The organism is Desulfovibrio porci, assembly GCF_009696265.1.
In the GTDB taxonomy this organism is placed as follows: Bacteria; Desulfobacterota; Desulfovibrionia; order Desulfovibrionales; family Desulfovibrionaceae; genus Desulfovibrio; species Desulfovibrio porci.
Genome location: NZ_VUMH01000012.1, coordinates 1 through 107,456 on the forward strand (window position 1 = coordinate 1; position 107,456 = coordinate 107,456).

The 107,456-nt window shown below is 62.2% G+C and carries 98 protein-coding genes, 2 tRNA genes and 1 pseudogene; 62 read left to right on the forward strand and 39 right to left on the reverse strand.

Features of this window, described 5'->3' with window-relative positions; genetic code table 11:
• The 3 genes from FYJ44_RS11170 to FYJ44_RS11180 all read left to right on the forward strand — a co-directional run.
• On the forward strand, positions 1–106 hold a 106-nt coding region (locus FYJ44_RS11170), incomplete at its 5' end, for an integrase core domain-containing protein (RefSeq protein ID WP_154508122.1).
• Between the two features lie 136 nt (positions 107–242).
• Positions 243–2,555 (forward strand): hypothetical protein, encoded by a 2,313-nt coding sequence (locus FYJ44_RS11175; protein WP_195841019.1) that lies wholly within the window; start codon positions 243–245, stop codon positions 2,553–2,555.
• Positions 2,556–2,674: 119 nt separating this feature from the next.
• On the forward strand, positions 2,675–3,901 hold the full coding sequence (locus FYJ44_RS11180) for a glycosyltransferase family 4 protein (RefSeq protein WP_229772680.1): 1,227 nt from the start codon (positions 2,675–2,677) through the stop codon (positions 3,899–3,901).
• Positions 3,902–4,110: 209 nt separating this feature from the next.
• Here FYJ44_RS11180 and FYJ44_RS11185 read toward each other — a convergent pair whose 3' ends face one another.
• Positions 4,111–5,454 (reverse strand): calcium-binding protein, encoded by a 1,344-nt coding sequence (locus tag FYJ44_RS11185; protein WP_154512131.1) that lies wholly within the window; start codon positions 5,452–5,454, stop codon positions 4,111–4,113.
• 127 nt (positions 5,455–5,581) lie between these two features.
• A protein-coding gene (locus FYJ44_RS11190) for an IS5 family transposase (protein WP_229772681.1) occupies positions 5,582–6,281 on the reverse strand; the annotation gives its coding sequence in 2 pieces (ribosomal slippage) (positions 5,582–5,948 and positions 5,947–6,281; 702 coding nt in all).
• A gap of 393 nt (positions 6,282–6,674) precedes the next feature.
• Here FYJ44_RS11190 and FYJ44_RS11195 point away from each other — a divergent pair.
• The 5 genes from FYJ44_RS11195 to FYJ44_RS11215 all read left to right on the forward strand — a co-directional run bounded on the left by FYJ44_RS11195 (position 6,675) and on the right by FYJ44_RS11215 (position 9,978).
• Positions 6,675–6,971: an AAA family ATPase gene (locus FYJ44_RS11195; RefSeq protein ID WP_154512132.1), complete on the forward strand. Its 297-nt coding sequence runs from the start codon at positions 6,675–6,677 to the stop codon at positions 6,969–6,971.
• A 237-nt stretch (positions 6,972–7,208) separates the two neighbouring features.
• Positions 7,209–7,532, forward strand: a complete 324-nt coding sequence (locus tag FYJ44_RS11200) for a hypothetical protein (protein WP_154512134.1) — start codon at positions 7,209–7,211, stop codon at positions 7,530–7,532.
• On the forward strand, positions 7,489–8,268 hold the full coding sequence (locus FYJ44_RS11205) for an N-acetyltransferase (protein ID WP_154512136.1): 780 nt from the start codon (positions 7,489–7,491) through the stop codon (positions 8,266–8,268). The genes FYJ44_RS11200 and FYJ44_RS11205 overlap by 44 nt, the downstream gene beginning before the upstream one ends.
• Positions 8,246–8,644, forward strand: a complete 399-nt coding sequence (locus FYJ44_RS11210) for an ASCH domain-containing protein (RefSeq protein WP_154512138.1) — start codon at positions 8,246–8,248, stop codon at positions 8,642–8,644. The genes FYJ44_RS11205 and FYJ44_RS11210 overlap by 23 nt, the downstream gene beginning before the upstream one ends.
• A gap of 434 nt (positions 8,645–9,078) precedes the next feature.
• On the forward strand, positions 9,079–9,978 hold the full coding sequence (locus tag FYJ44_RS11215; RefSeq protein ID WP_154512140.1) for a DMT family transporter: 900 nt from the start codon (positions 9,079–9,081) through the stop codon (positions 9,976–9,978).
• A 5-nt stretch (positions 9,979–9,983) separates the two neighbouring features.
• Here the strand turns inward: FYJ44_RS11215 and FYJ44_RS11220 are convergent, their stop codons facing one another.
• Positions 9,984–10,757 carry an epoxyqueuosine reductase gene (locus tag FYJ44_RS11220; RefSeq protein ID WP_154512142.1) on the reverse strand — a complete coding sequence of 258 codons (774 nt, stop codon included), beginning with the start codon at positions 10,755–10,757 and terminating at the stop codon, positions 9,984–9,986.
• A gap of 196 nt (positions 10,758–10,953) precedes the next feature.
• On the opposite strand from FYJ44_RS11220, the gene ggt reads away from it, so the two are divergent.
• Positions 10,954–12,615 (forward strand): gamma-glutamyltransferase, encoded by a 1,662-nt coding sequence (gene ggt, locus FYJ44_RS11225; protein ID WP_154512302.1) that lies wholly within the window; start codon positions 10,954–10,956, stop codon positions 12,613–12,615.
• Between the two features lie 233 nt (positions 12,616–12,848).
• Here the strand turns inward: ggt and FYJ44_RS11230 are convergent, their stop codons facing one another.
• From FYJ44_RS11230 to FYJ44_RS11240, 3 genes are all read right to left on the reverse strand, one after another.
• Positions 12,849–13,274, reverse strand: a complete 426-nt coding sequence (locus tag FYJ44_RS11230; protein ID WP_154512144.1) for a GlcG/HbpS family heme-binding protein — start codon at positions 13,272–13,274, stop codon at positions 12,849–12,851.
• 79 nt (positions 13,275–13,353) lie between these two features.
• The gene (locus FYJ44_RS11235) at positions 13,354–15,276 is read right to left on the reverse strand and encodes a TRAP transporter large permease (RefSeq protein WP_154512146.1); all 1,923 of its coding nucleotides are present in this window, start codon (positions 15,274–15,276) and stop codon (positions 13,354–13,356) included.
• A gap of 178 nt (positions 15,277–15,454) precedes the next feature.
• Positions 15,455–16,480, reverse strand: coding sequence for a TRAP transporter substrate-binding protein (locus FYJ44_RS11240; RefSeq protein WP_154512148.1), 1,026 nt, complete (start codon positions 16,478–16,480; stop codon positions 15,455–15,457).
• Positions 16,481–16,845: 365 nt separating this feature from the next.
• On the opposite strand from FYJ44_RS11240, the gene FYJ44_RS14760 reads away from it, so the two are divergent.
• The 4 genes from FYJ44_RS14760 (at position 16,846) to FYJ44_RS11255 (ending at position 21,349) form a co-directional block, all read left to right on the forward strand.
• Positions 16,846–17,484, forward strand: coding sequence for a hypothetical protein (locus tag FYJ44_RS14760; protein WP_229772682.1), 639 nt, complete (start codon positions 16,846–16,848; stop codon positions 17,482–17,484).
• Complete coding sequence (locus FYJ44_RS11245; RefSeq protein WP_229772683.1) at positions 17,387–19,177, forward strand: sensor domain-containing diguanylate cyclase; 1,791 nt, start codon at positions 17,387–17,389, stop codon at positions 19,175–19,177. Before FYJ44_RS14760 ends, FYJ44_RS11245 begins: the two co-directional genes overlap by 98 nt.
• Positions 19,178–19,264: 87 nt before the next feature.
• Positions 19,265–20,824 (forward strand): helix-turn-helix transcriptional regulator, encoded by a 1,560-nt coding sequence (locus FYJ44_RS11250; protein WP_154512152.1) that lies wholly within the window; start codon positions 19,265–19,267, stop codon positions 20,822–20,824.
• Between the two features lie 234 nt (positions 20,825–21,058).
• Positions 21,059–21,349, forward strand: a complete 291-nt coding sequence (locus tag FYJ44_RS11255; protein WP_154512154.1) for a hypothetical protein — start codon at positions 21,059–21,061, stop codon at positions 21,347–21,349.
• 100 nt (positions 21,350–21,449) lie between these two features.
• On the opposite strand, the gene FYJ44_RS11260 is transcribed toward FYJ44_RS11255, so the two are convergent.
• From FYJ44_RS11260 to FYJ44_RS11280, 5 genes are all read right to left on the reverse strand, one after another.
• Complete coding sequence (locus FYJ44_RS11260; protein ID WP_154512156.1) at positions 21,450–21,734, reverse strand: hypothetical protein; 285 nt, start codon at positions 21,732–21,734, stop codon at positions 21,450–21,452.
• A 104-nt stretch (positions 21,735–21,838) separates the two neighbouring features.
• On the reverse strand, positions 21,839–22,072 hold the full coding sequence (locus FYJ44_RS11265) for a hypothetical protein (RefSeq protein WP_154512158.1): 234 nt from the start codon (positions 22,070–22,072) through the stop codon (positions 21,839–21,841).
• Positions 22,073–22,177: 105 nt separating this feature from the next.
• Positions 22,178–23,698 (reverse strand): fused MFS/spermidine synthase, encoded by a 1,521-nt coding sequence (locus FYJ44_RS11270; RefSeq protein WP_154512160.1) that lies wholly within the window; start codon positions 23,696–23,698, stop codon positions 22,178–22,180.
• 51 nt (positions 23,699–23,749) lie between these two features.
• Complete coding sequence (locus FYJ44_RS11275) at positions 23,750–24,277, reverse strand: nucleoside deaminase (RefSeq protein ID WP_288230614.1); 528 nt, start codon at positions 24,275–24,277, stop codon at positions 23,750–23,752.
• Positions 24,256–24,924 carry an LOG family protein gene (locus FYJ44_RS11280; protein ID WP_154512162.1) on the reverse strand — a complete coding sequence of 223 codons (669 nt, stop codon included), beginning with the start codon at positions 24,922–24,924 and terminating at the stop codon, positions 24,256–24,258. The genes FYJ44_RS11275 and FYJ44_RS11280 overlap by 22 nt, the downstream gene beginning before the upstream one ends.
• A 450-nt stretch (positions 24,925–25,374) precedes the next feature.
• Between FYJ44_RS11280 and FYJ44_RS11285 the strand changes: the two genes are divergently transcribed.
• Genes FYJ44_RS11285 through FYJ44_RS11310 form a run of 6 tightly spaced genes read left to right on the forward strand, consistent with a single transcriptional unit; the run spans position 25,375 to position 30,285 of the window.
• A complete protein-coding gene (locus FYJ44_RS11285; RefSeq protein ID WP_154512164.1) occupies positions 25,375–26,985 on the forward strand; it encodes an MBL fold metallo-hydrolase RNA specificity domain-containing protein in 1,611 nt (536 codons plus the stop codon).
• A 7-nt stretch (positions 26,986–26,992) separates the two neighbouring features.
• Positions 26,993–27,544 carry a 16S rRNA (guanine(966)-N(2))-methyltransferase RsmD gene (gene rsmD, locus FYJ44_RS11290; protein ID WP_154512166.1) on the forward strand — a complete coding sequence of 184 codons (552 nt, stop codon included), beginning with the start codon at positions 26,993–26,995 and terminating at the stop codon, positions 27,542–27,544.
• Complete coding sequence (gene coaD / locus FYJ44_RS11295; protein ID WP_154512168.1) at positions 27,541–28,080, forward strand: pantetheine-phosphate adenylyltransferase; 540 nt, start codon at positions 27,541–27,543, stop codon at positions 28,078–28,080. Before rsmD ends, coaD begins: the two co-directional genes overlap by 4 nt.
• Positions 28,080–29,033 (forward strand): tRNA (adenosine(37)-N6)-dimethylallyltransferase MiaA, encoded by a 954-nt coding sequence (gene miaA / locus FYJ44_RS11300; RefSeq protein WP_154512170.1) that lies wholly within the window; start codon positions 28,080–28,082, stop codon positions 29,031–29,033. Before coaD ends, miaA begins: the two co-directional genes overlap by 1 nt.
• Positions 29,034–29,044: 11 nt before the next feature.
• Positions 29,045–29,617: a GNAT family N-acetyltransferase gene (locus FYJ44_RS11305; protein ID WP_154512172.1), complete on the forward strand. Its 573-nt coding sequence runs from the start codon at positions 29,045–29,047 to the stop codon at positions 29,615–29,617.
• The gene (locus tag FYJ44_RS11310) at positions 29,614–30,285 is read left to right on the forward strand and encodes a B3/B4 domain-containing protein (RefSeq protein WP_154512174.1); all 672 of its coding nucleotides are present in this window, start codon (positions 29,614–29,616) and stop codon (positions 30,283–30,285) included. Before FYJ44_RS11305 ends, FYJ44_RS11310 begins: the two co-directional genes overlap by 4 nt.
• 78 nt (positions 30,286–30,363) lie before the next feature.
• Here FYJ44_RS11310 and FYJ44_RS11315 read toward each other — a convergent pair whose 3' ends face one another.
• From FYJ44_RS11315 to FYJ44_RS11335, 5 genes are all read right to left on the reverse strand, one after another.
• Complete coding sequence (locus FYJ44_RS11315; protein WP_195841020.1) at positions 30,364–31,413, reverse strand: ABC transporter substrate-binding protein; 1,050 nt, start codon at positions 31,411–31,413, stop codon at positions 30,364–30,366.
• Positions 31,414–31,531: 118 nt separating this feature from the next.
• Positions 31,532–33,916, reverse strand: a complete 2,385-nt coding sequence (locus FYJ44_RS11320) for a glycyl radical protein (RefSeq protein ID WP_154512178.1) — start codon at positions 33,914–33,916, stop codon at positions 31,532–31,534.
• A 51-nt stretch (positions 33,917–33,967) separates the two neighbouring features.
• A complete protein-coding gene (locus tag FYJ44_RS11325; protein WP_154512180.1) occupies positions 33,968–34,888 on the reverse strand; it encodes a glycyl-radical enzyme activating protein in 921 nt (306 codons plus the stop codon).
• An 8-nt stretch (positions 34,889–34,896) separates the two neighbouring features.
• Positions 34,897–35,700, reverse strand: coding sequence for an SDR family NAD(P)-dependent oxidoreductase (locus FYJ44_RS11330; RefSeq protein ID WP_154512182.1), 804 nt, complete (start codon positions 35,698–35,700; stop codon positions 34,897–34,899).
• A gap of 77 nt (positions 35,701–35,777) precedes the next feature.
• Positions 35,778–36,137, reverse strand: coding sequence for a cupin domain-containing protein (locus FYJ44_RS11335; protein ID WP_320860792.1), 360 nt, complete (start codon positions 36,135–36,137; stop codon positions 35,778–35,780).
• Between the two features lie 205 nt (positions 36,138–36,342).
• Here FYJ44_RS11335 and FYJ44_RS11340 point away from each other — a divergent pair, with 205 nt between their 5' ends.
• Positions 36,343–37,122: an IclR family transcriptional regulator gene (locus tag FYJ44_RS11340; protein ID WP_154512186.1), complete on the forward strand. Its 780-nt coding sequence runs from the start codon at positions 36,343–36,345 to the stop codon at positions 37,120–37,122.
• Positions 37,123–37,172: 50 nt separating this feature from the next.
• On the opposite strand, the gene FYJ44_RS11345 is transcribed toward FYJ44_RS11340, so the two are convergent.
• From FYJ44_RS11345 to FYJ44_RS11360, 4 genes are all read right to left on the reverse strand, one after another.
• Positions 37,173–38,339 carry a glycosyltransferase family protein gene (locus FYJ44_RS11345; RefSeq protein WP_154512188.1) on the reverse strand — a complete coding sequence of 389 codons (1,167 nt, stop codon included), beginning with the start codon at positions 38,337–38,339 and terminating at the stop codon, positions 37,173–37,175.
• A 38-nt stretch (positions 38,340–38,377) separates the two neighbouring features.
• Positions 38,378–39,661 carry a TRAP transporter large permease gene (locus FYJ44_RS11350; RefSeq protein ID WP_154512190.1) on the reverse strand — a complete coding sequence of 428 codons (1,284 nt, stop codon included), beginning with the start codon at positions 39,659–39,661 and terminating at the stop codon, positions 38,378–38,380.
• 46 nt (positions 39,662–39,707) lie between these two features.
• A complete protein-coding gene (locus FYJ44_RS11355) occupies positions 39,708–40,223 on the reverse strand; it encodes a TRAP transporter small permease (RefSeq protein ID WP_154512192.1) in 516 nt (171 codons plus the stop codon).
• 82 nt (positions 40,224–40,305) lie between these two features.
• The gene (locus FYJ44_RS11360; protein ID WP_154512195.1) at positions 40,306–41,334 is read right to left on the reverse strand and encodes a TRAP transporter substrate-binding protein; all 1,029 of its coding nucleotides are present in this window, start codon (positions 41,332–41,334) and stop codon (positions 40,306–40,308) included.
• Between the two features lie 605 nt (positions 41,335–41,939).
• On the opposite strand from FYJ44_RS11360, the gene FYJ44_RS11365 reads away from it, so the two are divergent.
• From FYJ44_RS11365 to FYJ44_RS11405, 10 genes are all read left to right on the forward strand, one after another.
• Positions 41,940–42,923, forward strand: a complete 984-nt coding sequence (locus tag FYJ44_RS11365) for a nine-heme cytochrome c (protein WP_154512197.1) — start codon at positions 41,940–41,942, stop codon at positions 42,921–42,923.
• A gap of 15 nt (positions 42,924–42,938) precedes the next feature.
• The gene (hmcB, locus tag FYJ44_RS11370; protein ID WP_154512199.1) at positions 42,939–44,042 is read left to right on the forward strand and encodes a sulfate respiration complex iron-sulfur protein HmcB; all 1,104 of its coding nucleotides are present in this window, start codon (positions 42,939–42,941) and stop codon (positions 44,040–44,042) included.
• On the forward strand, positions 44,043–45,257 hold the full coding sequence (gene hmcC / locus FYJ44_RS11375; RefSeq protein WP_154512201.1) for a sulfate respiration complex protein HmcC: 1,215 nt from the start codon (positions 44,043–44,045) through the stop codon (positions 45,255–45,257).
• A 16-nt stretch (positions 45,258–45,273) separates the two neighbouring features.
• Positions 45,274–45,423 (forward strand): sulfate respiration complex protein HmcD, encoded by a 150-nt coding sequence (hmcD, locus tag FYJ44_RS14495; RefSeq protein ID WP_195841021.1) that lies wholly within the window; start codon positions 45,274–45,276, stop codon positions 45,421–45,423.
• A 670-nt stretch (positions 45,424–46,093) separates the two neighbouring features.
• Entirely contained in the window at positions 46,094–46,345 is a 252-nt protein-coding gene (locus FYJ44_RS11380) for a HypC/HybG/HupF family hydrogenase formation chaperone (RefSeq protein WP_154512202.1), read from the forward strand.
• Positions 46,346–46,517: 172 nt separating this feature from the next.
• On the forward strand, positions 46,518–49,361 hold the full coding sequence (ileS, locus tag FYJ44_RS11385; protein WP_154512204.1) for an isoleucine--tRNA ligase: 2,844 nt from the start codon (positions 46,518–46,520) through the stop codon (positions 49,359–49,361).
• Positions 49,358–49,888: a signal peptidase II gene (lspA, locus tag FYJ44_RS11390; RefSeq protein WP_154512206.1), complete on the forward strand. Its 531-nt coding sequence runs from the start codon at positions 49,358–49,360 to the stop codon at positions 49,886–49,888. Before ileS ends, lspA begins: the two co-directional genes overlap by 4 nt.
• Complete coding sequence (locus tag FYJ44_RS11395) at positions 49,885–50,091, forward strand: PLDc N-terminal domain-containing protein (RefSeq protein WP_154512208.1); 207 nt, start codon at positions 49,885–49,887, stop codon at positions 50,089–50,091. The genes lspA and FYJ44_RS11395 overlap by 4 nt, the downstream gene beginning before the upstream one ends.
• A 12-nt stretch (positions 50,092–50,103) precedes the next feature.
• Positions 50,104–51,075 (forward strand): tol-pal system protein YbgF, encoded by a 972-nt coding sequence (gene ybgF / locus FYJ44_RS11400; RefSeq protein WP_154512210.1) that lies wholly within the window; start codon positions 50,104–50,106, stop codon positions 51,073–51,075.
• A 70-nt stretch (positions 51,076–51,145) separates the two neighbouring features.
• On the forward strand, positions 51,146–51,784 hold the full coding sequence (locus FYJ44_RS11405) for a protein phosphatase CheZ (protein WP_154512212.1): 639 nt from the start codon (positions 51,146–51,148) through the stop codon (positions 51,782–51,784).
• A gap of 98 nt (positions 51,785–51,882) precedes the next feature.
• On the opposite strand, the gene FYJ44_RS11410 is transcribed toward FYJ44_RS11405, so the two are convergent.
• From FYJ44_RS11410 to FYJ44_RS11420, 3 genes are all read right to left on the reverse strand, one after another.
• Positions 51,883–52,488, reverse strand: a complete 606-nt coding sequence (locus FYJ44_RS11410; protein ID WP_154512214.1) for an indolepyruvate oxidoreductase subunit beta — start codon at positions 52,486–52,488, stop codon at positions 51,883–51,885.
• Between the two features lie 11 nt (positions 52,489–52,499).
• The gene (gene iorA, locus FYJ44_RS11415; protein ID WP_154512216.1) at positions 52,500–54,353 is read right to left on the reverse strand and encodes an indolepyruvate ferredoxin oxidoreductase subunit alpha; all 1,854 of its coding nucleotides are present in this window, start codon (positions 54,351–54,353) and stop codon (positions 52,500–52,502) included.
• 135 nt (positions 54,354–54,488) lie between these two features.
• Entirely contained in the window at positions 54,489–55,220 is a 732-nt protein-coding gene (locus FYJ44_RS11420) for a tetratricopeptide repeat protein (protein WP_154512218.1), read from the reverse strand.
• Positions 55,221–55,374: 154 nt separating this feature from the next.
• On the opposite strand from FYJ44_RS11420, the gene FYJ44_RS11425 reads away from it, so the two are divergent.
• The 4 genes and pseudogenes from FYJ44_RS11425 to hydG all read left to right on the forward strand — a co-directional run bounded on the left by FYJ44_RS11425 (position 55,375) and on the right by hydG (position 61,002).
• Positions 55,375–56,634 carry a glutamate-5-semialdehyde dehydrogenase gene (locus FYJ44_RS11425; RefSeq protein WP_154512220.1) on the forward strand — a complete coding sequence of 420 codons (1,260 nt, stop codon included), beginning with the start codon at positions 55,375–55,377 and terminating at the stop codon, positions 56,632–56,634.
• The gene (nadD, locus tag FYJ44_RS11430) at positions 56,635–57,339 is read left to right on the forward strand and encodes a nicotinate (nicotinamide) nucleotide adenylyltransferase (protein ID WP_154512222.1); all 705 of its coding nucleotides are present in this window, start codon (positions 56,635–56,637) and stop codon (positions 57,337–57,339) included.
• A 2-nt stretch (positions 57,340–57,341) separates the two neighbouring features.
• Positions 57,342–58,160 (forward strand): tetratricopeptide repeat protein, encoded by an 819-nt coding sequence (locus FYJ44_RS11435; RefSeq protein WP_154512224.1) that lies wholly within the window; start codon positions 57,342–57,344, stop codon positions 58,158–58,160.
• Positions 58,161–59,599: 1,439 nt separating this feature from the next.
• Positions 59,600–61,002 (forward strand): annotated as a pseudogene (gene hydG, locus FYJ44_RS11445) ([FeFe] hydrogenase H-cluster radical SAM maturase HydG).
• 19 nt (positions 61,003–61,021) lie between these two features.
• On the opposite strand, the gene FYJ44_RS11450 reads toward hydG, so the two are convergent.
• Positions 61,022–61,243, reverse strand: coding sequence for a hypothetical protein (locus tag FYJ44_RS11450; RefSeq protein ID WP_154512226.1), 222 nt, complete (start codon positions 61,241–61,243; stop codon positions 61,022–61,024).
• A gap of 36 nt (positions 61,244–61,279) precedes the next feature.
• Here FYJ44_RS11450 and hydE point away from each other — a divergent pair, with 36 nt between their 5' ends.
• From hydE to FYJ44_RS11485, 7 genes are all read left to right on the forward strand, one after another.
• Positions 61,280–62,236, forward strand: coding sequence for a [FeFe] hydrogenase H-cluster radical SAM maturase HydE (hydE, locus tag FYJ44_RS11455; protein ID WP_154512228.1), 957 nt, complete (start codon positions 61,280–61,282; stop codon positions 62,234–62,236).
• A 41-nt stretch (positions 62,237–62,277) separates the two neighbouring features.
• Positions 62,278–63,534 carry a [FeFe] hydrogenase, group A gene (locus FYJ44_RS11460; RefSeq protein ID WP_154512230.1) on the forward strand — a complete coding sequence of 419 codons (1,257 nt, stop codon included), beginning with the start codon at positions 62,278–62,280 and terminating at the stop codon, positions 63,532–63,534.
• A gap of 8 nt (positions 63,535–63,542) precedes the next feature.
• Positions 63,543–63,917, forward strand: coding sequence for an iron hydrogenase small subunit (locus tag FYJ44_RS11465; protein ID WP_154512232.1), 375 nt, complete (start codon positions 63,543–63,545; stop codon positions 63,915–63,917).
• Positions 63,918–64,077: 160 nt separating this feature from the next.
• Positions 64,078–65,319: a [FeFe] hydrogenase H-cluster maturation GTPase HydF gene (gene hydF / locus FYJ44_RS11470; protein ID WP_154512234.1), complete on the forward strand. Its 1,242-nt coding sequence runs from the start codon at positions 64,078–64,080 to the stop codon at positions 65,317–65,319.
• Between the two features lie 780 nt (positions 65,320–66,099).
• Entirely contained in the window at positions 66,100–67,320 is a 1,221-nt protein-coding gene (gene trpB / locus FYJ44_RS11475) for a tryptophan synthase subunit beta (protein WP_154512236.1), read from the forward strand.
• 37 nt (positions 67,321–67,357) lie between these two features.
• Complete coding sequence (locus FYJ44_RS11480) at positions 67,358–68,284, forward strand: TIGR01777 family oxidoreductase (RefSeq protein WP_154512238.1); 927 nt, start codon at positions 67,358–67,360, stop codon at positions 68,282–68,284.
• Positions 68,285–68,340: 56 nt separating this feature from the next.
• Complete coding sequence (locus FYJ44_RS11485; protein WP_154512240.1) at positions 68,341–69,225, forward strand: SMI1/KNR4 family protein; 885 nt, start codon at positions 68,341–68,343, stop codon at positions 69,223–69,225.
• A gap of 127 nt (positions 69,226–69,352) precedes the next feature.
• On the opposite strand, the gene FYJ44_RS11490 is transcribed toward FYJ44_RS11485, so the two are convergent.
• The gene (locus FYJ44_RS11490; RefSeq protein WP_195841022.1) at positions 69,353–70,735 is read right to left on the reverse strand and encodes a cytochrome c peroxidase; all 1,383 of its coding nucleotides are present in this window, start codon (positions 70,733–70,735) and stop codon (positions 69,353–69,355) included.
• A gap of 517 nt (positions 70,736–71,252) precedes the next feature.
• On the opposite strand from FYJ44_RS11490, the gene FYJ44_RS11495 reads away from it, so the two are divergent.
• Positions 71,253–72,782, forward strand: coding sequence for an outer membrane homotrimeric porin (locus FYJ44_RS11495; protein ID WP_154512244.1), 1,530 nt, complete (start codon positions 71,253–71,255; stop codon positions 72,780–72,782).
• A gap of 156 nt (positions 72,783–72,938) precedes the next feature.
• Positions 72,939–74,867, forward strand: a complete 1,929-nt coding sequence (uvrC, locus tag FYJ44_RS11500; protein ID WP_326833685.1) for an excinuclease ABC subunit UvrC — start codon at positions 72,939–72,941, stop codon at positions 74,865–74,867.
• Positions 74,868–75,000: 133 nt separating this feature from the next.
• Here uvrC and FYJ44_RS11505 read toward each other — a convergent pair whose 3' ends face one another.
• Positions 75,001–75,597: a hypothetical protein gene (locus FYJ44_RS11505; RefSeq protein WP_154512246.1), complete on the reverse strand. Its 597-nt coding sequence runs from the start codon at positions 75,595–75,597 to the stop codon at positions 75,001–75,003.
• Positions 75,598–75,782: 185 nt separating this feature from the next.
• Here FYJ44_RS11505 and FYJ44_RS11510 point away from each other — a divergent pair, with 185 nt between their 5' ends.
• Complete coding sequence (locus FYJ44_RS11510; RefSeq protein WP_154512248.1) at positions 75,783–77,198, forward strand: phosphohexomutase domain-containing protein; 1,416 nt, start codon at positions 75,783–75,785, stop codon at positions 77,196–77,198.
• Between the two features lie 13 nt (positions 77,199–77,211).
• On the opposite strand, the gene FYJ44_RS11515 is transcribed toward FYJ44_RS11510, so the two are convergent.
• On the reverse strand, positions 77,212–77,403 hold the full coding sequence (locus FYJ44_RS11515; RefSeq protein WP_154512250.1) for a hypothetical protein: 192 nt from the start codon (positions 77,401–77,403) through the stop codon (positions 77,212–77,214).
• A 264-nt stretch (positions 77,404–77,667) separates the two neighbouring features.
• On the opposite strand from FYJ44_RS11515, the gene FYJ44_RS11520 reads away from it, so the two are divergent.
• Entirely contained in the window at positions 77,668–78,078 is a 411-nt protein-coding gene (locus FYJ44_RS11520; RefSeq protein WP_154512252.1) for a (R)-mandelonitrile lyase, read from the forward strand.
• Between the two features lie 150 nt (positions 78,079–78,228).
• Positions 78,229–79,170 carry a DMT family transporter gene (locus tag FYJ44_RS11525; RefSeq protein WP_154512254.1) on the forward strand — a complete coding sequence of 314 codons (942 nt, stop codon included), beginning with the start codon at positions 78,229–78,231 and terminating at the stop codon, positions 79,168–79,170.
• A 208-nt stretch (positions 79,171–79,378) separates the two neighbouring features.
• Here FYJ44_RS11525 and FYJ44_RS11530 read toward each other — a convergent pair whose 3' ends face one another.
• Positions 79,379–80,299: a DUF2333 family protein gene (locus FYJ44_RS11530; protein ID WP_154512256.1), complete on the reverse strand. Its 921-nt coding sequence runs from the start codon at positions 80,297–80,299 to the stop codon at positions 79,379–79,381.
• Positions 80,300–80,713: 414 nt separating this feature from the next.
• Here FYJ44_RS11530 and hpsG point away from each other — a divergent pair, with 414 nt between their 5' ends.
• The 11 genes from hpsG (at position 80,714) to FYJ44_RS11585 (ending at position 93,461) form a co-directional block, all read left to right on the forward strand.
• The gene (gene hpsG / locus FYJ44_RS11535) at positions 80,714–83,188 is read left to right on the forward strand and encodes a (2S)-3-sulfopropanediol dehydratase (RefSeq protein WP_154512258.1); all 2,475 of its coding nucleotides are present in this window, start codon (positions 80,714–80,716) and stop codon (positions 83,186–83,188) included.
• A 201-nt stretch (positions 83,189–83,389) separates the two neighbouring features.
• Positions 83,390–84,289 carry a (2S)-3-sulfopropanediol dehydratase activating enzyme gene (gene hpsH, locus FYJ44_RS11540; protein WP_154512260.1) on the forward strand — a complete coding sequence of 300 codons (900 nt, stop codon included), beginning with the start codon at positions 83,390–83,392 and terminating at the stop codon, positions 84,287–84,289.
• A 26-nt stretch (positions 84,290–84,315) separates the two neighbouring features.
• Positions 84,316–85,206, forward strand: a complete 891-nt coding sequence (locus tag FYJ44_RS11545) for an NAD(P)-dependent oxidoreductase (RefSeq protein ID WP_229772684.1) — start codon at positions 84,316–84,318, stop codon at positions 85,204–85,206.
• A 483-nt stretch (positions 85,207–85,689) separates the two neighbouring features.
• Positions 85,690–86,691, forward strand: a complete 1,002-nt coding sequence (locus tag FYJ44_RS11550) for a TRAP transporter substrate-binding protein (protein WP_154512262.1) — start codon at positions 85,690–85,692, stop codon at positions 86,689–86,691.
• A 64-nt stretch (positions 86,692–86,755) separates the two neighbouring features.
• A complete protein-coding gene (locus tag FYJ44_RS11555) occupies positions 86,756–87,265 on the forward strand; it encodes a TRAP transporter small permease (RefSeq protein ID WP_154512264.1) in 510 nt (169 codons plus the stop codon).
• Complete coding sequence (locus FYJ44_RS11560; protein ID WP_154512266.1) at positions 87,262–88,557, forward strand: TRAP transporter large permease; 1,296 nt, start codon at positions 87,262–87,264, stop codon at positions 88,555–88,557. Before FYJ44_RS11555 ends, FYJ44_RS11560 begins: the two co-directional genes overlap by 4 nt.
• A 30-nt stretch (positions 88,558–88,587) precedes the next feature.
• Complete coding sequence (locus tag FYJ44_RS11565) at positions 88,588–89,421, forward strand: amidohydrolase family protein (RefSeq protein ID WP_154512268.1); 834 nt, start codon at positions 88,588–88,590, stop codon at positions 89,419–89,421.
• Positions 89,422–89,517: 96 nt separating this feature from the next.
• A complete protein-coding gene (locus FYJ44_RS11570; protein ID WP_229772685.1) occupies positions 89,518–90,924 on the forward strand; it encodes a sigma-54 interaction domain-containing protein in 1,407 nt (468 codons plus the stop codon).
• A 108-nt stretch (positions 90,925–91,032) separates the two neighbouring features.
• A complete protein-coding gene (locus FYJ44_RS11575) occupies positions 91,033–91,980 on the forward strand; it encodes a DUF4037 domain-containing protein (protein WP_154512270.1) in 948 nt (315 codons plus the stop codon).
• Between the two features lie 20 nt (positions 91,981–92,000).
• Positions 92,001–92,858 carry a tetratricopeptide repeat protein gene (locus FYJ44_RS11580; protein ID WP_154512272.1) on the forward strand — a complete coding sequence of 286 codons (858 nt, stop codon included), beginning with the start codon at positions 92,001–92,003 and terminating at the stop codon, positions 92,856–92,858.
• Positions 92,859–92,885: 27 nt separating this feature from the next.
• A complete protein-coding gene (locus FYJ44_RS11585; protein ID WP_154512274.1) occupies positions 92,886–93,461 on the forward strand; it encodes a DUF4125 family protein in 576 nt (191 codons plus the stop codon).
• 53 nt (positions 93,462–93,514) lie between these two features.
• On the opposite strand, the gene FYJ44_RS11590 is transcribed toward FYJ44_RS11585, so the two are convergent.
• Positions 93,515–93,591 (reverse strand) — tRNA-Pro (locus FYJ44_RS11590).
• Between the two features lie 45 nt (positions 93,592–93,636).
• A tRNA-His gene (locus FYJ44_RS11595) sits at positions 93,637–93,712 on the reverse strand.
• A gap of 147 nt (positions 93,713–93,859) precedes the next feature.
• Here FYJ44_RS11595 and murA point away from each other — a divergent pair.
• Positions 93,860–95,110, forward strand: a complete 1,251-nt coding sequence (gene murA, locus FYJ44_RS11600; protein WP_154512276.1) for a UDP-N-acetylglucosamine 1-carboxyvinyltransferase — start codon at positions 93,860–93,862, stop codon at positions 95,108–95,110.
• A 21-nt stretch (positions 95,111–95,131) separates the two neighbouring features.
• A complete protein-coding gene (locus FYJ44_RS11605; protein WP_154512278.1) occupies positions 95,132–95,818 on the forward strand; it encodes a BON domain-containing protein in 687 nt (228 codons plus the stop codon).
• A gap of 94 nt (positions 95,819–95,912) precedes the next feature.
• On the opposite strand, the gene FYJ44_RS11610 is transcribed toward FYJ44_RS11605, so the two are convergent.
• From FYJ44_RS11610 to FYJ44_RS11625, 4 genes are read right to left on the reverse strand one after another with little or no spacing between them, the layout of a single operon-like run.
• Positions 95,913–96,458, reverse strand: a complete 546-nt coding sequence (locus FYJ44_RS11610) for a translation initiation factor 2 (RefSeq protein WP_154512280.1) — start codon at positions 96,456–96,458, stop codon at positions 95,913–95,915.
• A gap of 7 nt (positions 96,459–96,465) precedes the next feature.
• Positions 96,466–96,969, reverse strand: a complete 504-nt coding sequence (locus FYJ44_RS11615; RefSeq protein WP_288230937.1) for a cob(I)yrinic acid a,c-diamide adenosyltransferase — start codon at positions 96,967–96,969, stop codon at positions 96,466–96,468.
• Positions 96,966–97,970: an AmmeMemoRadiSam system radical SAM enzyme gene (amrS, locus tag FYJ44_RS11620; RefSeq protein WP_154512284.1), complete on the reverse strand. Its 1,005-nt coding sequence runs from the start codon at positions 97,968–97,970 to the stop codon at positions 96,966–96,968. The genes FYJ44_RS11615 and amrS overlap by 4 nt, the downstream gene beginning before the upstream one ends.
• A 1-nt stretch (position 97,971) precedes the next feature.
• A complete protein-coding gene (locus FYJ44_RS11625) occupies positions 97,972–98,574 on the reverse strand; it encodes a hypothetical protein (protein WP_154512286.1) in 603 nt (200 codons plus the stop codon).
• A gap of 116 nt (positions 98,575–98,690) precedes the next feature.
• Between FYJ44_RS11625 and purM the strand changes: the two genes are divergently transcribed.
• From purM to FYJ44_RS11640, 3 genes are all read left to right on the forward strand, one after another.
• The gene (gene purM / locus FYJ44_RS11630) at positions 98,691–99,743 is read left to right on the forward strand and encodes a phosphoribosylformylglycinamidine cyclo-ligase (RefSeq protein WP_154512288.1); all 1,053 of its coding nucleotides are present in this window, start codon (positions 98,691–98,693) and stop codon (positions 99,741–99,743) included.
• An 82-nt stretch (positions 99,744–99,825) separates the two neighbouring features.
• The gene (locus FYJ44_RS11635; protein WP_154512290.1) at positions 99,826–100,281 is read left to right on the forward strand and encodes a YccF domain-containing protein; all 456 of its coding nucleotides are present in this window, start codon (positions 99,826–99,828) and stop codon (positions 100,279–100,281) included.
• A gap of 53 nt (positions 100,282–100,334) precedes the next feature.
• Entirely contained in the window at positions 100,335–101,093 is a 759-nt protein-coding gene (locus tag FYJ44_RS11640; RefSeq protein WP_154512292.1) for a GntR family transcriptional regulator, read from the forward strand.
• A 76-nt stretch (positions 101,094–101,169) separates the two neighbouring features.
• Here the strand turns inward: FYJ44_RS11640 and FYJ44_RS11645 are convergent, their stop codons facing one another.
• From FYJ44_RS11645 to FYJ44_RS11665, 5 genes are all read right to left on the reverse strand, one after another.
• Positions 101,170–103,053: a TRAP transporter permease gene (locus FYJ44_RS11645; RefSeq protein WP_154512294.1), complete on the reverse strand. Its 1,884-nt coding sequence runs from the start codon at positions 103,051–103,053 to the stop codon at positions 101,170–101,172.
• 109 nt (positions 103,054–103,162) lie between these two features.
• Positions 103,163–104,161 (reverse strand): TAXI family TRAP transporter solute-binding subunit, encoded by a 999-nt coding sequence (locus tag FYJ44_RS11650; protein WP_154512296.1) that lies wholly within the window; start codon positions 104,159–104,161, stop codon positions 103,163–103,165.
• A gap of 39 nt (positions 104,162–104,200) precedes the next feature.
• A complete protein-coding gene (locus tag FYJ44_RS11655; protein WP_154512298.1) occupies positions 104,201–105,355 on the reverse strand; it encodes a mandelate racemase/muconate lactonizing enzyme family protein in 1,155 nt (384 codons plus the stop codon).
• A 307-nt stretch (positions 105,356–105,662) separates the two neighbouring features.
• On the reverse strand, positions 105,663–106,121 hold the full coding sequence (tnpA, locus tag FYJ44_RS11660) for an IS200/IS605 family transposase (RefSeq protein WP_154509910.1): 459 nt from the start codon (positions 106,119–106,121) through the stop codon (positions 105,663–105,665).
• Between the two features lie 200 nt (positions 106,122–106,321).
• On the reverse strand, positions 106,322–107,035 hold the full coding sequence (locus FYJ44_RS11665; protein WP_154512300.1) for a DUF134 domain-containing protein: 714 nt from the start codon (positions 107,033–107,035) through the stop codon (positions 106,322–106,324).
• Positions 107,036–107,456 lie beyond the last annotated feature (421 nt).

Sequence of the window (107,456 nt, forward strand, 5' to 3'; positions counted from 1 at the left end):
GAAAAGAACAGCGAACTTGCCGGTCTGGACGCATCGCTACAACTTTGTGCGTCCGCATACGGCTCTTGGCAGAAAACCTCCAGCCTCAAGGCTGAGCGGAGGGTGAACAACGTGTTGACACTCTACAGCTAGGCAAGTGATTTTATAAAAATTTTGATTTTTAAAATATATAAAGCTATTCGTTGGTATTATTTATGCGTGACTATTTGAAGAAGAATATTTTTCCTGCTCCGGAGGCTGCCATGTCAAGCATTTCCCCTATCTCATCGTCAGGTTATGAATTGCGCTATGACGCCACGCGCCCGGGCGGCATTGCGTTGTCCAAAGCCGAAACCGGGAACGCGAGCGATACGGTGAGCATTTCCGATACCGGCCGGCAGGTTGCCTCCCAGGCGGCCGCCATGCGCGACGAGGCGGCCCGGCAGATGGATGCCGCCGATCGCTATCAGACGGCGCTTGACTTTGGGCGGGATTTTGCCGCGTACATGGACGGCAATATTAACCTGGTAGATGAGTACGGACACAAACGCGCCAGTGCCGAGCTGGAGGCGGCTTCGTACAGGCAGTCCAGGGCGTTCACCACCGTCAGCGCGCAGGGCACGGTTATCGGCATTTCTTACCTCGCCGCGGAAGGGGGCCACCTGCAAGACGCCATTCCTGAAGTCTATCCGGCCCAGATAACCAGAAAAGACGGCTTTCAGTTCAACATCACGCTGGAGGATGATGTACGCATCAACGACCTGGAAGACGGGGGCCTTTCCATATATTACGCATCCAGCGGGATAACCCGAACCTTTGACGCCGAGGGCAGGGAAAGCGTTGCCCAGGGGGAAAAAAATGCCCTGGGAACCGGCGCTGACGACATTATCATCAACAGAGCCAGCAAGCGTGTGGACGCCGGGGACGGCAACGATATCATCATCAATCTGGCTGACGGCGCGGAAATCCTGGGCGGCGAGGGGAACGACAGCATTTTTCTGCCCGCGGCGGACACCAGGGGCGTGACCATTGACGGCGGCACGGAGAATGACCGCATTGTAGGACAGCACCTTTCCAATGCCACAGTCATCATGGGGGACGGCGACGACGCGCTGACGGCTACGTCCCTGAACAGGGCCGCCATAACCTCCAGTGGCGACGATGTTATCAAAACCGCGCGGCTCATAAACAGCTCGCTCGTCTCCAGCAACGGCGCCTTTAACTCGGAGATAGCCAATATCTATGAGAGCTCTGTCGCCATCGACCAGGTGAAAAATGGATTCTCCAGTGATAGCATCAGGGGATCAAAGGTGCGCTTCGGCGAAGGGGATCTTACTCTTTCTTCAAAAGGAATTACAAATTCAGAGCTTTTGTTCGGGGACGGAAATCTTACCATATTAAGCTCTGGTGGAATTGACTACTCTATTCTCACGCATGACAGGGGAAGCAACACAATAACCGGCGGAAGTATCACCGATTCCACGCTCACCTTGGGAAGCGGGGGCAACACGTTTGATACGCACGGGATTTCCGGGTCGACGCTCAACCTGGGAGGCGGCGGCAACACCATTACCGGCGGCATCGGCAAGTCCACGCTTAATGTTGAGGGCGGAGGCAACACAATCACTGGATCAGGCGGTATCTATAGGTCTAAGCTCAATATAGCGGGCGGCGGCAACACAATCACCGGCCGCGGCGGCATCGGCGATTCAACGCTGAATTTTAAAGGCGGCGGCAACACAATCGCCGGTGTATTCTATGATTCAACGCTGAATTTTGATGAGACAATCTCACCATCCTCGGCAACGCATAAAGCGCAAGAGAATACCTCCGGCTCTAACTTCAACAAAATTATAAGTAATGGTTTCAATCAATCAACACTCTATTCCAAGAGCGAAAATTTAGAACTTTCAATAGGAAGCACTTATAAATCAACTATCCATGTCGAGAATGGAACCGCAAAAATAAACATTGATTCAACGATGAGCACTAACATAGAAACAGGAAACGGCAATGACGACGTTGCCATACGCTCCCTTTTCTCTTCCCGTTTGAACACCGGCGGCGGAAATGACAATATCAGCATTGACATGGCCATGTTGTCGCACATAAACGCCGGCCAGGGCGATAATACTATACGGATAAAAGACGCAAGCCACTCCTCCATTGCGGCGGGTAACGGCAACAACACCATCAGGATAGGAAGAGCGGCCGACAGCACCTTGAACGTGGGGAGCGGCAACAATGCGCTTTTGACCGAAGCGGCAAAAGAACTGGCGGGGCCGCATCTCTCCGATCCCACGGCGGATCTGGACGACACGCTCATGGACATCTTGTTCCGCAACGAAGGCGCGGCGCGGCCCACGCCCGCCGCCGAAGGCGCTGAGGCGGGTTCGCTCCCCGATTCCACCGCGTCGGCGGACGGCCAAGAGGACACGCAGGCCGATACCGCCGCCCCGCTCTCGGATACGGACTTCGCGAGGCGCCTGATGCAGGCGGCCACTGCCGCCTATGCCCGCGGCCAGCGGTTCCTCGGGCGCGACGGCGGCATGCCCTCTTCCGCCAACCTGTTCTGAAGCGGGAGGATTTTCGCGGATACGCTGCCGCAGGAAAAACTTGTCTCCTGCCGATTCCAAGCATAGAATTTTTGATTAATAATCATAATTTCTTTGCGGAAAGACAGATGGGGGATAGCATGCGTCTTCTTTTTATCCATCAGAATTTTCCCGGTCAGTACAGGCACCTGGTGCATCATTTCGGGAGCCAGAAAGGGCATGAAATCGCCTGCGTGGGGGAAAGCCAGAACCTGCTGCGCTGGGAGGGCCTGCCTGGCGTTCGCGTGCACGGCTACAGCGTGCAGGAAAAAAAGGATGCCGGGCACCCCTATGCCTTGGGCTTTGAAAACAGTTTGCGACGGGGCCAGGCCGTGGCCGTCACCTGCACGGAGATCAAAAAAAGCGGCTTTGTCCCGGACGTCATTTGCGTGCACTCGGGCTGGGGGGAGGGGCTGTTCCTGAAGGACGTGTTCCCTGACGCGAAAATTCTGATGTACTGTGAGTTTTACTACAACGCGGAAGGCTCGGACTTCAATTTCGAGCGGAAAAAGCGGCCCACCCTGGACGAGCTGTTCTTTCTCAGAACCCGCAACGCCACGCAGTGCTTGAGCTTCATGCAGGCCGACGCGGGCATAAGCCCCACCGTCTGGCAGAAAAGCCAGTACCCGGACATTATTTCGCAAAAAATTACAGTCCTCCACGAGGGTGTGGACACGGCGCGCTTTCAGCCCGACAACAAGGCTGTCATCACCTTGTCGCAGAGCGGACTTGCCTTGCGGCCGGGCGACAAGGTGGTCACCTTCGTCAACCGGAATCTGGAGCCATACCGCGGCTTCCGCACCTTCCTGCATTCGATTCCGCTTCTGCAACAGAAGCATCCTGACGCCCAAATACTGATCGTGGGCGCCGACGGCCGCGGCTATGGCGCGCCGGCGCCCAAGGGCACGACTTACAGAAAGATGTACATGAATGAAATCAAGGAAAAGGCGGATATACGTAAAATCCATTTCCTAGGCCACGTGCCCCACGGTATTCTCAGGCAGCTTTACCAGGTGTCGGCGGCACACGTGTATCTGACATTTCCCTTTGTGCTCTCGTGGTCGATGCTGGAGGCCATGTCCTGCCAGTGCCTGGTTATCGGCTCCAAAACCCCGCCCGTGCAGGAAGTGCTCAAGGATGGGGAAAACGGCCTTCTGGTGGACTTCTTCTCGCCGGAGCAGGTGGCCGGGGCGGTGTGCGAGGCCCTGGACGGTTCGGACAGGATTGCGGGCATTCGGGAGCGTGCCCGGAAAACCATTGTGGACAAATATGATCTGCGGTCGGTATCTCTACCGCAGTACGACAACCTGCTCGCCTCTCTGGCCTAAAAGCGACCACGCGAAAGCCTGATGTCTGGAAATTTTCCGAAAGAGGGCCTGAATTTCTATTTCAGGCGTCTGCTCTCTTTTCCGGTGTGAGCGTAGAATAAGGTGGTGCTCAATTCGATATGAAGAGCGCTAACCGGCAGCTGAAACGCAAAAAAGTCCGCACCTCCTGCCGGATGCGGGTTTTTTGCAAAGTGCTTTTGATCGATCAATCAGGACTGCATTGAGGAATTTCTTCTGATTTCCGTACTCCGCTGAAGAATGTTTTCAACCCGCCGGGAAGGCTCTTCCGCGCGCTGCCCTGTTTCAGCAGTGGCCTCTGTTTCTTGACCCGGCTCCGGCTGTTTTGTGCGTGCGCTCTCTTCATCATTCCACAATGACGCATTCATTGCGTCAACACTCAGGGCCATGCTCTTGACCATCCTGCCGATATTAACCGCATTGCCTTCGCCATTGTTCAAAAGCAGGCTTTGAAACATATTTTCAACGGATATTTCATTCGTGCCGTCACCCCCGACAATTACGCTGTTGACAGCGGTACCGACATGAATGGTATTCTTGCCGTTACCGCCGCGTACCGTGCCATTGAAGGTGCCCAGGGAAATCAGATCATCGCCGCCGCCGCCATTTATGGTCACGTTTTCGCTTCGGCTGATGATGTTGCTCGCTGTGATGCGATCAGCGCCGTTGCCGCCGTCCACAACAATGGCGCCGGGAGAAAACACGGTTCCCAACTGGATGTCGTCGTTTCCGTCACCTCCGTTTATGGTTAGACGGGAACCATCCGACACGGTTAGGTTCTCAGCTTTTAGTAGGTCATCGCCGTCGCCGAGATCAACAGAGATGTTCTCCACAAACTGACCCGCAAGAATGATCTTGTCGTTCCCCGAACCGCCTCGAAGAGAGACATTGGCCGCAAAATTGATAATCGTGTCATCGCCGGAGCCGCCGTCGACCTCTTTGCCGTCAACATTGATAATAATGTCGTTGCCGTCCGTTCCCGCGAAGGGATTGCCCCCTTCACCGACGGAAAGTTGATTGCCGTCGGCGTCATAAGTTATAGTGGACGCTTCGGTAACAAGAACAATGCCGCCGTCTTCCCTCTCCGTTATCCGCGCGTTGACGACGCCATTTACCACAATACTTTTGCCGCCAGGCAGAGTGGCGTGAAGCTGAGAGGCTCCGTCTGAGGAGGAGGTTACTTCCACAACCGTGCCATTGTCCGTGCGTGCCGATGTCTGCGGCTGGCTGAAGCCTGACCGCAAACTACGTTCGCTGATGCCGCCCAAGACGCCGCTTTGTTGTTCAAGAAAATCAAGGATGCCGCGCCGAATGTTATCCGCGCTCATATCACCCTTGCCGGTTGCCGGGCGTGTTTGGCTGTCGGAAGGGAAAGCGGAAATTTTTTCCGGCATCTCGGAAAGTTCGCAATAATCAAGGCGCTCGTGGCCTGCGGCAGGTTGTGCCGCCTGCAGGACGTCTCCCCGGTGCCGTGCCGGTAATATGGGGATGGAAAAACCGCTATACGATTGAGAGCTGCTTGTAATGCTATCCATCTATCCTCCCTCCCGATCATTATCTTTGAGACTCTGGTCAGGGCAATATCCTCTTTGGTTAGCGGCAAAAAATGCATGAACAAATATTTTTGCATATTTTATACCATCAAACTAGACTCAGGACTCATTAATTACGGTCATAGCGCATTGCAATCCGTCGCCAGTCTTTAATTCTCCCAAACATGTTTTCGATTTTGTGACGCTGTTTATAGAGGTCTTTATCATACGAGACAGGTGTCTTTCGAGTTTTCCTGGAAGGTATACAGGGCGTAATGCCTTTTCCAAGTAAAGCCGTTCGGAACCAGTCGGCATCATACCCTCGGTCAGCGAGCAGTTCCCTGGCGTTGGGCAAAGCGTCCAAAAACTGTGCTGCCCCTTTGTAGTCACTTATTTGGCCCGGAGATAAGAGAAGGAGAATCGGCCTGCCTTCACCATTACAAACGGCGTGAAGTTTGGAGTTCAGTCCGCCTTTTGTCCGCCCGATACAGCGGGAAAGAACCCTTTTTTGGCAAGCTTGCTGCCGTACGATGGGCTTTAAGGTGGGTGGCATCAATCATTAGCCGCTCTGTATTCCCTTGTTTTTCAACAAGTTCCATAAATATTTTGTTGAAAACGCCAAGTCTGCTCCAGCGTATAACCCTGTTATACAAGGTTTTATGTGGCCCGTACTCGCGAGGTGCGTCTTTCCACTGAAGTCCATGTTTTATGACGTAAATGATTCCGCTGAGTATCCGCAAATCGTCAACGCGCGGAATGCCATGGGACAAAGGAAAATATGGCTTGATCCGATCAAGCTGGGCACGGGAAAGATAAAAGAGAGTACTCATAGCTCACCTCTTGGCACACTATGAGTACTCTTTTACAAACTTTTTGACAATTAATGAGTCCTGAACCTAGACGAAAAAACGAATTTAAGCGAAAAAAGTCGTGACATGGTAAGAGTTATTTTCTCTTATTTCGCTTTTTCCACCTATCCTCTTTCTCCTCACCGCTCAAGAACACAATCGCATTTATCAAAGAGGGCCAGTCTACTCATTGTGGGCATACTTGGGTGTTCCCCTTCTGGGGCTGGCGTGGGCGTGCCGCCCTTCGAACCTAAAGAAACAACCACCTGTTCTCTTTGAAAATTGCATTTGGCAATAGATTAGACTATAATAAGTCCACGTTTACCCAAAGAATCATAATAGTTTCCATCCCTCCTTGGCACTACTTGGGGCAATATGGGCATTTTCTTTGTTTGCGGCATACATTGTGTCGGCAAGACGACCATCTGCAAAGAAGCGGCAAGTGGCATGGGTGTTCCCCGCTATAGTGCAAGTGAACTTATCCACACTCAAGACGCTTTGGCTCTAGGGCCGACTAAGCTCGTAAAAAATTTAGACCATAATCAAAACATGCTTATTCAGGCAGCGCGAACTGTAGAGGATAAGCATAATTACTTTCTACTAGATGGGCATACAACTCTTTTGACAGAGGCGGGAGTGGAAAAATACCAATATATGTATTCAAATTTTTAAACATTGAATGCATCGTTGCTCTTTATCGTTCCCCTGAAACCATAAGTAAATTTTTATTCAAAAGGGATAACACCTGCCTTGATATTGAAGACATTACTGAACATCAAGAGATGGAAATATCGTACGCAAAAGATATAGCTGCAAATCTTGATGTGTTTTTCTGGTTACAAAAAGAACCGGAAACCGTCCAACTTCAAATGCTTATTGCCTCATGGCTCAAACGAGAAGGAGAATGGGATGCGAGAAGACGGCGTAATGCAGGTAAAAAAATTTTCCGAGATTGACATCACTGACTCGTTTTTCGATACACTAAAATCCAGCTACGCTGAATTCTCTGACTGGTTTGCTCGTAAGGCAAATGAGGTTGCATATACGGTTTATGATGGCACTGGGCATTTGCAAGGCTTTCTATATATAAAAGGTGAAAATGGCCCGATACGAGATGTTACGCCTCCGATAAATGCATCTCGTGTTCTTAAGGTTGGTACGTTTAAAATCAATGCCCACAGAACAAAACTTGGTGAACGCTTTGTCAAAAAAAATATTCGATTATGCCATTGAATGGAAAGTAAACCATATATATGTTACTGTGTTTGAGGAGCATATTGGCTTAATTTCATTATTACAAAACTATGGATTTAAACGATATGGAGTTAAAAATACTACAAACGGGGCAGAACTTGTATTTTTGAAAGATTTCAATACACTAACGGGGAATATAGTATTTGACTATCCGATAATAAATGCATCCTCGAATAAATGGGTTTTGAGTGTAAAACCAGAATATCACACAAACCTATTCCCAGACTCGATATTGCGAACTGAAGATAGCAAAATAATCAGTGACATATCGCACACAAATAGTATCCATAAGGTGTATATAGGAAGAGCACTTGATATGCCACAAATCAGAGTGGGGGATACCCTTATAATCTATAGGCCAGGAGAAAATGGCCCGAAATTGTTTCATAGTGTGGTGACATCACTTTGTGTTGTTGAAGACATAAGGCCGCGTAGCAACTTTGAATCGGAACGAGATTTCTTAGACTACGCAGCAATGTACAGTGTCTTTGATGAACAAGACTTACTATACTGGTTACATCGCCCTGGCCCTGAAATGCACGCAATCAAAATGACATATAATGTGGCCCTCCCCAAACGACCAAATTTAAAAGCGCTTGTTGAACAGGCCGGTCTTGACCGTGAAGCCTATTGGGGGTTACACCAAATTGGCGATGAACAATTCGCTAATATATTAAAATTAGGCAATGTTTATGAAGGCGTTGTTATCCATTAAACCTGAATTCATTGAAAAAATTTTTTCAGGTGAAAAACAAGTAGAATTTAGGAAATCTTGCTTCAAAGAAGATGTTCAAACTGTAGTTGTCTACGCGACCATGCCTGTTGGAAAAATTGTTGGAGAATTTGAAATTGAAACGATTTTGAGCGATAGCCCGGAAGAGTTATGGGAACAAACAAAGGCCGTTGCAGGGATCTCCTTCGCTTTCTTTAACGAGTATTTTTCTGGACGTGAAGTAGCTTACGGCATCAAAATTAAACGAGTTAGGCGGTATAAAAAAGCACTTAACCCCTATCTGGAAGAACCTGATTTTGTAGCACCGCAATCATTTCGTTATATCCGTGGGGAGAATGAGCAGCTAGTTCTTACTTAAGCTAAGTAAAATTGCGATAACCAAAAAAATTGGGGGGCAACTTTGGAGGCATGTGATTTTTTTGAAAAAAATATTTGTAGTATACCAGCCCATTAATACACCTCTTCAAGAGGTGGGGGACACGTTCCGCCAAAGTCCGCCGAAGTTCGCAAAACCTTGGCGGACTTTGCTATATAGAGTATAACATACCGTCAATATTCAGTAAAATGCATTGACAGCGGGAAATTTTCCAGGCTACGTTTCCTGGGCAGCTTGCTTTCAGCAAACCCGTGCGCCCTGACGCCCCTGTCCTTCACTGACGCCGCCCCGCACGGCGCGAACCGGGAACAGTCAGCCTTGCAGCCCGCACGGCGGCGCATGGGCGGCCGTCCCTTCTTCCCCACCTGCCGGCGCCGGACTTGCCAAGCCCCGGCGGCACAACGACAGGAGAGCACATGGGCTTTTTCTACAGCCTGCTGGCCGCGGCCACTTTCGGCCTGACCCCCTTCTTCAGCATTCCGCTCATGCGCAGCGGCCTCAGTCCGCAATCTGTGCTCTTCTACCGTTTTCTGACGGCCACCGTCATCATGGCCGTCATTCTGCTGCCCCGCCGCCAAATTCTGCCGCCCTGCCGCAGCGACATCCCCAAGCTGGCCGGGGTAAGCCTCATGTACATGCTGGCGGCCCTGACCTTTTTCTGGAGCTTCGCCTATCTGCCCAGCGGCGTGGCCGCCACCATCCACTTTCTCTATCCGGTCATGGTCATGCTTTTCATGGTGTTTTTCTTCGGGGAGCGCTTCTCCCCCGTGACAGCCTTGGGCATCCTGCTGGCCCTGGGCGGCGTTTTCCTGCTGGGCAACGCCTCCCCAAGCCAGGGCGGCATCACGGACAAGGGGCTGATCCTGGCCCTGCTCTCGGCCCTGTGCAACGCGCTCTACGTCACCGGCATCTTTGCCGCCCGTCTGCGCTGCGCCAACGGCCTGATCATCACCTTCTGGCTGCTGCTTTTCAGCACCCTGACCTCGCTGGGCAACGCCCTGGCCACAGACAGCTTTCAATGGCTGGCAAGCCGCTGGCAGATGGAACAGATTTTTCTCCAGGCGCTGGTGACGGCCGTCATTTCCAATCTGGCCCTGGTGCTGGCCGTACAGCGCATCGGCTCGACCCTGGCCGCCGTGCTGGGGGCCACGGAACCGCTCACCGCCGTGCTGGTGGGCATCATCGTTTTCGATGAGGCCTCCACCCTGACGGTCTGGTGCGGCGTGGCCCTGGTCTGCCTTTCCGTGGCCCTGGTCATGCTCGGCCCGCAATGGCTGGCGCGCCGCAAGGCCCCGGACGGCGGCCCGTCCCCCTGAGAGGATCAGTGCCGCCCGCTGCGCCCGGCGCGGGCGTAGTCGGCAAAGGAACAGGGCAGGCCCACCACGCATTTGCCGCAAATGTCCGCGCCCGGATAGACAGCCTCGTTCTTCTCGCACATTTCCAGACAGATCCGGCGGTCAAAGCCGCGCGTGCTCAACGCCCCGGTGGGACACTGGCGGGCGCAGAGGCCGCATGTGCCGTTTTTCTTGTACAGGCAGCGCTCTTCCCGCACCCGCGGGTCAGCCGTTGTCTCCAGGTCCGTGACTATGGAATAGTAGCGGCCCACGCAACCCACGTCGGAAATCAGCATATTGTTCAGTCCGAAGCTGCCGTGCCCGGCGATCCAGGCCACATGCTTCTGGGACCAGCGGCTGTAGATGATCTCGCGGCTGATCATGCCCGCGTCGCGGGGCACGGCCGCCCGGCCGCCCCGTGCCCTGATGCCTTCCGCCAGGCGCTCATTGAGTTCGGCGGCCATGGCGTTGGTGTTCAGGTAGGCCTGAGCCCAGACGGCGGAACAGTGAAAGCCCTCTTTATTGCCGTCGGCCACGGCCTTTTTGAACGGAATGAACCAGGAAACCACGCTCCGTGCGCCCGGCAGATACTCTTCCGGCAGATAATGGTTTGGGACAAGCAGCTCCCGCAAGCGGGCGAAAAGTGGATCGCGGGCGTCGGCGCAACGCGCCAGCGGCGGTTCCCAGATCATTTCCAGCGCGTTCCTTGCCGCATAGTCACGGACCAGACGCCATAATTCAGCCGCAATGGCCTCCCGCATAGTCGCCTCCAGAGGTATTCCCACAGGGTACACGCCCGTCGGGGCAATGACAAACACCGCCGGGAACGGCTCCACGCTTTACGGGGCCAAAGGGATAGGCTATGGTTGATAAATACGTCCACAACCATTTGCAATGGTTGAAAATCGTCCCTTTCCGGCCCCGACCGCCGGAGGGCGCAACAGCGTTGAGGTGCGCATGAACACCACTGTCCGCTATTCCGCCACAGTCCCCGTTGGCATCAACCCTCTGGGCCGCAAGGGCATGGTCAGCACGCCCCACTATCTGGCCTCCCAGGCCGGGCTGGACGCCTTGCGCCGGGGCGGTACGGCCGTGGACGCGGCCATTGCCGCGTCAGCCGTGCTGTCCGTGGTCTATCCGCACATGTGCGGCCTGGGCGGCGACAGCTTCTGGCTGATTTACGACGCCGCGCACGGCGAACTCAAGGCCCTGAACGCCAGCGGGCGCGCCGCCGCCTCGGCCTGCCCGGAATTTTACGAGGCCAGGGGCTTCAAGGCCGTGCCCGCGCGCGGCTATCTGGCGGTCAATACCGTGCCCGGCGCGGTTTCCGGCTGGGACGAGGCTTTCCGGCTGAGCCGGGAAAGCATGGGCTCGCCCCTCTCCTGGGCGGAGCTGCTGGACGCGGCGCGCGGCTACGCGGAAGACGGCTTCGCGGTGGGGCATTCCCTGGCCCACTGGCTGGCCGTGGACACCAGCGGCCAGGGCGCGGGGCGCGGCCTGCACCAGTTCCCGGCCTTTCTGGAGGTCTTCTGCAAGGAAAACGGCCGCCCCTATGCCGAAGGCGAAATCCTGCGCCAGCCCGATCTGGCCCAAAGCCTGGCCCGGCTGGCCCAAAACGGCGCGGATGAATTTTATCACGGCGGCATCGCCCGCGCCATCGCGGACAGCATGATGCTGCACAGCGGCCTGCTGACCGTGGGCGATCTGGCCGACCACCACGCGGACTGGGCGGAACCGCTGCGCGTGCCCTACCGCGATCTCACGGCCTGCAGCGCGCCGCCCAACAGCCAGGGCATGGCCGCGCTGGAAATCCTGAACATCTGCAACAATATTGATCTGGCCGCGCTGGGCGAGGGCAGCGCCGACTACTATCAGGCCCTGGCGGAAGCCACGCGCCTGGCCTTTCAGGACCGGGACCGCTGGCTCTCGGACCCGGACCATACGGACATCCCGCTGGACCGCCTGCTCTCGCCGGAATACGGGCGGGAGCAGGCCGCGCGCATTTCCCTGGAAAAAAGCGCGGGCCCCCTGCCGCCCCTGTCGCCGGGCGGGGACACGGTCTGGCTGGGCGTGGTGGACGCGGCGGGCAACGCCGTCTCCATGCTCCAGAGCATCTATCACGAATTCGGCTCGGGCATGGTGGCCGTGGGCACGGGCATTCTTCTGCAGAACCGGGGTTGCGCCTTCTCTCTGGACCCGGCGCACGTCAACCGCCTGGAGCCGGGCAAGCGCACCATGCACACCCTGACCCCGGCCATGCTGCTCAAGGACGGCAAACCCCGGCTGGTCTGCGGCAGCATGGGCGGCGAGGGCCAGCCCCAGACCCTGGCGGCCCTGACCACCCGCATTGTGGACTTCGGCCTGGCCCCGCAGGACGCGGTCAATGCCCCGCGCTGGCTGCTGGGCCGGAGCTGGGGCGCGCCCGACAACGACCTCAAGCTGGAAGGCCGCATTCCCGAAAGCGTTGCCGAAGACTTGCGGCGGCGCGGCCAGCCCGTGCTCATGGTGGAGGACTATACGGAAATCATGGGCCACGCCGGGGCCATTCTCTGCGACGAGGACGGCCTGCTGCAAGGGGCGGCCGACCCGCGCGGCGACGGCCAGGCTGTGGCGCTGTAAAAAAAAGACGAAAAGGCAAAAGGAGCCTGAAGGCATGTACGGCCTTCAGGCTCCTTGCGCTTTTTCAGAGTGTCGCGGCCCCGCCCCCTGGGAGCTGTTTCTAAATGAGGATTTTTGTTCTCTGCCCAGGAAGGCGAGTTCCGGGCGGAGGGAGTATATTCAAATATATTCGACCTTCGCACGGAGCGAGCCTGACGCAGGCAGAGGGCGAAAAGACAATGTAGAAACAGCTCCTAGTCCAGCAGCGCCGCTGCCAACCGCCTGGCCAAGACCTCGTCTTCCTCGGGCTTGCGCCCGCTGACCCCCACGCCGCCCACGGTGCGGCCGTCCAGGCTCAGAGGCACGCCGCCCGCCAGACTGGTCAGCCGGGGCATGGGGCCGTCGCAAAAATCCGCCAGGGTCAGACGCTCGCGCTCCAGCCGGGCGTGCAGGGCGCTGGTGGTTGTTTCCAGCACGGCGGCGGTATAGGCCTTGCCCACGGCGATGGGCGTGCCGCGCCGCTTGGCCCCGGCCATGCGCGTGTAGTGCAGCAGATCCCCCACCGCATCGCAGACCGCGATACATAAGGGCGCGCCGCCGTGGCCATCCGCCTCCGCGGCCAGAGCCGCCACAGCGGCCAGGATGCGGCTGTGGTTCAGCGCAGGGACTTGTTCAGACATGACGACCTCCTTCATGCAATGCGGATGCCCGCCGGTCTTTTCCTGACCGGCGGGCTTGGTGCTGCAATCTGTTTCGCAGCTACAAAAGAAAGAGCGACAAACTCGGCCAGTACGTCACCAGCAGCAGAATGACCAGCATGGTCAGGATAAAGGGCACGGCCGCCCGCGAGACCAGCTCGATTTTCTGTTTGGTGATGCCGCAGGCCACAAAGAGGTTCACGCCCACCGGCGGCGTCACAAAACCGATGGCCAGGTTGACCACCATGATCACGCCGAAGTGGATGGGGTCCACGCCCACCTTGGTCACCAGGGGCAGCAGAATGGGCGTGAGGATCACGATGGCCGCCAGGGCCTCCATAAAGGTGCCCACCCAGAGCAGCAGCACGTTGATCAGCAGCAGGATGGCGATCTTGTTGCTGGTCAGGTCCAGGATGGCCGCCGCGATGCGCTCGGGCACCTGCTCCAGGGTCATCACATTGCCGAAAATGGTGGCCATGGCCATGAGCATGATGATGACCGCCGAAGTCTGGGCCGACTCCACGCAGCATTTCCAGAGCGAGCTCAGGGAAAGCTCGCGGTAGACGAAAAGTCCTATCAGCAGGCCGTACATGGCGGCAATGGCCGCCGCCTCGGTGGGGGTCATCAGGCCGCCGTAAATGCCGCCCAGCACGATGACCGGCACCAGCAGGGCCCATTTGGCCTCCCAGACGGCGCGGCCCATGGTCTTCAGGCTGCGGGGGCGGGATTCGCCGCGCCAGCCGTTCCTGCGGGCGATGACATAGGCCGTGGCCATCAGGGCCAGGCCGGTGAGAATGCCCGGCGTGATGCCCGCGAGAAAGAGCTTGCCCACCGAAGCCTGCCCGGCCACGCCGTAGACCACAAAGGGATTGCTGGGCGGGATCATCACGCCGATGGCCCCGGCGGCGGCCACCACGGCGGCGGCAAAGAGCTTGTCGTAGCCGCGCTCCACCATGGCCGGGATGGTCAGGGTGCCGATGGCCGCCACTGTGGCCGGACCGGAACCGCTGATGGCCGCGAAGAACATGCAGGTGGCGATGCTGGCCAGGGCCATGCCGCCGGACAGGCCGCCCACCAGCTCGTCGGCCAGGGCCAGCAGGCGGCGGGAAAGCCCGCCCGCGCCCATGAACACCCCGGCCGCGATGAAGAAGGGAATGGCCATGATGGGGAAATTGTCGATGGAAGTGAAGGCCACGCTGGCGATATAGCTGGCGGGCAGCGTATCCGCGCCCACCACGGTCATCAGGGCCGCGATGCCCAGGGAAAAGGCAATGGGCACGCCGAGCAGCAGCAGGACCACAAAATAGCCGAAGAGCAACGCTATGGCATTGAGATCGTCAAAAAGCAGCACCGGCGAGAAAAGCAGGGCCGTGAAAGCCGCCCCGGCCAGGGCGTCCCGCCAGGACACGGTCCGCAGTTGCGCCGCCAGATCTTCCAGGGCGCGCAGGCTCATCAGGCCGAAGCCCAGGGGCAGGATCAGATAGGGGATGGCGTAGGGAATGCGCAGGGCCGCCGTTACCTGTGGCATGGCCAGCTGCATGCGGATGTGTTCCACCCCCTCCACAAACACAAAGGCGCTCAGGATCAGCAGGCAGAGATCCACCACGATCCAGCTTATGCCCTGAAGCCGGGACGGCAGACGGTCATAAATGATGTCCACCCGGATATTGCTGCGCTGGCGGATGGCGAGAGGAATGGCCAGATAGGAAATCCAGATGAAGACGTAGCGGGCCATCTCTTCGGACCAGACCGACAGGCCCACATAGTGGGAAACAGTCTCCCGGATTTTGCCCACCGGCAGAAAACCACCCAGCCAGGCGCTGAAGCGGGGCCCGTCCAGCAGGCCCAGCAGTTCGGTGATGGAGTAGCGGTAGACGGTCTGGTAGGTGATGATCACGATCATCAGGAGCATGCCCGCGACCAGGAAGGGTTTTTCCAGATTGGCGTCGAGCAGGCGCAGAAATTTACGGGCGGATGAGGACATGGGGTACTCCGTGCGGCAAACGGCCGGGAAGGACGCGCCGGGCCATTCCCGTCAATTTTGCGGGCCGGGTGGCGCAAATGACGGGACCGGCGGGGCCGCCCCGAGGCGGCTGGCGAAACATGCGGGGGCAGTCCGGGTCCGGGGCGCGTCCGTCACGCTCCCGGACCCGGCCGGACGGTTATTTCTGGGTTTCAAGCACCATTTCCACCAGCTCGGGCGGGAACTTGTCCTTGAACTTGTCCCAGACCGGGCGGGTGGCCTTGCGGAATTCGTCAAGCTGTGCGTCGGTCAGGTCCACAATCGTGATGCCGGCCTTGACGAAGCCTTCGCGGGCTTCGGCCTCGTTCTTGGGGTAAAGGGTCTCGCGCTGGTAGGCCAGGGCTTCAGCCGCGGCTTCGCGCACGACGTTCTGAGCTTCGGGAGGCAGTTTGTCCCACCAGGCCTTGTTGGCCATCATGACCTGCATGCCGTAGTTGTGGGCCGAGGTCACGGCGTACTTCAGCACTTCGTGGTGCTTGGCGCCGTACATGTGCGGGAAGGTATTGCCTTCGCCGTCCACGGTGCCCTGCTGCAGAGCCGTATAGGTTTCGCCCCAGGCCACGGGTGTGGGATTCATTTTCAGAACCTTGGCCACTTCCACTTCCACGGCGGAGTCCGTGGTGCGCATCTTCAGACCGGCCAGGTCTTCCACCTTGGACACCGGGCGGTTGATGGTCACAAAGTTGCGGTAGCCGTATTCGGCGTACATGATCGGCTCCAGACCGATGTCATGGGCGACCTTCTCGAAATACTTGCCCAACGCGCCGGAATCGATGGCCTTGTACAGTTTTTCCTGATTCTTGGGGCTGGTGATGTACGGCAGATCAAAAACCTGATAGAGAGGAGAAAAATTGGCCATGTTGGGGGTGGAGCTTACAGCCATTTCAAGGCTGCCCTTCTGAGCGCCTTCCATCAGCACGCGGTCGCTGCCCAGGATGGCGTTGGGGAACACCTGGACCTTGATCTTGCCGCCGCTTTTCTGTTCCACCAGTTCCTTGAACTTTTCAAAGGCCAGAGTGATGTGATTGCCCGGGGGCGTGGTATGAGCCACCCGGAATTTGATTTTGGGGCCGTTGTAGTCGGCGGCATGGGCCGTCACGGCCGGTCCCGCCATCAGGGACAACGCGGCCGCGAAGCCCGCTGCAAGAAAGAATCTTCTGTTCATGGCAATCTCCTGCCTCTTTTCAGGTTATGGCGTTGCAACAACGCCTTGCCGGGGCCGTATCGCTCAACCTGTAACCGTGCGCGGCGCTTTGCCGTCGCGGGCCGTCTTCCGGCCCTGAGGTCCGAACGCCCCTCCGCGGCGCACCGCCGCGAAACCCGTCGGCGTTTGCGGCGCCGGTTTTCCAAGTGTGTCCTTTTCAGCACAAAGCCCGGAAGTCAGCAATCGTTCGAGGGGGTAATTTGCGGGAGCGCGCCGGAAATCCCTTTTGCGCCTAGCCCGCAACAGGCATCATACCTAAAAGGATTACATGGATATCTTATTGAAATAAAAATGGAAGCTGATTATAGTGCAAGCACGTCGCCCGCATGCTCCCTGCCACGGCAAGACGCGCAAAGCTGAATTTTTTCGCGCATATCAGCCAAGCGCCGTCGCCGCCGGGCATCAAAAACGGTCCGCGCCGGGAGATGGTCTTCTCTTTTACCGACTTTTGTGCAATTTATCGCAGCCTCAATGCTCATGACAGCGCCATCCGCGAAGCACTGAAATTTTCCGGGCGGCACGGCGCAAAGGAAAAATCGGGCGCGGGTATTGAACATGCCGTGAGATCAATTTTCCTTTGCGATGCCGCCGGAGAAAAAACGGCATTGCGGCCGACGGCGCGTCCGGTCTTGCCGGGAAACGGCATTGTGCATGCCTGGCCCGCGTTCCGGCGCATGCATTTCGCACATCCCAATTATAGTCACTCTTTCCATAGCGTTCCGGAAAGGCCGGAGATAAGGTCGGAAGAAGTTGAAAAACAAGCACCTCTTAAAAATCAATCTGATTATCGCCATCATTCTGGTCATCGGATTCGTGCTTACCGCCGTACTCAGCTACCGCGCCAATTACCGGACATCCCTGGACAAGATGGAACAGATTTCCACCCTTACAGCCGAAGGGATTTATTACCGGCTGACCACAAAATTCACCAAACCGGTCAATATTTCGCTGACCATGGCCCATGACAGCCTGCTGGCCAGTCATCTCTCCGGAGAGCCGCGACACGGAGATGACCCCGCGTACATTGAAACCACCAGAGCCTATCTGGAGACATACCAGAAAAAATATGACTTTGATTCCGTCTTTCTGGTTTCCGCCGCCACGGGCCGGTATTATAGTTTCAGGGGCGTGGACCGCGTTCTGACGGAAAAAAATCCGGAAAACGCCTGGTATTTCCGCCTGCTGGACAGCCCGCGAGACTACACGCTGGAGGTGGACAACGACGAGGTGCAGGGCGCGGACAACGCGATCACCGTTTTTGTGAACTGCAAAATCAAAGATGCCGCCGGACGGGTGCTCGGCGTGGTCGGTGTGGGCATCCGCATTGATTCCCTTCAGGAATTGCTCAGAAGTTATGAAGAAAAATACCATGTGACGGCGAGCCTGGTCAGCAAAAACGGCACCATGGAAATCTCCACCGCACACACCGGCTACGAAGGAAAAGACTGGTTCACGGTCTACCGGCAGGAGGACATTCGGGAAAAAGTCCTGGGCTGGAACGCTGACAGCATGAGCCTGAAACTCTGGACGCCCACCGCGCCCCGGAGCCGCGAAAAAAGCTTCATCGTCACCCGTTTTATTCCGGAACTGTCCTGGAATCTCATTGTGGCGCAAAACACCGGTCTGCTGATCAGGAAAATGCAGACCCAGCTCTATCAGACCTGCGCGATTCTTGTCGCCGTCATCCTGATCGTCCTGCTTGTCATCACAACGGTCATCCGGAAGTTCAACAGGCAGATCACCCAGTTGATGGAGGAACGGCAGCAGTTTTTCACCCGCGCGACGGAACAGCAGTATGACAATATCTGGGAATTCAACATTACCGAAAATTGCGCGGAGGGGACGCGGACCGAGGAAAGTTTCGCGGCGCGTGACGGCAGGCCCCTGCCCTACGATCAGGGCATCGCCCTCATGGCCGAAACGCGGGTCAAAAAGGAATTCCGGCGCGGCTATCTGGAAACCTTCGCGCCGCGGAACATCATCCGGGCGTATGAGGCCGGGAACAGTCACCTCCGCTATGATTTCATGACCCGCCGCAACGATGGGCAATACTACTGGATGCGGGTGGACGCGCACATTTTTTACTCCGCCGAGGATGCGTCCATCCACATGCTGGCCTACCGCAAAAACATTGACGCCGAAAAGAAACAGGAATTGCGGGCCGCGACGGATGAAATGACCGGCTTTTACACCAAGAAGGCCACGGAACGCGCCATCGGCAGGCTGCTTTCCGAAAAGCCGGACGGCGCATATGCCTTTTTCATCTTTGACATTGATAATTTCAAGCAGGCCAACGACCGTTTCGGGCACGCCTTCGGGGATGTCTGCATCCGGACCTTCACGGGCATCCTCAAACGGCATTTCAGGGGCAAGGGACTGCTGGGACGGATCGGCGGCGACGAATTTGCGGCATTCATCCCCATTCCCGATCGGGAATGGGCGGAAGCGACGGCCAAAAACCTTTCCGCCGCGCTCTGCGTCGAATGCGCGGACGGCACGGCCCGCTGGCGGATGTCCGCGAGCATCGGCGTGGCTCTGGCCCCGCAGTGCGGAACGGATTTCGCCGGTCTGTACCAGAGCGCGGACGCCGCGTTGTATCAGACCAAGAAAAGGGGAAAAAACGGCTTCACCATGAACGACGGTCATGGCGGCGTATAGCTGCCCGCCGTGCGCGGACGCGTCCCGTCCGCCGGGTGCTCCGCATTGGCGGCGGGACATGGTGGTTAACTTCGCTCGAGGTACGCCTTGAAAGAGCTTCGTTACATTCTGGGCGCGGGTTGTCTGAATGCCTGGCTCTGGCTGGCCTTCCGCAGCTACGGCGACCCTGAGCCGTTCCTGTTCAACGATGAATTCGGACGGCTTTTCGCCGTACTGCCCTGCGCCGCGCTGTTTCTGTTTCTGCTCGGCCTGTGGCGGGAGCGGCTGCGCGCCGAGGGCATGCTGTCCCGGCTCTGGATCGCGGGCTGCGCCGGTCTGTGCAGCCCGTTACTGCTGAGCCTGGATATCCCCCTGCTCGCCAACGCCGCGGCCGGGACGCTCATCAGCGCCCTGGCGGGTTTCGGTTTTGCCGTGGGTTTCGTGGTGCTGGGCATGGGTGTGGCCTCGCTGCCGCGCCGGGGCATTCTGGTGGTGGTCAGCGCCGGCATCATCGTCAGCCGCGCCCTGATCCACGGTCTGCTGGCCCTGCGGCCGGAAGGCCTTTTACTCCTGCCCGTGGTCTTCGCCCTGGCGGCCAAACTGCTGCTGGAGCCGCCCGCCGCCCCGTCGCCGCCGGACAAGGAAAGCCGCGCCCCCTCCGGCCAGAGCGGCGCGCCGGAATTTGCCGCCGTTGCCGCGTTGCCCGACCCGTCCGGCCTGATCAATCTGTGGCCGGTCTACGCCGTCTACGGCCTGACCGGCTTCAGCCACGGCCTGTACTACAGCCTTCTGGCCGTCATGGAACCCCTGCTGCCCCGACCCAAGCCGCATCTGCTGCTCATTGTGGTGCTGAGCTGCCTGATTTCCCCGCTCTGCATCCATCTGGCGCGGCGGGCCTCCATCTGGCGCACCGTTCTGCTCATGGGACCGCTGCTGGTGGTGGGCTATACGGCCTGGCCGCTGCTGCACCGCGAATCCCCGGCCCTTTCTCTGGACAGTCTGCACTTCGCCTACACCCTTCTGGGCGTCTACAGCTACACCACCCTCTTTTACGCGGCCTCCTGGCTGAACGCCCGCCGCCGGGGCAACGGGATCCGGCTCATCGGCCTGGGCGGAGCCATTCTGCTCTTCAGCCTGCTGCTGGGCACCTACGCCCTGCCCGGCATCCGCGCCAGCCTTTCCCACGGCACCACGGTCAACTACCTGTTCGCCCTGCTGGCCGTCACCATCCTGCTTTCCAGTTCAACCTACGTCTTTCTGCTGGAACGGATGGGCTTCTGGGAAGCCGCGCCGCACGGGCGCCCGGCACGTCCCATGCGCCCCCTGCCGGGCGCGTTCTCGCCCGTGACCTCGCTCGGGCCTTCAGCCGAAAACGCCGCGCAGGCCCCGCAAAGCCAGCAGGGGGAAGGCCAGACCGGCGCGGAAAGCCTGAGCCGGGAGGAATGCGAGCAGCTTTTCCGTCGGCTCGGGCTGACCCGCCAGCAGGCGCTCATCGCGGCCATGCTGGCCCAGAAGCACAATGACGCCGATATCTGCGCCAGCCTGAATATTTCGCCCAGCACGCTGAAAACCCATATCCGCAATATCCTGCGGCGGCTGAACATCAACAGCCGTCATGAACTGCCCTGGCTCGTCTGCCATGCGGCGGGCGGCCAGAACGAGGAATAGACGCGCGGGCGTCTCTTGACAGCGCCACGGCCCACGTTTATACGTCAAACCGTACGTAACCGGGTTCTTGAAACCCGGACGGCGTCAACAGCATGACCTTCCGTCTGGCGGCGCCGTCGGTAACGCCGATCAGTGAGACCTTGGCATTAAACAATGCCAAGGTCTTTTTTTTCTGCCGGACCGCCGCGTTCCCCTCCCGTAACGTCGGCCGCCGCGAACGCAACGCAGCGCGCCATGAAGGAACTGCTCGACACTTGCGGCCCGGACGGCGCGGCTGCCGCCGTTCAGGAGCGGTTGGGCAATATTGCCGAAAACGCGGACAAGCCCCTGAAACATCCGGGCAGTCTGGCGGAAAACGCGCGGGATCTGGCTCAGGAACCGCTTTCAGCCGTGCGGGAGCATGGGGACGGCGCGGGCGAAGTCCCGCAACAGGAGGGAGAAAAACTCAAGCGCGAAGCTCTGGCGGACGGCTTGGACGGTATGCCGGGGAATCTGCCGGGCGGATTTTTCGGCAAAAAGGGCTGATGCGGAAGCCGTTCAGCGGGCAAGGCCCTGACGCGAACGCCTGTTTACGGCAACCCTCTGAAGGATTGCCGTAAACAGGCGGAACAGACGCGGATCGCGCTTATTTTTCAATCCAGGGCAACAGGGCGTCCACGATCTTGCGGGCCTGATCCGCGCTGGAAATGGTGAACTTGGACTGCTGGCGGTATTCGCCGCCCGATTTTTTATAGCGCCGGATCACATACTTGTCCGGGCCGTAGTCGTCGCTTTCCGGCCGCCACTGCTGATAACGGAACAGAATGGTGGTCCAGGCGCCCTTGCTCAGCACCACCTTGTCCAGTTCGTTGATCAGAATCTGGCCGTTTTCCTCATACTGCACGGTAAGATCGTCGATGGATTCGTTCAAAACTTCCTCGCAATAGGCGCGGCGGAACCGCCTGTCCCCAGCCGCGCTGTTAAACCCATGTGATGCTGAGCGGCTTTTGAAGCGTCGCGCGGAGCGAAGCTTCCCTAAACGCCGGTGTAGTTGGCCAGCACGCCCTTGACGGTTTCGGGCAGATCCGGCGGCTGCAGCACCATATCCGCCGGGCCGGGGCCGTAGCGGTCGGCGGTGCTCTGTGCCGTGGCGGTCATGGCCATCAGCCGCTCGGACATGGTCAGATCCCGTCCGCTGCTCACTTTCCGTCCCAGCATGGTCAGCACGTTTTCCGTAATGTTCACCGGCTTGATGGTGTTGTATTCCATAGTGCGGCCTCCTTCTGTAGACACTAAACTACAGTTTTCATCGGCGGTTCGCAAGAAGGCTTTAGAGGATGGGACTTGATGTCCGCCGCGTTGCAAGATCCGGACCTACCGCCGCAGCAGCATCAGGGCGTAGCGCTCCACCGGCGCGAAGTCGTCACTGAGCGCGGGCGTGTCCGTGGGCACAGGCCCGGCGTAGCGCGCGGACAGCATGACGTCCGTCTCGGCGGCCGACGGGTCCGCGGCGGGGGCCGGAGCCGGAGGAGAAACGCGCCCGGCCTCGGGAAAAGCCAGCAACATCAGATTCTGCACCTCGCCGGGCCGGTCCGGCCTGCCCACGCAATAGACGCGCACCTCGGCGAAAGCGGCGGCCAGGGCGTGGTAAATGCTCCGGAACAGCCGCCCGTCCGGGCCCTCCACGGCCGAGATCACGTTCATCAGCAAGGCTCCGCCTGGAGCCACGGCCCGGCGCAATTCCTTTGCCGCCTCCATGGTGCCCATCTGAAAGGGCACGGAATAGTGCGAATTGAAGACGTCCACAAAAACAAGGTCATAACGCTCTTGCTGGCGGTTGAGAAAAGCGCGGGCGTCCTCGTGCCGCACCGTGAGACGGGGGTCATCCTTCAGGCCGAACCAGCGCCGGGAGGCCGCGGTCATGGCCGGGTCCAGCTCCACCACGGTCAGGCGCAGGGCGGCGGCATCCAGGCCGCTTTTGCCCGCCAGCAGCCACTTGGGCACGGAATAGCCCCCGCCGCCGAGCATCAGCACCGTGCGCGCGCCCGGCACGTGGCGCGGCCCCAGGGCGTAAAAACGGGTATAGTCGAAATAGAGCTCATCCGGGGCGTCCAGCAGCATGCCGGACTGGCTGTAGCCGGGGTCCGTGGCCATCAGGCGCACGGCGCGGCCGTCGCGTGCGCGGTCCACGCCGTCCATGACCCGGATGCTGTTATAGGGGCTCTCCACCAGGCGCGTGCCGCTCTTTTCCGCCAGCCATTGCCCGTACAGGCTGTCCTGCCAGGCCAGCAGGGCGCAGAGCGCCAGAAGCAGCAGGCGCGGCCAGGGTTTGGCGGGCGCGTTGCAGAGGGAAAGAAGCAGCATGCAGAGGGCCACGCCCCAGAGAATGGCCGTGCTGCCGAAAAAAGAGATCAGCACAAAGCCGCCCAGAAAGGTGCCCAGAATGCTGCCCGCCGTGGACAGGGCGTAGAGCCGCCCCACCGTGGCCCCGGCGGTGTCCACGCCGGCGATGCGCAGGCGGATCACGTAGGGCGTGATCATGCCGAAGAAAAAGGCGGGCAGGGCGAAAATGCCCAGCGCGGCGGCCACGGCGGCCAGGTAGAGATTGCCCACCCCCTGGGTCACGCCCACGCCCACCGCCGTGTGGCAGAAGGCCGTCAGCCCGCAGCCCAGTCCGGCTCCGGCCAGGGCCTGGCCCAGCCCCCGGCGGGAAAGCGTTTTGTCCGCGAAGCGGCCGCCGGCCCAGGCTCCCAGGGCCAGACAGGCCAGCACCACGCCGATGAGGCTGGTCCAGACAATGGCCGAGGTGCCCACATGCGGGGCCAGCACCCGGCCGCCCACCATTTCCAGCACCATGACCAGCGCGCCGCTCAAAAAAACCGTCAGTTCCAGCATGCACAGTCCTCTTCGCGGCGGACGGCCCGGCTCAGGCCGTGAAATCCGCCGTCAGCCGCGCTTCCTTTCGAAAAAATCCCGCAGCAGGGCCGCGCAGGCTTCGGCCCGCACCCCGCCCATGTGCCAGACCCGGTGATTGCAGAAAGGGGCATCCAGATATTCGGCGCGGGAGATCACGGCCCCGGCCAGATCATCCGCCGCGCCGTAAACCACCCCGGCCAGGCGCGCGTGCGCCAGGGCCGCCGCGCACATGGCGCAGGGCTCCAGGGTGACCGCCAGCACACAGCCGTTCAGGCGGTAATTGCCCAGCGCCGCGCCCCCGGCGCGCAGGGCCAGGATTTCGGCGTGGGCCGTGGGGTCGCGCAGGGCCACGGGCGCGTTGCGGCATTGCGCCAGCAGCCGCCCGTCCGGCCCGGCCAGCACCGCGCCCACCGGCACCTCGCCGTCCGCCGCCGCCAGGCGGGCCTGGGCCAGGGCCAGATCCATCAGTCCTTCCCAGCTCAGGCCCGGCGGCGGGTCGGGCACAGGCCCGGCGGGCGCGAAAACGCGCGGGGCCGCTACAGAATGATGATCTTGCACAGGTGATTGACCACTTCCTCGGGCGTGTCGCAGACCGTGATCAGCCTGTCGATCTCCGCCTCATGGATGAAGCCGCCGGCGGCCATGCTTTTGCGCAGCCATTCCAGCATGCCGCTCCAGAAGCGGGAATCGTACAGGATGATGGGGAAGGGCCGGGTGCGGCCGGTCTGGGCCAGCACAAAGGCCTCGGACAGCTCGTCGATGGTGCCCATGCCGCCGGGCATGACCACATAGGCCATGGCGTACTTCACGAACATGAACTTGCGGATGAAAAAGTAACGGAAATTGCAGCGGGTTTTCACATACTTGTTGCAGCCCTGCTCGTGCGGCAGGTGGATGTGCAGCCCCACGGATTCGCCCCCGGCGTCAAAAGCGCCCTTGTTGGCCGCCTCCATGATGCCCGGGCCGCCGCCGGTGATGATGCCGAAGCCCGCGTCCACCAGCATGTGGGCGATTTTTTCGGCATCCTGGTATTCCTGCATGTCCGGCGTGCAGCGGGCCGAGCCGAAAATGGAAATGCAGTTTGTCTTCAGGGCGTTCAGCGTGTCCAGAGCCTGCACCATTTCCGCCATGATCCGGAATGTGCGCCAGGATTCGGTGGTTACGGAGGTCAGATCGTCCACAATATTCTGTCGTAGTTCAGGCATAACCGCTCCTTGCGGGAAGAATCAATGTCACGGCGGCGTATCCGCCGGAGCCCGCGCACGCGGGCGAGAGCGCGTTCAGTATATGTGAGCCGGAGCGCGGCGGCAAGAGCGCGGCGGACGCCACGCGCCGGGCGGAGGCCTCTTGCCTCTTTGCTCCCGCGAACGCGCCCGGCGCAGCCGGGAAATGAGAGGAAACCGGCATTGCGGGAATTTTGTGAAACCGGCGATTTTTTTCGTCCGGAAAAGGCGGATTTTACAACATACCCGCAATGTTACGGAAGGCCTTGGCAAAAGCGCTTTTCACCTGTCTGTTCCGGCCAGGCCGCCTCGGCCCGATCCGCCGTTTTTCCCGCGGTTTGACAGGGCGGCGGGCTGCGGCTATGTGAATCATTGCCGTCATGCCGCCCCAACGCGCGCATGACCCGCCCCTCACCACCCACCGGAGTGCATATGAAAGTACAATTCCTGGGAGCGGCCAAAACAGTCACCGGCTCCTGCTATATGATCGAGGCCTGCGGCAAGCGCTTCTGCGTGGACTGCGGCATGCACCAGGGCAATAAGGCCATTGAGCAGCGCAACCGCGACGTCAAGCCCTACCAGCCTGAAAACATTGATTTCGTCCTGATCACCCACGCCCATATCGACCATTCGGGCCTGCTGCCCCTGCTGGCCAAAAACGGTTTCGACAAGCCCGTTTACTGCACCAAGGCCACCAGCGACCTGCTGGAAATCATGCTGCAGGACAGCGCCCACATCCAGGAAATGGAAGCCCAGTGGGAAGCCAAGAAGTACGACCGCCGGGGCCTGAAAAATCCCCCGGCCGCGCTCTATACGGTGGAGGACGCCCAGAAGGCGGCCACGCTTTTTCAGGCCGTGGACTATCACAAGACCTTTGAGCCCGCGCCGGGCATCCGCATGACCTATTACGACGCCGGGCACATTCTGGGTTCCGGCTCCCTGCGCCTGGAAGCCGAGGAAGACGGCAAGACCACCAGCATGATCTTTTCCGGCGACATCGGCCGCCCCCAGTCCCTGATTGTCCGCGATCCGGAAAATCCGCCCAGGGCCGACTACGTGTTCATGGAGTCCACCTACGGCGACCGCAACCACAAGAATGAAAGCACCAGCACCGAGGAACTGGCCGAGGCCGTGGCCTACAGCCACGCCAGGGGCGAAAAGGTGATCATTCCGGCTTTTGCCGTGGAGCGCACGCAGGAGGTGCTTTACTGCCTGCACATGCTCAACAGCCAGGGCAAACTGCCGGAGGACATGCCGGTCTTCGTGGACAGCCCCCTGGCCATCCGGGCCACTGAAATCTTCGAGCGCAACCGCGAGCTGTTCGACGAGGACGCCAAGGCCCTGCTGGGCAGCGGCGACGATCCCTTCTCCCTGCCCAACCTGCACTACACCCTGAGCACGGCCGAATCCCAGGCCATCAACGAGATCAGCGGCCCGGCCATTGTCATTTCGGCCAGCGGCATGTGCAATGCCGGGCGCATCAAGCACCACCTCAAGCACAATATCTGGAGGCCCGGCGCCAGCGTGGTTTTTGTGGGCTATCAGGCCGTGGGCACGCCGGGCCGCAAGCTGGTGGAGCAGGCCAAAAAGATCACCCTGTTCGGCGAAGACATGGAAGTGAAGGCGCGCATTTTCACCATCAACGGCTTTTCCGGCCATGCCGGGCAGAGCCAGCTGCTGGACTGGCTGGCCCCGCTGACCGGCGACGGCACGCAGGTGGTGCTGGTGCACGGCGAAAATTCGGCCCAGACCACGCTGGCCGGGCTGATTCAGGAGCGTTTCAGTCTTGCGCCGCTGATCCCCGAATACCTGGAAGAAATGGTTCTGGAAGGCGGGCGCGTTGCCCAGACCGTGCTGCACGAAAGCCAGGCCCATCCCAAGGTGGACTGGAACTTCCTCACCGGCGAACTGGAACGCAAGTGGGACATGTTCAAGGGCAAGCTGGCCGACGTGGAAGGCCGCCCCTGGGTGGAACAGACCGAATTGCAGGAGGCCCTGGCCAAGATGGACTACGCCATGACCCGCCTGCTTTCGCGCATGTAGGCGGCCTATGCGGATCATTGCCGGCGGCCTGGGCGGCCGCGTGCTGAAAACCGTGGAAGGCGAGGGCTACCGCCCGGCCATGGGCCGCACCCGCGAAGCGCTGTTCTCCATGCTGGCCTCGCGCGGCCTGGTCTGGGGCGAAACCCGCGTGCTGGACCTCTTCGCGGGCAGCGGCAGCCTGGCCTTCGAGGCCCTGAGCCGGGGCGCGACCTCGGCCCTGCTGGTGGAAAACGCGGCCCCGGCCATGCGCTGCCTTCAGGAAAACGTGGCGGCCCTGGGCCTCGAAGGCCAGGCCCGCCTGATCAAGGAAGACGTGCTGCGTTTTCTCAAACGCCAGCCGCCCGAAGGCTTTGAGCTTGTCTTCATGGACCCGCCCTACCGCAAGAACCTGGCGGAACCGGCGCTGCGCGCCCTGGCGGACAGGGGCTGGCTCGCGCCCGGGGCTTTCGTCACGGCGGAAATCGAAAAGGACGTCAGGCTCACGCCGCCCGCCTCCTTCAACCTTCTGGCCGAGCGCCTCTTCGGCCAGACGCGCATCTGCATCTGGACGGCAGCATGAAAACAGCGCTCTATCCCGGCACTTTCGACCCCCTGACCAACGGCCACCTCAGCCTGATCCGGCGCGGCTGCGACGTCTTCGACCAGATCATCGTGGCCGTGGCCGACAATACGCCCAAATTCCCGCTGTTCAGCCATGAGGAGCGGGTGGAAATGGCCCGCGAAGCCCTCAAAAACGAGTCGCGTGTGGTGGTGGAACCCTTCTCCGGCCTGACCGTGGAATACGCGGCCCAGCGTGGGGTCTGCGCCCTGCTGCGCGGCCTGCGCGCGGTGTCGGACTTTGAGTACGAGTTCCAGCTGGCCCTGATGAACCGCCGTCTGCAGCGCCATATCCAGACCGTGTTCATGATGACCGACTACCAGTGGCTGTTCATCAGCTCCACCATCGTCAAGGCGGCGGCCAGCCAGGGCGCGGACGTCAAGGGCCTGGTGCCCGAGAACGTGCGCCGCAGCCTGCTGGAAAAATACGCCAAAGGCGAAGTGCGCCGGGGCACGCCCTGTCTGGCGGCCCCGCACGGCGGCTTCCGCGTTTCGTAATGACCGGGGACGCGAAGTCTTCTTCCGCCGCGCGGCCCGCACCGGTGATCTGTCTGGCCGGTCCCACGGGATCGGGCAAAACCGCCGCGGCCCTGCTTCTGGCCCGCGAGCTGGACGGCGAGGTGATCAACGCCGACTCGCGCCAGGTCTACGCCGATTTTCCGCTGATCACGGCCCAGCCCTCGCCGGAAGAGCGCGCCGCCTGCCCCCACCATCTCTACGGTTTTCTGCCCGCAACGCAAAAGATCAGCGCCGGGCAGTGGGCGGAACAGGCCGCGGCCAAGGCCCGCGAACTGCTGGCGCGCGGCAGAACCCCGCTGCTGGTGGGCGGCACGGGCCTTTATTTTCAGGCTCTGCTGCGCGGCATTGCCGATATCCCGCCTCTGGACCCGGCCATCAGCGCCCGCCTGGAAGCCCGCCTGGACGCCGAGGGCGCGCCCGCCCTGCACGCCGAGCTGCGCAAGGCCGACCCGGCCTACGCGGCGCGCATCCATCCCAATGACCGCCAGCGCATCGCGCGGGCCCTGGAAGTGCTGGAAGGCACGGGCCGCCCCTTCAGCTGGTGGCATGAAAACGCCATGGCCGCCCCGCTCTGCCGGGGGCCGCTGCTGGTGCTCAACGCCGAGCTGGCCTGGCTGGAGCCGCGCCTGGCCCGCCGCCTGGACCTGATGCTGGCCGCCGGGGCTCTGGACGAGGCGCGCCGGGCTCGCGCCCGCTGCGACGATCCGGCCGCGCCGGGCTGGTCGGGCATCGGCGCGGCGGAAGCTCTGGCTCATCTGCAGGGCCGGATCAGCCTTGAGGAATGCCGCCGCCTCTGGCTGCGCAACACCCGCGCCTACGCCAAGCGTCAGTTGACTTGGTTCCGGGCCCGGCCCGAAGCGCTTTTTCTGCCGCCCGACAACCTGACGGCCGTGCTGGAAGAAGCCCGCCGGCACTGGACGGCCCCGGCCTGAAGCCCGCCCCCATGCCTGCACGCCTGATTCTGGAAACGCCGCGCCTGATCCTGCGGGAAATGAACCCGGACGATTTCGCCGCCCTGTGCGCCATGCTGCGCGACCCGGAGGTGATGTACGCCTACGCGCACGCCTTCAGCGAGGATGAGGTCCGGCAATGGCTGGACAGGCAGTTGCAACGCTACCGGCAAGACGGCTTCGGCCTCTGGGCCGTGACGCTCAAAACGGAGGACGGTCCGCCCGGCGCCATGATCGGCCAGTGCGGCCTGACCCGGCAGGAATGCCCGCCCGTGTCGCCGGGCCGCGTGCCGGAGGTGGGCTACCTGTTCCGGAAAAGCCGCTGGCATCAGGGCTATGCCACGGAGGCGGCCAGAGCCTGCCGGGATTACGCCTTCACAACGCTGGGGGCCGGAGAGGTCTTTTCCATTATCCGGGCAAACAACGCCCCCTCCCTGGCCGTGGCCCGCAGAAACGGCATGGCGGTCCGCGCGGCGTTCAGCAAGCACTATTACGGCCAGGACATGCCGCATCTGGTCTTTTCCATCACCCGCTCCCAATGGCGGCAAGAACAGGAAACAGCATGACCCGTCCCGAGATACGCATCGACCCCGCGCTCAAGGCTCTTTGGCCGCAAACCGGCCTGGGCTGCCTGGCCTATGGCGCCCGGCCCCTGCCGGAACACCCGGCACTCTGGAGCTTTTTCACAGCGGCAATCCTGCCCGGGCTGGGCAAAACCCTTCAGGACGCGCCCCTGGCCGGGCTGCCCAATCTGGCGGAATCCCGCCAGGCCTACAAGGCCTTCGGACGCGATCCGGGCCGGACGCGGGTTTCTTCCGAAGCCCTCTACCGCCGCGTCCGGCAGGGCAAGGATATCTACCGCATCAACAGCGTGGTGGACGCCAACAACCTGATCTCGCTGGAAAGCGGCTTTTCCCTGGGCTCCTACGATCTGGCCCGGCTGGACGGCGGCCTGCTGCTGCGCCTGGGCCGGGAAGGCGAAGCCTACGCGGGCATCGGCAAGGGCGGCATTGATCTGGCCCGCCTGCCCCTGCTGGCCGACGCCCAGGGGCCCTTCGGCAGCCCCAGCAGCGATTCCCAACGGGCCGTGATCTCGCTGGAAAGCCGGAATATTCTCACCGTCATCTACGGCTTTTCCGGCCCGGAACCTCTGGAGGCCGCTCTGGACCTGACCGTCCGGCGGCTGACGGATTTCGCCGGGGCCGCGGGCTGCGACGCTTTCACGGTCCGTTGAAAAAACGGCCTTTGCCGCGCGCCCGGAGGATAAGAAAGCGCGCGGCAAAGGCCTTCTGAAGAGCCGGAAGAACGACGTTTACTCTGTGCCGGAGGGCAAAAAACGGGGCGTCACCAACGGCAGCCGTTCCAGCTCCCCGGCCTCCCGGCTGCTGAGAGCGCCGGTTTTTTGGTGAAAGGCGATCACATTGCGCAGCCAGCCGCGCAGGGCTTCGCCGTCCCGCTCCCCGCCCAGCAGGACCCGCTGCCGCTCAGCCGTGAACAGGGTGTGGCCGGCCCGCTCGGCAAGCGCTTCCTCCACAGAAATCTCCCGCCCGGCCGTTTCCTTCAGAAAACGCCGGTACAAGGGCGCGAACTCCCGGTCCGGCATGGATTCCAGAGCGGCCACAGCCTGCAGATAGCCGCGCAGGAAGGCGGTCACCTCTTGCGGATGCCCGTCGGCATAGCGCCGCTCCGCAATGATCAGGGTGGGCTGGACAAGCCCGCAGTCCTTGCCGTTGGCCACTTCCCGCAGGCCCCGCCGCCGCGCCTCGTAGGCGGCCGGGCTCCAGAGCGCCACGGCGTCGCCCATGCCGCCCAGAAAGGCCGCCAGGGCTTCCTCAGGTTTGGTGTCCACAATGACCACGTCGTCTTCTCTCAATCCCAGTCCCTCAAGCCAGGCCAGCAGAATCTGGTGCGCGCTGGTCCCCAGCGGGCAGAGGATCATCCCGCCCCGCATGAGCCGCCCGGCTTCGGCCTTGTCCGCCGTGAACAGCGGGCTGCCGGGGCGGGCGTAAATGCCGTTGGCGGCGGCCTCGTCCGTGCCGACGCCCACCGCGTAGACATCCTTGCGCAGCATGGCCAGCATGGCGGGCACCCCGCCGCAGGCGGCCAGATTCCAGTCCAGGGCGCGCATATTGTCCACCAGCAGCCTGCCGGTGGGCAGAACCTTGAGCTCCACGGCGATGCCCTCGGCCGCGTCCCACTGCCGCTCGTGGGCGTACCAGGCCGGGAAGCTTTCAAATTCTCCCAGACAGGCCAGACGGACCGCCGTTGCCGCGGCCCCGGCGGTGTCGGCAAAGGCCCAGACAAAAAGCCCGCACAGCGCCAGAACACGGATGGCGCGCATGGCGCGGATCAGTCTGTTCATCGTCAACATCCTTGTGAGGTTTTCCGCCCCGTCCCCAAAGGGACGGGGCGGTTCACGCATGAAATGCGGGCAAACGGGCTTTGCCCGCCGTAACCGGGCATTTCAAGTGTTACATGCTCTACAGTTCGTGAGCGGTGCGGCTCAGAATATCCTCCTGAATCTCGCTGCTCAACTCCACAAAATAGGCGCTGTACCCGGCCACGCGCACCAGCAGGCTCTTGTAGTCCTCGGGCCGGGCCTGGGCGCAGCGCAGCACCTCATGGCTGACCACGTTGAACTGCACGTGGAAGATATCCAGATCAAGGAAGGTTTTCAAAAACGCGGACAGACGCGCCCGGCCTTCGGGACCGGCCAGCACCTGCGGCGTGAGCTTGATGTTCAGCAGCGTGCCGCCGTCAATGCTTTCGTGCGGCAGCTTGCCCAGAGACTGTAGAATGGCCGTGGGCCCCAGACGGTCCCGGCCCTGGGAGGGAGAGCAACCGTCGGCCAGGGGCCGCCCGGCCCTGCGCCCGGACGGCAGCGCGGCCACGGCCATGCCCTGGGGCACGTTGGAGGACACCGGATACAGGGCGGGCAGCTTGTGGTTGCCCAGCTTGCCCCGGTAGCTGTCGATCTCGTTGATGATGACATTGCACATGTCGATCATCACCGCGTCGGCCTCGTCGTCGTTATTGCCCCACTTGGGCGCGTCCTCCTCCAGGATGCGCCGGACAGGCTCATAGCCCCGGAAGTCGGCCTTGACGGCCGCCACCAGCTCGGGCATGGAGACCCGCTTTTCCTCAAAGACGATCTTTTTCACCGCGGCCACGGAGTCCACGAAATCCCCCACGCCGTTGCCGTTCATGCCCGGCCCGGTGTTGAATTCCGCGCCGCCGTGGGTGAGGTCGCGCCCGCTTTCCAGGCAGCCCAGGGTGAACATGGAGGCCACGGGATTGGGCAGGTGCCGGTAGTGCAGCTCCTCAAGCACGTTCTGCGAAATGGAGAACTGGCGCAGCAGATGCCGCAACTGGGCGTGCAGCGCGCTTCTGAACTCCTCGTAGGTTTTGAATTCCGCGGCGTCGCCCGTTTCCAGGCCGAGGCGCTTGCCGCTTTTCAGGTGCACGCCGTTGGTCAGGGTGAATTCCACGGCGCTGCCCAGATTGTAATGCCCCGCCGAACTCCACTGGTAATGCCGCCCGGCCAGCTGGGCCTCCACGCAGCCGATGGGCGCCCAGTCCCGCGCCAGATGCGGGGGAATGCCCTTCTTGAGCAGCATCTTGTAGCCCACGTCGTCGCTGAACACCGCCGGGAAGCCGGAACCGGTCTGCACCAGCTCGGCCACCTTCAGGAAGAATTCTTCCGGATTCTTCCTGCTGATGCGCACGGACAGGGAGGGCTGCACCATCTGCACGTCGATGGTCGCCTGGAGCATGAGATAGGTCAGGGGATTGACCGCGTCCCGGCCGTAGGTGTCCAGACCGCCCAGGGCGATGTTCTGGAAGGCGCAGAAACCGGAATAGTGTTTGGCCGCGGGCTCGTTCCAGTACCAGATCTGCTCGCCCATCTTGACCCACAGGCATTCGATGAGCTCCAGGGCTTCCTCGTCGCCAAGGCCCCCGGCCTTGTCCTTTTCATAGAAGGGCAGCAGATATTGGTCCAGCAGGCCGGGGGAATAACCGCCCGCGTTGCCCTCAATGAACAGGCCGACAAAGACGAAATAGACCATTTGCAGGGCCTGGTGCAGGTTTTCCGGCGGATTGTGCGCCAGATGCGCGCAGACCGCCGCGACGCGCTCCAGATCCGCGCGGCGCTCCGGCCCGGCCCCGGCCATTTGCGCCCTGGCTTCCCGGGCGTGACGCTCGCAAAGGATCGAAAAACCCTCGCAGCAGATGATGACCGAACGCCAGAAATCCCTCCGGGCGAGATTCTCGATGTCGTTGAAGTCCAGCCCGGCCAGTTTTTCCGCGGCCCGGCGCTTGATGCCGTCAAAGCCCAGGGGCAGGATCAGTTGCGGCAGGGCGGGAACCATGTCGCCGGGCACGCATTCGATCTTGACGTCGTTGTCGCACACGCCGCCCACGGCCACCAGCTCGCGCACGTCCTCCGGAGCCCTGGCGTTCCAGAAGTCCCGCAGGGTCTTGCCCTTCCAGTAGGGGTAGACCTCCTCCCGGTAGAGCTTTTTCTGCTCTTCGCTGATCTGGTAGGGGTCCTGAGGCCGGGTGCTCATGCTGTCCAGTTCGTCGTAAAACCAGTTGTTGGACAGTTCGGGGTTGACGTGGATGCTCCGCGCCACGGCCCCGGCATTGCCCACGATGAGTTCGTCCGGCTGGATGGTGATGGTTTTGGCGGCGCAGTGCTCCTTGAAGGCCCTGGCCCGGCGGATGATCATGGGTTCGCTTTCCGTTTCCCTGAAAATCCGCGTCTTGGACAGAGCGCCTTCAATGCAGACGCCGGGCAGATGAGAGAAGAACTGGCTCTTGAGCCGCCCGATACGTTCCAAACGGGCTTCCTGTGTCAGTGACATGGCCGATCTCCTTACGCAGTAACAATGCATGACGTTGCGCCGTGTGGGGAGTCACGCGGCGCAAAAAACCTTCAGATCTCCGGCTCGGCCCCGCAGCAGCCGCACGGCCGCCTCGGCCTCCGCGCGGGGCATGGGAGGCGTGTCCCCGAGCCCGTATTCCCGGCCGAGCATGGCGTATTTGTCCTTGCCCAGGCGGTGATAGGGCAGCACCTCCAGGTCGGCCCGTTCCGGGACGCCGGGCAGACCCGCGAGATACGCGCCGTAAGCTTCGAGATGCGCGGCATCGTCGTTCAGGCCCGGCACCAGGGGCAGGCGGATGTGCACGGACTTGTCCGTTTCCGCCAGAAAACGCTCCAGGTTGGCCAGGATCAGAGCGTTGTCCTGCCCGGTGAGCTCCTTGTGCCGCGCCGGGTCCAGATGCTTGATGTCGTAAAAAATCACGTCCGCAACCAGGGCCAGCGCCCTGAAATGTTCATAGGGCGCGAAGCCCGAAGTCTCGATGGCCGTATGGATGCCCAGGGCGGCGCAACGGCCGCACAGCTCCACGGCAAAGGCGTGCTGCGCCAGCACTTCCCCGCCGGACAGGGTGACCCCGCCGCCGGAATTGCGGTAAAAAAGCATATCCTTCCTGATCCGGCCGAACACCTCGTCCAGACTGTATTCCTGTCCGGCCATGAGCAGGGCCTTGCCCCGGCAGGACGCGGCGCACAGGCCGCAGGCGTCGCAGCGGGCCCGGTCGACACGCGGCGGGCCGCACTCCGCCTTGATGGCGTCGCGCGGGCAGAGCGTGGCGCACAGGCCGCAGCCCAGACACTCGTTCGGCTTTTGCAGCAGCTCCCGGCCCATGTTCTGGGTGGTGGGATTGGAGCACCAGCGGCAGCGCAGGGGGCAGCCCTTGAAAAAGACCGTGGTGCGGATGCCCGGCCCGTCATGCAGGCTGTAGTGCTGAATATTTTCGATCAGGGCTTTCATGGCCGCGCCTACAGAACAAGGTTGTCGAACTCTTCCCGGTGCCGGTCCCGCAGGGCGTACAGCTTGGCCAGCTCCACGCTGGCCCGCCGCTCCACGTCCCCGGCGCACTCCAACAGCACGTCCATGACCCGCACGGACGGCCCCAGGGACAACAGCCAGCGCACGGTGCGGGCGATGTCCTCGGGCTGGATCATGGCTTCCGGCGGCAGGGAGGCTCCCTCGCCCGCCGCCATATCCGTATTGACCCAGCCGGGGCAGATGGTGGTCACGCTGACGCCTTTGGCCGCCAGTTCCCGGTAGGCCGCCTCGCCGAGGCCCATCAGCCCGAATTTGGAGGCCGAATAGCCCCCCAGCCCGGCCACGGCCACCTTGCCGTTGCGCGAAGCCACATTGATGATCCGCCCCCGGCCCTGCCTGAGCATCAGGGGAACGATCTCGCGCATGAGCAGAAAGGGCGCGCGCAGATTGACCGCCAGAAGGCGGCTGAAAACCGGCTCATCCAGTTCAAAACTGCCGGGAACGCTGATGCCCGCGCCGTTGAAGAGCAGGTCCACGCGCCCGTGCCTGGCCGTGACGGCCGCCGCCGCCTCGCGCACGGCCCCGGCGTCGGCCAGGTCCGCGGCTTCAATATCCGGCTGGTCCACTCCGGCCAGGCCGCACTCCTTTGCCAGTTCCGCGCGGGCGGCCTCCAGGTTTTCCCGGCTGCGCGCCACAAGCACCAGACGATATCCCCAGCCCGCCAGTTCGCGGGCCACGGCCCTGCCTATTCCCCGGCTTCCCCCGGTCACCACGGCCACAGGAGTTTCTTTCATGTCCGCCTCCGCGTTGTTGCATGCCGCACCGTCTTGCCGCGCCGGTCCGGGCCCGCGTCAGGCCCCTTCAGGCCCGCTCACTGCCGGCCGGGCGCGGCGCAGACAAAAGCCTTTTTGACGTACTTCGCCACGTGCCAGATGGTTTGCGTGCCGTGGGGAATGAGAAAGCTGTCCCCGGCGCGCACCGTGATCCGCGTGCCGTCGGCATGCTCGATAAGCGCTTCGCCCTCCAGAATGCTGCACATCTCGTCCGTGGGGTGCGAGGGAATGGCGAAGCTGCCGCCGGAACAATCCCAGAGGCCCGCCGTCAGCGAGCCGTCGGGCCGCGTGAAGCAACGCCAGACGTTGGTATGGGGATCCCCTGCCACAGGATTGGGGGCAGGCCCCCGCGCATGCCCGGCCGGCGCGGTCTGATCGAAAAGAATGATGGTTTTCACGGCAGTCCCTTTGTTCATATATTATCAACTTTTTTCTATTATTATATATCATATTCCCCTTTGTCAAACCCCAAAGAAGGAAAAAGTCGACTCCTGAAAAAAAATAGGATAGTTTTCATAAACTAAGGATTCGCAGCCCTGCCCCAGGTTTCCGGCGCTGTCGTCCGGCGCGGTTTTCGCGCCCAACCTTGCATGCGAGAAAAATATGGCCCAGAACAGCAACGCTTTTGTCCAGACATTTGAGAAAGGCCTGCAGATACTTGAATATCTTGTGGAGGAAAAAACCGTTTCCGTGACCGGCGTGGCCAAACGCATGGGCATCCAGAAAAGCGCCAGCTACCGCTTTCTGAACACGCTGCGGCTTCACGGCTATGCGGACAAGGACCAGCACAACAGCTACCGCCTCACGGACCGCTTGAGCAAACTGGGCAGGGGCGTGGTGCCCAAGCGGGAGTTTTACAATATCGTCGCGCAGTTCCTGGACAACCTGGCCAAGAAAAACAAAGAGAACAACGGCATCTGCAACCTGGGCATGTGGAACGGCAAGGAAATCGTCTACATGGTGCAGAGCGCCAACGACAAATACATGCTCCTGACCGTGGGGCGCACGGTTCCGGCCTACTGCTCCGCCCTGGGCAAGGCCGTGCTGGCCTATCTGCCCGAGGAAGCCCTGGAGAATTACATCCAGCGCACCGAATTCGCCGCGTTTACGGAAAGCACGGTGAACAGCGCCGAACGGCTGCGCGCGGAACTCCGGTCCGTGCGCGAAAAAGGCTATGCGCTCATGGACGACGAGCTCTATCCCGGCCTCAAGGGCCTGGCCATGCCGGTCATCTGCGGCGACGCGCCGGTCAGGTACGCGGTCAGCGTCACCCAGACCATCTACGGTCCGGCGGATCAGTTGGTGCAGCGGATGCTCAAGCCCCTGCAGGAAACCGTGCAGGACATCGTGGCCGCCATGGAAATTTACAACTTCGGCCAGTGATGACGTAAGCCGCATCCGGGAAAACGCGCCCGACAGGCGGCCCGCGGCGTTCAGCGCGTCGCGATGCCCTTGCGTTCCAGCAGGGCCGTGAAGGCGTCCGTGATCTCCCTGAATGCCTCGAACATGCTGTCGGGCCGGAATTCCTTATACCGCCAGTCCATGCCGAAAACTTCCTCCACCACCCGGATGCAGTGTTCCGTGGCTCTGGCCGCGCCGTCCGGCCCTGTGGGCTCGAAACCCTCGCAACGGTTGGCTCCGTACATGATTTCCAGCATGCGCTCCCGGCCCAGTCCGGGCGGGGGCACGGCCCGCGCGCCCGAGGCGTCCACCCACACGGGGCAGCCCGCCGGAAGGCCCTCGGGACCCGGCGCGTGCAGCAGCGCGCCCGCGTCGTACAGCATGGCCTTGATCACCTGCAGGGCCGAAGCCGCCACGCACTGCTGATTGACTTCGGAAAGCAGGGGCATGCGCGCGGGCACTTCGGCCCAGAGATCTTTGTCCACATCCAGTTCGGCGGTGATGTCCCGCCCGTTTTCCTCCACCTTCAGATAGTAGGGAATGCCCGGAGCCAGCGCGCCTTCCTGGAAAATCTGCATGCACATGCAGTGGTGCCCCACCAGGGTGACGTCAACGGCTTCCGGCCGCGTGCCGCGTTTCCCGGCCACAATGGTCTTGAGCATGGGTTCGAAAAGAGAGACGTTGCCCACGCCCAGCGTGGGGGCCAGGCCCACCTTGCCCAGAATCTCGTGCAAATAGTCCGGGCCGGACACGTTGACCACATGCGCGCCGGGCAAAACCGCCCTGACCGCCTTCATCAGATTATAGAGCAGCACGCCGTGCCCCGGCGCCCAGGGCCGCAGGCCGGAGCCTTCCGGCGCGCCGTAATAAATCCGCCGCGCCAGGTCATGCGGCAGCCGGTGCAGATGCCACCAGGAAAGCAAGGTGGTGGCGTTGAAAATCACATCCGGCCGGTAGTGCTCCAGCGCCTCGGCAATGGCCGCCGTGTCCAGCATGTCCACGCCGAAACCCGCCACGTCCGGGAAGCGTTTGTATTCCTGCAAAAAATAGCTCTCGGCAATCAGGCTGTTGGCCACCTGCCGGGCGTGGTCCGCGCGGATATCCCCCACCACCACCCGCACGCCCGGCAGCCTGCCCGCCAGATGCGCGGCATGCGTGCCGACCCCGCCCAGACCCAGGATCATCAGCGTCTTGTCCATGAAAGGCCTCCTTTTCAGCGCGGCCGCACTTTGCGCCGCTAGCGGACGAAGTGCACCAGAAAAAGCGAAATCTGCGGAAACAGCGTCACCAGGATCAGGGCCAGCACCTGCACGCCGAGAAAGGCCCAGGCCTCGCGCATGATATTGCCGATCTTTTCCTTGCAGATGGGCGCGGCGATCCAGAGCTGCGGGCCCATGGGCGGCGTCACCTCGCCGATAATGGCGCAGAATACGGCCAGCGCGCCGTACAGGGAGGGGTCAATGCCCAGAGCCGTGACGCTGGGCAGGAAGAGCGGCAGCACAATGACCACCATGGGGAAACTGGAGAAGAAAAAGCCCATGACCAGAAGCATGGCCTGCACGGCGAACAGAAAGGCGGTGGGCCCGAGCTGCAGGTCGATGACCCACTGGCTGATCATCTGCGGCAGCCCCACATAGCCGAGCACCCGGCCGAAAAGCTCGCCGCCGATGACCAGAAAGTAGATCATGCTGCTCAGGCGCACGGTTTCCACCAGGGCGTCCATGAAGACCTTCCAGGTGATGCCCTTGTAGATGAGCACGCCCAGGGCCAGCGAATAGACGCAGGCCACGGCCGCCGCCTGGGTGGGGCTGAACACGCCGGAGTAGATGCCCCCGAGCACGATGAGCGGCATGAGCAGGATGGGAAAGGCCTTGCGGAAGGCCTCCAGGCGCAACGCCAGACTGGCCTTTGCGCCGCCGCTGTAGCCCCGCCTGATGGACAGATAGACGGTGAGCAGGCACATCAGGGCGGCGGCCAGCAGGCCGGGCCCGACCCCGGCCGCGAACAGATCGGCGATGGAAATGCGGTTGCTGGCCCCGAAGATGATCATGAACACGCTGGGCGGGATCACGGCCCCCAGCCCGGCGGAGGTCACGGCCAGGCCCGAGGCGAAGGCCCGCGGATAGCCCGAGGCCGCCATCATGGGCACGAAAATGGTGCCGATGATGGCCAGACAGGCTGTGGCCGAGCCGGAGATGGACCCCAGAAAAGCGGCGAAAATGCAGATGGCCACGGCCATGCCGCCGGGCAGGTGGCCCACCAGCCGGTTGATGCAGTCCCGCAAGTGTCCCATGCCGCCGCTGGAAAGAATCAGATTGCCCGCGAAAATGAAAAAGGGCATGGCCAGCATGGGGTAGCCGCTGATGGTGGTGAAGAAAATCTGGGAAATATTGCCCACCGGAAAATCCATGACGTGGATCATGATGGCTATGGAACCGATGCTGAACGTCACGCACAGCGGAGTTCCCAAGAGGAAAAGAATGACAATGGTCAGCAGGGCGAAGTAGACGAAAGAATCCATGCCGTTCTCCTGGGTTGAAGCATACAGCGGGCGGGGATTTCGGGTTTTATTCCTCCGGTTCCGCCGCTTCCGGCGCGTGCTTGTCGCGGACCACGCCCCAGAGCCGGTAGACGGCGAACACGGTGAACATGGCCATGCCCAGGCCCACGCAGCTTTCCACCAGCCAGCGCGGCACGGACACGCAACGGATAATGTTCATATTGAATTCAAGGCATTGGGAGATGAAAATGAAGCCGCTCCAACTGATGACCACGCCGAAAACGACAGTGGCAAGGCCGCTGATGACGTCGCAGACCTTGCGCGCGGGCCTCGGCAGGGCGTTGCGGAGCATATCCACCGAAACATGGTCGCCGTCGGGCAGAATGGGACCGGCCACCATCATGACGGCCCAGATGGTCAGCCAGACGGGCAGGTCGTACATGAGATCAATGGAAAAATGGAACAGCGTGCGGCAGATGATTTCCGCGAAATTGATGCAGATGCCCGCAAAGAAAACCAGTCCCCAGAATTCGAGCCAGCGGCGCTTGAGCCTGGCTCCGACATGTGCGCGGCGTTGCGACATGGTCTTCCCCTTTCCGCCGTGAACGGCGGACGGCCCCTGCGCGGACGGCGCGGTCATGCCGCCGCGCAGGGCCGGAAGAAGGTTATCCGGCGGTATTCCTGATGGCCTCCATCAGGGCGGGGTCCACGCCCTTCACGAATTCGTCGGTGGCCTGCCGCAGGGCGGCCTCCCATTCGGCGCGGGCCTCGGGGGTCATCTTGACCAGAACGGTATCCGGGTTTTCATCCCACCACTTGAGAATGCGTTGCTCCTCATCCTCAAAGTACTGGTGCACGTCCGTGGCGGCGATGACGAATTCCATGGCCTTGCGCTCATTCTCGGGCAGGGCGTCCCACCATTGGCGGTTCACCACCAGCGCCTGCGGGCAGAAGCCCAGGGGCACGGGCAGCATGTACTTGGTCTGGCGGGGCAGATCAAAATAGGTATAGCCGAAGATATCGTTGGTCAGGCCTTCGATCATATTGGTCTGCAGTGCGGAAACGACCTCGGTATACGGCAGGGCCACGCCCACCAGCCCCAGGGCCTTGAAGGCGTTGGCGTAGGACTGCTGGCCGGAATAGCGGATTTTCTGATTCTTCATGGCCGCCAGCGAGTCCGCCGGGCCGTTCTTGGTCCAGATCCAGAAATGGCCGATGGCGTTGGTCCACTTGAGAATCCTGAAGCCCTTGGTCTCGGCCAGTTTTTCCTGCTTGGCCCGCCAGGCCGGAGTATTCATGGCCCGCAGAAAATGGGCCATATCCTTGAATACGCCCGGAGCCGTGATCACCCGCCAGTCCGAATCGAACTGCTCGATGAACTGGGGCAATGTATAGGTGAACTGCCCCGCGCCCGTGGCCACGGCGTTGATGGCGTCGGCCGGCGACTTCACCACGTCGCCCACCCAGCGCATCTTGTATTTGCCCCGCAGGGCGGGGTGATTCTGCATGTTGAAGTCAAGCGCGCCGTAATACACGCCCACAGCCTGCCCTTCGGCATAGGAGGAGGCGGAACTGTAAGGCTCGGGGAAAAGCAGCTTCACCTCCTTGGCCGCGGCTGCGGCCGGAAGGACGGATCCGCACAGGGTCAGGGCGCACAGCGCCAGCATGCAGGCCATGGTTTGCAAGAGCTTCATCACACACTCTCCTTGTAGACGGTCACTGCCGTTTATGGGGACTCGTCCCCGTGAAGGACGCCTGGATCACTCGGGAGAGGCCTGCCGGACAGGCCGGAACGGTTGCGGAATCCGGCTCGCGGCGCAGCGGGCCATAGGGCTTTTGTTATTTTTAAAGCAAAATGATTCACTTATTGTGAATACTAGGGCAAGCCGGATGCGCTGTCAAGACGCCTCCCGGCCCGATCCGGGGCGGGCGCGTATAAAAATCCTTATCTGCGTCCGGGGAGCGGACAGAAAACGTCAGATGACGCCGGCAAAGCTGTTCTGACTGATAATCCCGGCAAAGAAAAAATCAGCAAAAGCCGCAACGGGATGCGCCCGCTCCGCTGCCCGCTGCCGCCTGCCGGAAAAGCACATTTTTTGCGAAAATTTTCCCAAAGCCTTGCCTCACCGGCCCGAGAAGCCTGCCCAATGCGTTCCCCTCCTTGACGTAACCCCCGCGCTGGGCTACCGTAAACCTGATATCGACCTGTCCGGCCCTTCCGGGACCGGAAGACAGCCCGTGGCGTGGTGCCGCGGGCGGGGTATTTTGGGGTACTGTCTGTATGCAAAAGGACAAGCACATGAGGAATGGCACAACACTGCTTCTGCTGGCGGCGATGACCCTGGCCGGCGCGGCGTGTCTGACGGCCTGGGGGGCGGGGTCTGCGGCCGCGGCTTCCCTGGAACCCACGGACAGCGGCGCGCCGTCGGCCATGGTTATCTTTCCTGTCGGCGAAAAGCCCAATCCCAAGGGCGCCGGCATGAAACCCGTGGTCTTCAACCACCTCGTCCATGAGAAAAAAGTCGAAAACTGCGAGTCCTGTCACCACACGGGCGATCCTGTGGCCTGTACCACCTGTCATACGGTGGAGGGCAAGGCCGAGGGCAACTTCATCACCCTTGAGCGGGCCATGCACGCCACCGATATCGCCAAGCGCGCCAAGGGCAACACGCCCCAGAGCTGTGTGAGCTGTCACGAGCAGCAGCTCAAGCAGCGCCAGTGCGCGGGCTGTCATGTGCTGGTCAAACCCGCGCGCAACGCCGCCTGGTGCGCCGTCTGCCACACGGGGGCGCCGTCCATGACCGCGCAGCAGATGCAGCAGGGCATCGCCGGAAAGCTGCCCGAAGCGCAGAACGAGGCTCTGGCCGCCGAAACCGTGCTGGCCGAAAAGCCCGTGGACTACCTCACTCCCATGCAGGCGCCCTACAAGGTGGTCATCGACGCCCTGGCCAAGCAGTACGAGCCCAGCGTCTTCACCCACCGTCGCCATGTGAGTTCGCTCATGGAACGCATCAAGGACGACAAGCTGGCCCAGGCTTTCCATACCAAGCCGGAGACGCTCTGCGCCGCCTGCCACCACAACAGCCCCCTGTCGGCCACGCCGCCCAAGTGCGGCAGCTGCCACACCACGAATATCGATCCCAAGAATCCGACCCGCCCGACGCTCAAGGCCGCCTATCATCTGCAGTGCATGGGTTGCCACAAGGCCATGAAGGTGGGCCGTCCGAAGAACACCGACTGCACCACATGCCATAAGCAACGCGCCCCGCAGCGCGCCGACTAGTACGGAGAAACGCATATGAATCGCAGAAAATTCCTGACCATTCTGGGCAGCGCGGGCGTGGTTTCGGCATTGGGCACGGCGAAGGTGGCCGAAGCCAGCGTGCATACCTTCCCCTACTATGACGACAGCTACGGGGTGCTGCACGACACCACCCGCTGCATCGGCTGCCGCCGTTGCGAAGAGGCCTGCAACAAGGTGAACCACCTGCGCAAGCCGTCCAAGCCGTTCAGCGACCTGTCGGTCACCGCCACCCGCCGCCGCACCTCGGCCTATGAATGGACCGTGGTCAACAAATACGAAATGAACGGCAAGCCGGTCTTCCGCAAACTGCAGTGCTTCCACTGCAACGACCCGGCCTGCGCCTCGGCCTGCTTCGCCAAGTGCTTCCAGAAGCAGCCGGACGGCAGCGTGACCTATGACGGCTCACAGTGCGTGGGCTGCCGCTACTGCATGGTGGCCTGTCCCTTCTACGTGCCGGGCTTCCAGTACGACGAGGCTTTTGACCCCCTGGTGCAGAAATGCACCTTCTGCGAGCCCCGCCTCAAGGAAGGCAAACTGCCCGGCTGCGTGGAGGCCTGTCCCGTGGACGCGCTGACCTTCGGCCGCCGCAGCGACCTGATCAAGGTGGCCCGCGCCCGCATCGCGGACAATCCCGGCAAATACGTCAACTACATCTACGGCGAATTCGACGCCGGCGGCACCGCCTGGATGGTGCTGGCTCCGGCCGCCGAAGGCGCGGCCGTGCCGCCGGACGACCCGGCGCTGGCCGGCCCGGACCTGAAGCAGCTCGGCCTGGACACCCATCTGGGCAACCGGCCCATGGGCGAACTGACCTACGGCGCTCTGGGCGCGGTGCCCATGATCGTGGCCTTCTGGCCCGTGCTCTTCGGCGGGGCCTACGCCATGACCAAGCGCCGCGAGGCCATGAGCCAGCTGGAACAGGAAAAGATGGCCAGAGAGGCCAAGGACGACGTGGCAGCCGCCGTGGACGCCGCCGTGCGCAAGATTGAGGAAACCGAAGGCGAAGGCGCGGCCGAACGGGCCCGCCGGGCCATGACCGAGGCCCTGAAAGCCAGGGAAGCCGAGGCGGCGTGCTCCAAGCACGGGGAGGATAAGTAGATGGAAAACCACGGCATCGTCATTCCCACCAAGGACAAATTGTTCAATCTCGATCCGCTGTTGCGGCGGACCCCGGGCAATATCCTGACGTGGATCATCCTGACTGTGGGCCTGATCATCACCATCATCCGCTTCACCCAGGGCATCGGCTCGGTGACCAACCTGGACGACAACCAGCCCTGGGGCCTGTGGATCGGCTTTGACCTGCTCTGCGGCGTGTGCCTGGCCGCCGGCGGCTACTTCACCACCGTGGCCTGCTACGTCATGGGCATGAAGCACTTCCACTCGGCGGTGCGCCCGGCCGTGACCACGGCCTTTCTGGGCTACGGCTTCGTGGTGGTGGCCCTGCTCTATGACCTGGGCCATCCGCTGCGCCTGCCCTACATGTTCTTCTTCCCCGGCACCACTTCCGTGCTCTTTGAAGTGGGCCTGTGCGTGGCCACCTACGTCACGGTGCTCTTCATCGAGTTCTCCGTGGCGCCCATGGAATGGCTGGCCCAGAAGTTCCCCTGGCTGCTCAAGTGGCGCAAGCTGGTCATCCGCTGCACCATCCTGCTGACCATCTTCGGCGTGACCCTCTCCACCCTGCACCAGTCCTCGCTGGGTTCGCTCTACCTCATCGCGCCGGAAAAACTGCATCCGCTCTGGTACTCGCCCTTCATGCCCATGTTCTTCTTTGTCAGCTCCATGGCGGCCGGCGCTTCCATGGTCATCTTCGAAGGCATGTTCGCGCACAAGGGCGTGCACCAGTACATGGACGCCACCCACCTGCGCGAAGCCGACGGCGTGGTGCTGAGCTTCTCGCGGGCCGCGTCCTTCATCCTCTTCGCCTACTTCATGCTCAAGCTCATTGACATGCTGGTGCAGGCCAACATCCCCTATCTCTTCACGGGGTACGGGGCCTGGTGGCTGGTGGAGATGCTCTTCTTCGTGCTGATGCCCGCCCTGCTCTACGCCAAGGGCGCGCGCGACGGCAACATCAGCCTCTGCCGCTTCGCCTCGGCCAACACGGTCCTCGGCATTGTGCTCAACCGCTTCAATGTCTCCATGATCGCCTTCAACTACAATTTGCCCTCCGCGGAACGGTACTTCCCGAGCATCTGGGAGATCTGCATCTCCATCTTTGTGGTGACCATGATCGTGACCGTGTACCGCTTCATCGTCTACCACATGCCCGTGCTCTACGAACATCCCGATTTCAAGGATGCCCACTAGGCACAAGGAGAAGACTATGGAATTCCATACCTTTTATGATTACTTCCTGTTCACCAAGAGCTGGGCGTACGTTATGATGTTCATAGTGCTGCCCCTCTATGTGCTGTACTGGAACTTCGTGCTCTTCCCGGACAAGAAAAAGGGCAACAACAGTCCCAAGCATTAGGGCGAAAGACAAAGGCGGGGCCGCAAGGCTCCGCCTTTTTTGTATCAAGAAAACCCCCGCCAGGGGCTTCCTTTTTGCGCGTAACGCGCCTTTGCTCCCGTTTTCCTGTACCATTGTGGCTATGTTGTAACATCGGCGTTTTTCATTCAATCAAGGCGGACAGTTCTCAAAAAATCGTACTGATTGACCTGATAGCCCGGCGAGCGAACAAAAAGGGCAAAGCCTCCTTTGCTCCGCCGGAGCGACGCGCAGACGGACGGCTGGTGTCGGGAGCGTCCTAGAGCAGATTAACTTTGAAATGGTGTACATTTCAAAGTTTAAAGACACGCCCACTTCACCGCTTAACAGCGTAAATAAATTGCGCTTACGGCTTCGTGGCGCGAGGCTGCTGCGCAGCCTCGTTAGAGCGTTTCAAAGTTAAAACGCTCTAAAAAACAAGATTCTTCTTGCCAGCGTCGAAAAGGCCGGTTTTGTCGGATAACCCGACAAATAAGAGACCGGCAAAAGATGAAGCAAGAGGCTTCCGCCCCGGCCACGTTCCGTCCTTGCCTCACGGCGCCGGCCCTGCTATGCTCAATTCCTCTCCAAGCCGCAAGATTCCCGGCAACGCGTCAGCGCGCCTTGCCGTTCAGCCCTGAATGCTTACCTTCAGTGCAGTGAGGTTTCCAGCATGTGTCTAGCCATTCCCGCCCAGATCGTGGAACTTCAGGAAGAAGGCATGGCCCGCGTGCGCGTGGGCGAAAGCCAGACCTTTCTGACCGCGTCCATGATGCTTTTGCCCGAACCGCCGCAGATCGGCGATTATGTCATTGTCCATGCCGGGTTCGCCCTGCACACCTTGTCGCCCCAGGAGGCGCAGGACAGCCTCGCGGCCCTGCGCGAGCTGGCCGAGGCCATGGAGGGCACGCCTGCCCCGTTCTGACGATGTGTCGTTATATGTTCCGTAGTGACGCAATGCAGACGAAATATGTCTTCAGGAAGGCCGCACAGCTGCGGCCTTCTTGACTTTACACCGTTCTTTGCCCACACTGGATCGATTTTTTCGCCCGCACCACTTCCGGCCCACGGGCCGCACACAGCCGCTGGGAGCCAGCATGAGTGACTACAAGAAAACCCTGAATCTTCCGCAAACCGCCTTTCCCATGAAGGCCAATCTGGCCCAGCGCGAGCCGGAAACGCTCAAGAAATGGGATCAGATCCACGCCCGCGAAGCCATGGTCGACGCCTCGGGCAGCCGGGGCTCCTATGTGCTGCACGACGGCCCGCCCTACGCCAACGGGCATATTCACATGGGCACGGCGCTGAACAAGATTCTCAAGGATATTGTGGTCAAATCGCGCAACATGCAGGGCTTTGCCGCGCGCTATGTGCCCGGCTGGGACTGCCACGGCCTGCCCATTGAGCACAAGGTGGAGCAGGAACTCAAGGAAAAGAAAAAAGAACTGCCCGCCCATGTGGTGCGCAAGCTCTGCCGCGACTATGCGGCCAAGTGGATCGACGTCCAGCGCAAGGAATTCAAGCGCCTGGGCGTGCTCGGCGACTGGGACGATCCCTATATGAGCATGAAGCCCGCCTATGAGGCCACCACGGCGCGCGAGCTGGCCGACTTTGTGGAAAAAGGCAACGTCATCCGCGCCAAAAAGCCCATTTACTGGTGCTGTTCCTGCCACACGGCTCTGGCCGAGGCCGAGGTGGAATATTACGACCATACCTCGCCCTCCATTTACGTGCGCTTTCCCCTGCCCGACGCGGGCCTGAGCAAAATTTTCCCGCAGGCCGATCCTTCCCGCGCCTACGTGGCCATCTGGACCACCACGCCCTGGACCCTGCCGGACAATATGGCCGTCTGCCTGCACCCGGAATTCACGTATCTGCTGGTGGAAGCCGACGGCGCGCAATACCTGCTGGCCGAGGAGCGCCTCGCGCCCTGCGCCGCCCTGTTCGGCTGGAACGAGCCCAAAATTCTGGGCCGGGCCACGGGCGCGCAGCTTGAAGGCCTGACGGCCCGCCACCCCTTCTATGACCGTCAGTCGCCCCTGACCCTGGGCCTGCATGTGACCCTGGACACGGGCACCGGCTGTGTGCACACCGCGCCGGGACACGGCCGCGAGGACTACGAAGTGGGCCTCAAGTACGGCCTGGACATCTACTCGCCCCTGGACGACGCGGGCCGCTTTCTGCCCACAGTGGAGTTCTTCGCCGGGCTCACGGTCACGGAAGCCAATCCCAGGGTCATTGAAAAGCTCAAGGAAAAGGGCGCGCTGCTTCAGGAAGGCAAGATCCGGCACTCCTATCCGCACTGCTGGCGCTGCAAAAATCCGGTGATCTTCCGGGCCACCACCCAGTGGTTCATCAGCATGGAGAAAAACGACCTGCGCGCGCGGGCCCTGGAAAGCATCGACAAGGACGTGGAGTGGATTCCGGCCTGGGGCCGGGACCGCATTTACAACATGATCGAATCCCGGCCGGACTGGTGCATTTCGCGCCAGCGCCAGTGGGGCGTGCCCATCCTGGCCCTGCGCTGCGAAGACTGCGGCGAGGCCTGGAACGATCCCGTCTGGATGCGCGAGATCTGCGACCGCTTCGCCAAGCATCCCACGGGTTGCGACTACTGGTATGAGGCGGATCTGGACGAGATCGTGCCCGACGGCCTGAAGTGCCCGCACTGCGGCGGCAACCACTGGAAAAAGGAAAGCGACATTCTGGACGTCTGGTTCGACTCCGGCACCAGTTTCGCGGCGGTGCTGGAAGCGCGGCCCGAACTCTCCTACCCGGCGGACCTTTATCTGGAAGGCTCGGACCAGCATCGCGGCTGGTTCCACAGTTCCCTGCTGGTGTCCGAGGGCACGCGCGGGCGGCCTCCCTACCGCTCGGTGCTGACCCACGGCTACGTGGTGGACGGCGAAGGCCGCAAGATGTCCAAATCCATCGGCAACGTCATCGCCCCGCAGGAACTGATCGACAAATTCGGGGCCGAAATCGTGCGCCTCTGGGTTTCCTCCGTGGAATACCGCGAGGACATCCGCATTTCGGACCAGATCCTCAGCCGCCTGGTGGACGCCTACCGCCGCATCCGCAACACCTGCCGCTTTATTCTGGGCAATATCGACGGCCTGACCAGGGCCGACCTGCTGCCCACGGAACAGTTGCTGCCCCTGGACCGCTTCGCCCTGGACGTGGCCGCGCGCGTGCACGAGCGCGTGCAGCAGGCCTACACGGACTTCGAATTCCACAAGGTCTACCACAGCCTGCACAATTACTGCGTCACGGACCTTTCCTCGGTCTATCTGGACATTCTCAAGGACCGCCTTTACGCTTCCGGCCCGGACAGCCCGGAACGCCGCTCGGCCCAGACGGCCCTCTGGCACATTCTGTGTCTGCTGCTGCGCGACATGGCCCCGGTGCTCTCCTTTACGGCCGAGGAAATCTTCGGTCATCTGCCCGCGGACCTGCGCGGCCCGGAGCCCACAGTCTTCGCCCTGCAGGCCGTGTCCGGCGAGGAATTTCTGCTGCCCGACGGCCGGCGCGACGACTGGAACGTGCTGCTGGCCGTGCGCGGCGCGGTGACCAGAGCCATTGAACCCCTGCGCCGGGACGGCGTGGTGGGCCATTCCCTGGATACGCGGGTCACGCTCCACCTGGCCGACGAACTGCGCGAGCGCCTGGAAAGTCTGCGCACCGACCTGCGCGCGGTCTGCATCGTCTCGCAATTGGAACTGGCCCCCCTGGCCGACGCCCCGCAGGACGCCTACAGCGACAGCGAGGTTTCCGGCCTGGCCATCAGCGTGGAAAAGGCCCGCGGCGAGAAATGCGAACGCTGCTGGATCTACAGCACGGAGCTGGGCGCGGACCCGGCCCATCCCACGCTCTGCCCGCGCTGCGCGGCGGTGCTCAAGAACCTGCCCCTTGAGGACGCCAAAGGACGCGCAGCCGAATGAGACGGCGTTACCGGATTCTGGGCGGCATGGCCGCGCTGGCCTTTGTGCTGGACCAGCTCAGCAAATGGTGGGTCATGTCCGCCATTCCCGAGCACCGGCCTGTGGTGGTGATCCCCGGTTTTTTCGACCTGATCAACATCCGCAACCGGGGGGCGGCCTTCGGCTTTCTGAACCGCTCGGACATCGAATGGCAGTTCTGGCTCTTTCTGGCGGCCACAGCCGTGGCCGCCTGGGCCATCATTGTCCTGGTGCGCGGCTCGCGCCATGAGCCCTGGCTGTTCGCCGGTCTGGGGCTGGTGCTGGGCGGCGCTCTGGGCAATCTGATGGACCGCCTGCGCTTCCGGGCCGTGGTGGATTTTCTGGATTTTTACTGGGGCGACTGGCACTGGCCCGCCTTCAACGTGGCGGATACGGCCATCTGCATCGGCGCTTTTCTGGCCTGCCTGGTGATCTGGCGCAAACCGCCGGAAGACGCGCGGGGCGGCGCGCCCCGGCGCGGAACGTCCGGCAAGGGAGAAAAGGCATGACCTTTGCCTGGTGGCATCCGTTGGCGGCATTGATTCCCATGCTTCCCAGCTTCTGGAGCATCTGGCACATCTGGGATCATGAATTCGAAACGCCCCAGCAACGGGCGCTCTGGCTGGTGCTGGTGGTCTTTCTGCCGGTACTGGGTGGCATCATTTATATCTTTACGGGCCGCACCAAGGCCCGGGGAAAAATTCAACGCTGAAACGAGGCTCGTATGAACAAATTCCGTTCTTCCCATCTTCCGCTCCTGGCTTGCGCCGTTCTGCTGCTGGGCGCCTGCGTGCAGAGCGGCTCCGGCGGCAGCGGCACCCTGAACCTGGAGCAGCAGGTGCAGCAGCACGACATGCAGCTCAAACAATTGCAGCCCGCCCAGGCCGACGCCTGGAATCAGCTTCAGGCCATGCGGCAGGAGCTGAACATCCTCAAGGGCCAGATGGACGATCTGCAGAACGTGGGCGGCGCGCGCGCCCTGGTGGAACGCGTCAACAGGCATGACGCGGCCTTGCGCCAGGTGGAAACCAGCATGGCCCTGAATCTCAATCTGGGCGACCCGCTGCCCGCCGCACCGGCCTCGGCTCCCATGGCCGCGCCCCAGGCTGTTCCCATGTCCGGCATGTCCGGGGACGCCGGCTACGGCCAGCCCGCCCAGGGCGGCATGCCCGCGGGCAGCCCCGGCTACGCGGCCGCCGTGCCCGAAGGCACCCAGCCCTATCAGAACGGCGCGGCCGGGCAGACCCAGCCGGCCCAGGCTCCCGCCGCCAGCACCTGGGGCCAGCCTTCGCCGCAGCCCGTGGTGCAGGCCCCGCAAAAAGACATTTCCCTGGCGCTCTTCGACGCCGGCGTCAATGCCTACAACGCCCGCAAGTATGAGGAGGCCCAGCGCTCCTTCACGGACTTTCTGAAAAACTACAAGGACCACAACCTGGCCCCGGAAGCCCAGTACTATCTGGCGGAATGCTACTTCCAGCGCAACCAGTTTGCGGATGCGGCCCTGGCCTACGACACGGTGATCAAAAAATATCCCAAGTCCTCGCGCGCGCCCGGTGCGTATCTGAAGCAGGGCATCAGCTTCAGCAAGCTGAATCAGGGCGCTGCGGCCAAAGCCCGGATGCAGGAACTGATCAAAAAGTTCCCCAACTCGCCGGAAGCCGCGCGGGCCAAGAGCTTTCTGAAGACCAACAAGTGAGGACGATTTCACCTGTGCAATGTGGCAGCAGAACAATGTCAGGGCATCAAAACCGGAAAAGGGGAACGGGATGGCGGAGCAGCACGACGAGCCGGCCGTATACAAGCAACTGAGCACGGAGATGCGTCAGGGGCTGAAGGATATTTATCAGCAGATTTCCACGGCCTCCAGCGATCAGGTCACGCCCGTGCCCGACACGGACGCCCTGTTCCACGAGGCCTCGGATCAGTTGGGCGAAGTGCTCAAGGCCACGGAAACGGCCACCATGAGCATCATGGAAATAGTGGAAAAACACCTGGATCTCCAGGCCGAAAGCGCGGAACTGCTGGCCGCCGTGCGTGAAGGCGCGGCCACGGAAAGCCAGAAGCTCCGCCTGTCCGAAATCAACAACCAGTTGGGCGACGATCTCACCAGCCTGCTGACCACCCTGAGCTTTCAGGACATCACAGGCCAGCGGATCAAACGGGTGGTCGCGGCCCTGAACAAAATCGAAAGCAGCGTGGTGGAACTCTATGTCTCCTCGGGCCTGATCATGGAGGGCGCGGAAAAAGACCCGGCCAAGGACGCGCAGGCCCTTCAGGACGAAGCGCGCAAGGCCGTGGAGGATTTCCGCCAGAACCGCAAGGTTTCCTCCGAACTCAAGGGACCGGGCAAGGATGGCGTCTCCCAGGGCGCCATTGACGACATGCTGGCCCAACTGGGCATGTGATCAGCTCCGGTTCCGGCACAGAACGCAAACAGCCCGCCGTAGGTTTTCCCACGGCGGGCTGTCTGTTTTCGGAATTGACCGTTATGAAGTCGCCGGTGTTACGCCACTACCTTCTTGCCCAGTTCCAAGGCCTTGAGATTGGATTCCTGCAACTTGGCGGGCAGATATTTTTTGATGGCCGCTTCCAGGGCGTCCACGCCGAAAGGCAATACGCCCGAGGCGCAGACCGCGCTCAGCAGCACGGTATTGCCGCTCTGGGCCGAACCGGCCTGAAGCCCCAGCTCGCGGCAGGGGATGAAGCGGCACTGCCCGGCCACCAGCCGGGTCTGTTCCTTGATATGGGCCATATCCGGATAACTGGCCTGCCCCAGAGAGACGCTCACCGGCGGCAGGGGATCGCTGCTGGAAAAAACCGCGCCGCCGGGCCGCAGATAGGACAGGCCGCGCAGGGTTTCCAGAGGCTCGAAGCCCAGCAGCAGGTCGGCTTCGCCGAAATCAAGCTTGGGCGAGCGCCAGCCGCCCAGCAGCAGCACGGATTCCACCACGCCGCCGCGCTGGGCCATGCCGTGCACTTCTCCGGCCACCACGTCCAGACCGGCCTGAAGGGCCGTACGCGCCAGCAGGGTGGTGGCGGTCAGGGTTCCCTGTCCGCCCACGCCGGTGAAATAAATCCGCATCCGTTTTTGTTTGTCGTGTGCTTTCATACTTTCACCACTCAGCGCTTTTTGGCTTTAAAGGCCGTGGGAGCGATCTGCAGGCAGACCATGCAGCCGGAACACAGGGTTTCATCCACGGCCAGGTTATCGCCCTGGCGGTAAAAGGCCGGACAGGCCAGCTGTTCCAGACAGCGCAGGGCTTCCGCGCCCTGCTGCGCCACTTCGGCCACCTGCGGCTGGGCTTTTTTGAGGCGGCGGCGGGCGTAGAGCACGCACGGCTCCTCGGCGATGAGCACCCGCACGCCGGGTTTGCCTTTCATTTCTTCCAGGGCCTTGGTCACGGCCTTAAGGTTGAAGGCCCGCACCTTGGCGCACTCGGTCACGCCCAGGCCGCGCACCACGGCTTCCATATCCATGTGCGCGCTCATGTCGCCCAGCATTTCCTGCAGCATGCCGGGATTGGGCTGATGGCCGGTCATGGCCGTGGTGCCGTTGTCCAGGATCACAAGGAGCAGGTCGTGGTGGTTGAAGACCGCGTTGGCCAGGCCGGTCATGCCGGAATGGAAAAAGGTGGAGTCGCCGATAAAGCCCACCACCGGCTTGCCCGAAGCCCGCGCGAAACCGCTGCCCGCCGAAACGGACGAGCCCATGCAGACCAGGAAGTCCGCGGTGCGCAGGGGCGGCAGCAGGCCCAGAGTGTAGCAGCCGATGTCGCTGGAATAGACGGCGTCGTCCCCGAAGACCTGACGCACGGCGTAGTATACGGCACGGTGCGAACAGCCGGGGCAAAGGTTCGGCGGGCGGCCCGGCAGATCCGTTTCCACGGGCCGCGCGGACTTGGCCGGGCAGGGACAATCCAGCCAGGCGGCCAGGCGGCGCAGCACCAGGGTGGTGGAGTATTCGCCCCGGCCGCTGAGCGTTTCGTCCTTGCCCTCAATGCGCACGTTCAGGCCGCGTAGCTGGGCCAGGGCGCGCACGCTCTGCTCCAGCAGATCCGCGCCTTCCTCCAGCACCAGCACGCGGTCGCATTTCTGAAGAAACGCGCCGATCAGGTCGTTGGGCAGCGGCCAGGTCATGCCCAGCTCCAGCACGCGCACACGGTCTTCCCAGCCGCCGCTGGCCAGGGCGTCGGCCAGATAGTTGCGGGCCACGCCGCTGGCGATGACGCCCAGACGGGTCTGGCCGCCGGAGGGCTCGCGCTCCACGTTGAAGCGGCTGCCCTCGGCGATCTGGCGGGCCTTTTCCATATTGGCGTCCAGAGCCGCATGACGGCGGAGGGCCACGGCGGGCACCGGCACGAAACGGCCGGGGTCGCGCTTGAACTCCACCTTGGGCTGGGGCGCGGGCAGATCGTCAAAATCCACCGGGCCGCGCATGTGGCTCACGCGGGTGGTGGTGCGCAGCATGACCGGCTGCTGCAGCTCGCGGGCCAGACGGAAGGCTTCGCGGGTCATTTCCTTGGCTTCCTGCGCCGAAACGGGCTCGAAACAGGGCAGGGAAGCGAAACGGGCGTAATGGCGGTTGTCCTGCTCGTTCTGGCTGGAATGGCAGCCGGGGTCGTCGGCGGTGAGCACCACCAGACCGCCGGGCAGACCGATGTACACCGAGGTGAACAGGGGGTCGGCGGCCACGTTGAGCCCCACATGCTTCATGGCAACCAGGCTCATGGCCCCGCCCAGAGCCCCGCCGGCGGCCACTTCCATGGCCACCTTCTCGTTGATGGAGTATTCCAGCCGGTAGCGGCCCTCCCCGCCCAGGCGGAGGAAGGTATCAGCCACTTCCGAGGACGGCGTGCCCGGATAACAGGAAACCATATGCACGCCCGCTTCCAGAGCGCCGCGCACGATGGCTTCATTACCCAATAACAGGTGGCGCTCCCCGCGGGCGCCGCGCAACAGCGGATCGTTGCTCATACTTCCTCCAGACCCGGCGCGCACCGCGCGGGCCGCATATGAATAAAACCAAGCCGGGCGTCCGGTCCGGCAAACGCCGGACACGTCCGGCCTGACAAAACGCTGCGGCGTTTTGCGCCGCAGCGTTACGTTGTGCTACTTTTGCGCCGCCGTATCCTGCGCCGGTTTTCCGGACGCCGCGTTGTCCTGCGCGCCCCCGGCGGGAGCCAGCGCCTCGGCCCGGACACGGTAATAGTCTCCGTCAAGGCCTTTCACTTCCTGCGCCAGCGCCTGATAGGTCCTGGCCGCCAGATCCTTCTGCCCCGCCTTGACGGCGGCTTCGGCCAGCATCTGGCGGAACTGGACGGAACGGTTCTCAACCGGCAGGCGCGGCTCCAGGCCCTGCAAGAGAGTCAGGGCCTCGGCGTTTTTGCCCGCCTTGAGCAGACTTCCGGCCTCGCCCAAGGCGGCGGTCAGGCCCAGCGCGCCGTCGGCGTCCAGTTTGGCGACTTTGGCGTAAGCGTCGGCGGCGGCAGCGTCGTCTCCGCTCTGCAGGGCGCTTTGGGCCAGGGCCAGCAACACGGAAAGACGCACGTCGGACGGCGCCTTGTCGGCCAGCGCGGCCAGCGCCTTGACGCGCTCCGGCCCCTGCATGGTCAGGCCGATGCGCGCCAGTTCCTGCCGGGCCTCGTCATTCTTGCCGCCGCTGTACCAGTGCCAGAGGCCCGTACCGGCCAGGACCAGCAGAAAAATGATCACCACGCCGGCGATAAGGCCCGCATGACGCAGCATGAACTGAAGAAGCGGAGCACTTTCGGAAGCGACTTCGGCCTGCAGGTCACGGAACAGGGGGGAAGCTTCCTCGCCTTGATTCTTTTGCGGATTCATGTATCAAAAACTCCTTAGGGAGACAGAACTGCCCAAAGCCGGAAGCCCGCGGCGCGGGCCGGCTGTTCCTGACGGGATTATTTACATAGGCCAAAGCCCGTCCCCCTGTCAAAATAAATATCCCCGCCGCTCGCGGCGGCGCAAAGGAGCAGCCATGACCCCAGCGGAAGAAATGGAACGCCTGGCGGCGCGGGCCCGTGACGCGGCGCGGGCCATGAGCCGGACCACCGCCGAGGCCAAGACGCGAGCCCTGACCGGGCTGGCCGATCTGCTGGCCGCGCGTGAAGAGGACGTTCTGGCCGCCAACCGCAAGGATCTGGATGCGGCCCGCGCCGCCGGGCTGGACGCCCCGCGCCTGGACCGCCTGACCCTGACCCCGGCCGTCATGGCCGAAATGCGCGCCGCCTGCCTGCACGTGGCCCGGCTGCCCGATCCCGTGGGCGCCACGGAGAGCCAGTGGCAGCGGCCCAACGGCCTGCTGGTGGGCCGTATGCGCGTTCCGCTCGGGGTCATCGCCATGATTTACGAGGCCAGGCCCAATGTGACCATTGACGCGGCCATCCTCTGCATCAAGGCGGGCAACGCGGTGATTCTGCGCGGCGGCAGCGAGGCCCTGCATTCCAACACGGCCCTGGCCGGTCTGCTGCAAGAGGCCCTGGCCGACGCGGGCCTGCCCCCACAGGCCGCGCAACTGGTGGGGATTACGGACCACGCGGCGGTGACCGCGCTGTGCAAGCTGGACCAGTATATTGACGTGATCATCCCGCGCGGCGGCGAGGGCCTGGTGCGCGCCGTCACCGAAGCGGCCACCATGCCGGTGCTCAAGCACTTCAAAGGCGTCTGCCACGCCTTCATCGACGCGGACGCGGATCTGGATCAGGCCCTGGACATCGTCTTCAACGCCAAGGTCCAGCGGCCCGGCGTGTGCAACGCCCTGGAATGCCTGCTGGTGCACCGGGACGCGGCGGCGCGCTTTCTGCCGCTGGCGGCCGCGAAACTGGGCGAGGCCGGGGTGGAATTCCGCGCCTGTCCGGCTTCCCTGCCCCTGCTCGGTCCCAACGCCGTGCCCCAGCGGCCCGAAGATCTCGGGCAGGAATTCCACGCCCTGGTCCTGGCCGTGCGCGTGGTGGACGATCTGGACGCGGCCCTGGACCACATCGCCCGCTACGGCTCCAACCACACCGAAATCATCTGCACCCGCGACTACGGCCGCGCCATGCGCTTTCTGCGTGAGGCCGACGCCTCCATGGTGGCGGTCAACGCCTCCAGCCGCTTCAATGACGGCGGACAGCTGGGCCTGGGCGCGGAAATCGGCATTTCCACCTCCAAGCTGCACGCATACGGCCCCATGGGCGTACAGGAGCTGACCACCACCAAGTTCGTGGTTCTGGGGCAGGGACAGGTGCGGCAATAAATGACGGCGAGCAACGGACAGCGGCCGGGCCGGGCCATTCTGGGCGGCAGTTTCAACCCGCCGCACGTGGGACATCTGCGTCTGGCCGTGGAAGCGCGCGAAGCGCTGGGCCATCTGGTGCAGGGTGTGGATCTGGTGCCCTGCGCCCAGCCGCCGCACAAAAAAACCGGCAACCTGCTGCCGTTTGAACTGCGCGCCGCCATGTTGGAAGCGGCCCTTGCTCCTCTGCCCCAACTGCGCTGCAACCGTCTGGAAGCCCTGCGGGACGGCCCCTCCTACACCTGGGATACGCTGCGGGCCTACCACGCGGCGGAACCGGGCACGGATTTTTATTTTCTGCTGGGCAGCCCGGATTTCGCCCTGCTGCCCACGTGGCAGCGTGGCCTGGAACTGCCCCGGCTCTGCCATTTCGTGGTGGTCCCGCGCGGCGACCTCACCCCTGATGAGTTCATGGACATGACCCGCGCCCTCTGGCCCACGGCCAGCGAGCACCCGTCCGCCCTGCCCGGCGGCGTCTGCATGGCCCTGCCCGGGGGCGGGCTGGCGTATTTTCTGCCGCTGCCCTGGCTGGCCGTGAGCGCCTCGCGCATCCGCGAACTCTGGCTGGCCGGGCGCAGTGTGGACTATCTGGTGCCCGAAGCCGCCCTGAATCTGCTGCGGACGCACCGGCAGGCCATTGCGGCGCACTGGCGGGAGGCGCAGTAAGCATGCTTGCCACCGCGCCCAAGGAATTGCGTGAAAACATCGCCCGCGCCATCGGTTATCTGCGCCGCGGCGAGGTGGAGCGCGCCCTGACCTGCATGAGCGCGGCCCTGCGCCAATACGCGGGCCTGCGGCTGCTGCGCGCGGCCAGGGCGGGCCTGGACATCCAGATCAACGAATTTCTGAGTTCCCTGGTCCACCACCAAAGCATGCAGCCCCTGCTCGATCCGGGCCACAGCGGCAAACCGCGCGCCATTCCCTATCAGCAGGGCAAGGAAAACGCCCTGGCCACCGTGCTGGACGGTCTGGCCAAAATTCTGCGGGACGAGGCGGAAGAGTCCATCCGACGGGAGGCCGAGGCGCGCCTGGAACGCAAAAAAACGCTGATCCAGACCGGCGTGCAATTGATGCGCGAAGGGCAGGCCGCCAAGGGCCGCGCCTTTCTGAAACGCGTGGCCGATGAATTCAGCGACGAGGAAGGCATCCGCATCCAGTTGGGCCAGATCTTCGCCGCCGCCGGACAATACGCGGAAGCCGCCGAAATGTATGAGGAAGCCATGCTTTCCCAGCCCCGCGAGGCGGCGGCCTATACCGGGGCGGTGACGGCGTGGCTGAAACTGCGGGAATTTGAAAAGGCCGAAAACGTCTACAAGGCCATTCTGCGCACCTTCGGCGGGCACCCTTCCACTTTCGGCAAAATGGCCAAAATGTATCTGGAATGGCGCCAGCGCGGCCAGGCCGAGGATATGGCCCTGCGCGCCCTGCAGGCCGATCCGCAGCAGACCGACGCTCTGGAGGTCATGGCTGTGCTGGATAAAAAATAGCCGCCCCCAGGGCAGACGCATCTAATTTCAATTTTGCCAGTCTGTTATTTGTCGTGATTATCCGTCAAAACCAGCCTTTCCGGCGCTGGCGGCGTCATCTGGCGCTTTTTTGCTGCTCACGTACTTGAGTACATCTCTGCTCTCGATGCCCGTAAGCTCACTACGCTCGCCAACGGGCACGGCCCTTTGGGCCGCCTTCCGGGCGGTTTCCGCGCAAAAAGCGCCATTTTCCTTGCCCGCGCCGAAAAATCTTGCTTCAGCCGTTGCGACGCAGGAGCTTTAGCCGTAGGCGAACCTGTGAGCCGTACGGATAAAGACAGCACTGCCAGCTACGGCTGAAGACAGCAATGAGTTACACGAAATTGTGTCCAGGGAAGTCACTGTCGCTATCCGTAGCGATGCTGTCTTGTTCCGTAACACGGCTTCGCCGTGAACGGCTCAAGCAAGCCGCTGGCGCGGCAACGGCTAGCGCATTTTTTAGGATCCTCCCGGCACCAGCCATCCGCCTGCGCTTCGCTCCGGCGGAGCAAAGGTGGCTTTGCCCCTTTTTGTCCGCTGCTGATCTATTTAGATGTAATGTTTCAATAGGTTGTTCACCCTCCCTCAAATCGGTAGAACTGGAGTTGCCACACAACAGCAAACCGACCGAGGGAGAAGGTGAATAGCCATAAGAATGCCAAGCTGACGGCCAGAGGTCGAGAAGAAATGATCCGGCGGATGGCTCCGCCCCTGCGCGATAGCGGCGGGTTTTAGGGTAATTCTGCGAAGTGCCAGGGAAAAAGAATATCTTGTACGAATGACGGGTGATCTGGCCGCCCTGCTGCGGGAGTCCAGAACTCCGGGATAGAGTATTTCAAGGCGAATCTGTCCTACTGGTGCCCCCCATGACAGGCCGGTAATTTTTCCGGCCCGTTACGGGCGGCGGCGAAGTAAGTGAGAAAATTGTGACACGTAATTGACAAAAATAACACGACCTGCTACTTCTTTTTGCACCGCGCCCATTTTTGCGAATTGTTTCCGGGGCAAATTTTTTTTTGGACTTTGAGTGTTACATTTTTAAAAAATGTAACACATCACCGATTCCCGTTGCGTGCTTTTGGTCCGAATGCGTAACGCACTGTTTTTACGAGGTTCATTCTCTGTCCGCCTGACGTATTTCGGGTGCGGAGTATCTTCAAACAGAGTTGGCCGTCGCACGACATACATCTGACGCGGGCAAAGAGCGGAAGGACAATTCAGGCGCAGCGCGGCGGCATGGAAAAATGACTGTGCGTCGGAGCGGGCGCTTGGGAGCGCACGGGGCGGTGTCGACGCTTGGTAACACGATTTTTAAAAAGATATTACCAAACAGTGACAAGCCGCGCGTTTACGGACGGAGGCTTGCCCTGAAAACCAATAACCAGCGGTTTGGCGACCGCTGCCAGCATGAGGATGCCATCATGGAAAATAGCGCGGACACCAAGGCGACCTGGCTGGACGGGAACAAGATAGAGCGGGTGCTCGAAAGCTGTAGCCGCGAGGACGCGGCGCGCGTGCGTGACGTCCTTGCCAAGGCCGGGGAGTTGAAGGGGCTTTCCCTCTCGGACGTGGCCGTGCTGATGGGTGTTTCCTCACCGGAACTGACGGCGGAGCTGTATCACACGGCCAAGGCGGCCAAGGAAGAAATCTACGGCAACCGCATTGTATTGTTCGCCCCGCTGTACATCTCCAACCTCTGCTCCAACGAATGCCTGTACTGCGCCTTCCGCAAATCCAATACGCAAGTGACCCGCCGCGCCCTGAGCCGGGACGAAATCATCGAAGAAACCAAAATCATTCTCCGCCAGGGGCACAAACGCGTCCTGATGGTGGCGGGCGAGGCCTATCCCGGCGGCGGCATTGACTATGTGCTGGATTCCATTGACGCCATTTATGAAGCGCGTGAGGGCGGCAGCAACATCCGCCGGGTCAACGTCAACTTGGCTCCCCTTTCGGTGGAGGATTTCCGCCGCCTCCAGGAGCGGCATATCGGAACGTTCCAGCTTTTTCAGGAAACCTACCACCGTCCCACCTATGAAAAAGTGCATCTGTCCGGTCCCAAGCGTGACCTGGACTGGCGGGCGTCATCCTTTGACCGCGCCATGCTGGCCGGGATCGACGACGTGGGCATGGGGCTGCTCTACGGCCTTTACGACTGGCGCTACGAAACCCTGGCGCTGATGATGCATATCGCCCACCTGGAAGAACGCTTCGGCGTGGGCTGCCACACCATCAGCGTGCCGCGCATTGAACCCGCCATCGGTTCCGATCTGGCTTCCCGGCCGCCGTATGCCGTCAGCGACGAAAACTTCCTGAAACTGGTTGCTATCTTGCGTCTTGCTGTCCCGTACACGGGCCTGATCATGTCCACCCGCGAAAATGCCGCCATCCGCGCCTTCACGCTTGAACTCGGAGTATCGCAGATTTCGGCGGGCAGCCGGACGAACCCCGGCGGGTACAAGGAGGACAGCCGGTTCGAGGCCGCCCAGTTCCAGCTCGGTGATCACAGAAGTCTGGCCGAAGTGGTGAAGGATCTCGGCGACCACGGTTTCATCCCGTCGTTCTGCACGGGATGTTACCGTCTGGGCGCACGGGCAAGGATTTCATGGACCTCGCCAAACCAGGTCTCATCAAGGCCAAATGCGCGCCCAACGCGCTTTCCACCTTTGAGGAATACCTGCTGGACTACGCCGACGAGAACGCGCGCCTGGCGGGCGAAGGGGCCATCGCCGCCTCGCTGGACGGCATGGAGGCACGCACCCGTCGCGTCTCGGAAAGTCTTCTTTCCAAGGTGCGCGCCGGTCAGCGGGACGTTTACTGCTAGTATCCTGTAACGCATAAAGTTACGGGATACTGGCCGCCGGACGAAAGTCCGGCGTGCCGCCGAAGGCGGCGTGAGTGAGCCGAAAACAACGTTTTTCGGCGAAGCGATCCTCACACAGAAGCAGATTCGCTTTGAAATGTTGCCATTTCAAAGCTGACATTCTGGGAAAAAACGTTGTTTTTCCCAGAATCAACGCCGCTTCGCGGCGCGCAGCGTTGTGCGCCGCGACAGAACATTTCAAAGTTAAAATGCTCTAGTCGCGCCACCGGGAAGACCCATGCAGCGGGAAGACATTCTGGAGCTTTTGTTCGCAACGCCCTACGCCGTCCTACGGGAACGCGCCGGACAGGCCGTGTCGTGGGAAAAGGGTTCGCACGTGCAGGTGCGGGGCCTTGTGGAATTCTCCAATGTCTGCCGGCGCAACTGCCGCTATTGCGGCTTGCGGGCGGCCAGCGGCAGGGTTGCGCGCTACACGCTCTCCAGAAACGCTATCCTGGAGGCGTCGGCCCGGGCCGTAAGCCTGGGCGCGGACACCATTGTGCTGCAATCGGGCGAATACGCCATAGAGCCACACTGGCTGGCCGGGCTGGTGGCGGACATCGGCCGCGAACTGCATGTGCCGGTGACGCTCAGCGTGGGGGAGCACCCCCACGAAGCCTACGCCCTGTGGAAAGAGGCCGGGGCCGCGCGTTTTTTGTTGAAGCACGAGACCGCCGATCCTGACCTCTATGCCCGGCTGCATCCGGGATACGAGCTTGCGGGACGTATCGGGCATCTGCGCGTGTTGCGCGAACTGGGCTATGAAGTGGGCACCGGCTTCATGGTGGGCCTGCCGGGGCAGAAGCCCGAGTCACTGGCGGATGACATTCTGCTGGCGCGGGAACTGAACGTGTCCATGTGCGGCGTGGGGCCGTTCATTCCGCAGGCGGACACGCCTCTGGGGACGCAGCCCGGCGGTTCGGCCGAGATGACCCTGCGGGTCATGGCCGTACTGCGTCTGGCCCTGCCTTGGGCCAATATTCCCGCCACCACGGCCCTGGCCACGGTGGATGCGGTTTCAGGCCAGCGGGAGGGCCTGCTGGCCGGCGGCAACGTGCTGATGCCCGGTTTTACGCCGCCGGAATACCGTGAACAGTATTGCATTTACGACAATAAAAACCGCGTGGACATGGAGAGCGCCCGCACAGCCATTGAAGGAGCCGGACGTACGCATGCCCTGAAGGCGCTGCACTGACGTCAGGAATGTGATTCACCTGTTACCGCCAGGAGGTTGGGATGCCGCGTATCGCTATGGAGCATATTGAGTATGAGTTGAATGTGCCGCCACAGGGAGCAAATGGCGACAAGATGTTTTTCGTGCAGATTGATGCGGAAAAATGCATCGGCTGCGACACCTGTCAGGAATATTGTCCCACCGGGGCGATTGTCGGAGAAACCGGCCTGGCACACAAGGTCGCCCATGTCGAACCGTGCATCAACTGCGGCCAGTGCCTGACCCACTGCCCGGAAAACGCCATTTACGAAGTGCAGACCTGGGTGCCGGAATTGCGGGAAAAACTGAAGGACAAAAACGTCAAATGCATAGCCATGCCCGCGCCTTCGGTGCGCTATGCCCTTGGCGAGGCGTTCGGCCTTGCGCCCGGCAGCGTGACCACGGGCAAGATGCTTTCCGCCCTCAAGGCGCTGGGCTTCGCCCATTGCTGGGATACGGAATTCGCCGCCGACGTGACCATCTGGGAAGAGGCCTCGGAATTCGTGGCGCGCCTGGGCGAGAAAAAGGACCTGCCCCAGTTCACCTCCTGCTGTCCGGGCTGGCAGAAGTACGCGGAAACATTCTATCCCGACCTGTTGCCGCATTTTTCCTCCTGCAAGTCGCCCATCGGCATGAACGGTCCTCTGGCCAAAACCTATGGCGCGGAAAAACTGAAGTATGATCCCAAACAGATCTATGCCGTTTCCATCATGCCCTGCATCGCCAAAAAGTACGAAGGGCTGCGGCCCGAACTGGCCGCCAGCGGCCTTCACGACATCGACGCCACGCTGACCACGCGCGAGCTGGCCTATCTGATCCGCCAGGCGGGCATAGACTTCAACAAACTGCCCGACGGACAGCGCGACAGCCTGATGGGCGAATCCACTGGCGGCGCGACCATCTTCGGCGTGTCCGGCGGCGTCATGGAAGCGGCGCTGCGTTTCGCCTACCAGGCGGTGACCAGCCAGCGCCCCGAAACATGGGATTTCAAGCAGGTGCGCGGCCTCAAGGGTATGAAGGAGTACACCGTGACCATCAAGGGCATAGAGTTGCGCCTGGCCGTGGTGCACGGGGCCAAACGCTTTGCCAAGATCTGTGACGAGGTCCGCGCCGGGAATTCCCCGTACCACTTTATTGAGTTCATGGCCTGTCCAGGCGGCTGCGTCTGCGGCGGCGGCCAGCCGATCATGCCGACCTTGCTGCAGAATGCGGAGCGCAAGGCGACCAGTCTGTTCGCGGGCCTCAAAAAACGTCTTGCCGACACCAACCCCAGCGCATAGGAGGCGGTATGTCCATACTTATGAGCACACGGCGCGGATTTTTAAAAGGAGCCTGTATCCTGTCCGGCGGATTGCTGCTGGGCGTCCGCACGGTCAACAAGGCCTATGCGGCCGTCAAGGAAATCAAGGATTACATGCGCGACCGCGCCAGCGCCGTCTACAAGGCCGATGCGGCTTTTCCCAAGCGGGCCTCCCAGGACAACGCGCAGGTCAAGGCCCTGTATGATTCCTGGCTCGGCAAGCCGCTGGGACACAAATCGGAAGAACTGCTCCACACCAAGTGGTTTGACAAATCGAAAGGTCTTAAAGCGCTTGTCGCCGCAGGTGAATACCCCAATCCTCGCCACAAGGAATTCGCGGGCGACACCTATCCGTACGAATAAGCCTCCGGCCTTTCCGCCTGGGGGCTGATACGCACAGTCCCCTTCCCAGACCCAGGCCGACGCGGTTTTGCCCGACCGCGTCGGCCGTCCTGAATTTCCGGCGGCCGCAAAGCGCGGCCCCCTCCCTTTCGCACCCTCTCCCCCCATAAGGAGCAGTTCAATGATGGAAACGCCCAAGGGGCTGCGTCTGCACATCGCCCTTTTCGGCCGCCGCAATGTGGGCAAGTCCTCATTGCTCAACGCCCTGACCGGACAGCAGGTGTCCATCGTGTCGGATACGCCCGGCACCACCACCGACCCTGTGGAAAAAACGCTGGAAATGGCTCCCCTGGGACCGGTTGTTTTTCTGGACACTGCGGGTTTGGATGACGCGGGCGAACTGGGAGAACTGCGGACGGAACGCAGCCTGCGGGTCATGCAGCGGGCCGACGTGGCCCTTCTGGTGACGGAAGGCGAAAGCTGGGGAGAGCACGAAGCCCGGATTGCCGCCCTGTTGCGTGAGCGGGAAATCCCTTTTGCCGTGGTGCAGAACAAGGCGGATGCATACCCGGCCGCGCCTGGACGGGCGCACGGGCCGGGAGTTTTGGAAGCCAGCGTGTCCGTTATCCGCGCCTCGGCCCGCGACGGCCTCGGACTCGCCGAAGTGCGCGCGGCCCTGGAGCGCCTTGCGCCGGAGCGTGCCCTGCACCAGCCCCCTTTGCTCAGCGACCTGCTGCCGGACAAAGGCGTGCTGGCCTTGGTGGTACCCATTGATACGGGCGCGCCCAAGGGACGGCTTATCCTGCCGCAGGTGCAGGCCATCCGCGACAGTCTGGACGGCCGCAAACTCTGCATGGTGGTGACGGAAGAGGAGCTGCCCGACGCGCTGGGACGTCTCAGGCACGCGCCGGATTTGGTGGTCTGCGATTCCCAGGTGGTGCACAAGGTCGACCGGGACACGCCGTCCGATATCCCCATGACAACCTTTTCCGTGCTTATGGCCCGGTTCAAGGGGGATCTGACCGCGCTGGCCCAAGGAGCCGGGGCGCTTACCCGGCTTACGCCCGGCGACGCGGTGCTGATTCAGGAAGCCTGCTCCCACCATCCGCAAAAGGACGATATCGCCCGCGTCAAGCTACCGCGTCTGCTGCAAAAGCTGGCCGGAGGCGAACTGCGGATCGCCTGGAGCGCGGGCAAGGAATTTCCGGAATATGACGGCGCTTACAAGGCCGTGGTGCACTGCGGCGGCTGCGTCATCACGCGCGGGCAGATGCTGGCCCGCCTGCGCGCGGCCGCGGCCTCGGGTTGCCCCATGACCAATTACGGCATGGCCATTTCCTTGGCGCAGGGGGTGCTGCGCCGGGAGCTGTCGCCCTTTCCCGATGCCCTGCGCGCCTTTGAGGCGGCATGCGCGCATCCCTGAATATCTCGTGCCTGTGGAGAAATAACCGTCGGAATAAAATGCAAAAAGAAACTTCATGGCTATGCCGCCCTGGAAGCGTCATCCACGCAGACATGCAGGTATTCTCAACCCGGCCGACGACGGCGGACTTGCCGCGTTCCCGCTTTCCTGTTTTACCAAGTCGTGTTATGTTCAGATGAAGCATTTGTCTCGGCTTCTCCCTCTGGTAGCGTCGGACCGGTTCTTTTCCCTCCAGTGAAGAAAGACGAGAGCAGCCGAGTTGTGCAAGAACCGGAACACACTGCTACGCCCCAGCCGCAAAGCAATCGCGTCGCCGGTCAAGCGCTCCTTGCGCAGAGCCGGGACACAACCGACTTCATATTCCGTCAGCTTGCTCTGGCAATGCTTGGGCCGAGAACTTCTGTCAATAAGGTTCGCAGCGCCTCACTGACGGTAACGGCTCATCTATTTCCTGGCGGTTCGCAAGCTTACCCTAAATCCCGCCACCGCTATTTCGGCAGGGGCGGAGCCCATTCGCCGGATCATTTCCTCTCGACCTCCGGCCGTCAGTTTGGCATTTTTATGGCTGTTCACCTTTTCCCTCAGCCGGTTTGCTGTTGCTGTGGCAACTCCAGCCATACCGATTTAAGGGAGGGTGAACAACCTATTGAAACATTACATCTAGGCAATAAATAAAGATTTTTTAGATGCGTCTGCCCTGTAGCCGCCCCGCCCCGCTCTTGACATCTCCTTTGCAAAAACGACAGAATGAAAAATTATGTTCCAGTGAAGGAGAAGAGCATGAGCCAACACATTACCCTTGGCGGCAAACCCGACAGCCGGGGCTTTTTCGGCGCGTATGGCGGCCAGTACGTGCCAGAGCCGGTCAAGGCCCGCCTGGACGAACTGTCCGGCGCTTTCGACGCGGCCCTGAACGACGCATCGTTCCAGCGCGAGCTGGAATACCTGTTTGTGCATTACACGGGACGTCCCAGCCCGGTGTTCCATTGCGCCAATCTCAGCCGCATGCTGGGCGGGGCGCAGATCTGGCTCAAGCGCGAGGATCTGAACCATCTGGGCGCGCACAAGATCAACAACACCCTGGGGCAGTGCCTGCTGGCCAAACGCATGGGCAAAAAGCGGGTCATCGCCGAAACCGGGGCCGGTCAGCACGGCGTGGCCACGGCGGCGGGCGCGGCGCTCATGGGTCTGGACTGCACCATCTGCATGGGCGAAGTGGACATTGAGCGCCAGCATCTGAATGTGGTCCGCATGGAAATGCTGGGCGCGCGCGTGCTGCCCGCCACAAGCGGCCAGCGCACGCTCAAGGAGGCCGTGGACGAAGCCCTGGCCGTGTGGGTCAATGATCCGGAGATGTTCTACGTGCTGGGCTCGGCTGTGGGGCCGCATCCCTATCCTTATATGGTGCGTCACTTCCAGTCCGTCATCGGACGCGAGGCCAGGGCCCAGATGCTTCAGGAACTGGGCCGTCTGCCCGACGTCTGTCTGGCCTGCGTGGGCGGCGGTTCCAACGCCATCGGCATGTTCGCCGGTTTTCTGGACGACATGGAAGTGCGCCTCATGGGCGTGGAACCCGGCGGACGCGGCACGGCCTACGGCGAGCACGCGGCCTCGCTCTGCCTGGGCGAGCCGGGCGTGCTGCACGGCTTCAATTCCTACATGATCAAGAATGCCGAGGGCGAGGCGGGCGAGGTCTATTCCATTTCCGCCGGTCTGGATTACCCCTCGGTGGGTCCGGAACACGCCCAGCTCAAGGATCTGGGCCGGGCGGAATACGTCAGCGTCACGGATCAGGAAGCTCTGGATGCCTTTTTCTCCCTGTCCCGCCATGAAGGCGTGATCCCGGCGCTGGAATCCTCGCACGCTCTGGCCCAGGCCATCAAGATGGCCCCGGCCATGTCTTCGGACAAGGTGCTGCTGGTCAATCTTTCGGGCCGGGGCGACAAGGACGTGACCCAGGTGGCGGCCCTGATGCGCGCTGCGCGCAAGGAGAACGCCTGAGGCGGAGAGGGCCTCGGATGTTCCTTGCGGAGGCGCCATGCGCGTTGTGATTTTGGGCGGCACGGGCTTTATCGGCTCGGCCCTGGTCAAGGCCCTGTTGCGGGCCGGACATGATGTGACCATAAGCGGCCGCGGCCGCCGTTCCCAAACGGACGGCGGCCCGGCATATGCCCAATGGGACGGCCGCAGCCCGCGTGACCTGGCGGAAATCTGCCGGGGCGCGGCGGCTGTGGTCAACCTGTTGGGCGAAAATATCGGGGCCGGGCGCTGGACCAGAGCCCGGCGCGAAGCCATTGTACAGAGCCGCGTTTGCGCGGGCCGCGCCGTGGCGGACGCCTTCGCCCTGCTGAAGAAGGACGGGGCCGCCCCACCGGCAACGCTGATTCAGGCGTCGGCCTCGGGCTGGTACGGGCTCTGGCCCGATCTGGCCACGGCCCCGGACTCTACGGAAGACGCCCCGGCGGGATCGGGCTTTCTGGCCGATGTGGCTCGCCAATGGGAGGCTTCCTCCGCGCCGGTGGAAGCCCTGGGCGTGCGGCGGGTCCGCATCCGCACCGCGCCGGTGCTGGGCAAGGGCGGCGGAATCCTGACAAAAATGCTGCCCCTCTACCGTTGGGGCCTGGGCGGCCCGGCGGGCAGCGGCCGCCAGCCTTTCCCCTGGATTCACCTGGATGATGAAGCCGGGGCCGTTCTTTTTCTGCTGGAACATCCGCAGATCAGCGGCCCCTGCAATCTCTGCGCGCCGGAACAGGTCGACGCGGCCGGTTTTGCCCGCGCTCTGGGCCGGACCCTGCGCCGCCCGGCCCTGTTCAGAATCCCCGCCTTTGCGCTGCGTCCGGCTTTGGGCCGGATGGCCGAGGAACTGCTGTTCAACGGCCAGCGCTGCGCGCCGCGCGTTCTGCTGGAAGCGGGCTATGTCTTCCGTTACCCGGATCTGGACGGAGCCCTGCGGGCCAGCATATAGCAATTTTCTTGCACAGCACCGAACAGCCCCGCCCTTGCGTGGAAAGGAGGAAGAGCATGCGGGATCCGTTGAAAAATTTCTGGCGTCAACCGCCTCAAGGCTATGATCAGGATACAGCGGGAAGAACCGGGGAACAGCTTGCGCGCTGGGAAAAAATCTGCGGCTTCAAACTTCCGGCGCTGTACAAAGCGCAACTGCGCTTGCAAAACGGCGGCCTGCCTTGGCCCCAGGCCTATGTTCATGGTGGTGTTGCCGAATGCCTGTTCATCAATTCCGGGGAACTTGACGGCATCCCGGCGAACGAAAAATACTGCTCCCTGGATGAGGTTTACGGCAAGGAAGAAATGGAAGAGGTTCTGGGCAAGGACTGCCGCCAGGAACGTCTGTATGTGCTTTCCTGGGTTGACGGGCACAATGTGCTTTGTCTTGATTACGGCATGACGCAGGAAACACCGCGGCAGGAGCCGGAAGTTTGCTATTTTGAAACTGACGGATTTGAAGAAGTTTTTCGGGTACCGTCTTACGATGTCTTTATGGAACGCCTGGTTTATTCCGTTGCCTGCTACGAAGGCTGCTGGCATCTCGGCATAAAAACGGGCCTGCTTTCGCAGGACGTTTTGGCGGAGCACTGCGCGCGGGCGCTGGGCATTCCCCTGAAGAGGCGTGAGGACGACCGGTACGGCTGGTTTAATTTTGACGCATGGTACGGCGTCGTTGTTCCGGAATATGAAGGGCGGGAGTTGCGCTGCGCGCTCTCGCCCAATCGTTTCAACGCCGGTACCTGGCTTTTTCCGGACAGCCGTGAATATTCCTTTATCCTGGAAATCGACTTTGAAGAAACTTCGGATCAGGACGTGGCCGAAAGCCGTATCCTTCTTGAAAGCATGGTGAAAAAACTGCGCTCGGACGCCGTGGAGCTTGCATTCCTCATGCCGGAATGAGGGCCGGCGACTGTCTTTGCCGGACGGGGCATGAAAGAAGACAAAAGCGGGATTCGGGCCAAGCCTGAATCCCGCTTTCGCTTCGGCGCGCCGCAACGCGCTTCAGGATTTTCAATAAAAAAACATCTTACTTGGCAGCGACCTTGCCGGAGAGCATCTTGTGCTCGCCGGTCAGGCTGCGCAGGAAGGCCACGATCAGATCGCGGTCGCTCTGGGGCACGTCCAGACCGGCGCAGTAGACGCCCATGATCCGCACGGCCTCATCCAGCGTATCCACAGTGCCGTCATGCAGGTACGGGCCGGTCAGCTCGATGTTGCGCAGGTTGGGCACCTTGAAGCGGCGCATATCCATCTCGCTCTTGGTGTGGTTGTAGCGGCCCTTGTCCGAACCCAGCTCCTTGCCGCCGCGGTCGGCGAAGTAATCCTTCTTCAAGTCCATGTATTCGTAGGACTGGCCGCCCACGCTCTTGCCCACGTGGCAGGAGGCGCAGCGATAGGCCTTGAAGCGGGCATAGCCCTGCACTTCCTGAGCGCTGAGAGCCTTGTCGTCGCCGCGCAGCCACTTGTCGAAGCGGCTGTCCGGCGTGATCAGGGTCTTTTCATACTCGGCGATGGCGTCGGTGATGTTCTTGCCGCTCCAGCCGTCGGGGTAGACGGCCGTGAATTCAGCGGTCAGGGCCTCATCCCGGGACAGGCGGCCGATGATCTCCTCCCAGTTCTTGCTGCCCATCTCAATGGGGTTCATGGGCGGGCCGCCGGCCTGTTCCTGCAGGTCGGCCGCGCGGCCGTCCCAGAACTGGGCCAGATTGAAGGCCGCATTGAACACTGTGGGCGGGTTCACGTCGCCGAACTGCTTGCGCACGCCTTCGGAGAAACGCTGGTGGTCCGTGCCGCCCCGGTCGTAAAAGTGACACCCGGAGCAGGCCAGAGTGCTGTCCGTGGACAGGCGCTTGTCATTGAACAGCTTGTCGCCCAGGGCCACCTTTTTGGCGTCGGTCTTGATCATGCGCGGCAGGGGCTGCAAGGGTTCGTTGGCGTGTTTGGCCGCGGCGTCAGTGGCGTAGTGGGCTTTGCGCGAAATCTTCACCCATTCCAGGATATCCCTTTTCTCCTGATCCGAAAGGCGGCTGCCCCAATGCACCACTGCGAACTTGGCCGGGGGCATGGTGTCGTTGTTGATCACCCACTCCATCTTGGCCAGCACGGTTTCGCCGATGGGCTTGCCCTTGTTCTGGATCAGCTCCACATTCAGATCCATGGCGCGGATGCCGTCGCGATAGTCCTTTTCAATGATCTGGCGGATGCCGGGCACCTTGGCATAGAAGGGCAGATCATAGCCCTGGGTGTGACAGGCCATGCATTTGTCCTGCACCACCTTCGAAACCTTGGCAAACTTGGCCATGGACGGCATGCCCCCCGGCGCCGTCTCACCGGCGGACGCGGCCAGCGCGGGCCCGCTCAACAGCGCGACCATCCCCAAAGCGGCCGCTGCGACACAGGAAATCCTCATACCCATTCCTCCCTGTTGGTGTGGGTGTACATTTGTGTCCATATTCACAATCCTGTCTCCTTTGTCAAGAAAAATTATCAATACTAAATAGGCCAAAAAAATCAGCCGGGTACAACGCGGGGTGCAACCTGCCCAATGCCGACGCGTACCGGCAAAGGCCTGACTGTCTGTCCGCGCTTGTTCCCGTCATTCAAAAAAATTTTAAACTCCCATCCGTTACCGTCCCATTCCCCAAAAAGGGCTTCATTGGGGCCTGCGGCGGATGCTTTCCGTCATGTCAGAGAAAAAAAATAAAAAAAAATTCCATCTCGAAAAAATTTAACAGGCTGATTTTATGGTAAAAATTTTTTTACGGCATTTTTACAGCCCTAAAGAGTAAAAATTTTTGCACGAATAGACTTGCAATGCACGCGGGGATTTCTTAAATTCTGATCGCGGCGGGAAACCGCCCCACAGGCGTTTCCGTTACGACAACCCGTTCCCCATCATAGGGGAGCAAAAGAAAGGAAGGTTAACCATGAAAAAGATCGCTACGCTTCTGTTGGCGGCGGGCTTGGTGTTCGGTGTTGCCACCGGCGCCAGCGCCATTGATTTCAAGGCCAAAGGCCAGTGGATCATGAGCTTTGACTATGGCCAGAACGGCAATTTTACCGGCGGTAAGGGCCAGACCGGCTACAACAACAAGGAAGACGACTTCGAAGCCCGTCAGCGCGTGCGTTTGCAGTTGGACGCCGTGGCCTCCGAATCCCTGTCCGGCACCGTGTACTTTGAAATCGGCGAACAGCTCTGGGGCAAGGCCGGCGACCGCAATGGCGGCGCGCTGGGCGCTGACGGCGCCAGCGTGGTTAAAGTGAAGCGCGCTTACATTGACTGGATGGTGCCGCAGACCGACCTGAAGTTCCGCATGGGTATTCAGGGCGTGGAACTGCCCAGCTTCACCACCGGCAGCACCGTGCTCAACGACGACGTGGCCGGCGTCACCGCCAGCTACCAGTTCAACGAAAACGTGGGAGTGACCGCCCTGTGGGCTCGTCCCTTCAACGACAACTCCGATTGGCGCCGTGGTAATCACCAGTATAGCAGCTACATGGACAACATGGACGCTTTCGCCCTGCTGGTGCCCCTGTCCTTTGAAGGCGTGAAAGTGACCCCGTGGGGCATGTATTCCGCCATCGGCCCGAACACCTTCCGTCAGGGCGACAACTTCCTGGCCGGTCCTTGGGGCACCGGCAGCTATGCCAAGGCCGGTCTGGTGCCTGTGGGCGGCGCCCTGCACAAGAATGGTTCCTCCGCTCTGAACGCCCGCAAGCTGAGCTCCTACGGCGAAGCTTGGTGGGGCGGCCTGACCGGTGAAGTGACCGCCTTTGATCCCTTCCGTTTCGCTTGGGATTTCAACTACGGTTCCGTGACTTGGGAAGACGACGGCCGCATGAACCGTCAGGGCTGGTTGGCTTCTCTGCTCTTTGAATACAAGCTGGATTGGGCCACCCCCGGTCTGTACGGCTGGTACGGCTCCGGTGACGACAGCAACCCGGCCAACGGTTCCGAACGCATGCCCACCCTCAGCGCCAACAACACCAACAGATTCTCCAACTTCGCCTTTGACGGCGATCCCTACATCGCCCGCAACGGCGCCATCGGCCACGGCATGGGCGGCACTTGGGGCATCGGCGCGCGCTTGAAGGACATGAGCTTTGTGGAAGACCTCAAGCACACCCTGCGCGTGAACTACATCGGCGGCACCAACAGCCCGACCATGGCCAAGAAGCTGTCCCTCAACGGCCTGTACGCCAACAGCGGTGGCGTCGATGGCGTTGCGGGCATGGAAGCCATGTACCTGACCACCCAGGACAGCGCCCTGGAAATCGGTCTGACCAACACCTATCAGATGTACGAAAACTTCGTCATCAATGTGGAAGCCGACTACATCGCCCTCTGGCTCGACAACAGCAAGTCCGTGTGGGGCAGCAGGCATAAGCAGGGTCTGGGCGTTCCTGAGACCCGCGACGCCTGGAATGTGAATGCCAGCTTCGTGTACTCCTTCTAATCCACTCATTCAGTCTGGTTTATGCAAAGGGGAGCCGCAAGGCTCCCCTTTTTGCGTCCTGCGTCGGGAAAAAGAAGCGGGACAGAGCGACATGCTTCGTCTTCAGGCTCAGCGCCGGGACTTGGCAGGCCCGCGCCCTTCCGGTACAACCAAAGCGTGCAGAAACCCGACCCCTCCACCATACCGCTCACGCCCGGCGTGTATCTGTACAAGGACAGCCGGGGCCGCATCATCTATGTGGGCAAGGCCCGCATTCTGCGGCGGCGCGTGCTCTCGTATTTCCGTCCTGACGGCCTGCCCGCCAAAACCAGGGCCATGCTGGCCCATGCGGTCAGCCTGGACTATCTGAGCACCACCACGGAAAAAGAGGCTTTGCTGCTGGAAGCGAGCCTGATCAAGAAGCACCGGCCGCACTACAATATCGTGCTGCGCGACGACAAGCAGTACGTCCTCTTCCGGCTCAACCTCAAGCATCCTTTTCCGCGTCTGGAGATCGTGCGCCGGGCCCGGCGCGACGGCGCGCGCTATTACGGGCCATTCACCTCGGCACTTTCCGCACGGGAAACCTGGAAGCTGATCCACCGCGCCTTCGCCTTGCGCCGTTGTTCGGACCGGGCCATGAAAAATCGTGTGCGCCCCTGCCTGTACCACCATATGGGCCAGTGTCCGGCCCCCTGCATGGAGCTGATCACGCCCGCAGCCTACCATGAAGCGGTGCACAAGGTCTGTGAGCTGCTGCAAGGCCGCGCCGAGTCCCTGCTGTGCGGCCTGCGCGAGGAGATGGAGCGGGCCGCCGCGGAGCTTGAATTTGAAAAGGCGGCAACCCTGCGCGACCAGATCCGCGCCGTGGAGCGTACCGTGGAACGGCAGGCCGCCGTCCTGCCCGGCGGCGGCGACATGGACGCGGTGGGCCTTTTCCCGGCGGACAAGGGGCTGGCTCTGGGCATCGTCTTTGTGCGCGGCGGGGCGGTCACCGACGGCCGGGCCTTTTACTGGCCGGGGCTGACCTTTGAGGACGCGCCGGAACTTCTGAGTTCTTTTGTGAGCCAGTACTACAGCCAGGCCACCCCGCCGCCGCGCGTGCTGCTGCCCTGGCTGCCGCCGGAACTGGAATGGGAAGGAGACGGCACGGAAGAAGCGGAAAGTCTCGCGCCGGAGACGCCGGCGCGCGCCGCCCACACGCCTGCGGAAGAGGGAGCCGTCCCCGAAGAGGCCACGGACGGCAAGGCCCTGCTGGAACAGGCTCTGGCGGACCGCCGGGGCGGACCGGTGCGCATTGTGGCGCCGCAGAATGCGGCGGACAATCAGCTTATCGACCTGGCCCAGGCCAACGCCCGTGAAGAGGCGCGCCGCCGCAAGAGTCAGGACGGGCAGTCCATTCTGGAACGCCTGGCGAAAGCCCTGCATCTGGCCGCGCCGCCGCAGCGCATTGAATGCGTGGACGTTTCCCATACCGGCGGCCGCCAGACCAGAGTGGGTCTGGTGGTCTTCACGGACGGGCAGCCCAGCCGCCCGGACTACCGGACCTATGCCATGCCGGACAGCGGCGACGACTACGCCACCCTGCACGCCTGGGTGGCGCGACGGCTGGAGAGCGGCCCGCCCTGGCCCGACCTTCTGCTGATCGACGGCGGCCGGGGACAGTTGGCTGTTGTGGAGCGCGCCCTGGCCGAAGCGGGTCAGACAGGGCTGTTCAGGCTGGCGGCCATTGCCAAGGCCCGCGACGAGCGCGGCCAGGCCGACCGCCGGGCGGGTAACGTGGCGGACCGGATTTTTGTGCCGGGCCGGGCCAATCCCCTGCCCTTGCGCGAAGGCGGCCCGGAATTGCTCTTTTTACAGAATGTGCGCGACGCCACCCACCGTTTCGCCATCGGCCGCCACCGCCGGGCGCGCCAGGGGGCCGCGCTTTCCGGCGAACTCATGCGCCTGCCGGGCATTGGTCCGGCCACGGCGCGGCTGCTCTGGGAAAAATTCGGCAGCGTGGAAGCCATGCGCGCGGCGGGCCTGGAGGAACTGCGCGCCCTGCCCGGCATCGGCCCGGCCAAGGCGGCGCTGTTGAAGGAAAAACTGGGCAAGCTGAGCTGACGGCCCTGCCGCCCCGTAAAAACATCCGGCCCGAAACTCCTGGCCCGAACATCCTGAACTCGTCTGACAGAACAAGGCGCGCAGCACCCGGTCACCTCCAACAGCGTCTGTTCCATGAAGACGTTTGCGGGAATCAGCTTTCCCGCGCGGCCTCCGAGGCATATGCTTTTCTGATGGCATTTCCCAGTGAAGCATACTCACACGGCGCGACCTTGCACGCGGAAACCAAACTGTTCAGACGTACTGTTTTCTGCCTCCCGAAAACACTATTGAGAGTTTTCGTCGCAAGCACATAAAACTCCCATTGGCTCAAATCCAATGGATGTATGGTCTGCTGATCCTTATGCTTCAAAACGCAAAAAACATAGACATCAGCCTGGCGTTTTTTCTCTTTTTCTCTTCCATCCCCGCCCCGTGTTTCAGGAATATTAAAAACAATGGTTGAAAGCTTCTCTTGTGCCCATGACTGAATATATGCGGAGGTTTTAACTTCAATTTTTATCCCCTCGGAGGAGAGGATATCAAAGCTCTCCCACGTGGAGCTGGTTTCCATATCACAGCCGATGGCCATCGCCACGATATATTCGGCGAGCTTCCCCCGTTCAGTATTGCCGACGAGGTCGGAGAAGGCCCAGATCCAGAAATCCTGAAGCGTGCGCTTCGGCTCCAAGCCCACAAAGACTTCTCTGCCGCTCTTGGGTCTGACTTTCATTGCGGGAAAACCGGACATGGCTCCACCTTGCAAAGATCAAAGGCTTGGTCCACAGGCGGCAAGTGCGCCGCATACTCAACTCATATATATCTTAGTAGCATAGTCGCCCGGCACGGTGAAGCCCGTGCGCATATCCCGCCCTTGACAATGCCGCCCTCTTCCACAAGCATGCGGAAAACACCGCCATTGCCAGCGAGGACGCCATGACCCACGATCTTTCCTGTTTCAAAGCCTACGACATCCGGGGCCGCGTGCCGGACGCCCTCAATCCTGACCTGGCCCGCGCTCTGGGGCGGGCCGTGGCCGAAGCGCAGGGCGCGCGCGACGTGGTGATGGGGCGCGACGCCCGGCTGAGCGGACCGGCCTTGCGCGACGCCCTGGCCGAAGGCTTGCTGGCCGCCGGGGCGCGGGTCACGGATCTGGGGCTCTGCGGCACGGAGGAAATCTACTATGCCGCCGCCAATCAGCCCTTTGACGCCGGGATCATGATCACCGGCAGCCACAATCCGGCGGACGAGAACGGCTTCAAGCTGGTCCGCGCCGGAGCTGTGCCGGTGAGCGGGGATTCCGGCCTGCACGAGCTCAGGGATTGCGTGGCCCGCCTGCTTGAGAAGCGCACTCCGGAGGGAGCGGCGGCCACGGACGCGCTGAGCGGCGTGCGCCGGGCCTGTTTCAGGCCGGACTATCTGAACTGGCTGCTGGATTACAGCGGCGCGCGGGAATTACGCGGCCGGGCCGGAGTGGCCCGGCCCCTGAAAATCGTGGCCGACGCGGGCAACGGCTGCGCCGGGCTGGTGCTGCGCGAACTGGCCCCGGCCCTGCCCTTTGATTTTGTCTGCCGCCAGATGGAGCCGGACGGACATTTCCCCAACGGCGTGCCCAACCCCCTGTTGCCGGAAAAACGCCGCGACACGGCCCAGGCCGTGCGTCAGGCCGGGGCTGACCTGGGCATCGCCTGGGACGGGGATTTTGACCGCTGCTTCTTTTACGACAACCAAGGGCGCTTCATCGAGGGCTATTATCTGATCGGCCTGCTGGCCGGGGAACTGCTGCGGCGCTTCCCCAGCGGCAAGATCATCCATGACACGCGCGTCTACTGGAACACGCGCGAGATGGTCCTGGCCGCGGGAGGCACGCCGGTCATGGGCAAGACCGGCCACGCCTTCATGAAGGAAAGAATGCGCGCCGAGGACGCGGTTTACGGCGGCGAAATGAGCGCCCATCACTATTTCCGCGATTTCGCCTACTGCGACTCGGGCATGCTGCCCTGGCTGCTCATCGCCGCGCTGCTCGGCCGCACGGGCGCGACCCTGGCCGAACTGGCGGCCGCGCGCATGGCCGCCTACCCTTGCAGCGGCGAGATCAACCGCCGCGTGGCCGACGCGCCCGGCCTGATGCGGAAAATCCGCGACCGTTATGCCAACGCGGCCCTGCACGAAGACCATCTGGACGGCGTCAATCTGGAATTCGCCCGCTGGCGCTTCAATCTGCGCATGTCCAATACCGAACCCCTGCTGCGCCTGAATGTGGAAAGCCGCGCCGATCCCGCCCTGCTGGAGGACAAGACCGGCGAACTGCTGGGCCTGATCGACGCCGAGGACGGCACGGCCCCGGCCTGAACCGGACGGCTTTTTACGCCTCCCGCGCCAGAATATACACACAGGCGGCGGCCAGATCCGGCACTGTGGGCACCTCGGGCAGGCTTTCCCGCGCCTCAGCCGCTTCCCGCTCTCCCCAGCCCGAACGCAGCACGGCCCGGCAACCGGCGGCCAGGCCGGCCCGCGTGGTGCACGTAGCCCGTATCCAGATTGAGTGTGCCGTCACGGTCCAGAAAAATCGCGCGGCGCGTTGCGTTGCTCATGCCCCATGTTAGCCGCCCGGCCCATACGGGTAAAGCCCCGGCGCGGGCAGCCTTTCCTTCTTGCGCTCTCTTCCGGCGGGTCGCGGGCTTTACCGTTTCGCGCGGCATGGCATAACACGGCGGCGGCAGAGAGAATCAGACAAGAACGAGAGAGAATCGTCTCTATGCCGGGAAGGGGAAAACACCTATCCATAAGGCAGGAAAATTCCTTCTCAAGGAGCAGCGAAATGACAAAGCACAGCATTCTCCGCAACGGCACGCAGCCTTCCGTCAAGGGGCCGGAGGCCTGGTTCACGGGCACGGTGCGCATTGACCCCCTGTTTCCGGCGCACGGGGCGTCGCGGGCCGCTGCCGCGTCCGTCACCTTCGAGCCGGGCGCGCGCACGGCCTGGCACACCCATCCGCTGGGGCAGGCCCTGATCATCACCTCCGGCCTGGGCCTGGTGCAGATTGAAGGCGGTCCCATTGAGGAAGTGCGCCCCGGCGACACGGTCTGGTTTCCGCCGCATGTCCGGCACTGGCACGGCGCCGCGCCCCAGGTTGCCATGACCCATATTTCCGTGGCTGAGGAACTGGACGGCACGGCCGTGGACTGGCTGGAAAAGGTCAGCGACGTGCAGTATTCCGGGCAGGAATAAGGGAGACGCTCCGGGGCGGAACCGCCGGAGGACCTGGCCCACAGCGTCCCGGCGGATAAAAAAGATGCTTGCCGATGCGCGCGATCAGCGTCATGCTGGCGCGCATCGGCGCGCGTTCCTCCCGGGACGGCCCGCCGTGGAGAATCGGGCATGGAATTGGGAACACATCTGAAGGGCCTTTTTCTGGCCCTGACCACGGTAATTTTCTGGGGTACGCTGCCCATTGCGCTCAAGCAGGTGGTGACCACGGTGGACCCCACAACCATCGTCTGGATACGCTTCAGCACGGGCGCGCTCTGGCTGTGGTTCTGGCTGCCCCGCAGGACGACGCGCCGCGCCCGGTCCGGTCTGTACAGCGGGCGCGTCGTTCTGCTGCTCGGCGTGGCGGCCGCCGGGCTGGGCGGCAATTTCGTGCTCTACAACGCCTCCGTGGCCTGCATGAGCGCTTCCGCCTGCCAGATCGTCGCGCAGGCCGGTCCCATGCTGCTCATGCTGGGCAGCGTCCTGGTGCTGGGCGAAGCCCTGCGCCGCGTGCAGGTGGCCGGGGTCGTGGTGCTGCTGCTCGGGCTGGGGCTTTTTTTCAACGAACGCCTGACCGAGCTGTTTCAGATCCGCGACGGCTACGGACTCGGCCTGGCGCTGGGCCTCACGGCCGCGGTGGTCTGGGCCGTCTACGGCCTGGCCCAGAGGATCTTGCTGCGCGAAATGGCTCCGCCCCGGATCATGCGCGTGCTCTACACCTGTTGCGCGCTGGCCCTGTTCCCCTTCGCCACGCCGAGCGCCCTGCTCCGTCTGGACACCGCGCAGAGCCTGTGCCTGGCCTACTGCTGCCTGAACACCCTGGTCGCTTACGGCGCGTTCAGCCGGGCCATGTCCTGCTGGAACACGGCCAAGGTCAGCGCCATCCTCACCCTGACGCCCCTGTTCACCCTGGCCTTCGCCCAGATCTTCCATCTGCTCGCGCCGAGCTTTTTTCCGGCCGACCCGCTGAACTGGCTGGGCTACGGCGGCGCGCTGGTGGTGGTCTGCGGGGCCGGACTCATCGCCGTGGGTCCATTGCTGCATCTTCCGGCTTTGCCGCACCGCCACTGAGGCAGGCTCTCCCGGAGCAGATGATCAAGAGTATAACGAAAGGCGCGGGAATCAAATGATTCCCGCGCCTTCTTCAGAGCATTGTATAAAATGCCCGGTTACGACGGGCAAAGCCCGCCTGCTCGCATTTCGCGGCAAGGATTTGCAGAGCGGTTCACGCATTTCATGCGTGAACCGCTCTATTGCATCTGACGGAGGAGGTCGGCCGTCAGATGCGGATGCTGTCGCGCACGTCTTCCAGACGGGCCTTGGCGAAAAGCAGATAGGAGAGGATCAGCTCCCCGGAATTGAAGGACGAGGTGATGTACAGCGGATCATAGGTGCAGATGCGGTTCAGGCTGTCCATGGCGGCGGCCATGTTCCCCTCGTTGTTCTTGGCGCTGATCTCGGGATAGAGGACATAGAGCGTGCTGATGAAGTCCCGCAGAACCAGCGCGATGCCCTGCACCTCGTAGATGCGGTTGTCCAGCTCATAGAAGGGCATGGCCTGGGCCTTTTCCAGCAGGCCGATGGCGTAGCCCAGCATATTCTCGCCGGTCACGGTGACAAAGGAGGCGTACAAATCGTCGGTGCGGCAGTTGTAGACGCCCGTGCCCTTGTCCAGGGATTCCTTGTACTGGTCCAGCAGGCGCAGGCCCTTTTTGTAGGAGCCTTCAGCCGAGGGGAACATAAAACTGCGCGGGTCCATGGCAAAGCTGTTAATGCGCGCCTTGTACAGGAACTCGCTCTCGCGGTCGCTGGACCCCAGTTTGGCGATCTGGCTGGAATACAGATCCAGCAGGAACTTGGTGGCGTGGTAAACGCCGTACTGGCGGTAGGCCCGGTTGTCCAGCACGAAGCGGTTGAAGATGATGTCGTTGAAGCTCCAGCCGAAGGTGGAGTTCAGCTCGTAGCGCATCTGATGGGTGATGGCGTCCAGCAGGATTTTGCCTTTTTCATTGTCGGACAGCTGGGCGGCGTCGGCGGGCACGGCCACCGGCTCCGGGAAGGTGGTGGCGTCCACCGCGGAATACACGCGCTGCAGGCCCCAGGCCAGAACCAGAATGCCCAGCAGCAGGCAGACCTGCACGGCCAGGGTTTTCAGCACGACGCGCAATTTCAGGATAGTGGGCAATTCAGGCAGCTTCATGAAAAATCCTCGCTTGAAAGACAGGGATAGACGCCGCTCCGGCTGAACGGCATCGCCATAGTATATAGGGCCTTTCGGCCCGAACGGAAGGGGGGGAGATGAAAAAACCTGTATCCGGCTTACGTTTTTCAGGGCCGCCGCCCAAGGTGTTCTTGTGAAAAAGTGCCTTTTTGCATTGTTGCAAAAAAACAACATATTAACTTTATCTATTCATTTCAGCAAGATATATTATTTTTATTGTTTTTTTGCAACAAACCGTCGTGGAAGCCACATCCGTCATGCCCCTGCTTTTACAGCATTTTTCTTTTAATATCAGCATATTGCCTGAATGGCACGCAAGATGCTTTCCCATCGGCATTTGGGACGGAACAAATCCCAACGTCCGAGAGCATAAAACCCATTCAGGAGTTTGTCATGAGCCAGTGCAGTTGCTGCATGTCCCCCCAGGAAGACCGCGTCATCAACAAAAACATCAACCGCCAGGGGCGGGAGCGCGTCTACAAGATCCTGGAGCGCAACCAGTTCAGCCTTCCCCATGTGGATGTGGAACGCGCCAAATACTTCACCGAATCCATGCGCGAAACCGAGGGTGAGCTGCTGACCCTGCGCTGGGCCAAGGCGCTCAAAAACGTGGCTGAAAAAATTACGGTCTGGATCACGCCGGACCAGCTTCTGGCGGGCCGCGTGGGCAAGCTGGGACGCTACGGCATCCTTTACCCCGAAATCGACGGCGACTTTTACCGCGAGGTGCTGGCCGACCTGGAGCACCGCGACAAGAGCCCCTTCCAGATCTCCCGGGAAGACATCAAGACGGTCATGGAAGACATCGCCCCCTACTGGGAGGGCAAAACCTACCATGAGCACCTCAACAAAACCCTGCCCGCCGAAATCCGCGGCGTGACCTACGACGACGAGCGCGGCCTCAAGTCCAAATTCGTGGTCAGCGAAACCTCGTCCTACCGCTCCGCCCTGCAATGGGTGCCGGACTATGAAAAGGTTCTCAAGCGCGGCTTCATCGACATCCAGAACGAAGCCAAGGCCAAACTGGCCCAACTGGATCTGAACAATTCCGTGGACCTCTGGGACAAGAAGCCCTTCTTGGAAGCCATGATCATCGTCTGCGACGCCATCATGATCTGGGCCGGACGCCACGTCCAACTGGCCAAGGACCTGGCCGCCAAGGAAAGCGACCCCAAGCGCAAGGCCGAACTGCTTCAGATCGCCGAGATCTGCGAGCGCGTGCCCGCCCATCCGGCCCGCACCTTCCGCGAGGCCATGCAGTGCCAGTGGTTCGTGCAGATGTTCTCGCGCATCGAACAGAAGGCCAGCGCCATCATTTCCAACGGCCGCATGGACCAGTACCTCTATCCCTACTATGAAAAGGATATCGAGGAAGGCCGCCTGACCCGCGAAGAGGCCAAGGAACTGCTGGAATGCATGTGGGTGGACATGGCCCAGTTCATCGACCTGTACATCAATCCCACGGGCGTGGAATTCCAGGAAGGCTACGCCCACTGGGAGGCCGTGACCATCGGCGGCCAGACCCGCGAAGGCGAGGACGCCACCAACGACCTGACCTATCTTTTCCTGGAATCCAAACGCGAATTCCCGCTCAATTACCCGGATCTGGCCGCGCGCATCCATTCCCGCTCGCCCGAGCGCTTCCTGTACGAAGTGGCCCTGACCATCAAGGACGGCTCCGGTTTCCCCAAGCTCATCAATGACGAGGAAGTGATCCTCCTGAACACCGTCAAGGGCTGCCCCATGGACGAGGCCCTGGACTACGCCGTGTCCGGCTGCACCGAAACCCGCATGCCCAACCGGGACACCTACACCTCGGGCTGCGTGTACGTGAACTTCGCCACGGCTCTGGAAATGGCGCTTTACAACGGCCGCATGCTGCGCTACGGCGATGAGCTCATCGGCCTGGAAACCGGCGATCCCCTCGGGTTCAAGACCTGGGAAGAATTTTACGAAGCCTACAAGGCCCAGCATCTGAACCTGCTGCACAAGGCCTTCCAGCAGCAGCATGTGGTGGACAAGCTGCGCCCGCAGCACTTCGCCGCGCCGCTGTCCTCGGTGCTCCACGACCTGTGCATGGAAAACATGCTGGACCTGCACACCGAAAAAATCCCCGGCGGCGTGGACTACTCCTACTTTGAATTCCTGGGCTACGGCACGGTGGTGGACTCTCTGGCGGCCATCAAAAAGCTGGTCTTCGAGGAAAAGAAGCTGAGCCTCAAGGAAGTGCTGGATGCCTGCAAGGCCGACTTCAAGGGCTATGAGCCGGTGCGCGAAATGCTGCGCAACGCCCCCTGCTACGGCAACAACGACCCCTATGTGGACAGCATCGCCAAGGACGTGGACCGCTTCACCCAGGTGGAGGCCGAAAAGAGCAGCGAGGAACGCGGCATACACGTGGACGTGCGCTATGTGCCCATCACCTCGCACGTGCCCTTCGGCAAGGTGGTCGCGGCCACGCCTAACGGCCGCCACGCCTGGACGGCCCTCTCCGACGGCTCCTCCGCCTCTCACGGCGCGGACAAGAACGGCCCCACGGCCGTGCTGCTCTCCAACTACCATTCCAAGAACTACGGCATGATCAACCGCGCCTCGCGCCTGCTGAACATCAAGCTGTCGCCCAAGTGCGTGGCTGGCGAGGAAGGCACGGAAAAAATCGTCAACCTGATCCGCACCTGGTGCGATCTCAAGCTCTGGCATCTGCAGTTCAACATCGTGAACAAGCAGACCCTGCTCAACGCCCAGAAAGATCCGGACAACTACCGCAGCCTGCTGGTGCGCATCGCCGGTTACAGCGCCTACTTCTGCGATCTGTCCCGCGACCTCCAGAACGATATTATCGACCGCACGGAACATTCCGGATTCTAGGACGGTTCAGACAAAGGGAATCCGTTCTGAACGCGACCCAAGGGCTGTTTCCAAATTGACGAAGCCGCAAAGCGAAAGGGCCAGGTTGGAAACAGCCCCTGGCGAAACGACCGAAATCAACCACGGGGGGGAGGGGGAAAGCCCCCCTCCCCTTCTTTTTTCCGCCATGGGCGCACGCCCGGCGACTCAAAGGATTTTTCCATGACGGACGCGCAAGTAAGCGGCATTGTCTTCAATGTACAGAAATTCAGCGTGCATGACGGCAAGGGCATCCGCACCCTGGTCTTTCTCAAGGGCTGTCCCCTGCGCTGCCGCTGGTGCAGCAATCCCGAATCCCAGAGCCTCAAGCCCGAACACGCCTTCAATCCCACGCGCTGCCTCACGGCCGGGGTCTGCGGCCGCTGCCTCGCGGCCTGCCCCACGGGCGCGCTCAGTTTGACGGCGGACGGCCTGATCCGCCATGACCGCAACAAGTGCGAGGAATGTTTCGCCTGCGTGCGGGCCTGCCCCTCGGGCGCGCAGAGCGTCTACGGCGAAAGCATGAGCGTGGGTCAGGCGCTGGATAAAGTGGAAGAGGACGGCGTCTTCTACCACCGCTTTGGCGGCGGCATGACCCTTTCCGGCGGCGAAGCCCTCATGCAGCATGAATTTGCCGTCGCCCTGCTGCGCGAAGCCCGCCGCCGCCGCATCGACACCACCATCGAGACCTGCGGCTGCTACCCCTACGAGCGCCTGCGCGACGCCTGCCCGCATCTGAACAGGCTGATCTTCGACATCAAATGCCTGGACCCGCGCAAGCACAAGGCGCAGACCGGCGTGGACAACGCCCTGATCCTGGAAAATTTCCGCCGGGTCTGCGAGGATTTTCCCGATCTGCCCATCCGGGTGCGCACGCCCGTGATTCCCGGCTTCAACGACAGCGAGGACGACATCCGCGCCATCCGCCGGATGGTGCCCCGCCGCCCCAACATCGACTATGAACTGCTGGCCTACCACCGCATGGGCCAACCCAAGTACGGCTATCTCGGCCGCCGCTACGAACTGGAGGGCGCGACTCTGGACGAGGCGCTCATGAAAAATCTGAACGAAATCGCCCGGTAGGGCGGTGTTCCATTATGGAGATCGCAATGAGCATGAACATCGGATTCTGGGGCGTCGGCCTCATGGGCGCGCCGCTGGCGCGCCGCCTTATCAAGGCCGGTTACAACGTGCTGGCCTACAGTCGCAATTTGGCCAAAGCGCGGGAAGTTGCGGACGCGGGCAGGACGGGTTCAGCCACGGACCGCGTGGAAGATCTGGCGGCCTGTGACGTGCTGTTCACCTGCCTGGCCCTGCCGGAGCATGTCCGGCGGGCCGTCTCCGGCCCGACGGGTCTGTACGGCCGGATGAACCGCGGCGCGGTCCATGTGGAATGCAGCACCATTGACCCCGCGCTGGCCGAAAGCCTGGCGGAAGAAGCGGCGCGGCGCGGCATCGCCTATGTCCAGGCCACGCTGGGCAAAACGCCGCTTGCGGCCGCCGGGGGCGAAGCCCCCATTTTCACCGGCGGCGACGCCGCGGCCCGCAAGCGGGTCTGGCCCCTTCTTGAGGTCATGGGCAAACCCGAGGACGTCTCCAGCATCAACGCCGCCTGCGCCATAAAACTTATCAGCAATCTGGTGGGAATGGCCAATCTGGCCGTCCTGGCCGAAGGCATGCGCCTGGGGCAGCGCGCCGGCATCGCGCCGGAACTCCTCCTGCGTCTCCTGGCGGATACCGGGGCGCGCGGGTTTCAGATGGAGACGCGCGGTCCCTGGATCGCCAACAAGGATTTCGCGCCGCGCTTCGCGCTCAGCCTCGCCCACAAGGACATGCGGCTGGGCTGCGAGATGGCCCGCCATCAACGGGTTTCCACCCCGGTTCTGGAGGCGGCCCGAGCCGTCTTCGCGGCCGCCGAGGCGCAAGGACTGGGCAAGCTGGATTGCGCCGCCGTAAGCGAAGTTTCGCCGCAAACGGAAGAGGCCTCCGCCCGCTCATAACGCATTTGCCGAAAATCGGCCCCCTTTACGACGCGGTTTGTGTAAAAAAACAACAAAACCATCTCAGGCGTGTTGCTTTTTTGCACAAACCGCGTCGCATATTTCCATAATACGTTAACATTACGTAATAATTTTTAAAAATTTTCAAACTATGCGCCCATGCAACACTTGCTAATAATTCGTATTATTGAGAATAAAAGCACAAAATGAAAATTTTATATAACATACTGATATATAACAGAGTTTATGTAAATTTACGCATCCTCGCACGCGCAAAAAAGAAGCACGCCTCCTCCCGGCCTCAAAAGCATGCTTGTGACATGTCCATATTTTATCATATATAACAACATATTAGAAATTCATCCTTTTTTGGACATCGGCAAAACGTCACTTTAAAATGTTCTTTTTTTCGCAAAGTGGCCCCGATTTTGCTTGTCTGCCCTGTACACGAACTTCCCCCCATAACCCCAAGGAGTAAAAGCCATGAAACGCATTCTGGCCGCGCTGTGCACCATATCCCTGTTGCTCGGGGCAACGTCCGACGCCGGGGCTGCGGAATACCCCAAGATGACCATCCGCGCCGCCACCGCCAACCCCGACGGCAGCCTGCATGTGGAAGCCATCAATAAATTCAAGGAAATTGTGGAAAAGGAATCGGACGGCAAGATCACGGTGCAGACGTTCTACGGCGGCTCCATGGGTGACGAACAGGCCAACGTAAAGCAGTTGCGCACCAATGAGATCCATCTGGCCGTGGTTTCCTGCGGCAACCTGACGCCGTTCGCCTCCAAGGCCGGGGTGTTCTATCTCCCTTACGGCTTCCCCAAAATCGAGGACGCCCGGAAGGTTTTCACCAACGAAGCGTTCATGGACAGAATGGCCGACGAAATCGCCAAGCAGAGCCGCGCCCGGCCGCTTTCCTGGCTGATGGGCGGCTACCGGGTGCTCACCAACTCCAAAAAACCCGTCACCTGCATGGCTGACCTCAAGGGCCTGAAAATCCGCGTGCCCGCCGTGGAACTGCAATTGGAAGCCTTCCGCGCCTGGGGTGTGGAACCGCATCCCCTGTCCTGGTCCGAAACCTTCAACGGTCTGCAGCAGGGCGTTGTGGACGGACAGGAAAATCCCCACACCATCAACCGCGACCAGAAGTTCTGGGAAGTGCAGAAGTACATCACCGACCTGCACTATCTGCTCTGGGTCGGCCCCATGCTGGTTTCCGACCCCTGGTACCGCAAGCTTGATCCCGCGACCAAGGAACTGGTGACCCGCGCCGCCCGCGAAGCCGCCCAGTATGAGTGGCAATGGGCCGCCGAACAGGATGCCCTGGCCCTGCAGCAATGCCTTGAAAAAGGCATGGCCATCAACGCCCTGACCGACGAGGACGCCTGGATGAAGGCGGCCCGGGACATGTGGCCCAAAATCTACGACAAGGTCGGCGGCAAGGAAAATGTGGACGAACTGCTGAAGATCATGGCGCAGTAGCCGGACGCACGGCCGCGTCGCGCGCATCGTCCGGCGCGGCCATTCTTTCAAGGAGCCGATCACCATGTCCTTTTTCAAAAAATGCTATGACAATTTTGAGGAATATGTCTGTGCCGGACTTGTCTTTCTGATGATCTTCTGTCTGGTCCTCCAGGTTGTGATGCGTATTTTCACCGGGTCCTCCTTCGCCTGGACCGAGGAACTGTCCCGCTACAGTTTCCTGTGGGCCGTCTTCGTGGGCGCGGCCCTGGCCGTCAAGCGCGGCGGGCATGTGCGCATCACAGCCCAGTTCGGCCGGCTGGGCGTCAAGGCGCGCCTGTTTTTCCGCGTTCTGGGCGACGCCGTCTGGATAGCCTTCAATATCTATTTCATCACGGTTTGCTGGGAAACGATCCAGGAGGGCCTGGAATATCCGGAAATATCCCCCACCCTGGGCGTGGTCAAAGGCCATGTGGAAATGATCATTCCCTTCTGCTTTCTGCTGGTGAGCTGGCGTATTGTGGAACAGTACTGGAAGCACTGGCGCGCGGGCACCCTGGCCGGCCTTGTGAACTATGAGGAGAACCCCCAATGAGTCCGCTTGAACTTGCCCTGGTCGCGATGGCCGTCCTTTTTCTGCTGGGCGTCCCCATTTTCATGTCGCTGGCCATCGCGGCGGCGGTCACCCTGCTCAGCGGCGACATCCTGCCCATGTCCATCATCCACAATTCCCTGTTCGACGGGCTCAACCTCTTTCCGCTGCTGGCCATCCCCTGTTTTGTGGTGGCCGGGACGCTGATGGAATACGGCAACATCACCCAGCAGATTGTGGATGTGGTCAAGCAGATGGTGGGGCGCATGCACGGCGGCCTGGGCATCACCACCATTCTGGCCTGCACCTTCTTCGCGGCCATCTCCGGCTCCGGTCCGGGCACGGTGGCGGCCGTGGGCACCATCCTCATTCCCGCCATGGTCCGCAACGGTTATTCGCGCGAGTACGCCAGCGCGGCGGCCTCCTCGGGCGGCACCATCGGCATTCTCATCCCCCCCAGCAACCCCATGATCATTTACGCCATTCTGGGCAATCTGTCGGTGACCGCCATGTTCACGGCCGGTTTTCTGCCCGGCTTTCTGGTGGCCTTCGCCATGATCGCCACAGCCTGGCTGCTGGCCCGCAAAAACAATTTCCGCGGGGACGAAACCGAAAAATTCGAATTGCGCAGATTCATGCGCAGCTGCCGCAAATGCTTCTTCGCGCTCATGACGCCCTTCATCATTCTCGGCTCCATCTATTCCGGCTACGCCACGCCGGTGGAAGCCTCGGTGGTGGCCATTCTGTACGCGCTTTTCGTCGGCATCGTCATCAACCGCGCCCTGAAGTGGGAACATATCAACAAGGCCCTGCTGGAAGGCGCCATGGTCTGCGGCGGCGTTCTGCTCATCGTGGGCGCGTCCACCCTGTTCGGCAAAATTCTCACTTTCGAGGAGGCCCCGCAAAAACTCACCGGTCTGGTCATGGGCATTTCAAAGGATCCCTACGTGGTCCTGCTGATGATCATCGCCGTGCTGTATGTGCTGGGCATGTTCATGGAAACCCTGTCCACCATCATCATTCTGGTGCCCGTCCTGCTGCCCATGATTCTGGAACTGGGCATCAATCCCATCCACTTCGGCATCATCCTGGTGGTGACCAACAACGTGGCCATGCTGACGCCGCCGCTGGGGGTCAATCTTTTTGTGGCCTCACGCATAGGCGGCATCTCGGTGGAGCGCCTGTCCCTCGCCGTCTTGCCCTACCTTCTGGCCCTGACGGTGAGCATTCTGATCCTGACCTTTGTGCCGTCCATCAGTACCTTCCTGCCCGATGCGCTGGGCTACGGGAAGTAGCGGCGACATTCAACAACATAAGGAATTTCCATGAAAATCATTGACTTCCGCTTTCGCCCCAGTACGCCGGACGCGGTCAAGGGCATGCTGGGCAACAAGGTTTTCGGCGAGATGTTCGAGCTGTTCCACTATGCCGACCGGGCCAAGCCCGAGCCCATTGAAAAAATCGTCGGGGATATGGAGAAACAGGGCGTGGTCAAGGGCGTGGTCACGGGCCGCGACGCCGAAACCACCTACGGCCTGGCTTCGGCCAATCCCGGTATTGTGGCCCTGATGGAGCGCAATCCCGACAAATTCATCGGCTTCGCCGGGCTGGACCCGCACAAGGGCATGGACGCCCTGGCCGAACTCACGCGCATGGTCACAAAGCACGGCATGCGCGGCGCGGCCATTGATCCGTATCTGGCGCGCATCCCGGCCAGCCACGCCAGGTACTACCCCATTTACGCCAAGTGCTGCGAGCTGGACGTGCCCATCGTCATCACCACCGGGCCCGCCACCCTGGTGCGCGACGCGGTCATGGACGACGCCCATCCCCGCCACATCGACAGGGTGGCGGCGGATTTTCCGGACCTCAAAATCGTCATCAGCCACGGCTGTTACCCCTGGGTCAACGAGGCCGTCATGACCGTGCACCGCAACCGCAACGTCTACATGGATCTGGCGGAATACGAGGAGCAGCCGTTCTCCGAGGGGTATATCCAGGCCGCCAACAGTCTCATCGGCGACAAGCTGCTCTTTGCCAGCGCCGCGCCCTTCATGGATTTCCAGGAGCAGATCGCCCTCTACAAACGCCTGCCCTTCACGCCCGGCGTGCGGGAAAACGTCATGTACAACAACGCGGCCCGGCTGCTCGGCCTGTAGGCGCGCCCCTTTCCGCTTCCGTCTTCCCGCCAGTCCTCCCGGGGAGGCGGAAACGGAAAGAGCGGGGAAACACACTTGCCCCCGGAGAAAAGATGCATGTATAGTCCGCACATGCTGGCCGACTACATCGAACAATTGTGCGACACCTTCCGCGACGCCATCTGCGTCACGGACTGCGAAGGCATTGTGGTGCTGGTCAACCGGCGGCATGCCGAGCTGACGGGCATTCCCAAGGAAAAGATGCTGGGCAGGCGCGTGCAGGACATGGTCCAGAGCGGCGTTTTCGACACGGTGCTCAACACGCGCGTGGTGCGGAGCGGCGAAAAAGTTTCCAGCGTGCAGAATCTCTTCAACGGGCGCACCCTGCTGCTGGACGGCCATCCGGTCAAGAACGCCTCGGGCAAGGTGACCTATGTGGTCACGGTCATTCGCGACGTGACGGCCCTCACCGAGTTGCGCGAGGAAATTTCGGCCCAGAGGGAACTGCTGGAGACCTTTCAGAATCTGAGCAGCGACGCCGCCGGAGCGGGCGGCATCCAGTACCCGCGCGTGCTTCAGAGCCAGGCCATGCAGCGCCTCTACGCCGAGGCCGCCGCCATTGCCGACACTGACGCCACCGTGCTGCTGCTGGGCGAAACCGGCGTGGGCAAGGACGTGGTGGCCCGGCACATCCACCGCCAGAGCCGCCGGGCGGACGCGCCCTTCATCAAGGTGGACTGCGGCAGCATTCCTGAAAATCTCATTGAAACCGAGCTGTTCGGCTATGTGCCGGGCAGTTTTTCCGGGGCCAGCAAGCACGGCAAGGCCGGTCTGGTGGAGGCGGCCTCCTCGGGCACGCTCTTCCTGGACGAGATCGGCGAATTGCCCATGACCATGCAGTCGCGCCTGTTGCGCGTGCTCCAGGACTGGGAGGTGCTGCGCGTGGGAGCCACCACGCCCAAAAAAGTGGACGTGCGCGTCATCGCGGCCACCAACAAGGAACTGGAAAAGGAAGTGGCCCACGGCGCGTTCCGCTCCGATCTCTACTACCGCCTCAAGGTGGCCGTGCTGAACATCCCGCCGCTGCGCAAGCGCCGCGCGGACATCCTGCCGCTGGCCCAGGGTTTTCTGACCTATTACGGCAGGAAATACCGCAAATGCGCCCGTTTTTCCGAAGAAGTGGAGCAGATTCTGCAAAATTACTCCTGGCCGGGCAATGTGCGCGAACTGGAAAATCTGGTGCAGGGCCTGCTGGTCACCTGCAAGCAGGGGATCATCGACGCGCGGGACCTTTCGGGCATCCGCCCGGTCGCGCCCGGTCAGGGGGACCCCGTGGCCGGACGCGGCCTGCCCTCCATTGAGGGCCGCTCGCTCAAAAGCATCATGAAGGAAGTGGAAAACGCGCTCATAGAAGCGGGCCTCAAACGTTACGGCTCCATCGGAGAGCTTTCGCGCCACTTTCAAATGGACCGCAGCACCATTTTCCGCAAGGTCAAGGAGCTGGAGGCCGCCAAAAAGCGTTAGGGGCTGTTTCCAACGAGTCTTTTCGCCCGCCCGCCGCGCCCAACCGGGCCGCCGCCCTTGCTTGGGCTCCGAAATCCGCAAGAATCTTTCAGACATAAAGGACCACGCATGAACGGCCTGTCTCTGGCGCGTGACTACTACGCCGCCTGCCGCCCTATTCTGCTGCAGGCGATACCCGATATCATGGAGCGCGCCGCCGTGGGCCTGGCGGGCGAGGGCTCCGAATGCCTGGGCTGCGACGACGCGTGCTCGCGCGACCATGATTTCGGTCCGGCCTTCTGTCTCTGGCTGCCGCGTGCGGAGCTGCGCGACGCGCGTGAGCGCATTGATGCCGCCCTGGCCCGGCTGCCGAGGGAATTCCACGGCCTTACCTCCCGCTTCGCGCCCGAAGGCCGCCGCGATCCCGCAAACGGACGGGTCGGCCCGCTGGCCATTGAGGATTTTTACGTTTTTTTCACCGGCCTGGACCGGCCGCCCTCCCACTGGCGGGAATGGCTGCGCATCCCGGAATACCAGTTGGCGGCCTGCACCAGCGGCGAGGTCTTCGAAGACGGCGCCGGGGAATTCAGCCGCTGGCGCGAAGCCCTGCTGGCCTGTTACCCGCGCGACGTCCGCCTGAAAAAACTGGCCGCTCGCTGCATGGTCGCGGCCCAGGCCGGACAGTACAACCTGCCGCGTTCTCTGGAACGCGGCGACGGCGTGGCCGCCATGCTGGCGGCGGCGCATTTTGCCGAGGCGGCCCTTTCCCTGGTCTTTCTCTGCAACCGCCGTTACATGCCCTTCTATAAGTGGGCGGGCAGGCTGGGCCGCCGTCTGCCCATACTGGGAGAAGAGTTGGGCCGGACCCTCGACATTCTGGCCGCCCATCCCCTGCGCGGCCCGCGTGACATGGATGCCGTCCGGACCGTGGAGGACTTTTGCGCCGCCGTGGCCGCGCATCTGCGGGCCGTCGGCCTCAGTACGGAGGAGGATTCCTGGCTCTGGGCTCATGGCCCGCATATTCTGCGCCAGGTGGAAAACGAAGAACTGCGCCGTATGGACATGCTCCAGGGCTGACCCGGCACGAGGACCACAGCATGAATACGACTTCATCCCGGCAAAACGACGTACAGGAGGCGCTGGCCCTTTTGGCGCAAGGCCGCCCCGCCGACTGCGAAACCGCCCTGCGCCAGATTCTGCGGCGGCATGAGAATGACGTCCTCTGCCGGGCCGTGTGCCTGGACGGCCTGGGCCGGGCGCTCTTCGCCCTCCGGAGGCCGGTCGAAGCCCTGGACGCGCTGGAGCAAAGCCTGCGCCTGCTGCGCGGCCAGGCAGACGCATCGCGCTCTTCACTCCCCCTGTTGCCGGGCGTCATGCAGAATCTGGCTCACGTCCGCCTGGCCCTGGGCCGGGCGGAGGAAAGCCTGGCCCTGGGGCGGGAGGCCGCGCAACTGGCGGAACAGATTTTCGGGCCGGACTCCCCGCGTCTGGCGGGCGCGCTGCTGCGTCTTTCCGCCGCGTATTACCGCGGGAGAGACTTTGACGAAGCCGAACGGCTCATGCTGCGGGCCAAGGCCATCTGGGAAGCCCAGGACGGCCCTGTCCCGCCGGAGCTGGGCGTCTGCCTGAACAATCTGGGCCGCATCTGCGAGGAACGCGGACAGTTCACCGAGGGCATCGCCCTGCACCGCCGGGCTGTGGCCCTGCGGCGGGAACTTTTGGGTGAACACGAAGACACGGCCTTTTCCCTGGGCAATCTGGGCGTGGCCCTGGCTTCGGACGGACAGTGGGAAGAGGCCGCCGCCGTTCTGGCGGAAGCCATGGGCCTCTACACGCGCCTGGGCAAAGGGGAAAGTCCGGAAGCTGTGGGCTACCGGGCCAATCTGGCCGTCTGCCGCGAGGCGCTCCAGGCGCGGCGCGCCGTGCGCTCTGCGGCCGCAGAGCATCTCAAGTGAAATGCTCCAAACCGGAGGCAAAAAATCATGACTGAAGCACAAGGGCGCGAATCCCTGCTGCGCGAAATCATCGACCGTGAACTGGCCATGTTTCTCGCCACGCCCAACGAGGGCGGCATATCGGCCTGCCAGCAACGGCCCGAAACCTTCCGGGTCATGCGGCGCATGGCCCACGAAGTTCACGACGACGCCACTCTGGCCTCCTATCTGGACGATCTGCGCCGGGCCGAGGAAGAAGGGCGCAACTTCATGCTGGAAAAATACGCGCGTATGGACGAGCGCATGCCGCCCCTCACCCAGAGTCCCTTGCCGGAGGAAATCGCGGACGCGGAAGCGGCCTTTCTGGAGGAGGCCGCCCGCCGGTTCCCGCACGCCATCAAGCGCAACGGTTCCGACATGTTCCGCCGTTACCTGCGCTGCGAACTGGAAACCCTCTCGCCCGCCACGCTGGAGCTCTACGCCGGGGAAATCCGCCGCGCCCGCCGCGAAGGCCGCAATCTCGTCCTGGAGCGCCATCGCTGGCTGGCGCGGCTGCTGGGCAAGGGCTCGCTGAAAGAATGCGAAGCGGCCGCCGCCGCGGCCGGGCGGCTGAAGCGCGAATAAATGAACGCAACAGGGCCTGTCCATTCAAACGGACAGGCCCTTTTAACGCTCTCTGGTCGGAGCGAAAGGATTTGAACCTTCGACCCCCTGCTCCCAAAGCAGGTGCGCTACCAAGCTGCGCCACGCTCCGAACAAAAACCCCGCGTCGTGGCACAGCGGACGCGGGGCAAATTTGTGGGGCGAAAGATGGGACTTGAACCCACGGCCACCTGGGCCACAACCAGGTGCTCTACCAACTGAGCTACTTCCGCCACGGAAAAAATTTCTTACGCAAAATACGGCTTTTTGGCAAGCGATTTTTCCGGAGAACAATTCTGGATTTTCTTTAGAAAAAAATCTACGCTGACGACGTTTTCCCACCACGGACGTCCCGTCCCAACACAGCCCCCCGGAGGCATATGGACAAGCTGATCATTGAAGGCGGCGTGCCGCTCACCGGCAGCATCGACGTCAGCGGTTCCAAAAACGCGGCCCTGCCCATTCTGTTCGCGTCCATCCTGCTGAACGAGCCGGTCGTTTTCACCAACGTGCCGGACCTGCGCGACATCCATACCACGCTCAAGCTGCTGGGTATGCTGGGCTGCCCCTGCTCCTATCAGGAACGGCGGGTCCAGGTGACGCCGGGCGCGCTGCTGCCCGAAGCCCCCTACGATCTGGTGCGCACCATGCGAGCCTCGGTGCTCTGTCTGGGGCCGCTGCTGGCGCGCATCGGCCAGGCTCGCGTGGCTCTGCCCGGCGGCTGCGCCATCGGCGCGCGGCCTGTGGACCAGCACCTCAAGGGCCTGGAGCAGATGGGCGCGCGCTTCGAGCTGGAAGAGGGTTATATCATCGGCCGCTGCCGCAAGCTCAAGGGCGCGCACATCACCTTTGACCTGCCCACGGTGGGCGGCACGGAAAATCTGCTCATGGCCGCCGCCCTGGCCGAAGGCGAGACCATTCTGGAAAACGCGGCCCGCGAGCCGGAAGTGGTGGATCTGGCCAACTTCCTGCTGGTCTGCGGCGCGCGTATCGAGGGCCAGGGCACAAGCTGCATCCGCGTGCAGGGCGTGAACGGCCTGCACGGCGCGGAATACGCCATCATGCCCGACCGCATCGAAGCCGGAACGTTTCTGGTGGCCGCCGGCATCACCGGCGGTGAACTGCTGCTGCGCCACTGCCCCTTCACCGAGCTGGAGGCCGTGATTCTCAAACTGCAGAGCATGGGCATGGACATCACGGCCACGCCCGACGGCGTGCTGGCCAAATGCGGCTGCCCGCTGCGCGGCGCGGACATCAGCACCCAGCCCTATCCGGGCTTTCCCACGGACATGCAGGCCCAGATCATGGCCCTGATGTGCCTGGCCGACGGAGCCAGTGTGGTGGAGGAAAGCATTTTTGAAAACCGCTTCATGCACGTTCTGGAACTGATGCGGATGGGCGCGCAGATCAAGGTTTCCGGGCACACGGCCATGGTGCGCGGAGTAAGCCGCCTCACCGGCGCGCCGGTCATGGCCTCGGACCTGCGGGCCAGCGCCTCCCTGGTGCTGGCCGGTCTGGCCGCGCGCGGCGTCACCGAGGTGCGCCGCATCTATCATCTGGACCGCGGCTACGAGCGCATTGAAAACAAGCTCAACGCCGTGGGCGCGCGCATCCGCCGCGAAGCCGAGTAGCCGCGCCCGGAGGAGGAAATTATGCGACGTCTGGCCCTTGTTCTGCTGCTGGCCGCCCTGGCGGCCCTCAACGGCTGCGCCTACAGCGCCTACGGTCTCTATGACGACCAGCGGCTCATGGACACCATCACGGACGACAAAACCCTGGCCACCAGCATCAAAACCGCGCTGCTGGACGAGAATTTCAGCGGCGGCTGGTCCATTGCCGTCTATTCCTACTACGGCAACGTCTTTCTGGTGGGCGAAGTGCCCCAGAACATGCAGGGCAAGGCCCTGGCCATCGCCCGCCGCTACAAGCCGCGCTCCGTGACGCCGCACTGGTTCTCCCCGGCCAAGAGCGACACCAGCAACCTATACCTGGCCACCTCGCTGCGCACCGATCTGATCGGGGCCAAGGGCCTGTCCTCCACCCGCATTGATACGGAAGTCAATGCCGGACGCGTGGTTCTGCTGGGCGTGGTCAAGGACGACGCCGAAAAACAGATCGCCATCCGCACCGCGCGCAACGTCAAGGGCGTGACCTCGGTGACCAGCTACCTGATTCTGCCCCAGCGTCCGGGCAAAGCCCCGGCGGACGCCGCCAAACAGGACGGCACGGAGGCGCGGGATCTGCCCCCGTCCCCGGTTCCGGCGCAGCCGCCCGCGCAAAACACACCGCAAAACCAAGCGCAGCCCGCGGCCGCGCCTGACAAGCCGCTGAACACATAACTCCGGCGCCAACCATCACAGGCAAAGGGGACGCGATGCTATCGCGTCCCCTTTTTGCAGTGGCATTTCATAGGGCAGTCGCAACAATCCGGTTTTAAGGGAGCGTTCCCCCGGCCGCGCACCGGCGGCGCACGGCCTCGCCCAGACGGCGCACGGCCCCGTCCGCTTCGGCGTCCAGCGCGGTCCAGCCCGTTCCGGCATGGGCCAGCACCCGTTCGACCAGATCCAGAGCCTCTTCGGCGCCGTCCACCCAGAGGCAGACCGCGCCGTGCAGCATGAGGCCCGGCCCTTCCAGCGGCCCGCGTATGCCCAGCACCGGCACTCCGGCCCCGGCGGCCAGTCCCACCTCCACGCCCGCGTCCTGGCCGGACGCGCCGTAGTAAATGACCAGATCCGCCGTAAGACAGGCATTGCGGCAAAACTCATAGACCTGCCCGCCGTCCCGGTCCGTATCCATCCAGATCCGGCGCTGGGCCGGGGTCAGGCCCGGCGGGGGCACGGCTTTTTCCGTCCAGTCCAGCATGCGGCAGCCCAGGGCGCGCAGTTCGCGGCCCAGCAGGCGCACGCCGTGCTTGTGTTTGAAGGAACCGGCCACGTAAATGGTCAGGGCGGGCCGGGAAGACATGGCATACGGCGGCATGCGCACCTCAGAATTCAATGCCGGGCGCGGCTTTGACGCCCGCCCGCCAGGGATGTTTGATCTCGCCCATTTCCGTGACCAGATCCGCCTCCCGCACCAGCCAGTCCGGCGCGTTGCGGCCGGAGAGCACCAGATGCCGGTTGGCGGCGCGGGCTTCGGCCATGAGCGCCTCCACTTCCTCTCTGCTCAGGATGCCCGCGTCCAGAGCGTAGAGCGTTTCATCCAGAATGAGCATCTCGGCTTCCGGCAGCTGGGCGCGCGCCCACTCCAGCACGCGCAGGGCGGCGGCCCGGTGGGTCGGGCGGTCCTCCTCACGGCGCAGAAAACCCTCGCCCCCGGCCAGAAAACGCGGTCCCAGCCATTGCGCCAGCATGCGCTGCTCCCCGGCTTGGCCGTCCCGCTTCATGAACTGGCCGAAGGCCACGGCCATGTCCCGCCCCAGAGCGCGCACGGCCTGCCCCACGCAGGCGCTGGTCTTGCCCTTGCCGTTGCCGGTGTAGACCAGAATCACTTCCAGACTCCTGGCAAGGCGGCCTTGCAGGAGGGACATTGCCCCAACGCTCCCAGGCGCCGCGTTTGCCAGCCCCGGCGCTCAATGGCCGGAGTTCCGCAGGCCGGGCAAAAGGTCGTGCCGCCCACGGCGCTGGAGACATTGCCGATATACACGAAATGGAGGCCCGCTTCCCGGCCGATGCTCCAGGCCTCTTCCAGCCGGGACAGCGGCGTGGAGGGGTGCCCGGCCATGAGGTAGGCCCCATGGAACGCCGAGAGATGCCAGGGCGTATCCGGCCCCAGTTCGTCGTGCACGAAGGCGGCCATGTCGCGCAGTTCGGCTGCGCTGTCGTTGCACCCCGGAATGATCAGCGTGGTCACTTCCAGCCACCAGCCCATATCCCTGATGGCCTTCAGGTTGTCCAGCACGGGCTGGAGACGGCCGCCGCAGTAGTCGCGGTAAAAATCATCGCTGAAGGATTTCAGGTCCACATTGACGGCATTGACCCGGCGGCGCAGGGGCAGCAAAAAGTCCTCGCTCATAAAGCCGTTACTGACCAGAATGACCCGCAGGCCCATGGCCTGGGCCAATCCGGAGGTTTCGTAGACCTGCTCGAAAAAAACCGTGGGCTCGTTGTAGGTAAAGGCCATGCTGCGCGCGCGCTGATTTTCGGCCAGACGCACCAGGGCGTCCGGCGTGACGCGCTTGCCGGGCACCACGCCGTTGGACGGCACGCGGGCGATCTGGTGATTCTGGCAGAAACGGCACTGGAAATTACAGCCCGCGCTGCCCACGGAAAAGGTTTTGCTGCCGGGCAGAAAATGGTAGAGGGGCTTTTTTTCCACCGGATCCATCTGGGCGCTGGTGACCACATCCGCCACCAGGGAAACCAGTTCCCCGCCCACATTGACCCGCACTCCGCACACCCCCTTGCCGCCTTTTTTCAGACGGCAGGCGTGCGCGCACAGCCGGCAGCACACATCTCCGCCGGGCAGCGGCTCCCAGAGCATGGCTCGCATCTCAACGCCCTCCCGCGCCGTGAACGGCGGAACCGGTGTTGCCCATGCCCCCGATACCGCCAATCCCCGTGGACGGCGCAACGCTGTTGCGCGGCGCGTACGGATAGCCCGGCGCATGCGGCCGTGGCCGAAGGGCGGACGGCGGCCGCACTCCCGGCGTCAGATGCCCTTGCGGCGGCCGTGCGCCCTGCCATCCCGGCTGAAAGCCGGGATGGGGCTTTGGATACGGACGCGGCGGTGGGCCGGGCGGATAGGGCGGCTGAAGTCCGGAACCTGGCGGATAGGGCCGCCCCCCGCCGGGGTATATCTGCGGGGCCACGATGACGGGCGTGTTCCATTCCTGCGGCTGGGGCTGGCGGGGGGCGATGACCGACGTGATGATGTCGCCGGTTTCAGGGTCCCGCCAGGTGCCGGCAAAGCCGTTGGAGCCAGGGGCGGCGTTGCTGGTGTACACGTCGCCGCTGTACACGGTGGAATTGTTGTATTCGTTATGCACGGACGGCGGGGGCGGGGACGCGCCCTCCTGCTCCGCGGCCCCGGCGGACGCGCCCGGCCAGAGCCAGAGCGCGAGGCAAAGCGGTAGAAATATACGGTGGTTGCGCATAAAATTGTCCTGTTTTGCTCAATTATACCAGCGGGGGGCGGACCGGTCCACGAAAAAAGAGGCTTGGGCTTCGGGAGAAAATTTGCTATGTAATACGGATTAGAAGGAGGCAACGCATGTCCAGCGAGCGCGCAAAAGCCTATACCCAGGCGGGCGTCAATATTGAGGCGGGCAACGCCCTGGTGGGACGCATCAAGCATCTGGTGGCGAGCACCCAGACCAGAGGCGTCATTTCCGACATCGGCGGCTTCGGCGGCCTGTTCCGCCCGGACCTCAGCGGCATGAGCGAGCCGGTGCTGGTCTCCTCCACCGACGGCGTGGGCACCAAACTCAAGCTGGCCTTTGCCTTCGACAAACATGACAGCGTGGGCATCGATCTGGTGGCCATGAGCGTCAACGACATTCTGGTTCAGGGCGCGGCGCCGCTGTTTTTTCTGGATTATTTCGCCACCGGCAAGCTGGATGTGAACACGGCCGAAACCGTGGTCAGCGGCGTGGCCGAGGGTTGCCGCCAGGCCGGCTGCGCCCTGCTCGGCGGCGAAACCGCCGAAATGCCCGACATGTACGCCCCCGGAGAATATGATCTGGCGGGCTTTTGCGTGGGTCTGGTGGATAACGCCAAACTCATCGACGGCTCGGGCATCCAGGTGGGCGACGTCATTGTGGGCGTGGCCTCCTCGGGCCTGCACTCCAACGGTTTTTCCCTGGCGCGCAAAATTCTGGACCAGAGCGGCCTCGGACCGGACGACGCCTTCCCCGGCGCGGACGGAGCCAGCGTGCGCGACGTGCTGCTGACGCCCACCATCATCTATGTGGAGGCCGTGCGCTCCCTGCTGCGCGACATGAACGTCAAGGGCATGGCCCACATCACGGGCGGCGGTTTTTACGACAACATTCCGCGCGTACTGCCTTCCCAGGTGGAGGCCAGGATCAGTTTCGGCAGCTGGCAGATGCCCCCGGTCTTCCACTGGCTCAAGGAAGCGGGCAATCTCTCCTGGCCGGAAATCCTCCAGATCTTCAACGGCGGCATCGGCTACATTCTGGTGCTGCCCGCCGAGCAGGCCGAGGAAGCCGTCAACCGCATTCAGGCCTTCAACCTGCGGGCCTGGCGCATCGGCGACGTCGCCCGGCGCACTCCGGACGGCGAACAGGTCGTGGTCAATTTTTAGAAAACCCGGCGCATTTCAAGCGTGACATATTCCAGGGCGGATTCACTGTGAAACGGCCAACCCGGACCATGAGGAAACAGCCATGAGTTGCCTGGGCAACGTGATCTGGTTTTTGCTGGGCGGCATCTGGATGGGCCTGAGCTGGTGGTTTGTGGGCGTGCTCTGCTTCATTTCCATTGTGGGCATCCCCTGGGGGCGGGCCTGCTTTGTCATCGGGCAGTTCGCCTTTTTCCCTTTCGGCAAGATGCCCGTGTCCCGCGAGGTGCTTACCGGCCAACAGGACATCGGCACCGGCCCCTTCGGCACGCTGGGCAACATTATCTGGCTGCTGCTGGCGGGCATCTGGATCGCCATGGAGCACCTTGTCTGGGCGCTTCTCTGCGCGGTCACGATCATCGGCATTCCCTTTGCCTGGCAGCACGTCAAGCTGGCGGCTCTGGCTCTCTGCCCCATCGGCAAAACCATTGTGCCCGCGCCGGTGGCCGATGCGGCGGAACGCGCGGCCGCCGGGGAACGGTTGCGGTCCTTCCGTTCCTGAATCCGTCCTTCCGCCGCCCGCGCACGTGAGCGTGGTTGCGGCAAAGAAATGTCATGGCCGAACAGAAACAGCTTTTTCCTTTTTTTTCCGAGCCGCCGCAATTCCGCCGTCCCGGCCCGCCCCTCTACGCCCAGCTGGCGGACGTGCTGCGCCAGCAGATTGAAAACGGCATGCTGCCCCCGGGAGCCAAGCTGCCCAATCTGCTGCGGATGGCCGAAATTTTCGGCGTGGCCAGGGTCACCGCCCGCCAGGCCGTGCAACTGCTCTGTCTGGAAGGCCTGCTCACCTCCCGCCAGGGACGCGGCATCCACGTGGCCCGGCAGTTGCCCGCCCGGCCCCATGAAAAGATGCGCACTTCATGGAAGGCCATGGTCAAGCGCATCGAAGGGGCCAGCGTCGAGCTGCTCGACGCCGCCGACGTGCCGGACTGCCCGCTGCTGGCCGCCTGGGATCTGCCGTCCGCGCCCGCCTACCGTTACATGCGGCGGGTGCACATCAAGGACGGCGTGCGCTTCGCCTATATTGACCTCTATCTGGACAAGGCCATTTACGACCGCGCGCCGGAGCGCTTCAACGCCACCACGGTGATCCCGGTCATGGACGAACTCAACGTCAACGTGTCCAAGGCCCGGCAGGAGCTGACCATCGGCGGCGCGTCGCCGGAAGCGGCGCAACACCTGGACATTCCCTGCGGCGCGCCCGTGGCCCTGGTGCGGCGCTATGCCTGCGACGAGACGGGCCGGGCCATTTACGCCGCCCTGGTGGTGCACCCCGGCGACCGGGTGCGCTTTGACATTGATCTGGTGCGCTGACGCGCGCGCCGCGAAGACTCCTCACAGAAAAGCCCCGCCGACAGTGTCGGCGGGGCTTTTCGCGCTTGAAGCGGCCTCAGGCCGTCCGGAGGGTGGCGGGCGGCCTTCTGACCTGCCAGAACCACTGTGCGGCCAGCAGGGCCGTGACGCCCAGCGTGAGCAACGCACAGAGCGGCGGCGCCAGGTGTGCGCCCCGGATGGTCAGCCAGAAGCTGAGCAGCATGACCACGGCGGAGAGGGCGTAATCGCGGGGGGTGAAGGGGCGGGCCATGGCTCCGTACAACAGGGCGTCCAGGCTGGTCAGTCCGGTCAGGATGCAGACCAGGGAGCAGACGGACCAGACGGCATTGCTGAAATCAAAGGAGAACAACGGGTTATAGATAATCAGGAAGGGCAGGATGAAACCGCTCAGCGAAAGACGGAAGCCGTGCACGCTGGTGACGGCGTAATTGCCGCCGGAAATGCCCGTGGCCGCCAGGGAGGCCAGGCCCACCGGCGGCGTCACCGCCGCGATAATGGAGAAATAGAAGCAGAACATGTGGGCCCGCAGCAGGTCCACGCCCATGGGCGTGAGCGTGGGGATGATAATGATGGCGCACAGGGCGTAGGCCGCGGCCGGGGGCACGGCGCAGCCCAGAATCAGAGCCACCACCATGGTGACCAGCAAGGCGATGAACAGCTGCCCTCCGGCCAGAATATGAATCAGACTGGCCAGCTTACTGCCCAGGCCCGTGGAAATGAGCGTCTGGGCCACCATGCCGATGAGCGCCAGGGAAATGCCGATCTTGGCCCCGGTCACGGCCCCGCTGACCAGGGAGCGGACAAGTTCCCGGCGATCCGGCCGGGTGTCCTTGATGGCGAATCCCGTGACCAGGGTGACCACACTGGCCCAGAAGGCCGTGTTGGACGGGCTGTAGCGCATCAGCAGCATGACGAAGATCAGGCCGATGGGCAGCACGAAGACCGGCAGCCGCCGCCGGATCAGGGCCCAGTCCACGTCCATGCGCACAATCTGCAACTCCTTGCGCACCGAGAGAAATTGCACGCCCAGGGCGACGGCGAAATAAAAAAGAACCGCGGGCAGAATGGCGGCCAGCATGACCACGGCGTAAGGCTGGCCAATGAAGGTCGCCATCATGAAAGCCGCGGCCCCCATGACCGGCGGCATGAGCTGGCTGCCCGTGGCCGAGCAGGCCAGAATGCCGCCCGCCTCGTCCACTGAGTAGCCGGATTTGCGCATATACGGCAGCACAAAGGGGCCGGTGATGGCCACATTGGCCACCGGCGCGCCGGAAACCATGCCGATGAGCGAATTGGAAAACACCCCGGTGAGCCCGGCCCCGCCGCGCAGCCTGCGCCCGAGGATTTTGCCCATTTCCATGAGCAGGCCTTCCACCTTGAAAATGCCCAGCAGCGCGCCGAAGACCACGAACATGAAGACCTGGTCCGCGCTGATGGACATGAACAGCCCGTAAAGACCCGAAAGCCCCACGCTGAGCATGGAGACCACGTAATCAAAGCCGAAAGCCGGGTGATAGAGCGGCCCGCTGAGCAGATGCCCGAGGAAAAAATAGGCCACAAAAACCACAGCCACCAGCAGCAGGGGCAGCCCCCAGCACAGCCAGGTGCCCAGAGCCGTCGCCAGAATGAGCCACAGCCCGGCCAGCAGGGCCGCCTGGCTGGGGAAGCCCTGCGACATTTCCAGTTCTTCAATGTTGCCGTAGACATAGACGCAACATGCCAGGGCCGCCGCCAGGCAGAGATACAGGCCCGCTGCCGCCAGACGGCTTTTGGCCTTGATGGCGTAGCTCATAAAAACCATCAGGAACAGAAAGGCGAAGTGGATGGTCTGGTGTTCCCACTGGCTGAAGTAGAGGTATTGCGAGGCCACGGCATGGTAGGCCACCATGCCGAGCCCCCCAACGGTCAGAATGGCCTTGGGCGGCGAGATCTTGTTCATGGAGAAACCTCCGCGCGAACGGTTCGGGCTGGGCGATGCTCAGGATGCTGCGCGTATGCCGGGGCCGCGCGGGCGGCCTCCGGCATACGCGGGGGAGTGTTTACGGCTCCTAAAGGATTCCCGCTTCCTTGTAGGCGCGCAAGGCGCCGGGATGGATATTTTCCGGGCTGAAGCCCTTGACCAGTCCGGCGCGGCTCATGAGGCCGCCCAGGGCGTGGTATTTGCCGAAGGCTTCAATATTTTCGATCATGGCTTTGGCCAGGATGTAGGCGTATTCCTCGGGGAAATCGGGATGGGCGAAGAGGCCGTGCAGATCCGCGCCGATCCAGATGGGGGCTTCCAGGCCGTCCACAGCCTTGGCGGGCACCTGGATGGGGAAGAGCCGGATGTCCTTGGCGGCGGTTTTTTCCACCGCGTCCTTTGTCCAGTCCAGATGGCGGAGTTTACGGCCCGACGCCAGCACTTCCACGGTCTGGGGCGCGGGCGAGAATCTGCCGGAGACCGGATCCATGTAGCCGCCGATGGTGGCCGCGTCCACCTGGCCGTTGACCAGGGCGGTGGCGGCTTCGGAGGTGCCGACGAACTGGATTTTCAGGCTCTTGTAAAAATCGTCGTCGTAGCCGTTGCGCAGCAGGGCGTCCGGCTCATAGCCCCAGATGACCTGGGGAATGCGCCCCATGGCGATGCGCTTGCCTTTGAGGTCGGCCACGCTCTTGATGTCCTTGTCGCCGGTCACCAGCCAGGTTGCCGTATAGGTGTAGATGCCGATGAGCTTGAGCGGCGTGCGCTTGGCTGGGAAGGGCTTTTTGCCCTGCTCGGCCAGCCAGTTGATGCCCTGCGAGGCCGTCACCACGGTATTCTGACGCGCGGCCGCATCGGCATTGAGTTTGTTGACGTTGTAGGCCTGCCCCGGCGTTTCCGCGTAGGCGATGCTCAGGGGATAATCGCCCTGGTTGACGATGCTCTCCAGAGCCGTGCCCAGCACATAGCTGCCGGTGCCGAAAGGCGTGCTGAGCAGATGGATGACCGTTTTTTCAGCCGTGCGGGCCGGAACAGAAGCGCACAACGCGCACACGAGACACGTCAGGAAAACCAGCAGGCGTTTCATAATATCTCCTTTACGAACATGTGACAGAGATGACGGGCGTCAGCGGCAGAGCGCGTGGAACGTCAGCAGATGTTCCACAGCGCCCATGTCCGGCACGACGCCCAGTCCGGGCTCATGACTCAGGATAAAGCGCCCGTCCTCCAGACGCGGGAAGGGATCGGCCAGCAGCTCGCGCAGGGGATTGGGGTTGCAGTCCACTTCCAGCAGGCCGTCGCCGCCCACAGCGGCCAGCAGATGGGCGGAAGCCAGCAGGCCGATGCCGCCGCCGAGATAATGCGGGCAGTAGTGCAGCCCGGCGGCCAGGGCCGCACGGGCCACGCGACGGCAAGCCGTGAGGCCGCCCCATTTGCAGACGTCCGGCTGAACCACGCGGATGGCGGCTGCGGCAATGGCCGCGTCAAAAGAAGCGGCGCCGCGGATGTTTTCCCCGGCGGCCAGGGAAAACCGGCCGGATGCGGCCAGGCGGGCCCATTCTTCCGCCGGGCGGTCGCAGGCCAGCGGCTCTTCCACCCAGAGCAGGGGATATTGCCGCAGGCGCGGCAAGGCCTCCAGAGCCTGCTCCAGAGTCCAGGCCTGATTGGCGTCCACCGCCAGCCGCTCGCCTGGCAGCAGGGTATCCAGAGCCGCGCGGATATTGGCCTCGTCCTGTTCGCGACCGAAACCGATCTTGACCTTGAAGGCCCGGTAGCCCGCTTGCCGCATGCGCTCCACGGTTTCAGCCACGCCGGGATGATTGATGCCGCTGGCATAGGCGGGCATGGCCGTCATGGCCGCGTCGCCGAGCAGCTCATGCAGCGGCGAGCCCGCACGGCGGGCGACCAGATCCCAGAGTGCGATATCCAGACAGGCCAGAGCCTGATCCATGGGGCCGGGTTCGTCGGCCTGGAGGCGCAAAATGTGCAGCTTGCGGGCCACGTCGCGCACCAGTTGGCCGGGTTCATGCCAGGGTACGCCGAGAGCAGGCGGCAACACCGTTTCGGCCAGCAGGCGGCCGCGATGCTCCGCCCCGCAGGAAGGGAAATTGCACCAGGCTTCGCCCCAACCCCACAGGCCGTCCGCATCCTCCACGCGCGACAGCACGGCGGGCCTGTCGCGCATGACGCCAAAAGAGGTGCGCACCGGCACGTCTATTGGAGCGCGGAAAACAAAGACCTCGGCGGATCGCAGGGGAGCGGTGGGTGGAATATCCCGCATGAAGCCTCCTTGGCGAGAGTGAATAAAAATTGTTATTTAAGTACTAACTATAGTATCAATAATCTGTCAAGAAAAAATAAAATAGTTTAATATATATTAAAATAAGTATTCATGCATCAGCGTGGATCAACTTCAGCGCCGAAGAAGCATCTCAGGTCGCTGCTGGTGCCGCCCCAGACGATTTCAAAAAGAAAGATCCTAAAAGAGACCCTCCGGCCTAGCCGGGGGTTCTTCATATGCGCCTGCAAGGCTTTCTTACCAGCCGCGCCCTTCCAGGCGCATGTGCGATCTGACATTCGCATTTCTGCTACTTGCGGCCCGTAAACGGGCTTCCTGGGTAGGGAAGGCTCAGTTGCGCACCAAGTTTGTCCTGTTCCAACTGATGCTTTATGTAATCCTGTATTTTCGCTTTGTTTTTACCTACCGTATCCACGTAAAAACCACGGCACCAAAATTCGCGACTGCGATATTTGAACTTGAGATCACCAAATTGCTCGTAGATCATCAAACTGCTCTTGCCCTTCAAATACCCCATAAAACTCGACACACTCATTTTGGGTGGGATTTCAAGCAGCATGTGAATGTGGTCCGGGCAACATTCAGCTTCCACAATGTTCACATCCTTCCACTCACACAATTTACGCAGTATTTCTCCGATGGCTCTTTTCTTCTCTCCGTAAAACACCTGCCGGCGATATTTGGGCGCAAATACCACGTGATATTTGCAGTTCCACCGTGTGTGGGCTAGACTTTTGACGTCACCCATGTGACCTCCTTTTGATTTGTTGACTCGCAGTTGCCAGACCGCGAGACCTTTTAACAAATCAAAAGGAGTTTTGCTGTCATACTCATAGCTTTAAGCTTTTGGGAACCCCCCGCCTAGCGGGGGGTTTTCTTCATACCAAAAAAGTCCGGTCTGCCAGCGCAGACCGGACTGAAAAAGGAAGTTTGCAAGGAAGCCCGAGATTAATGATGGTGATTGCAGCCGCCCCGGCAAAGCTGTTCGGTTCCGAAAGCCTGGAGTTTGCCTTCGGCAAAGGCCTTCAGGGCATCGCCCACCGTGGCCTGCCCGGCGTTGTAATACACCGTGATGCCCGCCGCCTGCATGGCGTTGAGCGGGCGCATGCCCATGCCGCCGGCCAGCAGCGCGCGGACGCCCTGCGCTGCCAGCTCCTGCACGGGCTGGAGGCAATTCCCGTGCTCATGTCCGCTGTTGGGCAACACGCGCACGTCGCTGACGGCCCCGTTTTCCACATAGGCCAGGGTATATGCGTCGCAGTGGCCGAAATGCGCGCTGGGAACGGCTTCCAGGCCGCCAGGCGCGTCCGAGGGAACAGCCACAAGAATAGTCTCACTCATTGGAATTTCTCCTTGAACATTGGTTTCTCCGGTCAAGGCGCACACCCCGCCTTCAATGCGCAACGCCCGCCCCTCAATCAGGGCCTGGGCCACACAGTGATGCGCCTTGCGCAACAGCCTGCCGAAAGTATGCCGCGAAACGCCCATGCGGGCGGCGGCCTCGTCCATGTTCAGGCCTTGGTAGTCCGCCAGCCGCACAGCTTCCAGGCCATCCACGGGCAGCACGGTTTCCGCGAGCTCGCTCAACGGAATGCCCCGGGGCTTGAAATAGGCCGCTTTAGGTAAAGCGGATACGCGGCGGCAATGGCAGGGTCTGGGCATGGGCACCTCAGTTGTTTTGCTCAAATGAGCATTTAAGACGCTGCCCCCAATTTGTCAAGAGCTCCGGGAAAGAAACTCATCTCGCAGTGCAACGCCCTCCAGATGGAAAAGAATCCTTGCCCAAAGAAGTGCGCGTTGCGAAGCGGGAAGTCGAAAACTTTTTAAAGGGCAAACCGAGAAGCGAGGGACAGTTCAGCACAGGGGTGTTTTCAAAATGAGTGGAAGATCAAGGTGGGATGAGGGCTATCGGGAGGATGCTAATGCAGCGCGGCCTTGCCAAAGGTTTCGAGCGCTTGCGGCGCGGGAAGCGGCGTCTGAAGGCAGTATGGGGGGGCATCGTGGAGAATCCACGCAACGGCTGTCGGCATCCGGAGGTCTGACGCGGGCCGGCATTTCATACAAAAGGAAAGGCCCTTCGCGC

What these genes read in the sequence shown, in the direction of transcription:
- FYJ44_RS11175 (WP_195841019.1), top strand. Translation starts at nt 243, where the DNA reads ATGTCAAGCATTTCCCCTATCTCATCGTCAGGTTATGAATTGCGCTAT.
- FYJ44_RS11180 (WP_229772680.1), top strand. Translation starts at nt 2,675, where the DNA reads ATGCGTCTTCTTTTTATCCATCAGAATTTTCCCGGTCAGTACAGGCAC.
- FYJ44_RS11185 (WP_154512131.1), bottom strand. Translation starts at nt 5,454, where the DNA reads ATGGATAGCATTACAAGCAGCTCTCAATCGTATAGCGGTTTTTCCATC.
- FYJ44_RS11195 (WP_154512132.1), top strand. Translation starts at nt 6,675, where the DNA reads ATGGGCATTTTCTTTGTTTGCGGCATACATTGTGTCGGCAAGACGACC.
- FYJ44_RS11200 (WP_154512134.1), top strand. Translation starts at nt 7,209, where the DNA reads ATGCGAGAAGACGGCGTAATGCAGGTAAAAAAATTTTCCGAGATTGAC.
- FYJ44_RS11210 (WP_154512138.1), top strand. Translation starts at nt 8,246, where the DNA reads ATGAAGGCGTTGTTATCCATTAAACCTGAATTCATTGAAAAAATTTTT.
- FYJ44_RS11215 (WP_154512140.1), top strand. Translation starts at nt 9,079, where the DNA reads ATGGGCTTTTTCTACAGCCTGCTGGCCGCGGCCACTTTCGGCCTGACC.
- FYJ44_RS11220 (WP_154512142.1), bottom strand. Translation starts at nt 10,757, where the DNA reads ATGCGGGAGGCCATTGCGGCTGAATTATGGCGTCTGGTCCGTGACTAT.
- ggt (WP_154512302.1), top strand. Translation starts at nt 10,954, where the DNA reads ATGAACACCACTGTCCGCTATTCCGCCACAGTCCCCGTTGGCATCAAC.
- FYJ44_RS11230 (WP_154512144.1), bottom strand. Translation starts at nt 13,274, where the DNA reads ATGTCTGAACAAGTCCCTGCGCTGAACCACAGCCGCATCCTGGCCGCT.
- FYJ44_RS11235 (WP_154512146.1), bottom strand. Translation starts at nt 15,276, where the DNA reads ATGTCCTCATCCGCCCGTAAATTTCTGCGCCTGCTCGACGCCAATCTG.
- FYJ44_RS11240 (WP_154512148.1), bottom strand. Translation starts at nt 16,480, where the DNA reads ATGAACAGAAGATTCTTTCTTGCAGCGGGCTTCGCGGCCGCGTTGTCC.
- FYJ44_RS14760 (WP_229772682.1), top strand. Translation starts at nt 16,846, where the DNA reads ATGCTCCCTGCCACGGCAAGACGCGCAAAGCTGAATTTTTTCGCGCAT.
- FYJ44_RS11245 (WP_229772683.1), top strand. Translation starts at nt 17,387, where the DNA reads ATGGAACAGATTTCCACCCTTACAGCCGAAGGGATTTATTACCGGCTG.
- FYJ44_RS11255 (WP_154512154.1), top strand. Translation starts at nt 21,059, where the DNA reads ATGAAGGAACTGCTCGACACTTGCGGCCCGGACGGCGCGGCTGCCGCC.
- FYJ44_RS11265 (WP_154512158.1), bottom strand. Translation starts at nt 22,072, where the DNA reads ATGGAATACAACACCATCAAGCCGGTGAACATTACGGAAAACGTGCTG.
- FYJ44_RS11270 (WP_154512160.1), bottom strand. Translation starts at nt 23,698, where the DNA reads ATGCTGGAACTGACGGTTTTTTTGAGCGGCGCGCTGGTCATGGTGCTG.
- FYJ44_RS11280 (WP_154512162.1), bottom strand. Translation starts at nt 24,924, where the DNA reads ATGCCTGAACTACGACAGAATATTGTGGACGATCTGACCTCCGTAACC.
- FYJ44_RS11285 (WP_154512164.1), top strand. Translation starts at nt 25,375, where the DNA reads ATGAAAGTACAATTCCTGGGAGCGGCCAAAACAGTCACCGGCTCCTGC.
- rsmD (WP_154512166.1), top strand. Translation starts at nt 26,993, where the DNA reads ATGCGGATCATTGCCGGCGGCCTGGGCGGCCGCGTGCTGAAAACCGTG.
- coaD (WP_154512168.1), top strand. Translation starts at nt 27,541, where the DNA reads ATGAAAACAGCGCTCTATCCCGGCACTTTCGACCCCCTGACCAACGGC.
- miaA (WP_154512170.1), top strand. Translation starts at nt 28,080, where the DNA reads ATGACCGGGGACGCGAAGTCTTCTTCCGCCGCGCGGCCCGCACCGGTG.
- FYJ44_RS11305 (WP_154512172.1), top strand. Translation starts at nt 29,045, where the DNA reads ATGCCTGCACGCCTGATTCTGGAAACGCCGCGCCTGATCCTGCGGGAA.
- FYJ44_RS11310 (WP_154512174.1), top strand. Translation starts at nt 29,614, where the DNA reads ATGACCCGTCCCGAGATACGCATCGACCCCGCGCTCAAGGCTCTTTGG.
- FYJ44_RS11315 (WP_195841020.1), bottom strand. Translation starts at nt 31,413, where the DNA reads ATGAACAGACTGATCCGCGCCATGCGCGCCATCCGTGTTCTGGCGCTG.
- FYJ44_RS11320 (WP_154512178.1), bottom strand. Translation starts at nt 33,916, where the DNA reads ATGTCACTGACACAGGAAGCCCGTTTGGAACGTATCGGGCGGCTCAAG.
- FYJ44_RS11325 (WP_154512180.1), bottom strand. Translation starts at nt 34,888, where the DNA reads ATGAAAGCCCTGATCGAAAATATTCAGCACTACAGCCTGCATGACGGG.
- FYJ44_RS11330 (WP_154512182.1), bottom strand. Translation starts at nt 35,700, where the DNA reads ATGAAAGAAACTCCTGTGGCCGTGGTGACCGGGGGAAGCCGGGGAATA.
- FYJ44_RS11340 (WP_154512186.1), top strand. Translation starts at nt 36,343, where the DNA reads ATGGCCCAGAACAGCAACGCTTTTGTCCAGACATTTGAGAAAGGCCTG.
- FYJ44_RS11345 (WP_154512188.1), bottom strand. Translation starts at nt 38,339, where the DNA reads ATGGACAAGACGCTGATGATCCTGGGTCTGGGCGGGGTCGGCACGCAT.
- FYJ44_RS11350 (WP_154512190.1), bottom strand. Translation starts at nt 39,661, where the DNA reads ATGGATTCTTTCGTCTACTTCGCCCTGCTGACCATTGTCATTCTTTTC.
- FYJ44_RS11355 (WP_154512192.1), bottom strand. Translation starts at nt 40,223, where the DNA reads ATGTCGCAACGCCGCGCACATGTCGGAGCCAGGCTCAAGCGCCGCTGG.
- FYJ44_RS11360 (WP_154512195.1), bottom strand. Translation starts at nt 41,334, where the DNA reads ATGAAGCTCTTGCAAACCATGGCCTGCATGCTGGCGCTGTGCGCCCTG.
- FYJ44_RS11365 (WP_154512197.1), top strand. Translation starts at nt 41,940, where the DNA reads ATGAGGAATGGCACAACACTGCTTCTGCTGGCGGCGATGACCCTGGCC.
- hmcB (WP_154512199.1), top strand. Translation starts at nt 42,939, where the DNA reads ATGAATCGCAGAAAATTCCTGACCATTCTGGGCAGCGCGGGCGTGGTT.
- hmcC (WP_154512201.1), top strand. Translation starts at nt 44,043, where the DNA reads ATGGAAAACCACGGCATCGTCATTCCCACCAAGGACAAATTGTTCAAT.
- hmcD (WP_195841021.1), top strand. Translation starts at nt 45,274, where the DNA reads ATGGAATTCCATACCTTTTATGATTACTTCCTGTTCACCAAGAGCTGG.
- FYJ44_RS11380 (WP_154512202.1), top strand. Translation starts at nt 46,094, where the DNA reads ATGTGTCTAGCCATTCCCGCCCAGATCGTGGAACTTCAGGAAGAAGGC.
- ileS (WP_154512204.1), top strand. Translation starts at nt 46,518, where the DNA reads ATGAGTGACTACAAGAAAACCCTGAATCTTCCGCAAACCGCCTTTCCC.
- lspA (WP_154512206.1), top strand. Translation starts at nt 49,358, where the DNA reads ATGAGACGGCGTTACCGGATTCTGGGCGGCATGGCCGCGCTGGCCTTT.
- FYJ44_RS11395 (WP_154512208.1), top strand. Translation starts at nt 49,885, where the DNA reads ATGACCTTTGCCTGGTGGCATCCGTTGGCGGCATTGATTCCCATGCTT.
- ybgF (WP_154512210.1), top strand. Translation starts at nt 50,104, where the DNA reads ATGAACAAATTCCGTTCTTCCCATCTTCCGCTCCTGGCTTGCGCCGTT.
- FYJ44_RS11405 (WP_154512212.1), top strand. Translation starts at nt 51,146, where the DNA reads ATGGCGGAGCAGCACGACGAGCCGGCCGTATACAAGCAACTGAGCACG.
- FYJ44_RS11410 (WP_154512214.1), bottom strand. Translation starts at nt 52,488, where the DNA reads ATGAAAGCACACGACAAACAAAAACGGATGCGGATTTATTTCACCGGC.
- iorA (WP_154512216.1), bottom strand. Translation starts at nt 54,353, where the DNA reads ATGAGCAACGATCCGCTGTTGCGCGGCGCCCGCGGGGAGCGCCACCTG.
- FYJ44_RS11420 (WP_154512218.1), bottom strand. Translation starts at nt 55,220, where the DNA reads ATGAATCCGCAAAAGAATCAAGGCGAGGAAGCTTCCCCCCTGTTCCGT.
- FYJ44_RS11425 (WP_154512220.1), top strand. Translation starts at nt 55,375, where the DNA reads ATGACCCCAGCGGAAGAAATGGAACGCCTGGCGGCGCGGGCCCGTGAC.
- nadD (WP_154512222.1), top strand. Translation starts at nt 56,635, where the DNA reads ATGACGGCGAGCAACGGACAGCGGCCGGGCCGGGCCATTCTGGGCGGC.
- FYJ44_RS11435 (WP_154512224.1), top strand. Translation starts at nt 57,342, where the DNA reads ATGCTTGCCACCGCGCCCAAGGAATTGCGTGAAAACATCGCCCGCGCC.
- hydE (WP_154512228.1), top strand. Translation starts at nt 61,280, where the DNA reads ATGCAGCGGGAAGACATTCTGGAGCTTTTGTTCGCAACGCCCTACGCC.
- FYJ44_RS11460 (WP_154512230.1), top strand. Translation starts at nt 62,278, where the DNA reads ATGCCGCGTATCGCTATGGAGCATATTGAGTATGAGTTGAATGTGCCG.
- FYJ44_RS11465 (WP_154512232.1), top strand. Translation starts at nt 63,543, where the DNA reads ATGTCCATACTTATGAGCACACGGCGCGGATTTTTAAAAGGAGCCTGT.
- hydF (WP_154512234.1), top strand. Translation starts at nt 64,078, where the DNA reads ATGATGGAAACGCCCAAGGGGCTGCGTCTGCACATCGCCCTTTTCGGC.
- trpB (WP_154512236.1), top strand. Translation starts at nt 66,100, where the DNA reads ATGAGCCAACACATTACCCTTGGCGGCAAACCCGACAGCCGGGGCTTT.
- FYJ44_RS11480 (WP_154512238.1), top strand. Translation starts at nt 67,358, where the DNA reads ATGCGCGTTGTGATTTTGGGCGGCACGGGCTTTATCGGCTCGGCCCTG.
- FYJ44_RS11485 (WP_154512240.1), top strand. Translation starts at nt 68,341, where the DNA reads ATGCGGGATCCGTTGAAAAATTTCTGGCGTCAACCGCCTCAAGGCTAT.
- FYJ44_RS11490 (WP_195841022.1), bottom strand. Translation starts at nt 70,735, where the DNA reads ATGAGGATTTCCTGTGTCGCAGCGGCCGCTTTGGGGATGGTCGCGCTG.
- FYJ44_RS11495 (WP_154512244.1), top strand. Translation starts at nt 71,253, where the DNA reads ATGAAAAAGATCGCTACGCTTCTGTTGGCGGCGGGCTTGGTGTTCGGT.
- FYJ44_RS11505 (WP_154512246.1), bottom strand. Translation starts at nt 75,597, where the DNA reads ATGTCCGGTTTTCCCGCAATGAAAGTCAGACCCAAGAGCGGCAGAGAA.
- FYJ44_RS11510 (WP_154512248.1), top strand. Translation starts at nt 75,783, where the DNA reads ATGACCCACGATCTTTCCTGTTTCAAAGCCTACGACATCCGGGGCCGC.
- FYJ44_RS11520 (WP_154512252.1), top strand. Translation starts at nt 77,668, where the DNA reads ATGACAAAGCACAGCATTCTCCGCAACGGCACGCAGCCTTCCGTCAAG.
- FYJ44_RS11525 (WP_154512254.1), top strand. Translation starts at nt 78,229, where the DNA reads ATGGAATTGGGAACACATCTGAAGGGCCTTTTTCTGGCCCTGACCACG.
- FYJ44_RS11530 (WP_154512256.1), bottom strand. Translation starts at nt 80,299, where the DNA reads ATGAAGCTGCCTGAATTGCCCACTATCCTGAAATTGCGCGTCGTGCTG.
- hpsG (WP_154512258.1), top strand. Translation starts at nt 80,714, where the DNA reads ATGAGCCAGTGCAGTTGCTGCATGTCCCCCCAGGAAGACCGCGTCATC.
- hpsH (WP_154512260.1), top strand. Translation starts at nt 83,390, where the DNA reads ATGACGGACGCGCAAGTAAGCGGCATTGTCTTCAATGTACAGAAATTC.
- FYJ44_RS11545 (WP_229772684.1), top strand. Translation starts at nt 84,316, where the DNA reads ATGAGCATGAACATCGGATTCTGGGGCGTCGGCCTCATGGGCGCGCCG.
- FYJ44_RS11550 (WP_154512262.1), top strand. Translation starts at nt 85,690, where the DNA reads ATGAAACGCATTCTGGCCGCGCTGTGCACCATATCCCTGTTGCTCGGG.
- FYJ44_RS11555 (WP_154512264.1), top strand. Translation starts at nt 86,756, where the DNA reads ATGTCCTTTTTCAAAAAATGCTATGACAATTTTGAGGAATATGTCTGT.
- FYJ44_RS11560 (WP_154512266.1), top strand. Translation starts at nt 87,262, where the DNA reads ATGAGTCCGCTTGAACTTGCCCTGGTCGCGATGGCCGTCCTTTTTCTG.
- FYJ44_RS11565 (WP_154512268.1), top strand. Translation starts at nt 88,588, where the DNA reads ATGAAAATCATTGACTTCCGCTTTCGCCCCAGTACGCCGGACGCGGTC.
- FYJ44_RS11570 (WP_229772685.1), top strand. Translation starts at nt 89,518, where the DNA reads ATGTATAGTCCGCACATGCTGGCCGACTACATCGAACAATTGTGCGAC.
- FYJ44_RS11575 (WP_154512270.1), top strand. Translation starts at nt 91,033, where the DNA reads ATGAACGGCCTGTCTCTGGCGCGTGACTACTACGCCGCCTGCCGCCCT.
- FYJ44_RS11580 (WP_154512272.1), top strand. Translation starts at nt 92,001, where the DNA reads ATGAATACGACTTCATCCCGGCAAAACGACGTACAGGAGGCGCTGGCC.
- FYJ44_RS11585 (WP_154512274.1), top strand. Translation starts at nt 92,886, where the DNA reads ATGACTGAAGCACAAGGGCGCGAATCCCTGCTGCGCGAAATCATCGAC.
- murA (WP_154512276.1), top strand. Translation starts at nt 93,860, where the DNA reads ATGGACAAGCTGATCATTGAAGGCGGCGTGCCGCTCACCGGCAGCATC.
- FYJ44_RS11605 (WP_154512278.1), top strand. Translation starts at nt 95,132, where the DNA reads ATGCGACGTCTGGCCCTTGTTCTGCTGCTGGCCGCCCTGGCGGCCCTC.
- FYJ44_RS11610 (WP_154512280.1), bottom strand. Translation starts at nt 96,458, where the DNA reads ATGCCGCCGTATGCCATGTCTTCCCGGCCCGCCCTGACCATTTACGTG.
- amrS (WP_154512284.1), bottom strand. Translation starts at nt 97,970, where the DNA reads ATGCGAGCCATGCTCTGGGAGCCGCTGCCCGGCGGAGATGTGTGCTGC.
- FYJ44_RS11625 (WP_154512286.1), bottom strand. Translation starts at nt 98,574, where the DNA reads ATGCGCAACCACCGTATATTTCTACCGCTTTGCCTCGCGCTCTGGCTC.
- purM (WP_154512288.1), top strand. Translation starts at nt 98,691, where the DNA reads ATGTCCAGCGAGCGCGCAAAAGCCTATACCCAGGCGGGCGTCAATATT.
- FYJ44_RS11635 (WP_154512290.1), top strand. Translation starts at nt 99,826, where the DNA reads ATGAGTTGCCTGGGCAACGTGATCTGGTTTTTGCTGGGCGGCATCTGG.
- FYJ44_RS11640 (WP_154512292.1), top strand. Translation starts at nt 100,335, where the DNA reads ATGGCCGAACAGAAACAGCTTTTTCCTTTTTTTTCCGAGCCGCCGCAA.
- FYJ44_RS11645 (WP_154512294.1), bottom strand. Translation starts at nt 103,053, where the DNA reads ATGAACAAGATCTCGCCGCCCAAGGCCATTCTGACCGTTGGGGGGCTC.
- FYJ44_RS11650 (WP_154512296.1), bottom strand. Translation starts at nt 104,161, where the DNA reads ATGAAACGCCTGCTGGTTTTCCTGACGTGTCTCGTGTGCGCGTTGTGC.
- FYJ44_RS11655 (WP_154512298.1), bottom strand. Translation starts at nt 105,355, where the DNA reads ATGCGGGATATTCCACCCACCGCTCCCCTGCGATCCGCCGAGGTCTTT.
- tnpA (WP_154509910.1), bottom strand. Translation starts at nt 106,121, where the DNA reads ATGGGTGACGTCAAAAGTCTAGCCCACACACGGTGGAACTGCAAATAT.
- FYJ44_RS11665 (WP_154512300.1), bottom strand. Translation starts at nt 107,035, where the DNA reads ATGCCCAGACCCTGCCATTGCCGCCGCGTATCCGCTTTACCTAAAGCG.